The following is a 114,527-nucleotide window of genomic DNA, read 5'->3' on the forward strand; positions in this document are numbered from 1 at the left end:
GTGCGCCCCCCGCCCCGGCGCCCGCGCCGCCCCCCCCCCCGCCGCCCGCCCGCCCCGGCGCCCGCCCCGGCGCGGCCGCCGCCGCCGCCCCCCCCCCCCCCCCCGCCCCCCCCCCCCCCCCCCCCCCCCCCCCCCGGGGGGGCGCGCCCCCCCCCCCCCCCCCCCCCCCCCCCCCCGCCGCGCCATCTGATATTGATGCTGGGGACGCACATCGACCGAGGAGTCCCCACGAGCACGCATCACTTCATCCGAGCACGGCTGCCGTGGGTGGTGGCCGGGATCATCCTCGTGGCGCTGAGCTTGCGCGGGCCCATCATCGCGCCCACGCCCGTGATCACGAACATCCAGGCGGACATCGGCCTGTCTTCGGTCGCGGCGGGGCTGCTCACGGGACTCCCGGTGTTCCTCTTCGCCGTGGTCACCCCGGCGGCCTCCGCGGTCATCCGACGCGCGGGCCCCGAGGCCGCCGTCCTGCTCTGCCTCATCGGTGTCCTAGTGGGCACCATCATCCGTTCCCTCGGCTCCACGCCCCTGCTGTTGGTGGGCACCGTGGTCATCGGGGCGTCGATCACGATCGGCAACATCGTGATCCCGGTCATCATCCGCCGCGACGTCCCCTGGCGCCAGGTCTCCGTGGTCACCGCCGCCTACTCCGCGGCCCTCAACGTGGGGTCCATGATCACCGCGCTCGGCACCGCGCCGCTCGCCGCCGCCCTGGGGTGGCGCTGGGCCCTCACGGCCTGGGGCGTCCTGGCGCTCGCCGGCATCGGCTACTGGCTCCTGCTTTCACGACGCCGCTCCGGCAGCCCCGGCGACGACGCCGCCTCAGCCGCCCACACGCCGTCGTCCCCCGACGCCCCCGGCTGCGGCGCGGCCCCCAACCCCCACGCGCCGTCGGCCCCCGAAACTTCAGAGGCCCCCGCGGAGATGCTGCCGCCAGCGGAACCCGACACCGCTCACGCGACGGGGCGTGTGCGGCGCATCGGCTGGTTGCTCGCGCTGGCGTTCTGCGGGCAGGCCATGGCCTACTACTCGGTGACGGCGTGGCTACCCGCGTTGCTCGCGGACACGCGGGGGTTGAGCTTGGCGAGTTCCGGGGCCTCGGCGTCGCTGTTCCAAGTGGCCGCCGTCATCGGGGCGTTCGGCGTGCCCCTCCTGGCCGCACGGGCGCCCGCGTGGGTTCCGGTGGCACTGATCGGAGCGCTGTGGATCACCCTACCCATCGGCCTGATGCTCGCGCCGGGGTGGTTCATCGCGTGGTCGCTCATCGGCGGGGCGGCCCAGGGCGGCGGTTTCACGGCGATCTTCTCGATCGTCGCCCGCGTGGCCCGCTCCTCCGCCGAGGCGGCGCGGATGTCCGCGCGGGTGCAGGGTATCGGCTACCTCGCGGCCACGATCGGGCCACCCCTGGCCGGAGGTTTGAACACCGCGACCGGGGCGTGGACGGCGCCCCTGCTGTTGGTGCTCGCCGCGACCGTGGTGTTCACGGTGGGCGGGGTGTTGGCGGCGTTCAGGGCGCGGTCGTGAACACCACGACATGACAGCGCGCGTTCCACTGCAGTTGATGTTACGGATACAGGACTGGGGCCCACTCACGAATGAGTGGGCCCCAGCCATCAGGTTCTGGATCTAGAACCTACGGAACGAGGTCTCAGCGACCCGGGTGGGTGGTGCCGTCCACGTTGGTGGTCCCGGTGTCGCGCACGGTGCTGGTCCCGGTGTCGCGGCGACGATCCGTGGTGTGGTCGACGTGGCGATCGTTGTGGACGGTCTTGTTCTTCTTCAGCAAACCAGCCAGACCCAAGAGACCGACCAGACCCCACAGGCCGGCGTTGCCGTTGTCGTCGTTGGTCTGCTGGCTCGTGGCGGGAGCCGGGCTCTCCTCGGCGGCGATGGCGGGGGCCGACACACCGGTGAGGATTGCGAGGGACAGGGCAGCGGTAGCAGCGGTCTTACGCATCATTTTGCACTCCTGGCTGGGAAAGGAAGCACCATCATTTGACGGCTTAATAAGCACCCTACCTTAATTGTGTGTCTCCGACGACCGGCCGGTGAGGAATATATGCCGTGGCGGTCCGGGAATAACAGCATGGATATTCGATAAGGTGGCGCATTGATTTCGCACCCTTGGAAATACGCTCTTAACTGGCCTAACGAGCCCCCCATTATGACTTCGCCACCTCTCGCGGGCAACAGTGTGCTCTATTTATATTCGGGAATAATCGGAGGCGAGTCCGAGAGCTTGATTCTCCTGGCCGGGCCCGCCGGAACACCGGCGCGTACTGTATCACCCAGGTGAAGCGGCGATTTCCTTAAATTTTCCCGGATACACGCGGGCGAAGAGGATGAATCGGGAATACATATACGATTTCGTCCTCGCGCCCCCAGCACCGATGATCGAGGAACGCAGAGGGCATTCCCCTACCCCCCCTCCGTAACCTCACCCGTCCCGGACCAGCGCACCCCCTTCCCCGGGTAGTTTCAAGATCAGTTACCCCGGGAGGAGCTCACATGTCCCAGCGCATCGCCATCATCGGCGCGGGAATCGGCGGTCTGACCCTTGCCATCGATCTGCAGCGCAAGGGGTTGGACGTGCGGATCTACGAACAGACCGCTGTCCTGCGGGAGGTCGGCGCCGCCGTCCCCCCACCACGGCCAGGGTGCGAACCAGTCCATCGAGGACGCGATCGTCCTATCCGACCTACTCTCCAGCACGACCGACTGGGACCATGCGCGTGCCGAGCACGAGCGGCGTCGTCGTTTCCGTACCCGCAAGATCGTGGACGCGTCCGTCACCGTGGGTGAAATGCTCCACCTGCCCGACGGCGCTCGCGCCCGGGAACGCAACACTCGCCTGGCCTCGCCGGACGCCTTAGACCGGGACCTGGACTGGATCCATTCGTTCCGTGCCGATGAGCAGGTCCCGGAAGCCCCGGCCGTGGGCGGGTGATCAGGAAGGGCGTCGCGCCCAGCGCGGCGCCCGCTCCGGCCGCGGTCCTACGCCCACCGCCAACGCCGGGAGCGCGCTGAGCCACGGGACCCGCCGCACGACCTTCACGACCCACGACGGCAGCCGCAGGTCCCTGCCCCGGATCGCCGGCATGATCAGTGCCGCGTGCAGGATTCGCTGCATGCCCTGGATGACCACCGTGGGCACCATGCGGCGTCGCTGGATCCGCGCCAACCCACGCGCCTCCGCCCGCCCGGATGCACCGCCAGAACGCAGCAGCGGAGCCAGAATGCGGGCCGCAGCCACCGCGTCCTGCACCGCCAGATTGATCCCGACGCCGCCCACCGGCGACATCGCGTGTGCAGCGTCCCCGATGCACAGGACCCCCGGGGCGTGCCAGCGGCGCAGCCGGTCCAGGCGCACGTCGAGGTGCTTCACGTCCGCCGTGGACCCGATCCCGGTCACCCCGGCGGCCGCCTCCGGGAAGAGCTGCGCGGCGTCGGCCCGGAAGGCGTCGAGACCGCGGGCGCGCACGGCGTCGTCGGCACCCTTGGGGCCCAGCTGCGCGACCTGGATGTAGCCGTCGCGCGGGATGCCGATGGCCACTCGCCCCTTCTCCCACGTCACCCCGGTGACCTCGGGGTCCGGGAGGTCCACGTGGGTGACCCTGGAATGCGGAATGGCCTCGAAACGATCGACGAGACCGAGATCGTCGAGCAGGGCCAGAGTGGTGGGATGCACGGTGTCCCCGCGGAAGTCGCGGAGGAAGTCCGCGTGCTTCTCCAACACCGTGACCGCCACACCCGCACGCGCCAGTAGGAGACCCAGCACCAGGCCGGCCGGACCGCCGCCGACGATGGCGCACGTGGTGCGAACGGTGGGCGGCTCCGCGGGCGTCGTCACCCCGCCAGCCCCTTCACGAATCCCCAGAACGTTTCCGCGCTCACTGTCAGATTGTGCGCGAAGGCCTCCAGGTCCTCACTCGAGTCCCGGCGGTAGTTCAGGCAGAACTCGTAGCCGTCCGTATGGGTCGTGTACGTGACACCGAAGCCCTCGGGTGTGGTGGGCGCGAACGCGTAGCGCACGATCGGGTCCGGACCGCCGATGGACGTGGTGGACAGGAAGTCGTGGCGCATGGCCGCGATCCCCGGGGAGTCGAAGAACTCGGACAGCTCCCCCGTCTTCCGGGCCATCATGGCGAGTCCCAACAGGTGGCGATCCACACCGCGGGCGTTCTTGCAGGCCTTGACCCAGCCACGATGTGCGTCCAGGGCCTCCGTGAACAGCTCCTCGGTCGCCTCACCGGTGAGCAGGGCGCGGGCGAACTCGGTGGCCTGCGGGGTCACGGGGCGGAGGCACTCGGTGCGCCCCGCCTGGAACTCACGCATGTCCACCGCTTCATATACACCGCGCGCCGTCCCGTACGTCGCGAGCTGGGCGAGCAACATGATGAATTGCTGAGCGGCGTCGTCGCTGATCCTGAACGGGAGTTCGGCGCGGTGCAGCCGCGGCACGAACACCCGGTGCACGCCCAGCAGCGCGGCCTCCGTGCGGTATTGGGCGACCCGCGCCACGAGTTCGTCACGCAACTGCGGCTCGAGCTCCCACGTAATCGCGGCGGGTTGCGGGGCGTCCGGCAGCGCGGCCTCGTCCGGGATCGTCACGTCCTGCATGGCTCCCGCGACGGCCAGGATCGTAGCCCCGTCCACGGTGCTGTGTTCCACGTGCATGGCCAGCCACGGATCCTCGAGGCACACCTCGTACGTGATCGGTTTGTAGGCCCACGCTTGTCCCACCTCGAACGCGCAGCGCTCCAGGTGCTCCACGACCTCGGCCCGTGCCCCCACGACATTGACCAGGAACACCATGCGGCTGATCCGGTCGTAGATCTCCGCGTTGTCCTCGTTCGAAGTCAACTTCTCCAACAGGGGCGCGGCCGTCTCACTGCCCAGGTAGGACAGCGCCCCGAACGGCAGCTCGGTCTCCCGCGGTTCGTCCCGCTCCACGACCGCGCGCAGCCCCGCGGCCACCGTGCGCAGCGGCAGCGGTTGCCGGTCCTGGGTGCTGATCGTCAGCGCGTACAGCCGGCCGCGGTGGATCACGCCGATCTCCTCCGCTGCCTCGGCCGACCCCGACGACGCCGCTCGCTCCGGTCTGCGGATCTCATCCCGTTCCGCGCGAGGATGCCGCACTCCGCCCGTGAGACATTCCCACTGGGACATACTCACGTCGTTACCGCGGGGGTCCACCTCCTGCGGGGTCTCCCCGCGCACCTGCCGTAGATGCACCCACGCCGCCCGGTAGACGAGTTCGGCCGCCCGGCCCAGCCCCGGGGCGCCAAAGTCCCCCGTGATCTGGAATCCCACGTTGGTGGTCAGCGGCAGGGGTGTGCGCACGGTCAGATATCCGTCCAGCCACTCCCGGGACAACCAACTGCGCCCCTCGGCGTCCTCCGCACGGGCGAACTCCTCGAGTGCCGCTTGTAACCGCGGGCCCTCCCCGGTCCGGAACGCTTCCGCATCACGCCGGGTCCGCTCGAGCGCCGCGCCGTCCACGAGGGGGTCGACGGCGCTCAGCATCCGCTGCAGCGTCTCCTCCAGCGGGGGCACGGGAAGGGGTTTGACACCCATGAGGCATCCTTTCGGTCGCGGGAACAGGAGGGTCGGGTCAATGGGAGGGTCGGCGCGACGGCGCCCGTGCGGATCCGCCGCGGTGTTCCATGGGGTCGAGGTCTACAGCTCCCCGTAGCGGGCCAGCGCGCGGGCCAGCCGCTGCACGCCCTCGTGGATTACGTCCGGGGCATGGGTCACGAAGGACAACCGCATGGTGGACTCGTCCGGGTCGTGCGCATAGAAGGAGGCACCCGGGACGAAGGCCACGCCTTCCTCCACCGCGAACGGTAGCAATCGGGTGGTGTCGATCCCGTGCCCCAGTCGAACCCACAGAAACATGCCTCCGTCCGGGCGGGTGATGTGAGCGTCCCGCGGGAGGACGGCCTCGAGTTCCGCGTACATGGCCCGCGCCCGCTCGGCGTAGACGGGACGTACGCGCTCGAGGTGCGCCTCGACGTCGGCGGTTGCAAGGTACCGCGCCACGGCCAACTGGTCCGGCACGGGCGACTGCAGCCCGATCGCCTGCTTGGCCACAGTGAGCGTGAACTGGATGGGCCCCTCGGAGCGCATCCACCCGATCCGCACCCCCGGGGCGATGATCTTGGACACCGAGTTCAGCAGGATCGTCTGCGCGGACATCCCCGGAAGGGATGCGATGGGGGCCATGGGTTCGCCCGTGTAACACAGCTCGCCGTACGGGTCGTCCTCCACGAGCGCGGTGCCGGTGCGCAGTAGGACGTCCGCGACGGCGCGGCGTCGTTCCACGGGCATGCAGATCCCGGACGGGTTCTGGAAGGACGGGATCAGGTAGACGAAGGTGGGGTTGTGCTCGGCGATGAGCCGCTCGAGCTCCTCCGGCACCACGCCGTGCTCGTCCGTGGGGACGCCCACCATGTGCGCACCGTTGAGATCGAAGGCCTGCACAGCCGCCAGGTAGGTGGGCCGTTCCACGAGGATCACGTCCCCCGGGTTGACGAGCGCCTGGGCCACCACGAACAACCCCTCCTGGGAGCCCGTGGTCACCTGGACCTGGTCCGCAGTGGTGGGCAGGTGCCTGCTGACCCGACGCGCCGCTTGCTCGCGAAGTTCCAGCTCACCCTCGCTCGAGGCGTACTGCAGCGCGCGTGCGGGGTGGTTCGCGAATACCCACTCGTAGGCGGCCTTGATGTCATCGACCTCGAAGTACGCGGGATCCGGGACACCACCGGCGAACGAGATCACACCCTCCTTGGACACCACCTCCAACAGGTCGCGCACGGGGGAGGAATCCACCCCGCGCAGACGGTCGGCGATACGGAACGAGAAGGGTTCGAGGGTGCTCATGCGGCCAGTATCCCACCGGCCCCGGAACGGTGAGGGTCCGGGATCACTCACCCAGGGGCGTGCGCGCGCACCAGGCTCTCAGGAGGGCGAGCACGTGACGGTCGAACGCGGCGTCGGCGTCCGTGTCGGGGAGGACCGGACAGCTCATCTCGATGGCGATCCATCCATGGACGCCCACCCAGAGTGTGGCACCGATGACCTCCACGGGGAGGTCATGGAAGATCCCCTTGTCGATGGCCCCGCGGACCAGTCGGTACATGGGTTGCATGGCCGTGTTCGCGAATTCCGCGCAGCTGGATCCCCCGGTGGAACCGTCCCTGCGGGCGCCGATGCAGTCCCCCGCCTTGCCCAGGATCACGTTGTACAGCGCCGGGAACTCCAGGGCCCAGCGTCTGCAGGAGCGGGCGAGTGCGCGCATGTCCGCCACGGGTTCGCCGGTGCGCACGGCCATCTCGTGCGCGCTGAGGTAGCTCACGATCGCTTCCTCCCGCACGGCATCGATCAGGGCGTCCCTGCTGCCGAACATGGTGTAGATCGCGGTGGTGGAGCAGCCGTGCTTGGCGGCCAGTGGCCGGAGCGAAACGGACTCGACACCGCCGGCCAGGATCTGTTCGGCGGTGTTCTTAATCAGTGCTTTGCGAGTGATCTCGTCAAATTTTCGGGGTCGGGCCACACGTGCGATCGTACTGGTCAGAGCCTTGTTAGCGCATTAATTATCGAGAATTGCGGGCACTTAGGGGACAACTGTATACCAGTTCGCGACCCCTCGAGGTGCCCCGTGATTCATCCCTCGTGAGCCGAACGACGATTGCGCCGGATCCGCTTGACGACCCACCACACCAGGAACAGCAGGACCGCGATCACCACGATGCGTGAGAACACCCCGGCGTACTGTTCCGCGATGTGCCAGTTCTCCCCCAGGAAGTACCCGGCGAGCACGAAAATGGTGTTCCAGATCAGGGACCCGGCCGCGCTAAGCACCACGAACAGCCCGAACGACATCCGCTCGATCCCCGCGGGAACGGAGATCAGGGATCTGAAGATGGGGATCATCCTCCCGAAGAACACGGCGGCCTTGCCGTGGCGGTCGAACCACTCCTCGGTGCGATCCAGGTCATGCAGATCCACGAGTGGCATCTTGTCCACGATCACGCGCAGGCGGCGTCGTCCCAGTGCGGCGCCGATCCAGTACAGCGCGATCGCGCCCACGACCGACCCCAGCGTGGTCCAGAAGATGGCCCCGCCCAGGCTGAAATTGCCCTGGCTGGCCGTGAAACCGGCGAGCGGGAGGATCACCTCGGACGGCAGCGGCGGGAACAGGTTCTCCAGGGCCACGAGCAGTCCGGCGCCGGGAGCGCCGATGGCTTCCATGACGTCCACCACCCACCCCGCGATACCGGAGAGCTGAGCACTCTCGTCGGCTGATGTGGCGGCCAGGATGGCAGGCAGGGACATGAAGGTGTTCTCCGCACGTGGTCGTCAGGGGTGTGTCCGCCATGCTACGGGAGGAATCTTGGGGTCCGCTTGGAGCTATCGGGGCGGTGCGCGATTGAATGGGGCCATGCGTCTGTGGTCAGTTCACCCGTCCCTGCTGGACCGTCGTGCTCTGGTGGCGTGCTGGCGGGAGGGTCTGCTCGCCCAGAAGGTCCTGCTCGGTCAGACCAAGGGCTACACGCGCCACCCCCAGCTACAGCGCTTCCGCGCCACGAGCGATCCGGTCCTGTCCGTGGCCACGTACCTGCACGGCGTCGCCGACGAGGCCGACCGCCGCGGCTACAACTTCGACCGCACCCGCCTGGCCCGGGAGGCGAGCACACAGCCCATCACGCTCACCGTGACCACCGGTCAGCTGCGCTACGAGTTCGAGTTCCTGCTGCGCAAGGTCCTCGACCGCGACCCCGAGTGGGCGCGATCCGCACTGGACGGCATCGATCCCCATGCCGCTCCCCACCACCCGTTGTTCGTCCCGGTTCCCGGGCCGGTCGCCGAGTGGGAGCGCGTGAAGTAACCGGTTCGGGCCACCGCCGTGTCCGAAATCCGCTAGCGCCCGGCGCCCGGGCGTGGGACCGTGGGACGCATGCCCCCTCAAGACTCCTCGTTCGACGAGCGCTACCGGGCTGTCGAGTCCCGGGACGGGCGCTTCGACGGGCAGTTCGTGACCGCGGTGCGCACCACCGGGATCTACTGCCGCCCGAGCTGCCCCGCGCGCACGCCCCACCGCGAGAACGTGCGCTTCTACCGCACGAGCGCGGCCGCCCACGCCGCCGGGTACCGCGCCTGCAAACGCTGTGTCCCGGAAGCCGTGCCGGGGTCCCCGGAGTGGGATCTGCGCGGGGACGTGGTGGGGCGCGCCATGCGGCTCATCACCGAGGGGGTCGTGGACCGCGAGGGCGTGCTGGGACTCGCGCGGCGCGTGGGATATTCCACGCGCCACCTCACCCGCGTGCTGACGGAGGAACTCGGCGCCGGACCGCTCGCGCTCGCCCGCGCCCACCGGGCCCAGACGGCGCGCGCCCTACTGACGCAGACGGACCTGCCGGTCGCGGAGACCGCGTTCGCGGCGGGATTCTCGAGCATCCGACAGTGCAACGAGGTGATCCGCGAGGTGTACGACATGACCCCGCAGCAATTGCGGGCGCGCAGCATGAGCACCGGACCCTCGGGACACGGCGCGGCGAGTGAGCCGGGCGAGGTGGACCTCGCGTTGAGCTATCGCGAGCCCCTGGACGTGCGCGGGCTGTTCGTGTGGTTCGCGGTCCATGCGGTGGACGGCGTGGAGGTCGGGACCCCCACCTCCTACACCCGCGCGCTGAGCCTGCCCGGCGGCCCGGCCTGGCTGCGCGTGTACGAGCGCGCGGGGCGGTTGCGGTTGCGCACGCGGGTCACGGATCTCGCGGACCTGCCCGTGCTGATCGCCCGGGTGCGTCGGCTCTTCGACCTGGACGCCGATCCGGAGGCAGTGGCCGCCGCGCTGTCCCGCGTCCCGGTGTTGCGCCCGCTGGTCGAGGCCGCCCCGGGGCTGCGGGTCGCCGGTTCCGCGGACCCGCACGAGACGTTGATCCGCACGCTCATCGGTCAGCAGATCTCCCTGGCCGCGGCCCGCACCGTGTTGGGTGCCCGCGCGCGGGACATGGGAGAACCCGCGCCCTCCTTCGCCACCGGCATCCGGTACATGTTCCCGACCGCAGCGGCCATCGCCGAGCACGGCGTCCAGTTCCTGGGCGGGCCGGCCGCGCGGGTCCAGGCGGTCCTGGGTGCTGCCCGCGCGCTCGCCTCGGGTGATTTGCAGTTGTCCCCCGGCGACGACGCCACTCAGCAACGCGCCGCGCTCCTCACCCTCCCCGGGGTGGGGCCATGGACCGCGGACCACGTGCGCATGCGGGTCACCGGGGACCCGGACGTGTTCCTGATCGACGACGGGGCCATGCGCGCCGGTGCCCGACGGCTCGGGCTCCCGGACACCAAACCCGCACTCGTGGACTGGGCAGGGGCCGCTGCCCCATGGCGCAGTTACGCCACCACCCATCTGTGGGGCCCGCTGACCCCTCCCGCTTCCTTCTCGGAAAGTGTGCAGTCATGACATATGTCGTTGAGAGCATTGACACCCCTGATGGTTCCTTCACGGCAGTGGCCCGGGAGGACGGAACCGTCGTGGCCTCCGGATGGACACGCTCGACCGAGCAGCTACTCGCGCGGATCCGCCCGGCCTTCCGTCCGGAGGAAGCGCAATCCGGCGACGTGCCCGCACTGGAGGCGGTCCGCGCGTTCTACGACGGCAACCTCGACTCCGTCATGACCGTGCCCGTGGACCTGCACGGCACCGAGGGCCAGCAGGCCGGGTGGGCCGCGCTGCGCCGCATCCGCCCCGGGTCCCCCCTGACCTACACCGAGTTCGCGCGGGAGCTCGGCAATCCCCGGGCCGTTCGGGCGGCGGCGTCGGTGTGCGCCCGCAATCCCGTGGCGCTGTTCGTCCCGTGCCACCGGGTGCTGCGTTCGGACGGTTCCATGGGTGGGTTCGCGTGGGGCGAGGCGATCAAGCGTGATCTGCTGCGGCGGGAGGCACGCTCCGCGGCATGACAGACTGGACGGGTGGAACGGGAGAACACCGAGCAACGCATGACTTGCAGCGTGGTCATCCCCGTTCGTAACGACTCTTCCTACCTGGAGCGCTGCCTCCGGGACCTGCGTGAGCAGACCCGCACCCCGGACGAGATCGTCGTGGTGGACAACGGTTCCACCGATGATCTTTCGACAGTCCTGGACCGCCACCCCGAAGTACACCGGGTGTGGGAACCCGTCCCCGGAGTGGCCGTCTCCGCGGCCGCGGGCTACGACGCCGCCCGCGGGGACCTCATCCTGCGCTGTGACGCGGACAGCCTCCCCTCCCCCGGCTGGGTCGAGCGACACACCGCGGTGCTGTCACGGGCCCTGCGGGATCCGCAGGGGAAGGCCACCGTGGCGGTGTCCGGGATCGCGCGGTTCGGGCCGCGGTACGAGTTGGCCGGACGCATCCTGGGTGCGGCATACATCACGGCCTACCGCCTGGGGGCCGGCACGGCGCTGGGCCACTGGGCCTTATGGGGGTCCAACATGGCCTTCACCCGGGCGTGGTGGCAGCATGTCCGGGAAGAGGTGCACCGGGATCCACGGGTGCACGACGATTTCGACCTCAGCTTCCGCGTCCGTCGCGATCAGCGCGTGATCATGGACCCGGGCAATGTCGCGATCGTGTCCTGGCGGGCCTTGGTCTCCCCCGCTCGGATCCGCCGGCAGCTGCGCATGGCCATGGCCACCGTGTTCCTCAACTGGCGCAGTGAACGACCGTGGGTGCGTATCCGGCGACGCGTTCTCTCCGGCCCCCTGGGGCGTGGGGGCAGCCGATGACGTCCGAGCAGACGCACAGCGTGGGCGGCGTGGTCGCATCGGCCATGTGCTTCACGGCGATCATCGGGGCGGGTTACTACGCATTGGACGGGCGCCGGGTGGACATGGCCGTCCTACTGCTCGCGGGACTCGGACAGGTGATCGCGTTTCTGTGGTTCCGCACCCAGTACGCGCGGGCCGTGTGCTCGCTCATCATGCTCACCGCCGCCATGAGCGCGGCCGAACAGCTCTACAGCAGGATCTGGTGGTGGGACATCCTCATCCACTTCGTGACGCTGTACGCCCTGGTGTGGATGGCATGGAATCGCGTTCTGACCCACCACCCCCGGGTGCGGGGCCGGGTGCGCGATCGTCCCGCGATGCGGTTCACGTGGTGCGCGGTGGCCGGCTTCGTGATCGCCGTGGTGTGGGAGGTCATGGAACTGTTGGGGTTCCTGTTCGCGACACCGGACATCCACATCCCACCCCTGGACACGCTGGGGGACATCGTCATGGGGGTGCTGGGGGCTGCCTGCGTGGGCTTCCACAGGGAACCGCACTGAGCGTCGTCGTCCCCGGCGGGCCGCGAACGGTCGCGTGCGGTGAGTCCCGACCCCCCAAGTGCCGGGACTCATCGCACGCTTGCGGCGTCGGCGAACAGTATGGAGCCCCGCTGGGGAGCGGGACGTTCGATCCGGACGCGCGGTCACCGGCCGTGTGCTGGACCAAGGCGGGGGCCGGGGTGCAGTGCTCGGGCGACCGGTCTCAATCATAGTTGTTCACATTTTAGTTGTCCACAATTAGATGGAGACACCAGTTGCCCTTCGCGGTCGCGGCGCGGTACCGGGCCGGTCACGCCCAGCGCGGACGACGTGGCGCGGTACCGGGCCGCGGTGGAATTCTGGGACGCATGACCCACGAACACGCTCCCCACCGCACGCCCGAGACCGCTGCCGGCTGGGACGAGCGCTACGGCGCTACGCGCATCTGGAGCGGGGAGCCCAACGGCGCCCTGATGGCGCTCACGTCGGACCTCGCTCCCGGCACGGCGCTGGACGTGGGTTGTGGTGAGGGCGCCGACGCCGTGTGGCTGGCCCGACGTGGCTGGACGGTGACGGGGCTGGACGTCTCACGCGTCGCCGTCGACCGCGCTCGGGCCGCGGCAGAAGCCGCGGGGGTCGAGATCACGTGGCTCGTTGAAGGGTTCGGCGAGCGCCCCCTCGGCCCGTTCGACCTGGTGTCCGCCCAATACCCCGCGGTGCCTAAGCGGGGCGACGACGCAGCGGTGCGCGCGTTCGCGGACGCCGTGACACCGGGCGGGCGGCTGGTGTTCGTGCATCACGAGCTGGATGAGACACCTCACGGTTTCGACCCCGCCGACTACGTGATGCCCGAGGACGTGGTGACGTATCTGACCGGGCAGGGATGGCAGATCGAGACGAACGAGATCCGCGAGCGACACCTGGAACGCGGTGCCGGGTCCGGCCACTCGTGGGACCGGATGGTCGTGGCGCGGCGGGGCGCGTGAATACCTCCGGCGTGAATCGCGCCTCGGTGGGGCTGCGCTCGCAGCGTGGTCCCGTCCTGCTGGCCGTAATGCTCTCCACGGCTCTGGTGGCCCTGGACGCCACGATCCTGGCGACCGCGGTGCCGAGCATCGTGGGTTCCCTGGGTAACTTCGCCCAGTTCCCGTGGCTGTTCTCGAGCGACATGTTGGCGCAGGCGGTGAGTGTGCCGATCTTCTCCAAGCTCTCGGACATGTACGGGCGCAAACCCGTGATCCTCACCGGCGTGGGGTTGTTCCTGGTCTCCTCCGTGCTCGCGGGATGCGCGTGGAGCATGCCGTCGCTCATCGTCTTCCGGGTGATCCAGGGATTGGGTGCGGGAGCCGTGGCGCCCATGGGCATGACGATCGTGGGGGACATCTACACCGTGGCCGAGCGCGCCGCCGTGCAGGGGTACGTGGCCGGGGTGTGGGCGGTCTCTTCGGTCGTGGGGCCCACATTGGGTGGGCTGCTGTCCCAGTTCTTGAGTTGGCGGTGGGTCTTCTTCGTCAACATCCCGGTGGCCCTCGTGGCGGGGTGGCTGTTGCTGCGCAGCTATCACGAGAAGATCGAGCGCGAGGAGCACCGGGTGGACTTCACCGGTGCCGCGGTGCTCGCGATCGCCCTGTCCGCCCTCATCCTCGGCGCGCTGGAGAGCGGCAACGCGTGGGAGTGGCTTTCGGTGCCCACCCTGGTGTGCGGCGTCGTCGGCGTCATGGGGCTGGCGATCTTCGTGGCCGTCGAGCGTCGCGCGAGCGAACCGATCATCGACCTCGCGCTGGTACGACGCCGCGTGGTCGCAAGCACCACCCTGGTCTCCCTGGGGATCGGCGCGCTGCTGGTGGGGATGACGAGCTACGTTCCCACCTATTTGGAGCGCACGGCCGGGGCCACACCGATCGCGGCGGGAGCGGCCGTGGCCGCCGTGAGCATCGGCTGGCCCGTGGCTGCATCCACGGCGGGGCGGATCTACATGCGGTGGGGCTTCCGGCGCACCATGTTTCTGGGCGGTGCGATCGCGACCGTGGGAGCGGCCCTGACCGCCGCGCTGTCGCCGTGGCCGAGCGTGATCGGTATGGCTGTGTGCGCGTTTATCATCGGGCTGGGGCTCGGTTACACCGCGGCTCCGTCGCTGATCATGGCCCAGTCCTCGGTGGAGTGGAACCAGCGCGGGTCGGTGACGGGTCTCAACATGTTTGCTCGCTCCGCCGGCTCAGCCGTGGGGGTGGCGATCTACGGCGCCATCGCCACCAACCTCATCCGTGCCGGTGGCGGTGAGGGCGATCCCGCCACCGTGATCCGCGCCTCCGGATGGGTCTTCGTGGCGGCGGCGGGTACCGCCGTACTCATGGCCGCCGCGACACTCGCCGTCCCGCGGGACGAGCCGGGGTCGGTGGGGCGGTAGTTGTGTCTGGCGAGATGGTGCGATGATTAGCGCCGGGGTCTCCGGGATAGTTTGTGTGCCCGGGGTGGGTACGACGTCGCCGCTGGGGTTCGTGCGGTGTCGGCGCCTCGAGGTCCGGGGGCGCTTCGGCGCCCGGGGTGGGTCCCAGGTCGGACGTGGCGGCCCACGCCGAGATCGAGGTGCTGTGAGAGCCCGCCCAACAGGGTTGGGAGAAGCGCCGCGACTGCGCGGGCTACGTAACGGCCCGCCCCTGTGCCTGGGTACTCGCTACTACGAGGACGGAGAGCGGTACATGACGCAGGCGTTCCTCTACGACGAGTTCGCGAAGGAGCCCACTGCGCCCACACTCCTTATGACCCAGGGTCTGGCTGTCCCCTTCCGGGTGCGGGCCGGAAGTAGTTAGGGGATTTGCATATCCCCCCGCATGCGCGGGGAGCACTGGCGATCGCCTCCGGCGTGTACGTCACCCCGGGGCTCATCCCCGCATGCGCGGGGAGCACATGAAGGGGGTTGCGTTTAATCCCCGGGAACCGGGCTCATCCCCGCATGCGCGGGGAGCACACCATCTGGTTCTCGATCGCTTGGTGAATCGCGGGCTCATCCCCGCATGCGCGGGGAGCACTTCGTCCGGACCGTGGTGGACCCCTGGTGGGCCGACTCATCCCCGCATGCGCGGGGAGCACATCAGGACGGCGGCCACGGCCACCACCAAAATCGGCTCATCCCCGCATGCGCGGGGAGCACCAGGGTACCGTGTCGGGCGCCGGCCTTCGCTACGGCTCATCCCCGCATGCGCGGGGAGCACACGGACATTGTCCAGGACTTCGACCACGCACCGGGCTCATCCCCGCATGCGCGGGGAGCACACCTACATGGCCGTCGCGGTGTCCCTCATCTACGGCTCATCCCCGCATGCGCGGGGAGCACCAGGGTACCGTGTCGGGCGCCGGCCTTCGCTACGGCTCATCCCCGCATGCGCGGGGAGCACACGGACATTGTCCAGGACTTCGACCACGCACCGGGCTCATCCCCGCATGCGCGGGGAGCACGACCAGGACACGGAGGACAGGTTCTCCACGTGGGGCTCATCCCCGCATGCGCGGGGAGCACCAGTCCCCCGATGGGACGCAGTGGTTCGGGGCGGGCTCATCCCCGCATGCGCGGGGAGCACCATCCGCCGTGAGCTGGTGGAGTCCGCGGACTACGGCTCATCCCCGCATGCGCGGGGAGCACGCGGTCCAGGCGTTGCACCTCTCGCTCGGACACGGCTCATCCCCGCATGCGCGGGGAGCACGGGGCAGAGCATGAGCACCCCGAACGCGGGGGGGCTCATCCCCGCATGCGCGGGGAGCACCCACCACGTCATCCCCACGGTCCATACGACCTGGGCTCATCCCCGCATGCGCGGGGAGCACGCCGCCTGATAAGCCCACGCCGCCTCAATCGGGGGCTCATCCCCGCATGCGCGGGGAGCACTGAGCGTCTTGGTATTTGGTCTGAGCTTGGTGGGGCTCATCCCCGCATGCGCGGGGAGCACGGCGCAGGTCGCGGCGGGGAACTTCCAGCCGGGGGCTCATCCCCGCATGCGCGGGGAGCACATAAGGTCACCCTGCTGCACCCAGTCCCCAGCGGGCTCATCCCCGCATGCGCGGGGAGCACTCAGTCATTGGTGGTTCCTTCCAGTTCGTCCTTGGCTCATCCCCGCATGCGCGGGGAGCACTTAGATCAGTCCTCGGCGTCACCCTTCGACCGCGGCTCATCCCCGCATGCGCGGGGAGCACTCCCCACCTGGAATGGTGGTGAGGACAAGGCCCGGCTCATCCCCGCATGCGCGGGGAGCACTGCAGGGGTAGTGCTTTGGGGTTACGCCGCGAGGGCTCATCCCCGCATGCGCGGGGAGCACAGCACGGTAACCCTGTCCCTGGGTGGGAGATGCGGCTCATCCCCGCATGCGCGGGGAGCACTTCTGTGACCCGCGGTCCACCAACCAGGCCGGCGGCTCATCCCCGCATGCGCGGGGAGCACGGAGGATCCATGGGCACCGGCGGCAAGGCCGCGGGCTCATCCCCGCATGCGCGGGGAGCACACTGAGTTCTACTCGTCGCCGGGGGAGTACCTGGGCTCATCCCCGCATGCGCGGGGAGCACTGTTGCTTCGGAGTTTTTCGAGGCGGCCACGGGGGGCTCATCCCCGCATGCGCGGGGAGCACACGCTCACGTTCCGTCTCGGACTTCTGAGCCTCGGCTCATCCCCGCATGCGCGGGGAGCACGGACCCCACACGGTCGCACCAGCCGAGTCACGGGGCTCATCCCCGCATGCGCGGGGAGCACGAGCTCGTGGACACTGCGAAGGGGTCTATCGAGGGCTCATCCCCGCATGCGCGGGGAGCACGCCGGCATGTCACAGGACGACCTGCAGGGGGCGGGCTCATCCCCGCATGCGCGGGGAGCACGAGCACGGGGATGAACGCCCTGTCACGGATACGGGCTCATCCCCGCATGCGCGGGGAGCACCCGACGAACCCCGCACCCTGAACCCTGTTCCGCGGCTCATCCCCGCATGCGCGGGGAGCACCCAGCCTGGGACGGGCTCAACAGGGACCCCCGCGGCTCATCCCCGCATGCGCGGGGAGCACTCGGGGGTGAGGTTCACGTGTTCGGTGTACTCGGGCTCATCCCCGCATGCGCGGGGAGCACCATTTCCCCTACCTACACTGCGTATGCGTGAACGGCTCATCCCCGCATGCGCGGGGAGCACCCTTGCGGGGTCCTCATCTTGTACCGGTGCGACGGCTCATCCCCGCATGCGCGGGGAGCACCATTCAGGACGCGATCACCCGGGCGATCACCGAGGCTCATCCCCGCATGCGCGGGGAGCACGCTGCGCCAGGTAGCCCAGGCACGCGTCCAGGGTGGCTCATCCCCGCATGCGCGGGGAGCACGGTAACCCCGGCCTTCACCGTGAGGGTCTGCGCGGCTCATCCCCGCATGCGCGGGGAGCACCGCCAGGCCGGAGACCACGAGCAGGTCCCCGGCGTGGCTCATCCCCGCATGCGCGGGGAGCACTCACCCTTGGGTCCGCGGGGCAGGGGTACAGGGGGCTCATCCCCGCATGCGCGGGGAGCACTCGGAGCAGCTGACCGCTAAACCGAAGTACACGGGCTCATCCCCGCATGCGCGGGGAGCACATGTTGGTTTTTAGGACCGGGGGGATTTCCCAGGGCTCATCCCCGCATGCGCGGGGAGCACGGTTGCGGAAGATCGCGGAGGCCGGCAAGAAGGGGCTCATCCCCGCATGCGCGGGGAGCACGTGACCCCAGCCTTGACAGTCAGCGTCTGCGCCGGCTCATCCCCGCATGCGCGGGGAGCACGATAGTCCAGAACGGGTCCACACTGTTGAGCCGGGCTCATCCCCGCATGCGCGGGGAGCACGACCCGGCATCCCACCCGGTCACCCTCCCGGTCGGCTCATCCCCGCATGCGCGGGGAGCACACTTCCTCACCTGGGTTTATATCGACACTCTACGATCATTTGCATCGATTTCGGCGCTTTCACCGCCGACGTCCCAGATGCCGTTGCGCACCGGCCTTACTCCACCCTCGTTTCAGCTCCGGAGACTGGGTTTTCTGTGCACGGGAACGCCGCTTCATCAGGGTCAGGCCGTCGAGGTCCACGGGGTCCCAGTGGTGGTCCTTGACCTCGAACTTCAAGCCCTGTTCTCCCTTGGAGCTCCAGATGAGGATCGCCCGCCCTGAGCCCGAGGTCTCGAGCACCCTGTCCCACAGGTGTTTACGTATTCGGGAACTGACTTTTCCCACGAACACGCCTGCCGAAACCTCGTACAACCACTTGGTCAGATCGCCTCGGAGCCCCACGGGACAGGCAGAGAGCGCCAGAACCATCATGTTTGGCCCCTGTCATGGTTCTGTCCCGAGGCGAGCGTCGAATCCGATCGTCCCGACCAGATGGACATGGCGTCCTCGTAGAGAATGGGGGTCACGGATTGCAGTTCCTGAGGTGTGAGGAAGAGTTCACGCAATACGTCCACACACCGGTCCATCACGCCTCCGCTCATCAATCTGTCGCGGAGGATGCGACGGACATCGTTGACGGGGTCCGTGGATCCCGAGGCCACGACCTCGAAGGCAGCGGGAATGCTTGTCGAAGCCTTGAAAAGATCTGCGACGTCGTAGACGAAACTTTGATCGTGACCCACGTGTACGAAACCCGAGACCCGGGCTCATCCCGAGAGCGTGGATCACTGCGGTGACCACCCCATACAGGCATGTGTTGGCACTGGACAGCGACTGATTGACCGGATCCGAGTCCGTCAGATCTCCCGGCTTGTAGTCCCTCTTCACCCAGTCGACCCCGGTCCTGCGCGACTCATCACGGTAGATCTGACGGACCCGAGCCCCCTCCCGCCCTCGTAATTGCTGCATGGTCAGGTTCGAGACGTCCTCGTCCGGGAACCGCAACTCGTACATCCGACGGGCTACGGATAGCCGGTCCCGCTGGTTGGCGAAAGCCCTGGCCTGCGCCTCCAGCAGCCGGCTCGATCTGGCCAGGGGACGCCCTGCGGCATAGCACCGGACGCCGCCTTCCCCGACCCACACGACCGTTGCCGCACATGCACCCACAAGAGTCATCGCCGCGTGGGTGATTCGCGTACCGGGCCCCAGCAGGAGGGCACCGATCATGGCCGCGGGGATGTGGAGGGTCCCACTGTCGTCAGTGGCGGTGATGGCATTGCTGTCCCGGTGGACCACACACCGCTCCAGATAGACGAAGGACAAACGGTCCTCGGCGCGCACGAGTTCGGCGGACTCCGGGGGAGCTGAACCCACCATGGGTCACCTGCCCCTCGCGAGCGTCATCAGACCACACCCGTAGGCCTTTCCCCGTCCCATGCCCGCCGTCAGCGAGGCCCGCAGTAGTGCCGTATCGGTCACCTCCAGCCGCCCCACGACGGTCACTTGACGCTGTGTCACGGTGTGATACTGCGAGTCGCCGTGTTTGCCGAACTGCCGGTCTCCTCGACCGATCACCCGCAGTGCCGGGAGCGATTTCTCGGTATTCCCGTCCGGGGAGGCAACAGCGTGATCACGGGGCTTGAAGCCCCACTGCTCCGACCGCTGGGTGAACCACGCCAGCTGCTGTTCTTCGGTCACGTGAGGCAGGATCCTTCCCCTACCGCCGTGGACGAACTGCCTCTTGACGGGGTTAACCGTGACGCGGAAGTCGAATTGCTGGCCCTTGGTGATGGCCGTCAGGAACCTGTCGTACTCCGCGGTCTCAGCGGGAGCCGACCGCCACCCCGCGTTCTCCGTCAGATGTTCCGTTTCCGGAACGGACGGTGAGACGATGTACAGCCTGACCTCGTGCCGGTCTGCATCCACCCGCCACAGATTCCTGCCGGTCGTCTGCGAACGCGCACTCGGGGGAAAGCACGCTTCGACGGCTCCATGCATGGCCCGCGGGTTGGCGAGGAGCTTCTTGGTTTCACGCCGCTGCGGATTGAGCTCGATCCTGGTGAAGAACATCAGCCCTCCTTGACCGTGTGAAAGAAGAGGTCTTCCGCCTCCGACCCGAGCGGGTTCTCGACGACGACGGGTTCCGGACGAACGACCGACCGGGCGTCGTAGAGACGATGTCGGGGGTCGAAACTCAACGGAACGTCCTGGGTCGTCTCTCCCACCTCCCCCGGCCTCGCGTCCCGAGCGAGGGGTAGGTGCACCGTCTTCGTGGCCTTCTCGCGGTACCAGTCCGACGCCAGCCACGGGGCGACGACGACGTCGCGCAGGAGGGCCTCGACGTCGTCGCCCGCTTCGACGCCTCCCAGAAGGTCCACCGGGGCGGGGCAGGCGCGGCGACCGAGGTAGAGCGGAAATCGCGGTGAGTCGATGGCCTCGGCCAGTCCCTCGATAAGTGCATCGGGTCCGGAGATCGCCGCGGTGTAGGCCGCGTCCACCAGGTAATGACGGGAGGACAATGCCGAGTTCTTGGAACCGGGGCGCCGGGCTGTGTGATAGTCCACGAGCAACCTGCCCGGCTGGTCCGTGCGGACTCCGAACTCGAGATCCACAAGATCCGTCAGTTCGGCGTCTCGCCCGCGTCCCTGCGCCGCGGCCAGGAGACCGAGGACACCGGACTTGCTGGGTTCGGTGCCCGCCTCGCGGGTCCTGTACCGCGATGAGGTCCCCCAGGACTGCTGTGCCCCCTTCAACCGCAGGATCAGCACGCTCATCGACGGTCCTCCGGGGTACCCGCCGCGGATGCCGTCACCACGTCACGGACGGCCGCCAGGAGTTCGGGCTGGCTCCTGACCTCACCCAGTCCCTCGACCTGTGCCCTGAGCGCGGGAACGGCCATGACCCATTCCTCCCGAGGGACCATTCCGTAGGTCTCCTGGACTCCACTGGCCTCCCGGGCGAGGGCGGCAGCCGCTTCCGCCCTCCGGTCGTGGCCCTCATCCACCTCCACGGGCTTCTCGAAGGCGGTCACGTAACTCACGGGGCGCCGATCACGGACGGCCACCGCCACGAGCTCGGGCAGGGAGTGCGCGGCGAACGTGTTCTGTTTTCCGGAGGGCAGGGACTCGATGAACGTGGCGGCGAACGCCTCGGCCGCCTGGGCCGCGGCCTCCACGCTCCCCAGATTCATCACAAGTTGGTCCACGTTCAACGTGGCGTACCTGTACACGGTGGAGGACATCATCTCCACCGTCCCGATCATGCCGGCCCCGGTCTGCTCGTCCTGACGGTTGAGGTCGTCGATCGCGGTGTAGTAATCGAAATCCGGGACGGCGGCGTGCACACCCAGTGCGTGGGCAACCTGCACGGCCGCGTCCACGTTCAACGCGGCGTCGTCAGCCACCATGCGTCCGAACAGCGCGACGTCCACGGCGTGCTCAGTGTCGAGCAGCTCTTGGGCCTCTTTCTTGGTGCCGAGCCCCGCCTCGCCCTTCTCCACGAGCACCTCGGCCAGGCGATCGACCTGGTGGTGTCCCAGGAAGATCAGGTACCCCGCCATGGGGGCCTTGGGGTCTTCGTCCTTCTTGACCTTCGGTGTCGAGATCTTGAGCCCGGCCTTCGTGAACGCTTTCTCCGCGCGGTTCAGGGCAGTGGCCTCGTCCAGGGACTCGTCCAGCTCGCACATGCGCCGGGCGACCAGTTCGACGACGCGCTTGGTGCGCACGCCCAGCCGGGACCGGTCCAAGTAGTTCACGAATCCTTTGCGCTGCGCGGCCTTCAACGCCTGGGACGAGATCCGCTGACGCTGGACCCCGCCGAAGAAGGCCGTCTTGGGGGCCCCGTCCTCGCCACGGTTGATGTTGTTGGGCGCCAGGGTGTGAAGGGCGTGGAAGTCGATGAAGGTGGTCATGGGTTTTCCTTTCCTGAAGATCACGCTGAGGTGTGGTCGGCGGTGCGGGTGGTGAAGGCGCGGTAGAAGTCCCTGCCCCAGACACGTATCACCCTGTCCTTGTGAGCAGCACTCTGGAGCCGGAAGAGATCGAGGGCGAGCCGCCCGTGGTCCGTGGGGATGCCGTCCGTGGACAGCAGGCCGACCAGTGTGCGGAGGTAGTTCCTGCGCCCGGTGAAATGACTCGCCGTCAAGAGGGCGTCATAGCGTGACTTCGCGGACGGGCGCTCCCTCATCAGCCGGCCCATCGACGTCCCGAAACTCGTCCCGGGGGCGTGCATGGGCGACTGGTTCCCCTGTTGGTGGACCCCGTAAAGGGTGAGCGCCACGTGTGCGGCCCATTCACCCCGGGTGGGTTGGTCCCGGGTCCCGAGGAACTGCTCGGGCAGGACGTCCAGGACGATCTGCCACACCTCGGGGGTGTCCCCGGGCTGTTCGTCGACGGCCTGGCGGAGCCTGGCGAGCGTGCCTCGCGCCGCGGGGTCGCTGCCCGAGAGGAAACGACGTTGCAACTGGGAGACGTAGGCCCCGACCGATGAGTCCAGGCCGATGGTCTCGGGGGGTGATGTGGGCATGTTCTCTCCTGTGCTGGGTGAGGGGCCGGTGATCGTCATGGGGTCAGTGCCGTGTCTGCCACGGTCTCCGCGAGCTTCTTGGTAATCCACAGCTCGTACCGGGCCGACGAATGGATGATGAGTTTCCCCGCCTCCGATTCCTCGGTGCGTCCGATCGCGGCGCGGGGGCCCGCGGCTGCAACGGCCTCCGCGATGAAGTACAGGGTGGTGGTGCGCATCCGCCGACCCCACTCCCGTTCGGCGTCCTCCGGAACGGGAATCCCGCCCAGGTAGTCCAACCACGCCACGAACTGCGCCTCCAGCGCCGCGAGCCACGCCTGCACCGGTGCCTGCGGCGCCTCTTCGGGGGATGCCCCGGCGCACACCAGGAGCTGTTTGTGGAACCACGCCATGCTGCCCCGGAAGGACATCACCCGTCCCACGACGCCCGCGACCACTGGCCACAGCTGTTGTGCGCGGTCCGTCAGCAACTGGACCCTGACGGGATACGTCTCGGACACCTCACCGTCGACGACGGCGTCCTGGGTCCCGTAGCTCATCCCCGTCAGACGCAGCGTGGTGCCGCTCTGTTCATAGGCGGCGTTCACCACGTCCGCGAGGTCGCCGTGGAGCTGGGAGACGATGGCGGGCTTGCGGTCCTTGGGCTCGTCGGGGCGGCTCTGCTCGAAGAGACTCTGCATACCCCGCCACACCGTGAGCGCGGGATCGTGCGTCTTGGGGAAGAAGACGTCGACGCCGTTCTTGGACTGCGCCCTGGAATAGCGGTACCCCGTGGTCGGATCCGTGAAGTTGTTGGCGCGCCGGATCTTGTCCCCGTTGCAGATCAGGGCCCCGACCACGGTGTTCCCCTCCTGATTCGGGAACAGCCGGACGCGTCGCTGCTGCCAGGTCAGGACGTCGACCACACCCGTGGGCGTAACCTCGTCGACCGAACGCGGCGAGGCATCGGCCGACGCGCGCTCCCAGGGCGGCAGATCGGCGTCGACCTCTTCCCGCGGAGCCAGCAGCGCGCGCACCGGAAGATTGAGCACGAGGGTGTCCCGCAGCGTGGGACCCATGACCTGCACCGCCCCGATGGCCCCGGCCCAGCCCGTACCGATGGGGTAGCCCTTGCCCCCCTTGACGCGGGGGTCCCCCACCGCTCCGGATTTGATCCCGGACACGTCATACGCCTGGGTGTACACCAACCATCGCGCGGCCGCTGCTGCGGGGAGTGTCTTGGTGGCCGCAGACGTGGACGTGGAGAACAGTCCTGGCCCTGTGTCTGGGACCAGCACGGACGCGTCGGAATACTCCTCTTTCTTGGTGTGCAGTCCCGCCGCTTGGAAGAACGGGGCTGTTGCGTCGAAGAGGTTGAAGCGGCCCTCCCAGGCTTCCAGGTATTCCCCCACGAGCGCGCCCAGATCATCCGCCGCCTGGACCTTCTGCCAGGTCTCGGCCAGGCGATCCTCCGGGCCGAACAGTTCATGGTGACGCAGCGCGCGGATGAAAACGCCCAGCAGGAGCCGGAACACCGCCTGGTTCTGGGTGTCGGATTCCCCGGCGAGATCCGTGAACTGCTCGGCCCTGTCGTAGAACTCGAGCAACCCCACCTCCTCGACGTGCCCCTCGGCATGGCGCATGCGCAACCATGGTTCTCGTAGAAGATCGAAGTTGTGACTGCTCACTGCAGGTCCTTCCCGTAGTCCAGCTGGTCATCCATGACGTCGTATTCCTCCGTGTCGTCGCACCACGGGTCCGAGGCGTCGGGGGCGGCGAGCTCCACGGGGTGGATCCCGAGCCGGGGGTCGTACAGGAAGGATTTCCCCAGTAGCTCCCCGCGCAGTTCCCCATCCAGGCGCAGAACCAGTTGGCCCCGCAGCCGGAAGTCCGCTTGCCAGGCACGCATGCCCTGGTCCTCGAGTTCGGCGATGGCCGCGTCCAGCTCCCAAGGGGCGACGAGCCACCGCGGCAAACGCACCGAACTCATGGCCACGGCCCGCGCGAATCGTGGTGGCGGGACGGCAGTCTCCGTCACGGACCATTCCGTGCGGTCGCCGCGCTGTGGGAGGGCCCCCGGCAGGGGCGAGAGGAGCCCACCCTTCTCCTGCACCAGCAGCACCTCCACGCTGGGTTCGATGTCCCTCACGTGAGCCAGGGCCACGGATTCCGAGCGTTCGGCGTCCTGCGCGATCATGGGTTTGAAGACTTCCGTCAGGTATCCCTGACTCTGCGCCAGGGCGGTGAGCTGGAACGTCGCGGAACGTTGTCGGGATTCAGCTGCGCAGGTTTGTTCCTTGCGCGCGGTGCGGTCGTAAACTTCCCGCCACGTGTTGGGGACGTCCTGAGTCGGGCCGTAGATGTTTTCGACGACGCTCTCCAGCTCATGCGTCAGGCACCAGGGCCCACCGTCGAGGAACGGCCGCAGGGCCGCCAGAGTGGCCAGAAGGACACGATCCCCGTACACGGCCGTGGCCCCGGCATCGGGAACCGGCACCGGGCCGGCCATGTCCACCCCACGAATGTGAAGCACCGGGGAGCTCAACCCCGCCGGGCGGTCATCCGTGGGCCGTGCGTGACGATGCAAGCGTCCCGCGCGTTGCGCCAGGCTGTCGCCGGGAGCGAGATCCGTGATCAACAGGTCGAAGTCGATGTCCAGGGACTGCTCCAGGACTTGGGTTCCCACCACGATGAAGCGCTCCGGGCGCCCTGTTCCCCGATGCGCGCTCGGTCCCAGAGCGGACACGAGTCGTTTCTCCCTGTCGGACCTGTCCCACGCCGTGAACTGCGAGTGGTGCAGTTCGACGGTCCCCTCGCCAAAATCATCCTGGAGCTGTTCGTACACCTCCTGCGCGCGGCGCACCGTGTTGCAGACCACGCCCGCCACACCGCCGTCCTGCAGGTCCGACAGGAGAAGGTCACCGAGTGACTCGAGATCGTCATCCAGCAGATGCACGTCGACCAGCCGATGCGTGGCGCGCTGTTCGATGGGCGTGAATCGCACCCCGTGCTGCCCTGTGAGCGAGATGCGCGGGTACTGCGGAACCTCGTCCGGCCGCCGTACCTGCGTCTGACGACGTCGCCCCCGGCCTTTCAGCGCGGCCAAACTCGTATTGGCTGACGGAGCGGGAGTAGCGCTCTCCGGAACCGGATTCACGCCGAGACCCTCCGCGTAGGCATCTTCCAGCTGTTGTCGCAGACCCGAGGCCAGGGTGGCGGACAGCAGGATCACGCTCACACCGTGAGCGGCCAGCCAGGTCAGTGTCCGCACCAGGTAGCCCGAGGTGAACACGTCGTAGGAGTGCACCTCATCCAGGATCACCACTTTGCCCGCCACACCCAGGTGCCGCATGGTGACGTAGCGGGTGGCCAGCGCGGTCATCAGCACCTGATCGATCGTGCTCACCGTGAACTCAGCGAGCATGCCTCGCTTGCCCGTGAACCACTCGTGAGCCACGACCGCTTGGGTGCCGCGGCCGTTCACCGAACGGGTCTGTCGGATCAGCCGTTCGTTCTCGGGTTCCAGCCAGGCCCGCGAATGGCCCAGGAAGAGCGAGTGTGACACCGACCCGTCGTCCTCGAGCGTCTCGACCCATGATCTGACACGGGAGAACATGGAATCGGCCGTGGCCATGGTTGGGAGGGCGAAGGCCACACCCCCGCTGCCCAGGTTCCCCGCTAGGATCTCCGCCGCCAGGAGCGCTGCCTCGGTCTTCCCCTGGCCCATCTCCTCCTCGATGATGAGCAGGCACGGGCCGTCAGTCGACGCGGCCGCTTTCACGGCGGCGCATTGGCAGGGCCGAAGCTCAGCGGATCCGGGCCAGGAGAAACGTCTACGGAACGGCGGGCACGTCGTCGGCTCGGGCTGCCAGGCGCGGGTCAACCGAAGTCGTTGCAGCGCGTCGTCCGCGCGGCTGTCGTCACTCGGATGGCGCCCGCTCTCCGTCAGCGGGAACAGCTCTTGGTTCGAGGCGATCCAGTCCGCCGCGGTGATCAGCCCGCATAGCAATAGCTGGTCTGCGATCCCGAGCCCGCCCGCGGCCAGGACCTGCTCCAACACGGGGGTGGCACCCGTCCGTTCGAGGATGTCGTCCAGCATGCTCGTCCACAGGCACGCCCACTGCGACCCGTGGCGATCCAGCCACGCGGACAACTCGCGGGCCCTCCCCGCTCGCGGATTGTCGGTCCGACCCAGATCGCTCAGCCGCCCGTGGTGGCAACCCGCCGTGGAACTGCAGGAAATGATGCCCGCGAGATCCACTTCGGGGAAACGGCGGTGAAGTTCACGCCGCAGGATCAGATCGGAAACCTCGGCGTGCCGGGGGCGTGGCTCTGGGACCCACCCCATGTTCGGGGGACAGCTGGGTAGAGCTCGGACCTGCTCCCAGAGCCAGCCGTGTTCAGGGGACCCCTCGATCTGCGATGCGAAGGCGACGTCTGCTTTGCCCAGGTCATGCACACCGGCGAGGAACCCGACCAAGCGGGCGGCGTCGTCGACTGATCCATGACATGCCGCGGCGAGGCGCTGCTGGACAGCCCGCGGCACCCACTCGAGCACGAGGCGCTCGCCCACGTCCGCCGCGTCCCTCAGATGCTGCGGCAACGCCAGCCATAGGCGTGCGCCCTGGTTCTTTCCACCGGCTCCGCGGCCGAAATCGGAGTACGTCTTGGCCCACAACCGCCATGCCTCGCTGGTGAGCACCATGGCGCCTCCCTACTTTTGAATGTGACCCGCCTCATACGCATTGGATGCAAACACATATTTGCACATGTAATGGTCTGACCTCGTATTGACCCGATGCGATTCTTGCGAGTCGACGATCGTCAGACGGTAGGGCTCCCTCCCCTACCCTGGCCCCATGACCTCCTCCATCCGTCACCGCTTCACCGGCCACATCGCCGGGGTCGGCACGTCCTCCGGCACGCGGCTCGTGCTGGGGTGCTGGTCCCACACGCCGCAGGGCCCGTTCGCGGACGTCATGGTCGCCCACCCGGACGGACGCCGCGAACTGCTGGCACCCAACGACTGGGTCGCGCATTTCGTGTCCGACACCTACACCTTCGACACCGTCACCCGCGTCCCCGTGAACGTGCAGCGCACGGGCTTCTCCCGCGCCTCCCGGTGGACGGTCACCGCGGGGCCGCTTACATGGCACTTCAGCGTGGGGCCGCGAGCGCCCCTGGGGTACCTGCTGCAGACGGTCCCCCGACCGATCAGCACCTCGCTGACCTTCGCCCGGCTCACCGATCAGGTGGCCCACCGCGTGATGCCCGGCGTGCGCACCCTGGGTACGGCCGGCAACGACCGCACCGAGTGGTACGCCGCCTACGACCTCCACACCATCACCCACTCCCGCGCCACCTGGGACGACCAGGGCCTGGGCCGCCTCACGGACATGACCCCGGCCCCGGACTTCGGTTTCAGCTCCACCCCGCGCCGGCCCAGCCTCACCGCCCTGACCAGCACCGTCCGGGTGCCCGACGCCGCTGCGGTCACCTCCCCTGCGCGGACCCCGGAACTCGGGTGAGCGCCGTCGCCGAACCGGCAGAACTGCGTGGACTGAGACCGGAGGACGCGCCGGCGCTACAAGCGCTGCTCGAGGCGACCCCCGATTACACCCGCCGGATCAGTGGACACGCGCCCCTCCCCGGCGACGCCGCCGAGATCCTTTCCGCGCTCCCGCCCGGCCTCGCACGCGAACAGAAGTACGACGTCGGGCTGTTCCGCGGGCCTGCTCTGGCAGCCATGGCCGACGTCATCCGCAATTTCCCCGAGGAGCATCACGCTCACATCGGTCTGCTTCTCGTGCGGCAGGACCACCAGGGAGAGGGCCTGGGGCGGGCGATACATGATGCCGTCACGAACCTCGTGAGCGGCTGGCCCGAGGTGACCACCCTGCGCCTGGGGATCGTGGAGACCAACGCGGCGAGCGCCGTCGGCTTCTGGAAGGCTCTGGGGTACGAGCCCACGGGCGAGACCGCGCCGTACGAGAACGACGAGGTGCGCAGCCGTGTGACCTTGTGGGAACGACCGGTACACCCGACCCCGCCATCCCATGAGAGGGCCGCCACATGACCCGGAACTGGTTCGAGCAGGGCGGAGGGAACTACGCCGCGCACCGCCCCGATTACCCCGCGGAGCTGGGCGCGGAACTGGCACGGATCGCCCCGCGGCGGGGCACCGCGGTGGACGTGGGCTGTGGGACAGGCCAGCTCACGGGCTTGCTGGCCGAACACTTCACGCATGTGATCGGCGTGGACCCCGGTGAGGATCAGCTCGCTCATGCCGCCCCCGTACGCGGCGTCGACTACGCGCGCGGGACGGCGGAGGACCTGCCCGTGGCCGACGGCCGCGCCGATCTCGTGACCGCGGCCCAGGCCGCACACTGGTTCGACCTGCCGGCTTTCTACACGCAGGCACGCCGCATCGCGGCCCCCGGCGCCGTCCTCGCACTCATCAGCTACGGCGTGGTGGAGGTGGAGCCGGGCCTGCGGGAACGTTTCGAGCGGTTCTACTGGCGCGAGATCGGCCCGTTCTGGCCGCCCGAGCGCCGCCTCGTGGAGACCGGGTACCGGGACATCGACTTCCCCTTCCCGCAGGTCCCGGTGGCCGCGCTGTCCATCCGGCGATCTTGGCCGCTCGATGCCTTCCTGGGCTACCTGGGCACGTGGTCCGCGGTGCGCAACGCCGCGGAGTCCGGACACGACGACGTTCTGCGCCATTACGCCGCCGACCTCACCGAGGCGTGGGGCGAACCGTCCCGGTCGCGCGACGTCGTCTGGCCCATCACTGTGCGGGCGGGCAGGCTGGACGGGGAGTCCCGATAGGTGCCGCCCGTGCGCTTGGACCGGGTCTCCCGCAGCACCACGTTGTGCCGGCGCACCTGCTCCTCACCCGTCGCGCGACCCGCGCCTCGAGTCCCGCCTTCACCGAGGGCCACTCGTGCTCGAGCACCGAGTACACCACGGTGTCCCGCAGCGCGCCGTTGCGCTCCAACCGGTCCGCGCGCAGCACACCGTCCAGCCGAGCACCGAGGCGCTCGATCGCTGCCCGGGACTGCTGATTGGCCCAGCTCGTCTCATAACGCACGCACCGGCACCCGAGCTCCTCGAACGCGTGGGTCATGAGCAGCAGCTTGGACTCCGCATTCGTCCCCGTCCGGTGGGTGGACGCCCGGTTCCACGTGTGGCCCACGCTCACGCGCGGCACACCCCACTGCGGGTCGTAGAACGTGGTCATCCCGAGCACGACGTCGTCAGCCTGCCGCACGGTCACGAAGGGCAGCATGAATCCCTCGTCCTGCCACGTGAGCCACTTTTCCACGGCCGCGGCCATGCCGTCCGGGTCCGCCACGCTCGTGTACCAGCGCTCCCACATGCGCCCGTCCTCGGTGGCCTCGATCAGCCCGTCCAGGTGCTCGCGGCTGAGGGGTTCCAGGCGGACCAGCTGCCCGCGCAATGTCACCGGTGTCCACGTCATGGGATCACTGTCTCACGACGACGCCGCGCGGCCCGCGCGCGCAGCCCCTGACGGGTTCACAAACCCGCAGGACGGCGACTGCCTCCCTACAGGTGTATGCCCACCCCCAAGGGTGCTGACAGTATGGGAGAACCACGTCGCACTCCATGACCGCGGCGTGCGTCAGCTTCGTAGGAGGATCGTCATGTCCGCACGCGATAACAACGCCCCCCAGGTCCCGGGAGTTCCCGGGACCGGTGAGCCGACCATCGAGGAGCCCACCGCTCCCCGTCAGCCGCTTCCGCCCAAGCCCGATCAGGGTGCCCCCGAGCGGGTCACGCCCACGGGTGCGCCCACCGATGCCCCGATGTCCGCGATGGCCCAGCAGGGTGAGTACCTCACCACCGCGCACGGCGCGCGCCTAACGAACTCCGACCAGTCCCTCAAGGCCGGGGCCCGCGGTCCCGTGCTGCTGCAGGACCACCACTTCCGGGAGAAGATCTCCCATTTCGACCACGAGCGCATCCCGGAGCGCGTGGTGCACGCCCGCGGCGCGGGTGCCCACGGCACGTTCCGCGGCTACGGCTCGGCCACCAAGCTCAGCCGTGCGGGCCTATTTGCCAAGGACAAGGAAACCTCGGTGTTCGTGCGGTTCTCCACCGTGCTGGGCTCCCGCGGTTCGGGCGATCTGGCCCGTGACACCCGCGGTTTCGCCGTCAAGTTCTACACGGACGAGGGCACCTGGGACCTCGTGGGCAACAACATGCCGGTGTTCTTCATCCAGGACGCCATCAAGTTCCCGGACGTCATCCACGCCGGTAAGCCCCACCCGGATCGTGAGATCCCCCAGGCCCAGTCCGCCCACGACACGTTCTGGGACTTCGTGTCCCTGCACACCGAGGCCCAGCACCACACCATCTGGAACATGTCCGACCGCGGCATCCCGCGCTCGTTCCGCATGATGGAGGGCTTCGGCGTCCACACGTTCCGTCTGGTGGCCGAGGACGGCTCCACCGTGCTGGTCAAGTTCCACTGGAAGCCGCGCCTGGGCGTGCACTCCGTGGCGTGGGAAGAGGCCCAGCTGATCAACGGTGCGGACCCGGACTTCCACCGCCGGGACCTCGCGGACGCCATCGAGGCCGGCGCGTACCCGCAATGGGAACTGGGCGTCCAGGTGTTCGAGGACACCGAGGACCAAATGTTCCAGGGCATCGACTTGCTGGACCCCACCAAGATCGTCCCGGAGGAACTCGTCCCCGTGGAGCCCGTGGGTCTGATGACCCTGGACCGCAACCCCTCCAACTACTTCGCGGAGACGGAGCAGGTGGCGTTCAACCCCAACAACCTGGTCCCGGGCATCGACGTGACCAACGACCCCTTGCTGCAGGGGCGTCTGTTCTCCTACCTGGACACCCAGATCACCCGCCTGGGCGGGCCCAACTGGAACCAGCTGCCCATCAACCGCCCGCACGCGGCGGTCAACGACATGCTGCGTGACGGTTTCCACCAGAGTGCGGTGCACTCGGGTGTGGCCCCCTACCGGCCCAACTCGCTGGACGGCGGCAACCCGGCGGAGACTCCCGAGGACGAGCACGCGTTCATCGACTACCCGGCCCCGGTCCCCGCGTCCGTCAAGGAGCGCGTGCGGCCCCAGTCCTTTGAGGACCACTTCAGCCAGCCACGCCTGTTCTGGCTCTCGCTGAGCGAGGTGGAGCGCGAGCACACCGCGCAGGCCTACGCGTTCGAGCTCGGCAAGTGCTGGGACGAGAACATCCGCACCCGTCAGCTGCGCCACCTGTTCGCGATCGACCCCGCGCTGGGCAAGACCGTGGCCCAGGCGCTGGGGCTGCCCGAGCAGGAGCCCACCGAGGCTCCCGCCCAGGATGTCCAGGCCTCCCCGGCCCTCACCCAGGTGGGCGAGACGTGGCCCGTCGAAGGCCGCCAGGTGGGCATTCTCGTGGGTCCGGACACGGACGCCGACCAGCTCGCCACGCTCGTCTCCGAGATCGACGGCGCGGACATGGTCCCCCTCGTCATCGCACCCCAGGGCGGTGAGGTGGCCCCGGGCATCGTGGCGCACCGCACCCTGCTCACGGCACGGTCCATCGAGTTCGACGCCGTGGTGGTCGCCACCGCCGGCGCTCCTGTGAACCCCGTGGCCGGCGGCCTGGACGCGAAGGCCGGTGCACCCAGCCCGGGTGACATCGACCCCCGCGTGAGCCTGCTGCTCAACGAGATGTGGCGCCACGCCAAGGCGATCGCCGCGTTCGGCCCCGGCACGGACGTGCTGGACGCCCTGCAGATCGCCCAGACGCCCGGCGTCGTGAGCGCGGACTCCGCCAAGGACGTGCTGAGCACCGTGGTGGAACTGCTCGGCAGCCACCGGGTCTGGGAACGTTTCCCGACCACGGGTATGTTGGCCTAATGAATAGGAAGTAGTCGTACTATTTCCGCCGATTGCCCGCGGACCGCTTCACCGCGGTCCGCGGGCAATCCCCGTCTTCAGAGACACCCCACCCGCGCCGAGCACCCACCTTTCCGAGCGGAGAACACCATCATGACGACCGTCCCTACCCGAACCGTGGCCCCGACCGCTCGCGGACCCGTGAGCACGGCCCTCCTGGAGATCCTGACCGGCCCGGAGGAGACCCCGGCGAGCGGGTACGCGGCGCTGTCCGAAGCGACGGCCACCGCGGTTAACGCGTCGCAGGACGTCCTCGCGGACGAGGACCTGCAGCTGTCCCTGTTCCTGCTCTACCTGTTGCACTACGGGCCCGCGGAATTCGTGACCGCGGACCGCGAGTGGGATCCCGAGCTGCTGCGCGTGCGCACAGTGCTCGAGGCCGGTTTCGAGGCCGAGCTGCGCCGTCGCGTGCCCCTCCCCGATCCCCTGCCCGGCGACTCCGCGCAACTCGTGGACACGATGTTCGCGATGACCGGCGGGGACGCCAAGCCCACCCTGGCCACGTGGCTCGCCCGGCACCCGAGCGAGGAGATCCTGAGCGAGTTCCTGGTCCACCGCTCCATCTACACGCTGCGCGAGGCGGACCCCCACTCGTGGGGCATCGCCCGGTTGCGGGGCCGCGCGAAGGCGGCGCTCGTGGAGATCCAGTCGGACGAGTACGGCGGGGGCCGTCCCGAGCGCGTGCACGCCACGATCTTCGCGCAGACCATGCGAGGTTTCGGCCTGGACGACACCCTGGACCACTACCTGGACCTCGTGCCCGCCCCCACGCTCGCGTCCATGAACCTCATGAGCCTGTTCGGACTGCACCGCCGGTTGCGCGGGGCCATCGCGGGTCACCTCGCGGCGTTCGAGATGACGTCCTCGATCCCCAACAAGTACTACGGCCGAGCGTTCCGCAAGCTCGGTTACGACGCGGACGTCACCTGGTACTACGACGAGCACGTGGAGGCCGACGCCGTTCACGAACAGATCGCCGCGCGTGACCTCGCCGGGGCGCTCGCCCAGGACGAGCCCGAGCTGCTCGAGGACGTCCTGTTCGGCGCGGCCGCGTGCCTGTACGTGGACGGGCTCATGGGTGATCACATGCTCGAGTGCTGGTCGGACGGGCGGACCTCCCTGCGCGGGAGCATGCCGGGACTGCAGACCGTGGGTTCCGAGGCCCCGGTCGCCGAGCGGGTGGCCCTGTGAGCGAGCAGGATCCACGCACCACGGACGACGGGAGCCCCGTCCTCTCGGTGGCGCACGACGCCGAGGATCCCGTGGTGATCACCCCGTGCCCGGACGGGCCGCTCTTGGTGCGCGGTGACGTGCTGATCGCCCCGGAACCGGGGGCCGAGCCGCAGAAGCCGCCGCGGCGCGTCGTCGCCCTGTGCCGGTGCAACATGTCGTCGATCGCGTAGTGGTTCAGGTCAGTTCTCGGTGGCGGGCTCGTCGCCCTTGTTGTCCGTCATGGCGCCCACGCCCTCGTCGGCGGGTTCGGCGTCCGTCTGGGTCTCCTGACCTAGGGCCGCACTCTCTTCCTGGGGGCTCATCTTGATGGATTCCTCGCCCGCGTTGGCGGGATTTTTCTCTGCCACGTGCTGTCCTTTCGTTGGACGTCTCGGTCGGCGGAATCGCTGACCCTCCCATCCTCGTCAGCGTACTGACGATTGACAAGGGAAGACGTCCCCCGGCCGATGTCAAGCGGATGTCATCGCACTACACGTTGTGACGCACGGCGCAACATTCCTTGGGTGAGCGCCCGCCCGGTTCCTAGGCTGAGTGACCTCACCCCTTCCACTGCACAGGAGTCGCACCGTGCGTACATTGATCTTGCTCGCCCTGGTGGGTTTCGGGGCGCAACTCGTGGACGGTTCGCTCGGTATGGCCTACGGCGTGACCTCATCCACCCTGCTGTTGGCCGTGGGCCTGACCCCCGCCTCGGTGTCCGCGACAGTGCACCTCGCGGAGGTGGGCACCACCCTGGCCTCCGGGCTCTCGCACTGGCGCTTCGGCAACATCGATTGGCGCGTCGTAGGCTTCATGGCGGTTCCCGGCGGGATCGCCGCGTTCGCGGGCGCCCATCTGCTGACCCTCTCCGGGGAGGCCGCCGCACCGGTGATGTCCGTGATCCTGTTGCTGCTGGGCTGCTACGTGGTGTGGCGGTTCTTGCGGCTCGGCGGGCGGCGCCCGAACTTCACGGGCAAGGTGCGCGGATTCTTCCTGATCCCCCTGGCCACGGTCGCGGGCTTCATGGACGCGATCGGCGGCGGTGGGTGGGGCCCCGTGGGCACCCCCACCCTGCTGGCCTCCGGCAAGATCGCCCCGCGCAAGGTCATCGGATCCATCGACACGTCCGAGTTCGTGGTCAGTCTGGGTGCCTCCATCGGGTTCCTGATGGCACTCGGCAGCCAGGGCATCGACTTCGGCATGGTCCTGGCTCTACTGATCGGCGGTGTGGTGGCCGCGCCGATCGCCGCGTGGCTCGTGCGTTGGCTCGCCCCGCGCATCCTCGCCGTCGGCGCCGGCGGACTCATCATCTTCACGAACACGCGTACCCTGTTGCGCCTGGACGCCGTGCAGGCGCGCCTCCCCGGCGACGCCGCGTACTACGCGATCCTCGGCGCGCTCGCCCTGCTGTGGATCGTCGCGGTCGTCTGGGTCGTGCGCCGCGAACTCGCCGACCGCCGCTCCGCGACCCTGCGCACCGAGGTGCGCGTCCCCGAGAGCGTCTGAGGGCGACGTCGCGCCGAGGGGACGTGACATCCCCCTCGGCGCCGTGGGGCTCGTGGCCCCCGCCCGTGCGTCACGGCACGGCCCCGTCAGGGCCTCAGTGGGCCGCAGAATGCCGGGGACGTGCGGTGCGCTCTCATCGGGCGCGGTGCGACGCGCTCGTCAATCCTCCACGACGGTCACGGTGACCTCGATGTTGCCGCGCGTGGCGTTGGAATAGGGGCAGACCTGGTGCGCGGCGTCCGCGAGTTCCTGGGCCGCGTCGTGCTCGAGTTCGGGGATGATCACTTCCAACTGCACGGCCAGGGTGAACCCGCCTGCGCCGTTGTCGCCGATCTGCACGCGGGCACCCACGGCAGAATCCCCGAGCGAGACCTTCTGCTGGCGGGCGACCATCTGCAGGGCGGAGTGGAAGCAGGCCGCGTACCCGGCGGCGAAAAGCTGCTCGGGATTGGCACCGTTCCCGGATCCCCCCATCTCCTTCGGCACGGCCAGGTCGAACTGCAGCGACCCGTCCTTGGTGGCGACGCTGCCGTTGCGGCCCGCGCCCTGGGCAAGCGCTTCCGCGGTGTACATAGCCTTCATGATGATTCCTCGTCCTTTCCGTGGCCGGTGAGCCCCGGCCCTGAACGCCGGGTGGTACGACCGCAATCGATGGTAGGTCGCGGTATTTAGATTGTCCACAATCTAGACGTTCACTTTTCATGCGGGACGGGCCGGTGAGGGCCACCCGGAATCCCCCGTTACCTTTTTCGTGGCGCCTGAGTTCGGGAGGATGAGGGCGTAGGTAGCCAGCCGGTCCCGGCATGATTGTTGCCCCCCCAGTCGACCATGATCCGGGGGGTGTAGTCACCGGGACCGGTCCTGGTTCACACGGACCGCTGAAGCGCCCTGGGTTTGGTTCCGAGATTCCTGAAGAAGGCCTCGGCTTTTTTCGCAGCGGAGCTCGACCGCCCCACGACGAGATGATCCGATTCATGGACATGAACACTCCGCCAAGGGTGAGGATCACCGCCCGGACCTGGTGAAACGTGACTTCACTGCCGCCCCGCACCAGCTGTGGGTCTCAGACATCACCTACGTGCGCCTCATGTCGGGATTCTGCTACGTCGCATTCATTACTGATGTCTGTACCCGTAAGATCATCGGCTGGGCCGTGGCTTCAACACTGCACACTGACCGGCTGCCACTGCTGGCTCTAGAACACGCGCTCTTGACGAGCGGAGCCCGTCGGACGTCTTCTGGGCTGACGCATCATTCGGACCGAGGGGTTCAATACGTATCTTTGGCCTACACGGATGCCTTGGTCGCCGCGGGTGTGACCGCTTCGGTCGGCACAGTCGGGGATTCCTATGACAATGCTCTGGCGGAGTCAATCAATAGTCTGTACAAGACGGAGATCATCTAATCCAGGGGCGTGTGGGACTCGGCAACGGCGGTGGAGATCACAATACTGGAGTGGGTCCACTGGTGGAACACCGCTCGACTTCACGAGTCCCTGGCCTACCGGACCCCGGCCCAGGTCGAAGCTGCTTGCACCGAGATCGAGGCGACCGCACCCGTGGTGCCCTAACCTCGGAACGTAACCCAAGGCGCTTCAGTTCTCGCAGGGGAAGATCTCCCACCACAAGATCCCGCGCCATGTGCACGTGGTGGAGGAGTTGCCCATGACCGTCACGGGCAAGGTCCGCAAGGTGGAGATGCGTGAGGAGGCGCTCAAGCTGCTGGATCTGGAGCGCAGAACCCACAGGCCATGCCACGTATATGTGAATGAGTGTCACGGTATAACTAAATACTTACGAACACGGCGCGAAGGGAGACGCCAATGACCACCATGACTGAGCGGATCACGATCTCGGCCCAGACCGTGCGCGCGGCGCAGGCCCCCGCGCGTCAGGGTTCAACCTTGGTTCTGCGCGATGCAAACGGCGGGGAGGTGGAACTCCCGGACGAGGTCCAGAGGACACTCCTCCATGCACTCACGGCCATTGCCGAGCACGGTTCGGTCAGCATTGCTCAAATGACCGACGAGCTGACAAGTACGGTGGCCGCGGACATCCTGGGGGTCTCACGCCCCACCCTTCTCCGTTGGACCCGCGAGGAGCTGATTGAATCCTTCAAGGTCGGATCACATACGCGGTTCCGTCGTTCCGATGTCCTCCGATTGCGGGAACAGCGGGAAACGGAACGTCGCGAAGCCTTCGAGAAACTGCGGGCACTCGACGCGGAAGACGATGTCGAGCTTTTCGAGGACTGAGATCATGCGTTCGTGAGCGACACGTGGGGCACCCCTGTTTTCAACCGGGGTGCCCCACGTGATGTCACGAGATTTGGACCATGACGCAAAGAGTTTTCGTCGATGCCAACGTCCTCTTCAGCTAGACCCTGATGGATTGGCTCTTCTTGTTGCGCCTTAAAACCCCGCAATGTTCCAGGTCCACAGCACGGAGGACGTCTTCGCGGAGGTCATCGCGAACACGCGCAAGAAATGCCCTACAGCTCCGGGACATAGAACCGCCCAGCGGGCGCAGCTGATACGCAAGAACATGGATGAGGTCCTGTAGGGCTTCCCGTCTGATCTCGACTTCACCAGTACGGATGGCCACGATTACCACGTCTCCGCAGGGGCCGTTTTCGGAGGCGCAGACATCATCCTCACGCCCGACACCTACATGCGGCCCGGGGAGCCGGTGACCTACGAGGGCACGCAGGCGCTGCGCCGCTTCTTCGGGATCGAACGCGACTGACCTCCAGCACACTAGAGGCCCACGCACCATGCGCTGACGACGGCGAGGTAGCAGTCCTCGCGACATCGATCCGTCACACGACGGGCCGCTGCGGTGCCGCCTCTCAGTACTCCGTCTGCAACCACTCGTCGAAGCGCTGCGAGGTGACGAACGCGTCCTGTGGGATCAGGCCACCGTGGGCGATCGCCCGGCCGAGCAGCGGCGCTTCCTCCAGCACACTGGGCGTGCGGCCCGCGAGGTCACCGCCGGCCGCGAGGATGCGGCGCGCGAAGTTCGCCATGGTGTCCACCTCCGGGCCGCGCACCGCGAGGATCTCGTGACGTGCCTCGCGATGGGCGGTGGCGACCTCGGCGACGAACCGTGCGACCTCCTCGCGCCGCGCGGGCGCCATGAGAAGGGTGGGCACCAGGGCCACCGGGCCGCGGGCGACCAGGCCGGTGGTTGCGGGAATGAAATCGAACCACTGGGTCGAGCGCACCGTGGTGGAGGGGATCCCCGCCTGCTGGTACACGCTTTCCTGCGCGGCCTTGCCCTTGTAGTAGCCGAAACCGCCGTTGACCCGCGGATCCACGGCACCCGCGATGGACAGGCACACGACTCGGCCCACGCCCTGCTCGCGCGCCGCCTTAACGGTCTGGGACGCGGCCCGCGTGAAGAACGGGACGGACTTGCGGGCACCGAACGTATTGATGTGCAAAGCGTCCACGACCACGTCCACACTCGCCAAGGCTTGCAACAACCCCCGACCGGCCACGACGTCCACCCCCGTGCGGCGGCTCGCCCGCACCACGATGTGGCCGTCGGCCTCGAGGAGGTCGGCGACGTCGGACCCAAAACTCCCGCTGGCACCCAGCACGGCGATCTTCATGGGGCCAGCGTAGGCGTAGAGCGTGCGAGGTTCACAGGGTCTTGAACAGCTCCAGGGCGTGGGCGCGGGAAGCCTTGAGGTCCACGATGGATTCCACGCCCTCCTGCCGCCCGTTCCAGCGGTCCACGTACACGAAGTCCGGGTCGAACTTCTTCTGCTGGGTCTCGGGGTTGAAGATCCGGAAGTAGGGCGCGGCGTCGGTCCCGGAACCGGCCACCCACTGCCAGTTGTGAGGGTTCGAGGCGGGGTCCGCATCCACGAGGGTGTCCCAGAACCACTGCTCCCCCAGCCGCCAGTCGATCAGCAGGTTCTTGGCCAATAGAGACGCGGTCACCATGCGCACCCGGTTCTGCATGGTCCCGGTCTCCCATAGTTCGTGCATGCCCGCGTCCACCAGGGGGATCCCCGTGCGCCCACGCTGCCACGCGGCGAGCGCGTCGTCGTCCAGCGGAGGCCATGGGAAGCGCTCGAATTTGGGGTTGATGGGGCGGGTGGCCATGTCCGGGTGGATGTAGAGGTTGTACCAGGCGTACTCCCGCCATCCCAGTTCGGTGAGGAACTTCCACGGGTTCTCCGCGCCGGACAGCGCCCTGTACCACACGGTGTGCGGGCTGATCTCCCCCCAGCGCAGGTGCGGAGACAGGCCCGACGTCGCCGGTTTCGCCGGGACGTCCCGGTCCTGCGTATAGGTGGGCAGGCGCTCGTCGAGGAAGTCGTCGAGGCGATCGTGGGCCGCGCGCTCGCCCACGGTCCACGTGCGGGCCAGCCCTGCCGACCAGTCCGGCGCGGTAGGTAGGAGCCCCCAGTCCTCGAGGGCGTCGGAGGCAGGGGTGAGCTCGGCGGGCACCACGGACGACGGCGCCGGATACGGTTCACGCGGCGGCGGCCCGCTCGTGCACGCGCGCCAGAACGGGGTGAACACCCGGTAGGGGTCACCGGCCTGCGTGGTGATGGCCCACGGTTCGAACATCAGGTTCCCGGCGTAGGAGTGCGCCTCCACCCCGTTCTCCCCGGCCCAGTCCTTGAGCCCGGCGTCCACCGCGCGCTCGGGCCCGCCGTAGCGCCGGTTCCACAGCACACGGTCCGCACCGGTTTCGCGGACGACGTCGCGCACGACCTCCCCCGCCGCCCCTCGCCGCAGTGTCAGGGGCGTCCCCAGGGCGGCGAGATCCGCCGCCAGCGACGTGAGGGAGTGATGCAGCCACCACTTCGCTGCACCCCCGAGGGGCCGGATGCCCGGGGATTCCTCGTCCAGCACGTAGAGGCACACCACAGGCTCACCGTGGGACACCGCCTCGTGCAGGGCGGGGTGGTCGGTGACCCGCAGGTCGTCGCGGAACAGCACCACGGTGGTCATGCGAACTCCTCGATGGGACGTGCGTGGGACGTGCCGGATTCCAGGCCGGTCAAGGGACACCTGTCAGCCTGGCACACCCACCGGTGAGAAGGGACCGGGCACCGGCCTGTGTGGCATCGGCGCCGTGCGCAACACGTCCGACTCCCTCCCACCCCGCGGCGCCGTGTGGCTGGTCGTGGCACTGGCCGCGCCGGCCCTGGGGCTGCTGCGCACCACGATCGCCCTGAGCGTCGGGCCTACGGCAACAGCCCGCCGTAGCGCCGGTCCCACGGCACGCGGTCCGCACCGGTTTTGCGGACGACGTCACGCACGGCCTCCCCGGCCGTCCGGCACTGCGCGGGGCCCGGAGCCTGCTCCCCGTCAATCCACAGCCCCGGCACAAGCACACCCCACGCGCAGCACAGGCCGGTCGGACCGTGGATCCAGCCCGGCTCCGTAGCGTCGGGGTTTCGACGCGCCACTGAGCGCCTTCCGAAGGAAGCATGTAATGAACCCGATCCGTCGACGCCGCGGCATCCGCACCTACCCGGCCACCTCCGAGACCTGCGCCATGCAGTCGCAGAGCACCGACCGCGACCACGCGGGCCGCCACCACCCCGGGCACCGCGACACCGGCGGCCCTGACACCGGCCACCCCCGCGATGAGGGTCACGACGCCTCCGGTGCCCTCTCCGCACCCGCAGCCGGCACGTTCGAGGGACGGGTCCTGGACCGTCCCCACGAGGACGTGGAGGACCAGGGCCTCGCTTTCGACCTCGGAACGCTGATCGACCGCCGCCGCGCGCTCGGCATCTTCGGGGCTGGCGCGAGCGTCTTCGCACTGGCGGCGTGCACGGGCACCACGACGTCGAGCTCGTCCAGTTCCGCCTCCGCCACGGCATCGGCGTCCGAGACCGCGAGCGCCACGCCATCGCCCTCCAAGACCTACGACGAGGAGATGCCGCAGGAGACCGCTGGGCCCTACCCCGGTGACGGCTCCAACGGTGCGGACGCGCTGGACGTCTCCGGGGTGGAGCGCAGCAACATCACCGCGAGCATCGACGGCGGCGCCGCGGTGGACGGCGTAGCCATGACCCTGACGATGAACATCGTGGACATGGTCAAGGACAACGGTCCCATGACGGGCGCGGCCGTGTACGTGTGGCACTGCGACCCGGACGGCAACTACTCCATGTACTCGGAGGGCGTGGAGGACGAGACGTACCTGCGCGGCGTCCAGGTGGTGGGCGACGACGGCAAGGTCACCTTCACGTCGATCGTCCCAGGCTGCTACGCGGGCCGCTGGCCGCACATCCACTTCGAGGTCTTCCCGGACATCGGCTCGATCACGGACGCCACCAACGCGGTGCTGACCTCGCAGATCGCGCTGTCGGAGGAGATGGCCAACACGGTCTACAAGGACTCCCGCTACCCGGACTCCGCCACGAACATGTCCCAGGTCACCCTGGAGACGGACAACGTCTTCTCGGACGGGGTGGACATGCAGATGCCGAAGGTCTCGGGCAGCGTGGCCAAGGGGTACACGGTGACGATCGACGTCCCCATCGACACGAGCACCGCGCCGCAGAACGCCGCGGCTCCCGGTGGCGGAGCCGGTCCGGGGGCCGCGGGCGGGGGTGGAGCTCCGGGTCAGTGAGACCGCGGACCGCACTCCGTGGCGGGACGGGTCAGGGGACCAGGCCGTAGACGATCCCGCTGACCGCGACCAGCCCGGCCACCGTGACGAACACGTTGGAGGCCTTACCACGGTACGGCGCGAAAGCGGGGATCCGATGGATGGCGTGCATCGGCATGAGGTACAGGATCACGGCGATCACGGGCCCGGCCAGGGACTCGATCAGCGACAGGATGCTCGGGGTGGCCACGGCCGCGATCCAACCCGTGAGGAAGATGAACGCCGCCGCGGAGGCCCGCTCGCACGGGAGCCGTACTCGTGCTTCATGGCCACGGAGAACTGGGAGATGGCCGGCGAGTGGTTGAACGCGAAGACGAGCACCGGGATGACCAGCCACACGGACATCAGGAACTCCCCGGGCGTGGGCACACCCCGGAACGCACTGAAGTTCCACGCGGGAATCAGGTACAGGGTCACGCCCAGCAAGATCAGGATCAGCGGGTACACCAGCCACTGGGTGATGATCAGCATGATCCGCTGACCGGTGAGCATGACCGCCATCATCGGTACCACCAGCAGACCGGAGCAGCCAGCGCGGCGGTGGCTGTGGTCACCGAGGATCCTCCGGCCGGTGTGGACGTACGGTCGTGGTCATGCTCCGGCACCGGGGTCTCCGTGCTGTTGGGGGAAGGGCAGAGCGGAAGGATGCGGACACCCTGTGAGCCGGGCCATAGCTATACGCGACGTGCCCTCGTTGTTCCACAACCCCGCCGTGGTGGGCGCCTCCCGTACCATGGTGGGCATGGATCCCGAGTTCCGCCTGGACACGCAGCTGTGCTTCGCGCTGTACGCTGCCTCGCGCAAGGTGACCAGCACGTACCGTGAACCTCTCAAGGCCATCGGGCTGACCTACCCGCAGTACCTGGTGATGCTTGTGCTATGGGAGCAGGACCACCGCTCGGTCCGCCAGCTGGGCGAGACCCTCGCCCTGGACAGCGGCACCCTCTCCCCGCTGCTGCGCCGCATGGAGGCGGCGGACTTCGTGACCCGCCGCCGCAGCGAGCAGGACGAACGCTCGGTGGTCATCTCTCTCACGGACGCCGGGCGTGCTCTGCAGGAACCGGCCGCGGGGATGCAGCGCGAGCTGCTGGACGAGCTGGACATGTCCCCCAGGGACAGGAAGACCCTGCACATGCTGGCCCAGAAGCTGTGCCACGTACTGTGACGGCTTCCGGGCGCACCCGTGCAGGGTCGCTCAGCCCGCGCTGAGGATCACAGCACGCCGTACTCCTCGAGAAGCTCTCCCACCTCGCCGTTCTCCAGACGACGACGCAGTCGCTTGCGCAGCGGTTCCGGCCCGAGGACCCGGACCTTCTCGCCGTCCCGCAGCCGGGTGAGGCCCTCGAGCAGCACCCGCACGTCGTAGGTGCTGCCCCACGTCTCGGGAACTCCGCGCTCCACACCCATGAGCTGGTACACGGCCTCCATGCCGGTGCGCACCGAGTACTCGGTGGTGAAGATGCAGTCGCGGCCGGTCTCGGCGAACTGGCCGATGAACGCGAAGTTGCGGGCGCCCTCGGGCACCACCCGGGGGCGGTCCCCCGCGTGGCGGGGCATGAAGAAGCTGGTCACGTACGGCATCATCACGGGAACCGTCTTGGCGCCCGTGGCCGCGAGCTCCGGGATCTCCTCCACGGGAACCCCCATGTGGTAGAGCCACTCCTGGGTGATCTCCTCGCCCGTGCACTCGGCCATGGTCTTCTTCACGAAGTCACCGGGAGTGTCCACGAACAGCGAGTAGACCCACACCACGACCTGGCCCTTCGGCTGCTTCTTGAAGTGCGGCTGGCGGTTCACGGTCCAGCTGAGCAGCCATGAGGAGTCCTCCGCCGTGACGATCCCGCCCGTGACCACCCGGCCGCTGAACGGGTCCCGCTGCGCGATCTTGCGGATGTACTCGGGGATCCGCTCGTCCAAGGTGGTGACGGTGGCGGACTCCCACTTGGTCTCGTCGATCGATGAGCAGAACACCTCGGGGCGCCCGAACGACGGGTCCTTGGCGGCGATCCGCTTCCACAGGTCCCAGGCCGAGGCGGGGCCGCGGTCTAGCGTGGCGGCCGTGGCATGGTCGCCGTCGTTCGAGTTGTCCACGAGGGATCCGATGGTGGTGAACACGAGGTCGTGCTCACCCAGTTCCTGGGTCTCGGTGGAGCCCTCGCGCACCCAGTGGATCGCGGTGGCACGGATCTCGCCGTTGCGGTGGGCGAAGTCGATGTCGCGGACATCGGTGTCGTACTGGAAGGTGACACCGCGCTCGGTGAGGTAGGAGATCAGGGGCAACACGAAGGACTCGTACTGGTTGTACTTGGTGAACTTCAGCGCAGAGAAGTCCGGCAGCCCGCCGATGTGGTGCACGAAGCGGTGAAGGTAGAGCTTGAACTCCAGCGCGGAGTGCCACTCCTCGAACGCGAACATGGTGCGCCAGTACATCCAGAACGGGGAAGCCAAAAACTCCTTGCTCATGACTTCCTGGATCTGCTTGCCCTCCATCTCCTCACGCGTGGCCAGGAAGATGTGCAGGAGGTCCTTCTGGGCGCGCTGCGGGAGGTCGAACTTGCCCTCGTGGCCCGCGTCCTGGCCCTGCTTCACGGTGGCGCGGCGCAGGGAGTAGTTGGGGTCGTCCCGGTTGAGCCACGCGAACTCGTCCAGCACGGACGCGCCCTCGATCTCCAGGGACGGCACGGAGCGCATCATGTCCCACAGGCACTCCATGTGGTTCTCGAGCTCGCGGCCGCCGCGGATGACGAAGCCCTTCTCGGGGACGTCCAGCCCATCCAGGGCACCGCCGGGCAGCCGGCCCTTCTCCACCACAGTCACGTTCTCGCCGGGCACGCCGGCGTCCCGGACCAAGAACACTGCCGCCGCGAGTCCGGCGAGACCGGATCCCACGATCCACGCGCGGGTGTCCTGTGCGTGCTCCGCCGGGCGGGGCCGCATGAAGGCCTCGTAGTTGCCTGCTGTGAACTGCATGTCGTTCCTCCCTCCGCGGGGGCGTCACCTTGGCGCTCCCTGCGTTCATAATTGAGCATACTCAATTTTGAGTGCAATACAATTATTTGGTGGAGAAAATTCAGAACCCGACGCCCCGCCGCAGAGCACGCCCCCTGGAACACGTGGCCGCCCGCGTGAGCCCGCGCGGCCCCGGGCGCCGGGAGATCGCCAAGGCGCAGAAACGCGCCCGCATCCTGGCCGCCGCCCGCTCGCTCATGAGCGAGAAGGGCTACGCGCAGATGTCCATGAGCGAGGTCGCCTCCCGCGCGGACGTGGCCGCGGGCACCGTGTTCCAGTACGCCGCCACCAAGGCGGAGCTGCTGATGATGGTCACCGAGAACATCTGGGCGGCCCACATCAACGACACCCTGGACGCCACCCCCGACCCCGGCCACCGCTCCCCCGCTGCGGTGGTGGACGCCATCATGGACTCACTCGCCCCGGTCTTCGACATGGCCGTGCACTGGCCGGAGACCACCGTGTGGATCGCGCGGGAGATTCTCTTCGGCGAGGACCTCCCCCACCGCCGCGAGGTGCTGGTGCTGGTGGAGAAGCTCGAGATCCACATCGCGCGGATGCTCGCGGGCTGCCGCTCCGCCGCGCACGCCGGCACTACGCCTCTGGACGTGGGCGCACGGATGATCGTGACCAGCGGGCTCGCGGAGCTCAACCGCGCCCGCCAGGGCCGCGCCGAGCTGCGCCTGGTGCTCGAGCGAATGCGGGAGATCATCGCCCTCGTGGCCGCGGGCGTGGACAGTGCACTTCCTCCCGCGCACGATGCCGCTGCCCCCGCCTTCCCGGCGACCGCCCGGTAGTCCGTACCCGGGAAGGCGAGGTTGCGCGCGGACCCGGCGGTGCGGCGTCGCCGTACGGGCGTGGAAGGACCCCGGCTCGCAGATGGGCCGGGGCTCTGGGAGCGCAGGGATCAGCTGCGGGGCAGGGTGATCAGCGCGGTGTGGTCGTCCAGCGGCGGGCGGTGGCGGCCGCTGCCCCTGACGAACAGCGCGTAGCCCACGCCCAGGAGCACGAGCCACACGACGCCCACGATCAGCGCCACGCGGGTGTCCGGGAACCAGCCGAGCAGCACGATCATGAGCCACACCCACACGGTGGCGAAGGTAGCGATCGAGGCGCTGATGAGGAACACGTCCTCGGGGATCACAGCGTTGAGCACCGCGCCGATGCCCAGGGCGATGCTCATGACCACCACGGTGAGCCACGGGACGCCGTTGCGGGAGACCCTGGTGAAGGCCCAGGGCGCCTGGCCGTGCTCCGCGAGGCCGAAGAGCATGCGGCCCGCACCGGAGGAGTCGGCGTTGATGGCGGAGATGGCCACCACGATCATCTCGAAGACGAACGTCCACCCCGTCACGAATCCGGCGAAGGGCCCCAGGTAACGAACGGCGTACTGCCCGAAGGAACCCGGCACGGGGTGACGGACCGCCATCTCACCGAGTGCTCGCATGACCATGTACACGGCCGCGCCCGCCAGGAGGTAGGCGAGGATCACCGCGGGTCCGGCCTTCTGGATGGCCGTCGCGAAACCATAGAACAGCCCCGTGCCGATCGCCGATCCCAGGGCGATGAACTGGATGTGGCGCATGGTCAGCCCACGGGACAGGGCCGGGCCTCGCTCGCCCGCACCATCGGAACGCCCGACGGGTGGAACGGTGGTGGTCCTACGCATGATCTTCTCTCGAGTTCTCATCGTTGAGTGCGCCCCACCGTGCCGTCATGGCGTCGTGGACGAGTGTGGTGATCAGTCGAGCGGCGGTGCGCGCGGCGCGCCCGTCCGCATCGAGTGTCGGTAGCAGTTCGACCATGTCCATCAGCGCAAGTTTCTCGCTGCGGGCCACGCGCCGACAGATCTCCCGGATGACCTCGCGCCCCTCGCCCACTGCGCGCTCGTGCTCATGGGCGAAGGGCGCGCCACCGGGCCCGACGGCGTGTTCGTCCCCGAGCTGCACGAGACGTTGCGCCCCCCACCCGGGCCAGAAGTATGCCGCTGCGAACATGCTCACGGTGCTGGAAGGCTCCGGCATCGTGGCGTACGCCCTGAACGTCGCGCAGCAGGAGCTCGCCGCGGCCGTGGACATCCCCGTGGTGCTGGACAACGACACCGTGGGCTCCAACGGCAACTTCCACGGCGCCCCCGTGGCCTACGTGCTGGACTTCATGGCCATCCCCATCGCGGACCTGGCGTCCATGTCCGGGCGCCACACGGACCGCATACTGGACCCGGCCCGCTCCCACGGCCTGCCCCCGTTCCTCGCGGAGGACCCGGGCACGGACTCCGGGATGATGATCGCCCAGTACACCCAGGCCGGGCTTGTCTCGGACATGAAGCGCCTCGCGGTGCCGGCCTCGGTGGACTCGATCCCCAGTTCGGCCATGCAGGAGGACCACGTGTCCATGGGCTGGCACGCCGCCCGCAAGCTACGTCAGGCCGTGTTGAACCTGCGCCGCGTGCTCGCCATCGAGCTGCTCTCCTCCGCCCGCGCGATCGCTCTGCGCGCGCCCCTGGAACCGGGCGCGGCGGCGTCGGCGGTCATTGCGGACCTGGACGGCCGCGTGGACGCACCCGGTGAGGACCGTTTCATGGCGCCGGAGATCGAGGCCGCCGAGGAGTACGTGGCTTCGGGGCGCCTGGTGCGCACGGTCGAGTCCGCGGTGGGCCCGCTGAACTGACCGGAGCGCGCGGGGGCGGGGCACGACGTCGCCCGCGTGCCTCCCCGCGCACAGCCAGTACGTAGGGTGAGGGACGCCGCGTTTGCGGGGAGGTTCTGCCCCTGAATATCGCGTTGTCGGGGGCAGAACCTCTCCCTGTGCGTCGGGCCGCCCGCAGGGCAGCGCCCGGGCCTGTCCCCTCCTCAGACCAGGTTGTATTGTGGTTCACACGCGTGAAGGGAGCGTCCATGCCCGTCTACGAGTTCCGGTGCGAGGCCTGCGGGCCGTTCGACGCCCACCACGCCATGGCCCAAGTGCCGCGCTCCCAGGACTGTCCCGCGTGCGGCGCGGACGCACGGCGCGTATTCTCCGCCGTGGGCCTGTCCCGCGCGAACTCTGCCCGGGCACGCGTGATTGACGACGCTGCCCGCACGGCTGACGCGCCAGACGTCGTCCGATCCCTGCCCCGCCAGCCCGGCGCCCCCGGCGCGGCCCCGGCCGTGACCCGGGACCCCCGGCACGCGAAGCTGCCGCGGCCGTAGCTTCCCCACACTGCCGCGCGGGAACCGCCCGCGGGGCTCTCCAGAAAGGTCACGGACCATGCCAGAAGTGATTTTCCCGCTGGACTCGACCAAGCCCTTCACCGAGCAGAAGCTGACCGGCCACAACCGCTGGCACCCGGACATCCCGCCCGTGGCCACGCTCAAGCGCGGGGAGAGCTACCGCATTGACTGCCGCGAGTGGTTCGACGGCGCCATCAAGAACGACGACTCCGCGGACGACATCCGGGACGCACCCCTGAACCGGGTGCATGCACTGTCCGGGCCGTTCCGGATCGAGGGTGCGGAGCCCGGTGACCTGCTGATCGTGGACATCCTGGACGTGGGGCCCATTCCGCAGGAGGAGGGGCCGCTGACCGGGCAGGGCTGGGGCTACACCGGGATCTTCGCGCAGAAGAACGGTGGCAGCTTCCTGGTGGACCAGTTCCCGGACGCCTACAAGGCCGTGTGGGACTTCCGCGGCGGCGAGTGCACGTCCCGGCACATCCCCGGCGTGAAGTTCACGGGCATGGTCCACCCCGGTCTCATGGGCACCGCGCCGTCCTCCGAGCTGCTGAAAACGTGGAACAAGCGCGAGGGCGATCTGATCGCCACCGATCCGCAGCGCGTTCCCCCTCTCGCCCTGCCGCCGGAACCAGACTCGGCGATCCTCGGCTCGCTGAGCGGCGCGGACTACGACCGCGTGGCCGGCGAGGCCGCCCGCACCGCTCCCCCGCGCGAGAACGGCGGCAACCAGGACATCAAGAACTTCACCAAGGGCTCGCGCGTGTTCTACCCGGTGTACGTGTCCGGGGCGAACCTCTCCATGGGGGACCTGCACTTCTCCCAGGGGGACGGTGAGATCACGTTCTGCGGCGGCATCGAGATGGGCGGGTTCATCGACATCCACGTGGACGTGATCAAGGGCGGCATGGACACCTACGGCGTGAGCGAGAACGCCATCTTCATGCCCGGGCGCAACGGTCCGGTGTACTCGGAGTGGCTCGCGTTCTCCGGCACGTCCGTGACGCTCGATGGCGAGCAGCGCTACCTGGACTCCCACCTGTCCTACCAGCGCGCGGTCCTGCACGCGATCGACTACCTCGCCAAGTTCGGCTGGTCCAAGGAGCAGGCGTACCTGCTGCTGGGCGCCGCACCCATCGAAGGCCGCTTCTCCGGGGTGGTGGACATCCCCAACTCGTGCGCCACGGTGTATCTGCCCACGGAGATCTTCGACGTGGACATCCGCCCCTCTGCCAGCGGCCCCACGCAGGTGGATCCGGGCATGGGCGCGCCGCGGGCGATGAACCCGGGCTGATCCCCACACGGGCCCTCGCGGACGACGCCGCTGGGACGACTCTCACAGGTGAGTGCGCTTCCGCCACGGAACCGCGGTTTCCCGCCGGTGGAGGTGCACTCGCATGTTTCATGGGTGGTCCCCTCAATCCCGTGCGGCGGCCACCAGGTGCTCCTGGATCTCCGCCAGCACCTCGTCCGGGCGCTCTTCCACCATGAAGTGCCCGGTGGGAACCGCCCGACCGGTGATCCGCGGCAGCCACGGCCGCCACGCCTCCAGCGGATCCGTCTGGGCACCCACCACGCCGTCGCCGCCCCAGAGCAGCAGGGCGGGGAGGTTGCGGGAGGTGCCGCGGTCGGCGTCATCGTGCTCCCGGTCCACCCCGGCGGCCGCGGCGTAGTCCGCGCACCACGCGGCCACCACCGACGGGTTCTGGGCGGCGGCCTCGTAGGCGGCGAGCGCCTCGGGGTGGAACGTGTCCAGGGAACCGGGAGTGCCACCCAGTCCTTCCAGAGCCGCGTAGAGAAAGGTGAGGGGCTCGGCGCTGATGAGCCGCTGCGGCATGGGGGCCGGCTGGGCCAGGAACAGCCAGTGGTAGTACCGAGTGGCCAGCCAGTCGTCCATGAGCTCCCACACGGTGGGGGTGGGGAGGATGTCCAGCAGCGCCACGGAGCGCACGGCGTCCGGGAAGTCCAAGGTCATGCGGTGGGCGGTGCGGGCGCCGCGGTCGTGGGCTACCACGTGGAAGGACTCGTGGCCCAGGTGACGCATCACGGCCACCATGTCCGCAGCCATGGCCCGGAAGCTGAAGTCCTCACTGCACGCCGTGGAGTCACCGTAGCCGCGCAGGTCCGCAACGACCACGCGATGGCCCCGCGCGAGGGCCGGACCCAGGCGGTGCCACATGGCGTGGGTCTGCGGGAAGCCGTGCAGCAGCAGGAGCGGCTCGCCCCGCCCGCCGGTCCTCACGTGGATGGTGGCCCCGGGGACCGGGATGCGGTGGGTCTCGAAGTTCTCAAACATGGGGCCATTGTGCGCGCCCCGGGGACCGCCGGGCGCTTCAGGCCCCTGGGAGGCGCCCCCCAGCGTCTGCTCCCGCGACTCGTAAACTTGCCCCATGCGCGGACAGGTGACTGAAGTTCTCAAGGTGTACGGGATGCAGGAGCGGCAGCTGGTGATCCCCGTGTACCAGCGCAACTACGACTGGGGGCTGAAACAGTGCCAACAGCTGCTGGAAGACCTCGTCAACGTCATCCAGCAAGGCCGGCCCAAGCATTTCTTCGGGGCCGTGGTGGGCCAGCCGGAGGGTTCATGGCGGTGGGTGGTGATCGACGGTCAGCAACGACTCACCACGGTCAGTCTGCTCATGCTGGCCCTTGCGGACCTCCTGGACGAGGGCACCCTCGAGTCGCGCAATCCAGGACTCGCCCACAGGATTCGCACCAGCTTCCTGCTGCTCAACGAGCAGCAGGACACACCCCGGTTCAAGCTCAAGCCCGTCAAGCATGATGCGGACGCCTACGCCTTGCTGTTCAGGTCTGACTCGGATCACATCGACACGTCCTCGGTGACCGCCAACTACCGTTTCTTCAAGGATCAGATCCCCCGACTGCCCATCGATGGGGACGACCTGTGGGCCGCGGTAGAGCGCCTCGAGGTCATGCATCTGGACCTGGAGCAGCACGACGATGCACAGCGCATCTTCGAATCGCTCAACTCCACGGGGCTGGCTCTGAGCGAAGCGGGCAAGGTGCGGAACCTGGTTCTGATGGGCCTGGACGTCCACGAGCAGGAACGCGTCTACACCGACTACTGGAACCGTATTGAGGTCAACGTCGGCTATGACACCGGGGCATTCCTGCGCTGGTACCTGGTGACTCGCACCTCGCGCATCCCCCGCCAGGACCAGGTTTACGAGTCCTTCAAGAAGTACATCACCGAGACGGGGCTTCGAGGCGCTGAGCTGCTGGACGGGGTCCGGAAGTACTCCACCTACTACCGCCAGATCCGCACCGCCACCACCGGAAGCTCAAAGATCGACCTGCGTCTTCGCCGGCTCAACCTCTTGAAGACCGATGTCGTGCTCCCCCTGCTCATGCCCCTCTTCGAGTCGCGGGAGACCGGCGAGATCACGGACCTCGATCTTGCCGAGTGCATCCGCACCGTGGAGTCGTATATTTTCCGTCGCTACATTGCAGAAGTTCCGACGAATGCGCTGAACAAGGTGTTTGCCACGGTCTACAGGGACGTGAAGCGCATCCGCCCCGAAAACCGTTCCTTCGCCGAAGTCCTGGGGTACTCGCTGCGGAAGCGCTCCGGCTCCGGAGCCTTCCCCGATGACGCTGAGTTCATCAGCAGTCTTGAGGTGAAGAACCTGTACAACTTCAAGGGCGAGCGTCGGAAGTACCTGTTCGAGTGCTTGGAGAACCTGGATTCCAACGACACCAGAGACATCGCCAACGGCATTGAGGACGGGTCTCTCACCATTGAGCACGTCATGCCGCAGACGCTCACGCAGGCATGGCACGACGAACTGGGTGATGAGGCCCAGCGCATCCACGAGCAGTGGTTGAACCGGCTCGGCAACCTGACCGTGACCGGGTACAACTCCTCCTACTCGAACTCTTCGTACTCCACGAAACGCACCATGAAGCACGGATTCATGGAGTCCCCGTTCCGGTTGAACCTGGAGATGCGCAGCGCCGAACACTGGGGCGAGGACCAGCTGGCGGCACGGACCCGCCGTCTCTGCGCAGATGCGCTCACCTACTGGATCTATCCCGAGAGCGACTTCGAACCGGCCCGACCGCAGCTGCCCACGGAAGCACTGGGAACGGACACCAACTTCACGGGCAGGGCTGCTGTGTCCTTCACGTGGAACGAGCACCACGCCACGGTGGCCAACTGGCGGGACCTGACGGCCCGGGTATTCACGATCCTTCTGGTTGAGCACCGGGACGAGTTCCTCCAGTGGGCCCGGACCTCCGACTGGTTCCGCGTGGGCGCGGCCTACGACCCGGACGAGAACGGCGTGTACCGCCTGGACGACAGCATCGGCTGGAACGCATCGTCGAGCACCTGGACAAAGGTCTCCCTGATGCGCAGGGTTTTTTCCCACCTGGAGCTGGACCCCGAAGAGCTGATCATCACCCTGCGTTCGGACGAGACCGCGGAGCGGGGACAGGAAACCGCAGAAACTGCCGAGGGCGAGAACTTCCCCTACCTGGAAATCGTGAAGTTCCTGCCCCGCCTCGTTGAGCTCGAGGGCATGGCCACGGACGACCCCCTGGTGCAGGAAACGGCGGAGGAGTTCATGCAGTCCTTCCACCCGTTTCGGGACGAGCAGCCACTCAAGACCCTGGGGACCAGCGTGCGGAAGTTCTGCGCCGATCCGGAACGACGCGCCGCCGCGACTGCGGAGGAAACCATTGCCCTCATCTCCTCCAAGGTGGACGAGACGGAGCACGTGGATCCGGATGCCCTGGCCGAGGCAGCCGTGGAGGGCACCCTGTCCCTGTGGGTGGGGCGCCTGCGGGAAACGAGTCCCGCACCTGAGATCTCGGACCGTCTCCTTCCGAGGCGCACCCCAGAAGTGGCCACCGGCTGAGGCAGGATGGGGAAATGGCGATGTCTCAGATGAGTCCCGCGCAGCAGCGCATTCTGGACTACTGGTGGATGCTGGAGCTGTTCAGTCCGCAGCCGCTCCCCAAACTGACGCCCCGGTCAACACGGCCCGAGGACCGGCAGGTCGTGGCCTGGACATCCGATGCGCCCCTCCCTGGGATTCACTGCCCGAGCCTCGACCCATGGGAAATACCCCGCGGGAGTGGCGGCATACGGTCTATCTCGGTGTTTACAAGGTGGAGGACACCTACGAGGTCATGCACTGGGTGTTCGCGGACGAACCGGATGCCTACGACGAGCGCCCCGGCGGTCGGAGCGCCTGCGCGGGGGTTCTGGTGGGCCACGACGGAAAGCTGATCGGGGACACCGCCACGCTCTCGTCCTGTCTCTGGGCGGTGGGCCGCCTCCTCCACCCGGGCCCGCGGGATCCGTCGTGGATGTCCGGTTTTGAGGCGGCGCAGGAATCCTTCGTGGAAGCCCTCGACGAGCTGGGGGGCCGTCGTCTGGAGCAGGAGAGCTCGCACGAGGTTCCCCGGCTGGGCGAGGCGTATCTGAACGACATTCTGCGGGCCGCACACGCCGGCGCCGGCGTCCAGGGCCGCGAGGATCTCGCCACCCACCAGATCGTCATCGAAAGTCGAGTGGTCGCCGTACGCCCGCACGACAGCGTCAGCGACATGGACTTCCTCAACAGCTTCTACCTGCAGGATCTGGGCACCGTACGGCAGGCAGCGGCAGCGGGACGCAGCGGAACCGCCCTACTGGAGTACCTGACCGAGGACGGGAAGGAGACGTCCGCCGGACGAGTGGACGTCATCCAGCACCCCGAGGCAGTCGATGCCCGGACCCGTGTGGACCAGCTGCCCTTGGGCCGCTGGCCTTCGAACCCCGAGCACCCGCTTGCCCTGAGCCAGCAGTTCGCGGTGAACCGCGCCCTCAACGACCTGCGCCAGAACCTCGGCGTCATGGGCGTCAACGGCCCGCCGGGCACCGGCAAGACCACGATGCTGCGGGATGTGCTGGCGGGCAACGTGGTGGAACGAGCCCGCCGACTCGCAGCTCTCGACGATCCGTCCCGTGCCTTCACCGGATCAATGCACCGCTGGACGTCGGCGTCCGGGTACAGCAGATCGGTGCCGCAGCTCATTCCCGAGCTCACGGGGTTCGAGATGGTCGTGGCATCGGCGAACAACGCCGCTGTGGAGAACGTGGCGGTCGAAATCCCTTCTGCGGATGCGATTTCTTCGCCGTGGGAGAAGTCTGCCGACTACTTCAAGGACATTGCGACGGCGACTCTGCGGGCGGCCGCCGGAAAATCAGCAGCCGACGAGGCGGACACTCCAGGCTGGGGACTGGTGGCAGCCAGACTGGGCAAGAAGTCCAACCGCATGGCTTTCCAGAGCGCTCTCTGGTTCGACGAAAAAGCGTCGCGGGACCGATCCACCGGGTCCGACGGCGCTCCGTCCCACAGCGGCGGGAGGACCTCGCCCCGGGTGGAGAGGGAGGGTCTCGACACCATTCTCAAGCACTGGGCCGAGGGCACCCGGCCGAAGCGCACCTGGGGAGAAGCCCAAGCAGTGTTCCAGCGTGCGCTGGAGCGCGTGGAGAACCTGATGGGGCAACGCCAGGCCGCTGAAGGACGACGGGAAGAAGTCCAGTTACTGGTGCGTAAGATCGCCCGCCGGGAAGAACACCTGCGCACTCTCCGGGCGGAAGAAGGCCGGGCGCGCGAGATCCATCGCGCGCAGGTCCTGAGAGCCGGTGACCTGCAGAACGAGCTGGACACCGCGGCCGCCGCCTACCAGCAGCACATGGGCGAGAAGCCAGGCATCCTGGAAACCATCTTCACCCTGGGCGCCGCGCCACGTGAGTGGCGAACGCACCTGAGCCCGCTGAGCATGGCACTGGAGACCGCCCGGCAACGGTCCGCGTCCCACGCGGCCGAAATCGACCGCGTCCAGCGCCATCTGGCCAGTGTCCGGCAGGAGGCGGAGACAGCTGAACGGGATCTGGCAATGAAGACGTCGCGCAGGCGTTCCCTCGAGGCCCAGTGCGCCCAGGACCGCACGAGATACGGCAAGCACCACCCGGATGCCCACGCGTCCGTCGAGGACCGGGAGTTGCACGCCCCGTGGCTCGACCACGATCTCAGCAAGGCGCGTTCCGATCTCTTCCTCGCTGCCCTGGAGCTGCACCAGGACTTCATGGCCGCCACTTCCACCACCATGAGACAGGGACTGAGAGCAGCTTGCGAAGTGGTGGCGGGAGACCACCCGCGGAAACTGGAGCGGGAGAAACTGCGCGCCGCATGGCAGCTGTTCTTCCTGGTGGTGCCGCTGGTGTCATCAACCTTTGCGTCGCTGGGACGAATGTTCGGTGACGTAGGCCCCGAAGCATTCGGGTGGCTCCTCATCGACGAGGCAGGACAGGCATGTCCCCAGTTCGCGGTGGGAGCCATCTGGCGCGCACAGCGCGTTCTCGCGGTCGGCGATCCCCTGCAGCTGCAGCCGGTGGTCACGATTCCCCCGAAATCGCGGCGAGACATCGCTGCAGCGTACGGCGTCTCTGCGACGTGGATACCGCCCCGCGCCTCCGTTCAGACCCTTGCCGACCGAATCTCTCCCTACGGCACCGTTCTTCCGCAGGGCGAGCAGGACGTGTGGGTCAGTGCGCCGCTGAAGGTGCACCGGCGCTGCGACGACCCCATGTTCTCCCTGTGCAACCGCATTGCCTACAACGGGATCATGGTGAACGGGGTTCCAAAGCCCCGCGTCAAGGACGCAGCCGTCGACCCCTTCGAGGACACGGGGACGGGGCCGGCAGTCGCGTGGAGCTACTGGGCGGATGAGCCCGCGACCACCCCCGGAACACACCTGCAGATGGGGCAGGTCAAGCGGCTGGAGAAGGCGCTTGAGTATCTGGACGAGAAGGGCGTGGACCCGTCACGAGTGATTGCCATATCCCCGTTCCGTGATGTATCGAACCATCTGCGGCAGCTCGTGGACCGCAAGAAGTATCCCGGTCTGCAGGCGGGCACGATCCACACGGCTCAGGGCCGAGAGGCGGATGTCGTCATCCTGGTTCTGGGAGGAGATCCCGCAAGCCCGGGGGCCAAGGCCTGGGCGGCGTCAACCGTGAATCTGGTGAACGTCGCGGCCAGTCGCGCCAGGCGCCGGCTGTACGTCATTGGTGACCGTTCGGAGTGGTCCGGTCACCGATACTTCTCGGACCTGCCCGATGCCCTGAAGTGATCATCTGAACGGTCCCGGAGGAGGGCCAAGGCCACCGCGTCCGAGGAGAGCTTCTGCCACCGAAAGGCGCGCTGTCGGTGGCAGAACTTCCCCTGCCGCGTCGGGCCCCCGTTGCGGGGCACCGCCGCAGGGTAGAACCCGCCCTCCGCAGTCCGGCTCGGCCCCCACCCGCGGAGCCGCCCCTACTCCCCCTCGAACGGCCACCCGTGGGCCGCGAGCATCGCGCGGATGCGCTCCATCTCCTCCGGCTTGGGCTCGTCCTCCGTGGCCCGGTGGATCGCAGCGCGGGCGTCCGCCTCGGAGAGGGAGGTGCCCTCAGTGCGGGCGTCCGTTGCGAGCTGCTCGGCAATTGCGGCCATGTCCTCGTCGTTGAGCTGCGGGCGCAGCACCGCCAGGACCGGGAGGTAGTCCTGCGCGGGCACGCCGTGGGGGTAGTCCGCGCGCAGCCAGTTCATGGCGCGGGCCACGTAGCCCGGCTGCCGGACGGGGGCATCCGGCCCCGGCCCGGCGAGGGGCCAGCCGGCGCGCGCGAGGGTGGCGGCGACGTCGGCGAGCTGCTCCGCGGACGCGGAGGCGGCCACGAGCGTGTCATGGCTGGGGAGCTCGAGGGCCTCCAGGAGGCGCTCCGCGCGGCGGGAGCCCACCGTGCGCACGAGCAGCTCCGCCAGAACGGGGCGCGCGTCCTCGGGGACACCCTGGGGATAGGCGGCTCGGAGGTGCTCCAGCGCCGCATCGAAGGTCATCATCCGAACACCGAGATCCCTAGGTAGTGGTCCAAGCTCTTCCGGGTGATCCACAGGACCCCGATCACCACGGCGGCGAGCACGATGGCAAAGCACAGCACGGCGCCCGCGAGCGCCACGGCGTTCCTGCGCGCCGTGCCGTCCGGGCCCGGCGGCAGGGTGGCGCGGCTCCACAGGGCGATGCCCACCGTGAACAGCGCGGGCAGTCCGGCGCCGAAGCAGAGCCCGGCCAGCAGCACGGCGAGGGCAGATTTCGCCATCTGGGCGATCATGAGCGAGCCACCTCCTGGGTGTCGGCCCGGTCCGGGTCACCGGGGGCCACGGAGTGGGTGTTCTCGTCCCACTCGGCATTGACGTTGTGCCGGTTCACCTTCTGGTGCCGGGAGCGCAGGAAGATCACCGCGGACGCCGCCGCCAAGAGCAGGAAGATCACCACGGCTCCCGGCAACCCGCCCACGGCCCGGGCGATGATGAAGCACACCGCACCCACCACGGCCGCGGCGGGGAGGGTGAGCAGCCAGCCCACCACCATGCGCCCGGCCACGCCCCAGCGCACCCGTGCCCCGGGCTTGCCGACGCCCGAACCGAGGATGGATCCGGTGGCCACGTGCGTCGTCGACAGCGCCATGCCGAAGTGGCTGGAGGTGAGGATGATCGCGGCCGAGGAAGCCTCCGCGGCCATGCCCTGCGGCGGTTCGATCTCCACGAGTCCCTTGCCCAGGGTGCGGATCACGCGCCAGCCGCCCAGGTAGGTGCCGAGCGCGATGGCCACGGCGCACGTGACGATGATCCACGGCGGCAGCCCGTTGTCCTCGATTCCCTGGACGCTCAGGTTCCCGTGGGCGATCAGCGCGAGGGCAATCACGCCCATGGTCTTCTGCGCGTCACCCGTGCCGTGCGCGAGAGACACCATCGACGCTGTTCCCACCTGCCCCCAACGGAAGCCGCGGTCCTTGTGGCGGTTCGAGGCGGCGCGGCTGATGAGGTAGACGAGCGCCGTTCCCACCGCGGCCACGCACCCAGCGATGAACGGGGCGAGGGCGGCGGGGACGAGGATTTTCTGGACCACACCGGACCAGTTGACCCCGGCGACGCCGAGCGAGGCCAGGCCGGCGCCGATCAGCCCGCCGAACAGCGCGTGCGACGAGCTGGAGGGCAGACCGAACAGCCAGGTGGCCAGGTTCCAGAGGATGCCGCCGATGAGTCCGGAGAAGATCAGCACCAGCGCGAGAGTGGGGTCCAGGCCGTGAACCAGTCCGCCGTCCGAGGTCTGGATGAGCAGGACGTCCTTGGTCACCGTGGTGGCCACCTCCACGGAGAGGAACGCCCCCACCAGGTTCAACACCGCGGACAGTGCAACCGCCGTCCTGGGTGAGAGCGCACCGGTGGCGATGGATGTTGCCATGGCGTTGCCGGTGTCGTGGAATCCGTTGGTGAAGTCGAAAGCCAGTGCGGTCACGACCACCAGGCCCAGGATCACCAGTTCAACTGTCATGCCTCCAGGATGACGCCCCCCTGTCCCGCGCACCAAAACCGCCCCCGGGACGGCACTGGGACAGCACCGGGGTGCATGCGTCCGGCACGATCCGCCGCAGGGAAACATCGCCCAGCGCGTCTGAGACCGGGCCCATAATGCGTTCATGACCTCTGACCCCCACCGTGATCCGGACCCCGGCGAGACCTGGCACGAACGCTCCCCGGCCACGGGAACCGGCGAGCTGCCCATCCTCAGCCCGCGCCCGGATCCGCAGACCCACCGGGGCTACGCCCACGGCACGGATCCGCGGCGGTGGCGGATCCTGGCCGTGCTGCTCGTGGCCATCTTCATGTCCCTGGTGGCCGTGAGCATCATCAACGTGGGGCTGCCCTCCATCCAGGAGGGACTGGGCGCCTCCGAGTCCCAGCTGCAGTGGATCCTCTCCGGCTACGCGCTGACCTTCGGTGTGGTCCTGGTGGCGGGCGGCCGCGCCGGGGACGTGTTCGGGCGTGGGTTCCTGTGGATGCTCGGGGTGGCCATCTTCACGCTGTCCTCGATCGCCGCGGGCCTGGCACCGGATCCCACCATGCTGATCGTGGCCCGCTTCGTGCAGGGTGTGGGCTCTGGGCTGCTCAACCCGCAGGGCGTGGCCATGATCCAGCAGTACTTCAAGGGCGCAGAGCGCGGGAAGGCGTTCGGAATGCTGGGCAGCGCAGTGGGTGTCTCCGTGGCCATCGGCCCGGTCCTGGGAGGTCTGCTGATCCAGACGGGCGGCGCGGCCGAGGGCTGGCGGTGGCTGTTCATGGTGAACGTCCCCGTGGGCGTCGTCGCGCTCGTGCTCGCGTTCCTCTGGTTCCCCCGCCCGCTGCTGCGCAGGCCCGAGGGCACCACCATCCGCCACGCCCTGCGGGAGATGGACCCCACGGGTGCGGTGCTCCTGGGCATCGCGCTGCTCGCCACCCTGCTCCCGTTCATCGAGGCCGGCTCCCCCGGCACGAGCCCGTGGGTGTGGGCCCTGCTCGCGGTCGCCGCCATGTTCCTGGCCCTGTGGATCGCGTGGGAGAAGCACTTCAAGGCCTCTGGGCACCAGCCCATGGTGGACCTGGACATCTTCAGGGTCAGCAGTTTCCTCAACGGCACCCTGCTGATCTCGCTGTATTTCCTGGGCATCACGAGCGTGTGGGTGCTTGTCACCCTCTACATGCAGAAGGGGCTCGGCCACACCGCGCTGGCCGCCGGTTGCGTGGGCCTGCTCAATGCCTTGGCGAGCGCGGTGGCCTCCAACCTGGCCGGCAGCCGCGTGAACCGGATGGGCCGCAAGATCGTGGTGCTCGGCATGCTCAGCGTGGTCGTGGGCCTGCTGCTGAGCATGGCGGTGATCCTGCTGCACGACTCTTGGCACATCAGCGAGTGGTGGCTCGTGCTCACCCTGGGCTTCGTGGGTTTCGGCCAGGGCGCCGTGGTGAGCCCCAACCAGACACTCACGCTCGCGGAGGTGCCACTCGAGTACGCGGGCAGCGCCGGTGGCGTGATGCAGACCGGCCAGCGCGTGGGCACCGCCGTGGGCATCGCCATGATCACCGCGGTGGCGTACGGAGTGATCGCCGGCCAGGGCTGGCCCGTGGGCATCGCGGCGGGACTGGGCGTTGTGGTGCTCGTGGTGCTCCTCGCCCTGGCCGTGGCCCTGCGGGACATGCGCCACCGCGCCCGACAGGACTCTCGCGCCTGAGTCACGGCGCACACACCACGACACCTCCGGAGCGCTCGCCCCCCCCGGTGGGCCCACGCTCCGCACTGTTCCGGTGGTACGACGACGCCGCCGCGCCCTCCCTGCCTCGGCCCCCGGCGGGCGGGGTCCATGGAACGCAGAGGTGGCGCGGCGGTGTCGTGAGCGGGGGCTCTGAGTGGGTTAGCCCTTCTTGAGGGTGATCTGCCAGCTGGCGTCGCCCTTCTCCACGAAGTCGGTGACCTCGTGGCCGTCCGTGGCCGCCCACTGCGGAATGGCCTCGGTGGCCTGGGTGCAGTCGAAGTCGATCACCAGGTGCTCACCGGTCTGAAGGGTCTGCATGACATCCTTGGCCTCGATCAACGGGAACGGGCACACGGCACCGAGCGAGTCCAGGGCATAGTAGCCGTCCCCCAGGCCTGTGAGCTTCTTCGACGGTGCACCTGCCGGGTCCTTGACCATGAGCGCGGCGGGTGCCGCAGCGAAGCCCGAGAACACGTTCGCACCCGAGGTGCGGGGAGCCCCCGCGGTGGGAGCGGCGTCGATCGAGTTGTCGTCCGGTGCGGTGACGCCCACCGTGTGGTCCAGGCTCTGAGCAGTGGAGTAGGTGCCGTCTTCGCCGGTGGCGGGCTGCGTAACGGTGGGCTTGAGCCAGATCCTGGTGGCCGCGGCCACGCCCAGGGCGATGAACAGCAGCGCGATCCAACCCTGGAACGTGAACAGGCTGGTCTGGACCATACCGTTGCCCACTGTGCAGCCACCGGCCAGGGCCGCGCCCACACCCATGAGCAGGCCGCCCGCGATGGAGCGCACCGTGGTGGTGGCGTCCGGCACGCGCACGCGGAATTCACCCGTGGACTTGGCGGCGATGAACGAGCCCACCAGGATGCCGAGCACGAGCATCACGCCCCAGTCCAGCTTCCCGTCCGCTCCGGTGACCAGGAAGTTCAGTAGGTTGGCGGTGGGGGTGGTGATGCCCAGACCGTCGTTGCGGCCGGTCGCGGCGGACAGCGGCCACGCGATGACGCCGAGCAGACCCACGAGCGCGCCGGCAGTGTAGACGTGCAGGGGCTTCTTCCATGCGGGACGGCCGTTCAGCCGTGCGGGCTTCACGGTGTTCTTCTCGCGGTTGAGGAAGTGGCGCACCATCACACCGGTGACCGCTGCCAGGACGATCACGAACAGCCACGGGGAGACGCCCAGGGCACTGGGGATGGTGGTGAGCCCGGTGTCCCACTGCTTCATGCCGGAGTTGAAGCCCTTGAGCACACCGGTCTTCATGGCGGACGCGGACAGTGCGTACATGGCCAGCGCGATCCACGAGCCCACGAGGCCCTCGCCGGAGCGGTACCACGTGCCGGAGGCGCACCCGCCGGCCAGGATGATGCCGATGCCGAACATGAATCCGCCCACGATCACCGCGAGGGGCGCGAAGGAGGGGTAGTCGGGGGAGATGACGCCGGCGGAGGTCAGGGCGGTGAGACTAATAGCGTGCACGGAGATCACCACGAGCAGCGCGGCGAAGGTCCGCCACGACTTCTGCAGGAAGATGTCCCGCAGCATGCCGGTGACGCAGAAGCGGCCGCGCTGCATGACGATGCCCAGCAGCGCGCCGATGACAAGTCCGGTAAGGATCATAGGTGAGTACCAGTTTCCCGCGCACCGGAAAGAGGGCGCGTTCGGAGGAAGGGACGATGAGATGAGGGATCGAAAAAGACTCCGTATACTCAACTCCTCACCGGGGGCAACGTCCAGGTTGTCGTCACAAAGTGTCACACTTCCCGGAAACGACCCGAAGTACCTACTCGTGAGGTATTAGCGACATTGCGTCACGTTGTCCGGCGCGATACCGCCCGCAGCGCCCCGACGGCACCCTCCCCCGCCCGACTCACGGACATGGGCACCTGCTTGAAAACCTCCCGCGGGATCGGGGTCCGGCACAGCTGCGCGGTCCGCTCCACGTCCCAGTCCACGAGCACGAACCACTCATCGCCCTCCCGCACGACTTCCCGCACGGCGCCCGTGGCGCACAGCTCCTGCCGCTGGGACAGGTAGGCCCAGATGGTGTCCCCCGCCGTCATGGTTCGGTAGCCCGTGCGCAGGCACCACCGATCCGCGGGCTGCGAGCGCCCGATCGCCTCCCACACCGCCGTGGCGTCCTGGCGGGTGCGCCAGTCGGCGGGCATGTGCTGCCCGTGAGCGGCCGGGTTGATGGGAAGCAACCAGTGGGTCTCCGCGGCCATTCACGCGCCTCGCGATTCGGTCGTGGCGTTCGACGCCGCGCCCCGCCCGGTCCCGGCGTCACACTCGGCGGCATCGCCGGAGGCTCGCCCGGCGTCGGCGTCGCGCTCCTCCGGCGACGACGCTCCCAGCAGCGCGTCGTACCCCTCCCGGAACGTGGGGTAGCGCCACCGGGATCGAGGAACCAGGGAGTGCACGAGCACCCCGTCGATGATCTTGCCGAGCGGCCCCTCCCCCGCGGGCGAGTTGTCCGGGGGCACCGCGACACCCAGCCGCGCCGCGAGGTGCGTGACGACGTCACCCAGCTGAGCGGCGTCATGATCCACGGCGTGCAGCAACCGCAGCGGCTCGGGAGCGTCGAGCACGGTGGAGAGGACCGTGACGAGATCGTCCCGGTGGATCCTGTTGGTCACGCGCCGGTGGGTGACAGGCGTGGCCGTGCGGACCCGCTCGATCAGGGACGTGCGGCCGGGCCCGTAGATCCCCGCGGGGCGCACGATGACCAGGTCCGGGAAGAGATCGGCGGCGAGCTCCTCCGCGGCGAGCAACACGTGGGCGGTGGCGCGCTGAGGGTCGGGCGGGGTGGCCTCGGTGACGACCTCACCGTCGGTGCCGCCCAGGACGCCCGTGGAGGACACGAGCACCACGCGCGGCGCGGCGTCGGACGGCAGGGCCAGGTGCAACCCGCGCAGCGCACCCAGGTAGGTGCGTTCGTAGGCGGTCGCGTCGCGGCCGTCGGCGGTGAGGGTGACCACCACGGCGTCGGCCGCGGGAAGGACGGCCTCCCCCGGGTCGGTGAGGTCCAGAGAGACCGGCTCGATGGGCTCGGGCAGCGCGTCCGCGCGGCGCCGCACGCCCACCGCGCGCACTCCGCGTTCGGCGAGGCGCAATCCCAGGGCGGTCCCCACGTCCCCGCAGCCGGCCAGGAGCACTGTTGCAGCGGAATCATTCATGGCACCAGCCTGTCATGTCCGCGCGACGGCGCGTGGTCCGGCTCGGTAAGGGAAAGGAACGGTGACATGACCGGGCAGAACCCGATCCATCACCCCCCTTATTATTTGGCCCCCCGGCATCTACGGTGGAGGTACCCAGCCCTGCTTCACCACCACTTGCTCAGCAGAGCAGAACGGAGATCACACCATGATCATGAAGACCCTGCACGACGCCGGTATCCGCTCCGAGTACGCCTACACCGCAGGCATGGGCTCGATCGCCCTGTCCTTCGTGTCGTGGGGAATCTCGCGTCTCAAGAGCGACGACTCCAAGGCCCAGTCGGACCGCTGGGGCATCTTCGTGGGCCACTGGGCGCCCACCTTCATGAGCGTGGGCCTGGCTCTCGCCCAGTACGAGCAGACCCTCGAGAACAAGAAGAAGTAGCCACCGACCCCGCAGCCACTCGGCGCAGAAGAACCGCCCCGCACCTTCGTGGTGCGGGGCGGTTCGCCTGTCAGCGGCTGCCCGGTGCGGTGCTCAGTGCCCGTAGCCCTGGGACTGCTCCTCCGTGCCGGCCTGCTCCTCGAAGAACTCCTGCTGCTCCTGGGTGTTCGCCTGCTCGGCGGCCTTCTGTCGCTGCTCGTCGGTGTCCACCTGGCTGACCGACTCGGTGTTCTCGTCCTGCGGGTTCTTGCCCATGGCTGCGCTCCTTCGCGGTTGCGTGGTGCGCCGCCCCGAGCTCCGCGGCCCGGACGACGGCGCCGTGCCCCGAGCATCCTCACCTCACCGGGTCGTGTCAATGGGGGCGATGCCGCCCGTTCGTCACGGGGCGTCCGCGAGCGCGCGCTGCACCCACGCCGTCACAGGCCCAGGGGCCCACGCACCCACACCGTGGATCTCCCCCACGGGTCGGGCACCCCGCAGGGCGTTGGTCACGAACACCTCCGACGCCTCAGCGATGTCCGTGAGAGTGATGTCCTGTTCACGGACCTCGTACCCGGCGGCCCGCAGGGTCGGGAGCACCCGGGCGCGCATCACCCCGGGCAGGATCCGGCCGTCAACGGGCGGGGTGGTGACCACACCACCGCGCACCACGAACACATTTGCACGCCCGGTCTCCAGCACCGTGCCACCCTGGTCCACCAGCAGCGGGTCACACACCGGTGACCACGGACCGGGTGTCGTGTTCAGGGCGCGGCGGTCCGCCCACTTGTGGCGGCCCCACCCGCCGGGCACCACCACCGGGTACAGCACCCACGGATCCACGGGAGGGGCCGCGCCGGGAGGGTTCAGCGGGGCGTGGGTCATCTCGAGACACAGACTCCCATCGTCCGGAATTGCCGTGACCCGCAGCCGGTGCGGGCCATCCAATCCGGCAGCACGCTGGAGGACCTGCTCTGCGAGCGCGCCCGGCAGCTCATGGGAGAAGCACGCCCGCACGCTGCTCCCGAGCCTTGCCAGGTGCTCCACCAGCTGCTCGGGACGCCCCTCGCGGACGAGCATCGTGGTGAAGACCCCCAGGGAGGGGTCGGGGGTCGAGCGGATCACGGGCGCGTCCCGCAGCGAGGCTGCCGCGCGCGACGGTGCCCCACCGCCTCCCACGCACGCCGGGGTCGCCACCTCCGAGGACTCCGCGTGCTCACGCCACTCCCGGGACAGCTCGGGCCCGAAGCGGGCGCCGACCGCATCCAGCAGCGGGGCGGCCTTCACGAGGGTCTCGAACGCCTCCCCGTCCGGGTCCGAGTCAGCGACGATCCCGCCGCCCACACCCAGGCGCACCGTGGCGCCCGAGAACTCGAACGTACGGATGGCCACGTTCATGGCCAGCCCCGCCACGGGACTCGCGTACCCGATCCCACCGGTGTAGACGCCCCGCGCGGTGGTCTCCAGGGCGTTGATGATCTCGGTGGCCCTGACCTTCGGCGCCCCCGTGCACGAACCGGGCGGGAACGTGGAACGCAGGAGGGCGGCGTCGTCGAGCCCGGGGCGCAGCGTGCCGTGGACATCCGCGACCAGGTGGTGGACGCCCGTGTGCGGCTCCACACGCGGCACGGCGGGGCTCAGGACGGAGCCGGGGACGCACACGCGGGAGAGGTCGTTGCGCATGAGGTCCACGATCATCACGTTCTCGGCGCGGTTCTTGGCGGAGGCGTGCAGCTCGCAGGGGTCCGAGTCCGCGGGCGCGGTGCCCTTGATCGGGGACGTGAGCACGGCGGTGCCCGTCCGACGCAGGTAGAGCTCGGGCGAGAAGCTGGCCACCGCGCCGCCCGGCACGCGCAAGAACCCGGCGAAACGCGGCCGCAGCCGCTCGTACCCGGCGCAGAACAGGTCCAGTGGGTCACCGTCGAATGCCGCTGTGAGCTCTCGGCAGATGTTCGCCTGGAAGATGTCCCCGTCCCGGATGTGCGCCAGCGCGCGCCGCACCGCCTTGGCGTGGGCCGCGCCGGTCACGGCGGCTTCGAACGGCCCGCACCGGTACGAGCGCGGCGCGGACGCCCCGGACGATGACGCTGGGCCGGCCCCGAGCGCCCGCTCCACCGCCGCGATCGTCTCAGCCACCCGGGCAGGGTCCGCACCGGGCAGGGACTCACAGAACCAGCGGTCCGCCGCGCTGTCGTGCACCAGGACGTGGTCGTAGCGCGCCAGGTGGTGCTCCGGCAGACCGCCCGAGTGCGGAGGCGCGGGCGGGAGCGACTCCAGGCGACGCGAGAGCTGGTACCCCAGATAGCCGAGCCACCCGCCGCCGAAGCGGGCGGGATCGGCGGCGGGTGGCTCGGCGCAGGGGCGAGCCAGAGCGCAAAGATCGTGCCGGTTCCCGCCCGTGCTGGGCGGGGCGGCGCGCGCCACGGCGGGAGGATCGTCGTCGTCCGCGGAGCCCAGAGCGGCGAACGGGTCCTCGTCCGCACCGAGCACGCGCGCGGGCCGGATGCCGATCACCGCGTCCCCGTGCATCCAGTCCCCGAGCAGCGCCGCGAGACCGGGTTCAGCATGCAGCGCGCGCAGCATCTGCACGGGTCTCACGCGATGCGGCAGAGGGTGTCGGGGCACGGTTTCCTCTCGTGGGGGCGCCGGGCGAGCAGCTCGGACGCCGCCATGATATGGAGAGGAACCGCCACGCAGAGCAGCGGAGCGGTTCCTCGACGACGGTCACAGTGCCGCGCAGCCACGCGGCGAGGACGTCACTCAGATCTTGACGACCATCTTGCCCTTGTTCGCGCCCTTCATCATGTCCAGGAACGCGTCCACGGCGTGGTCGATGCCCTCCACCACGGTCTCATCGTGGGTGACCTTGCCGGAGGTGAACCACTCACCCATCCGCTGGCGGTACTCCTGGGCGACGTCAGTGTGGTCACCCATGGTGAAGCCCTCCAGCATGAGGGAGTTCTTGATGATGTTGCCCATGTTGTCCGGGCCGCAGGGGCGCTCGGTGGAGTTGTACTGGCTGATCGCGCCGCACACGGCCACACGGCCGTGACGGTTGAGCACGTCCAGAGCCGCCTCCAGGTGGTCGCCGCCCACGTTGTCGTAGTACACGTCCACGCCATCCTCACCCACAGCATCGGCCAGCTGCTCACGGATGGGGGCATCCTTGTAGTTGAGCACCTTGTCGAAGCCGTACTTCTCGGTGAGCATCCGGGCCTTCTCGTCCGAGCCGGCGGAACCGATCACGTAGGAGGCGCCCAGCAGCTTGGCGATCTGACCCGCGATGGAGCCCACGGCGCCGGCGGCACCGGAGACGAACACGCGGTCCCCCTCCTTCAGCCCGGCGATGCGGGTGAGCCCGGTGTACGCAGTCATCCCTGTCATGCCCAGCACGCCCAGGTACACGGACAGCTCGGCGTTGGGCAGCTCCTCGACCTTGGTGAACTCCTTGGCAGATCCCTGGGCGAGGTCGCGCCAGCCGTACTGGTGCAGCACGGGGGTGCCCTCGGGCAGGTCCTCGGAGCGGGACTCGACCACGCGGCCGATGGCGCCGCCGGTCATGGTCTCGTTCAGGGCGAACGGCGGGACGTAGCTCTTCTCGTCCCGCATGCGCCCGCGCATGTACGGGTCCACGGACATGAACTCGTTGCGCACGCGCACCTCTCCGTCCTGCAGCTCCGGCAGGTCCACGGTGACGGTGCGGAAGTTCTCGTGCTCGGGCCACCCCTCGGGGCGGGAGACGAGCTGAATTTGGGTGCTGGTGGAATCGGTAGTAGCCATGTCGCCATGGTGGCATGCACAAACGTTTGCCACAGCAAGGATTCGCCCCCAGCGGACGCTACCCCCGGTTGCTCGTCACATGGGGCAGCCCAGGAGTAATTTACGCACCCCACGGTGATCGCCGACGCCGCACGAACCGGCTCCTGGGGGCGCCCCGCGCGCGGCTCAGCCCTAACGAGCCTTCATGCGCCGATTCTTCCTGTTGATCACGTCGGTCTTGCCCCGGCGGCGGACCACCTGCGAGCCGGGGATCTGCTTGAGGGAGCGGAGCGAGGTGCGAGCCTTCACGGAACCTCATGGTTGCGAACAATTCTCATTCAGGAGAGCATCACGGAGCATCGGTAGCCACAACCCGCTGCACCGGTTCGCTCCGCTGGGTCGCCAGGGGGAGATTCAGCGTGACGGTGGTGCCTTCCCCCTCCACCGACTCCAGGGCCACGGACCCCCCGTGCTGCTCCACGATGGTGCGCATGATCACGAGCCCCAGTCCCGTTCCGGGCACCTGCTGGGCCGTGGCGTTGGAGGCCCGGGTGAAGCTCGTGAAGAGGGACCCCACCTCTTTCTCGGGAATGCCCATCCCGGTGTCCGTGCACGTCAGGCGGACTCCCGTGCCATCGGGCGTGCCTTCCAGCGTCAGCGAGACGGCACCGTGGGGCGGGGTGAACTTGATGGCGTTACCCACCACGTTGGTGACGGCCCGCTCCAGACGGTCCCGGTCCCCGAACACGGGCCACGAACCGTCCGTGTCCACGTGGACGGTCACCTCGCCCGCCGCGGCCTGGGGAACGAGATTGGTGACCACCCCGGACACGCACTCCGCGAGGTCCAGCACACGGTGGCGCGCCGAGCGGTTCTCCTGGTCCTGGTCCAGCTTGTTGATCAGCAGCAGGTCCTCGATCAGCAGCCGCAGCCGTTCCGTGTTGCGCCGCACCACTTCCAGCACGCGGGCCTGTTCCGGGCCGACACTGCCGAAGTCCCCGTCCTGGAGCATCTCCACATAGCCGCTGATGGACGTGAGCGGGGTTCGCAGCTCGTGGTTGGTGGTGGAGACGAACACGGATTTCTGGCGGTTGAGCTCCGTGAGCTGCTCCAGGGTGCGCTCCCGCTGCTCCACCACGTCCCGGGCCTCGCGGGTGAAGGCGTTGAAGGACGCGGCGAGATCCACCACCTCCGCAGCGCCGTGGGAGGTGTCCGCGACGGCGTCGTGGTCGCCCGCGCGCTGCCTCGCCACCGTGCACTGCAGCGCGAGTAGCGGCGCCCCGAGGGCGCGGTCCGCGCGGCCCAGGGCGAGGAACGCCACCGCGATCGACAGCATCGCGGCAGTTACCACGGCGGCCGCGGCCAGGGTCATGGACCGGTTCAGATCCGCTCTGCGCTGCTCCCGCAGGCGGGAGGCGTCCGCCCGGACGTCCTCCAGTGTGCCGAGGGCCCGGTCCATGGCGGATGTCGTAGTGGGCAGGTCCAGAGATCTCCGCGGGGTGTCCCTCCCTGGTTCCCGGGTGAGACCGAGCCACGTGTCCACGGACTCGTTCAAGGACCGCAGCTGCGGCAGCCGCCCGGCCGCCACCTCACCCAGGACGTCCTGGGCTGCAGTGAGGTCCGCAGTGGCCTTAGCGTACTCCCGCGCGAAAGCCTGGTCTCCGCTGACCGAGTAGCCCCGCGCGGCCGTCTGGGCGCGCAGCAGCGTGGCCTCCACCTGGTGCGTGGCATCCATCAGGGGTGTGATGGTGGTGCGCGTGGCGGCCACGTTCAGCTGCACCGTGTGCAGTCCCCACAGTGCGGTGGCGCCGGTGAAGAGCAGTGCGAGGCACAACAGGGCGAGCACCTGCATGAGGATGGCGCGCACCCCGCGGTGGCGGACACCGTCCCGCACGCGGGTCACTGCCGGGAAGCGGGCGCTCATCCGTCCACCTCCGTGAAACCCGAACGGGTCATGGTGCCCCACTGCTGGCGGCGCCCCAGCAGGGAAGCCACCCAGCCCTCCATGCGCCACCACGCCGTGAGCTGGCGGTAGCCCAGGTTCTCCAGGACCACCGCGCCCAGCGTGATGCCCAGGTCCCGCCAGCGGGGGTACTTGTGGTAGCTCAGCTCCTCGATCGTCACGGCCGCGAGGGTCACGATGATCGCGTACGCGTAGGCCACGAGCATGAACAACAGGAAGTACTGCCAGGACACGAGTCCCAGCGCGAAGCCCAGCGCGATCAGTACCAGCCCGGCGAGTTCCAGCAGCGGGGCGATCAGCTCGAAGAGCCAGTAGTACGGAACCGCCACGAGACCCAGCCGACCGTAGCGGGGGTTGAACAGCATGTCCCGGTAGGCCCACAGGGTCTCCCACAGACCCCGGTGCCAGCGCGCCCGCTGCCGCCGCAGCACGGGCAGGGTGCTGGGGACCTCCGTCCAGCAGATGGGCTCCGTGAGAAAGGTGACGCGGTAGGGCCGGCGCTGCCTGCGGAAGGTCCGGTGCAGACGCATCACCAGTTCGAAGTCCTCACCGATGCTCGAGGCGTCCAGGCCTCCCACCGCCACGAGGGCATCCCGGCGGAAGACACCGAACGCGCCGCTGATCAGCAGCAACGCGTTGATCCGGGACCAGCCTGCGCGTCCCAGGTGGAAGGCTCGCAGGTACTCCATCACCTGGATGTCCGCGAGCGGCGTGCCCGGCATGCGCACCTCCAGGACACGGCCGCCCTTCACGCGGCACCCGTTGACGGCGCGGATCACTCCCCCGGCGGCGACCGTGGAGATCGGGTCCTCGATGAAGGGCCGGGACACCGTCAGCAGCGCCCCGGGGTCCAGGATGGAGTCCGAGTCCACGAACAGCACCAGGTCCTCGCGGGCCAGGTTGACGCCCACGTTGGTGGAGTCGGAGCGGCCCGAGTTGCGCTTGTGCACCACGGTCAGCCGGGTCCGCCCGTCCCGTGGGACGTGAATGCTGGTCGGTGCCTCCCGCACCGGAACGTCCTCGGGCATCTGCCGGGACACCGGCACCAGGTCGAAGGCCCGGCGCAGCACCTCGAAACCGTTGTCGGTGCTGCCGTCGTCCACCACGATCACCTCGTGGCGCGGGTGCTGCAGCGACAGAAAGGACTCCACGGCCACGCGGATGCCGACCTCCTCGTTGTGCATGGGTGCCACCACGCTGATGCCGGGCATGGTGCGGGAGCGCATCAGTTCCTCCCGCCCCGCAAACGGGATCCGGCGGCGGTAGGCCACGAAGTCCACCGCCGCCAGGACGATCATCACCAGGTAGGACGTGTTGATCAGCAGGAAGTAGATCAGCACCGGCACCGCAATGAACGCCAGGATCCCGGCCACAGCGCCGCGCAGCAGCTCAAGCCACTCCACGGCCGGCTCCTCTCATGGCGCTCAGCTGCAGCGCGTAGTGGGCGGGGTGCACGGCAGGGGTGTCACCGTCCAGGGCGCCCAGCAGCCGCTCCCGCCCGGCAGGGCCCAGTCCGGTGAGAGCCACCGCGGCCCGCTCCGCCAACCGGGGCCGAGTGTCCTCGACCAGGGGGCCCAGGGCCGCCACGGAGGCGGGCAGACCCAGCCGTTCGAGGGACTCCACGGCGGCGAGCGCCACGTTCTCGTCCCGGTGGCGGGCGAGCTCGGACAGGACGGCGAGGTCCTGCGCTCCCCCCACCCATCCCAAGGCGCCGACGAAGGCGGTGAGGGCCCGGGGGTCGGTCTCCTGTGCCAGGCGCTCACGCACGACGGGAGCGGCACCTGGCACGGGGCGCACTCCGATCACAGTTGCCGCCACATGGCGCACCGCCGGGTCCGGGTGCAGGGTGGCCTCCTCGATCACGGGTGCCGCTGCGTCGTCGAAGGCGCACAGGGACTCCACGGCCACCCAGCTGGGCAGTCCGCGGGGACGACGCCGCGGCGCCACCGCGCGCAGCACGGCGCGGGCCGCGGAGCCGTCGCCGAGCAGCGCCAGGGCACGGGCGGCGGCAACCACCACGTCCGCGGAACGGTCCTGGAGCAGGGGCAGGATCCGGGGCGCGGACTCGCGAGCGCGCATCAGCCCGAGGGTCCAGGCAGCGTGGGCACGGCGCACCGCGCTGTGGGAGGAGAGCCCCGTGATGGCCCACTCGGCGCGTCCGTGGGCGTCGAGCACCCTGGCCAGAGCACGGGCGGGCTCCCCCCTGACCTTGGAGAGCATCGCGGAGACGGCGCGGTCCACCACCGGTACGCGGCGCCGGGGCACCGCGGTCAGGCGGCGCAGGGCGGAGGCGTCGTCGTCCTCACCGGACGCGACCTCGAGCATTGCGGGGCGCAACTCACCGAGCAGCTTCGCGTCCCGGCGTTCACGCCACTGCCGGCCTGCACGCGTTCCCAGGACGGTCGCGAGGAGCAGGGCCGCGGCCCATACCAGAACCCACAGCACCCAGGACAGCAGCTGCGCGGAGACCACCGTGGGGGTCGCCACTGCGGGTCACCGCCCCCGGCCGAGGAGGCTGTTCACACGGTGCAGCAGCTCACGGGGGCTGAAGGGCTTGGTGACGTACTCGTCCGCACCGGTGTTGTACCCGTCGTCCACGTCCGCGTCCCTGGCTCGGGCGGTCAGCAGGACCACTTTGAGGTGTTTCAGAGCCTCGGTGGCACGGATCTGGCGCAGCACGTCCAGTCCGCTGAGACCGGGCATCATGACGTCCAGCACCACGATGTCTGGGATGCCTTCCTCCAGCGCGCTCAGCGCAGCGGTGCCATCCTCCACCGCCCGGACCTCGTATCCCGCCTGCTGCAGTTTGAAGACCACGAGGTCGCGAATGTCGGGGTCGTCGTCCGCAACGAGGACGGACGGGTGTTCAGGGCTCACGAGGGCGCTCCGTGTGTCTGGGGGGATGGACACGCTCCGAATCCGCGGCAGCGGAGGAGATGAAGCCAAGAGTATTCGAAAACATGCAGGTTGGCGGGAGATGACGCTTGGTGCGGTGAAATCAGCCGCGGGGCTTCATCTCCTTCTCCACGACCCACTTGTGGTTGGTCATGGTCATGCCGTCCGCCTCGTAGTCCACCATGTAGACCGTCTGGGTGGTTGAGGAGGCAACGGTGCCCGTGGCGCCCTTCATGCCGGGCATGTGGTCCGCCTCGATGGTGACCTCGGTCCCGTCCGCGAGGCGCTCGGAACCGGCACCCTGGAGTTCCTCCTGGACGACCCACTTGTGGTTGGTGACCTCGGGTCCGCCGTCCGTGGGGGTGTAGTTCACGGCGTAGGCCACGGTCTTGTAAGCGCCCACCACAGTGGCCGGGGCGCCCTTCATGCCCTCCATGTGGTCGGCGGTCAGCGTGACCTGCGTGCCCACCGGGTAGGTGGGCTTCTCCGCGGCGGTGATGCCCTCCGGGGCGGGGCCACCGTCCATGGCGTGCATGTGCTCGTGCCCGCCCTGGCTCGCACTGGGCGTGCCACTCGCGGAGGACGACGTCGCCTGGCTCGTCGCGCTGGAGGTCGCGCTGGTCTCGTGGCCCTCGTGGGCGGAGTGGTCCGCGGAATCGGAACCGGCGGAACAGGCGGTGGCGGTCACCAGGATGGCGAGACCGGCGAGGGTGAGGGGAAGTCGACGCATGGGAAAGGATCCTTTCTGCGGGCCCGCCCGGGTTGCTGGACCCCGGTACGGGCGGGTTTCTGGTGGGAGTGCGCGGTGGCAGCGGAACCCTGCTTCACTGGTTCCCTACAGCAGGGTGCCCTACAGCAGGGTACCGAGGGAGGCGACGAAGCCGCCCAGCATGAACGCGCTGATGCCGTACGCCAGGGGGCGGTTGTCCATGGGGCCGCCGCCGGAGGCGTGGTGGGTAATGGCGTGGCCCTTGCCGCGGCGCAGCAGGGCCTTGTTCACCGGGTATGCCGCGAAGTACGCGATCACGAGGGACAGGGCCATGGAGCCCCAGAAGAGGGCGTCGAGCAGGCCGGCGTCCATGGCACCGGGGACCAGCCACATGACGAGGTTGTCCACGACCTCCATGGTGAGGATGGAGACGGTATCCGCGGCGAGCACGAGACGCAGGGCCCGACCCACGCTGATGCCGGCGCGCAGCAGGGGCAGGGAGGACAGGGCATAGCCGAACACGAAGGCCAGGGCGATGGCCACGGCGGTGCTGGTGACGTTGCCCCACCCGAACACGGTGGCCAGGATCAGGCCGAGGATCTCGCCGATGGAGCAGCCGGTGAGGCAGTGGAGGGTGGCGCTGGCGGCCATGTTGGACATGTCGTGACCTGCGGGGTTGGAGGGGGCGTGGTCGTGCATGTCGTGGCCCGAGAGGGAGTCCGAGTGATCGGTGGGGTGGGTGGTGGCGGGCGTGTTCATCTCTGTGACTATATACCCATAGGGGGTATATAGTCACAGGTAGGGACCCCCTTCCGGCCTGCGACCACCCCATATTCCCTCAGCTCCACGGCACCGAGCGTGGGGTGAGACGAGAGAGCTCTATCCCGCCGAAGGGAAGTCTCTCGACAGCCCATCCATGAAAAGTCAAAGGGCCCGCTCACGAAGCGCGCCTAAGCGCCCCTGTCTCTTCTCGCCGGGCACGCCCAGAGGAATCCAATTCAAGCCGAACACCCACCGGTATCATCGTGCGTGTTGGCCTGCTTGGGCCATGGAGCGAGGGATGACCAATGTGGCTGAGCCGTGGCCGCTCCCTCCGCGTGAACCCGGGTAGCTTCCTGTCAGGCACTGACAGGCACAGGCCAAGGTTCCAGCTCAGCTCGCTTCCGTACGACCGATGATTATTTACCCCACGTGGACGTTTCAGCGTCTGCAAGCACGTTGGTCCCCGACCGCACCAGATTTTGTGCTGCCCGCTCGGCCGGGCACAGCGCGCCAACTTTACGGGCTCTTCACAATTCGGGGTGTAGGTGTGGTCTGAATCCGCTGGCTTCGAGGAGTGCGCGGGCTATGTAGTTGGTGAGGTTGCGGAAGCCGAGGGCCAGGCCACGCAGGTGCTCGAGGCGACCGTTCACGGCTTCGGTAGGTCCGTTGCTCGTGCGCGGCCGGTCGAAGTAGGCCAGGACGTCGCAGGCGCGTCTGGTCAGGGTGCGGCCGAGCTTGCGCAGTTCTACCAACGCCTCAGGCACACTGTCGGCGAGGGCGTCGATCACGGAGCTCATCTCGACGCGGCCGGCTGCCCGGTCGGGGTGACGGTAGGCGGAGATCATCCTCTGGTAGATCCCCCAGGTGCACTCGACTTGCACGTGCCGGTCCCCAGCGAAGAGCTTGTCAAGGCGCTCGTGCTGGCGGTCGGTGAGCAGGTCAGCCCCGGTGTGCAGGGTCCGCCGCGCGGTGTAGAGCGGGTAGCCCTTGCGTCCGTGGTGTCCGTGCAGTTCCTGCTGGACTCGGCGGCGGCACTCATCGAGAGCGTCCCCGGCCAACCGGATGACGTGGAAGGGATCCATAACCGTGACGGCGTCCGGCAGCTCCTCGGTGGTGGCGGTCTTGAAGCCCGCGAACCCATCCATGGCCACGACCTCGATCCCATCGCGCCAAGCCTGGTCCCGCTCGGCCAGCCAGTCCTTGAACGCCTTCTTCGACCGACCTTCGACCACGTCCAGCAGGCGTGAGGGCCCGGTGCCGTCCCGGACCGGGGTGAGGTCGATGATCACGGTGACGTACTTGTCACCGCGCCGGGTGTGCCGCCACACGTGCTCATCGACCCCGACGACCTTGACACCGTCCAGGCGGGTCGGGTCCTCGATGAGCAGACGCCGGCCCTCAGCCAGGACCGCGTCGTTGGCGGTGTTCCACGCCACGCCCAGTCCTTCGGCAACTCGGGCCATCGACAGGTGGCCGACGACGATCCCGACCAGACCCCACCGCAGGCCGGCGCGGGAGATCTTGGCCCGCGGCGGCGCCGCAGCGGTGGTGTCCTGACGCCACACGTGCGAGCACTCCTTGCAGCGGTAGCGGCGCACGGTGAGCACCAGCGTGGTAGGGCGCCACCCGAACGGCTCGTGCGCCAACTCCCTGCTCACCGTGTCACGGGGCACGCCCTGGCAGCCGCACCGCCTGCACCAGTCGTCCGGCTCCACGACCCGGCACGCCAGCACGGACCGGTCAGGCTCGAGCAGCTGGCCGGTGACCTCCAGACCGAGGCCGTCGAGGCGGGTGAAGGTAGTCAGGTCAGGGCGCGTGAAGGTAGCGTCAGGCACGTCGAGGTCTTCCGGACGGGTTGTGTGAGAACTCCCATCATCGGAAGACCTCGACCCTCACCCCGACACCGACGCGCCGCCCCAGGTCGCACCACAGCTACACCCTCATCTGTGAAGAGCCTTCAAAGAGGTCTCCGTGAACGTGGGCGAGAACCGTGGCCCCCGCCCGCTCGTGCAGGTCGTCGACGTTCTGGGTAGAAATCCGCAGGTCCATGTCGGGGTAAGCCTGCCATTGGGCGATCGCCAAGTGCCCGGGGTGCGGCTGGGCGCCGCGCACCAGGGATGCACGCCAGGCGTACCACGCCCAGCACTGGGCGGGGTCGTCCTCCCAGGCCTCCGGTGTCGCCAGCTCCGTGGGATCGAAACGTTCCCACAACCCGGTCTGCGCATCGCGAAAGGTCGGAACACCGGATTCGGCAGACATCCCCGCGCCGGTCAGCACGGTCACCCGCCGTGCGTTACGGGCAAGCTCGAGGATCTCGGTGGGGATCTGCTCGGGGGAGGACATGCACCTCAGGCTAGCGCCCCACTGAGGGTTCCGGCAGGTGAGTCCGCCATGGGGATCTCGAGCGCGGACAAGCTCTCACAGGGTCGCTGGGGGCAGTGAATTATTTGTTACCCCTCTGTAACCGGCCTGGTCGGCTGGGTGAAACAGCCTGCCCGTAGGTTTCTTCGTAATGGTGACGACCGAAGGAGCCACGCATGTCACTGGATACGCGTCAACAAGGTCTGCTGGATGACCTTGACACACTCGCTGTCGATGAACCGTTACGGCACCGGCCCAACCGGTGGATCGACGGATACAACCCCGAGAACGAGACACAGTGGAATCGTGAGGGCCGGGGCATTGCCCGCCGGAACCTGAACTGGTCCATTTATGTCGAGTTCTTGGGTTTCGTGGTGTGGCAGCTTTGGTCCGTGGCCGTGGTGGCCATGCCCGCGGCCGGTTTCTCGCTGAGCACCTCGCAGCAGTTCTGGCTGATCTCGGTGCCCAGCCTCGTGGGCGCCACCATGCGTTTCCCGTACACGTTCATGGTTCCGATTTTCGGTGGCCGCATGTGGACGGTCATCTCCGCCCTGCTGCTCCTGCTGCCGGTCGTAGGCATGGGGATGTGCCTGGGCAACCCGGACACCCCGTTCGGTGTGCTGCTGGCGGTGGCCGCGCTCGCCGGTTTCGGTGGCGGCAACTTTGCCTCGTCGATGACCAACATCACCTACTACTTCCCGGCCAAGGAGAAGGGCTGGGCGCTGGGTCTGAACGCGGCCGGCGGAAACCTGGGCTCGGCCGTCGCGCAGTTCACCGTGCCGATTGTCATCACCGCCGGTGGTGTGCTGTTGACCGGTGGCCCTATGGTCAGCCTGGCCGGCTGGTTCTGGGTTCCGTTCATCCTGCTGGGTGCGGTTGGCGCGTACTACTGCATGAACAGTCTCTCCCACGCCACCGCGGACGTCAGCTCGTATCTGGCCGCCCTCAAACATGGGCAGTTGTGGGTCATCGCGGTGCTCTACATCGGTACTTTCGGGTCGTTCATGGGCTTCGCCAGTGTGTTCCCCAAGGTCATCGCGGACACGTTTCCGCAGTTCTCCGCCTTCACCATCGGCGCGGCCACACTGTCCCTGGCGTTCCTCGGCGCGCTGGTCGGTTCCCTGGCTCGTCCCTACGGTGGGAAGCTGGCCGACAAATTCGGCGGTGCCCGCCCGACGATCGCAGCGTTCGCTGTCATGGCCATCATGGCGCTGGCGATCATCGGGCTGCTGCGGCTGGGTAACTTCTGGCTGTTCCTGTTGGGCTTCCTGGTCCTCTTTATCGCCTCCGGCATGGGTAACGGTTCGACCTACCGGATGATCCCCACCGCGTTCTCGCTGGCCTACGGCGACGACCAGAAAGCCACGCGCGCCGCGGCGTCGTCGTTGGGCATCATTTCCGCGATCGGTGCCTACGGCGGGTTCCTGATCCCGCAGGTACTTCGCATCGTCCACGAGAACACGGGCGGGTACGACGGCGCATTTATCGGTTTTGCCGCCGGGTACCTGGTGCTGCTGGCCATCACGTGGGGCGTCTACGCCCGCAAGGGCACCACGTTCGGAGACGGTCGTGTCTGAATCCCTCATCACCCAAGAACCGCCCGCGAGCCACGGGGTGGCCAGCCATTGCCCGTACTGCGCCCTGCAGTGCGCCATGACACTGACCCCCAACTCGGACGCGAGCGAACCCGTGACGGTGACCGGGCGCGAGTTCCCGACCAACCGCGGCGGACTGTGCCGCAAGGGCAGCTCCGCGGCCAAGGTCCTGGGCCTGGGGGATCGGATCACCCAGCCGATGATCCGCACGGCCCACGGACTGGAACCCACCACGTGGGACCACGCGCTGACAGCGATCACCGAGGCGATCCGGGGCACCCAGCGTGAGCACGGCCGCGACGCGGTGGGGATCTTCGGAGCCGGTGGGCTCACCAACGAGAAGGCCTACGCACTGGGCAAGTTCGCCCGCGCGGTGCTGCGAACCAGTCGGATCGACTACAACGGCCGGTTCTGCATGTCTTCGGCGGCGGCCGCCGGTAACCGGGCCTTCGGTTTGGACCGCGGCCTACCGTTCCCACTAACCGATCTGGACCGCGCGCACGCCGTGCTACTGATCGGCTCCAATGTGGCGGACACCATGCCCCCGTTCGTCCAGCACCTGGCCTCCGCGCGGGAGCACGGCGGGCTGTTCGTGATCGACCTGCGCGAGTCCGCCACCGCGGACCTGACCCGCTCGGAGGAACGCGAGTGCGGGATCCACCTGGCACCGACCCCCGGAACCGACCAGGAACTACTGCTGGGCCTGATCCACGTGGTCATTGCCGAGGGCCTCTACGACGCCGCCTACGTGGCCTCCCGCACCAATGGTTTCGCCCGGCTCAAGCGCACCGCCCAGCGCTACTGGCCTGAACACGTCCAGAGCCTCACCGGTGTCCCCGCCGCCAAGATCCGGGCGGTCGCCCGCGGGCTGGCCACGGCCAAGGACAGGGGCGCGTTCGTCCTGACCGGGCGCGGCGTGGAACAGCACACCAATGGCTCGGACACCACCAGCCTCGCCATCAACCTGGCCTTGCTGCTGGGGCTGCCGGGCCGCGAACCCGGCGGGTACGGCACCGTGACCGGGCAGGGCAACGGCCAGGGCGGGCGCGAACACGGTCAGAAGTGCGATCAGCTGCCCGGCTACCGTTCCATCAACGACCCGCAGGCCCGAGCGCACGTGGCCTCGGTGTGGGGCATCGATGAGCAGGACATCCCCGGTCCGGGGATTGACGCCACCCAACTGTTGCTCTCGTGCGGCACCGACCACGGGGTGCGCACACTGATGATTCACGGCTCCAACCCCGTGGTCTCCGCCCCGAATGCCACACGGGTGACCCGTGCACTGGCCGACCTGGATTTCCTGGTGGTCAGTGACTTCGTGCTGTCGGAGACCGCTCAGCTGGCGCACGTGATCCTGCCGGTGGCGCAGTGGGCGGAGGAAGAAGGCACCATGACCAACCTGGAGGGCCGGGTCATCCGCCGTCGTAGGGCGCTGCCGTTGCCCGGCGCCGCGCGCGACGAGCTGGCCGTGCTGGCCGAGCTGAGCACCCGGTTGGGTTCCACCATGTTCTTCGGAACGGCGGAGCAGATGTTCGAGGAGCTCACCCGAGCCTCGGCCGGTGGCCGCGCGGACTACTCGGGTCTCAGCTACGACCTGCTCGACCAGGAGAGGGCGTGCTATTGGCCCTACCCGGCGGGCAGCGCGGGCACACCGCGCCTGTTCCGGGACTCGTTCCCCACCGCGGACGGCCGTGCCACCCTGGCGGACGTGTCCCCCCGGGCGATTGCCGAGCGGATCTTCGACGGGGCCGAGCTGACCCTGATCACAGGCCGCCTGCTGGGCCACTACCAGTCGGGTGCCCAAACTCGACGGGTCCCGGAACTGCTCGCCTCGGATCCTGACGGGCGAGTCGAGATCAACCCGGAGACCGCCCACCTCTACGGGGTGGTCGAGGGGCAGCTGCTCACTTTGCACAACGAGCGGGGAACCGTGCAGGCCCGGGCTCGGCTGTCCCGACAGATCCGCCGCGACACCCTGTTCATGCCCTTCCACTTCGCAGGGTCCAACAGTGTGAACCGTTTGGTCTCCTCGGCCACGGACCCGCTGTCCAAGATGCCGGAATTCAAAGCCACCCGCGTGTGGGTGTCCCAGGAGGAACAGTGCGTCGCATAGTCATCATCGGTTTCGGCCCGGTGGCCGCCCGCCTGATCGAAGAACTCGAGGAACCCCTTGCCCAGAGCCGGGTGCACGTGTGCGTGATCGGGAGCGAGCCGGAAGGTGCCTACAACCGCATCCTGCTGGCCAACCTGGTCACCGGGCATAGCACCCCGCAAGACCTGGACCTCGCGTGCGATGAGACCAACTTCCCGGAGGGGGTAACGTTCCTCACGGGTACCACGCTCAGCGACATTTCCTTGGACGGGCAGTACCTTCACACCACTGATGACCGGTTGATCTCCTTTGACGATCTGATCTTCGCCACCGGAGCGCGCGCCGTTCTGCCGCGGGTCCCCGGATTGGACGTTCTGGACACGGATCCGTGCCACCTGGATTCCATCCCCCTACCCGGAGTGCACCCCTTGCGGGACATGTCCGACGCTCGGCGGTTACGCGAGGTGGTCGAGACGGGCCAGGATGTCCTGGTCCTCGGCGGTGGGATTCTGGGGATCGAGCTTGCGCTCAACCTTGCCGAGCACGGAGTGCAGGTGAGCTTGATCCACCGTGGGCAGGACCTGATGCCGCGGCAGCTGGATCCTGACGCCAGCCGAATGCTGGCCCACGTGCTGAGGCAGGCCGGTATCCAGGTGATCCCCGGGGGCATCAACGGCGTGCGCAGTGAGGGTGGTCGCTTCACGGGGGTCGTCTTGGACGATGGAACCGTGCGAGAAGCCGGCGCGTTGATTCCGGCCATCGGAGCGCAGCCCCGTACCGAGTGGGCCAAGAAAGTGCGGCTACCGACCCATCGTGGGATTTTGGTCGATCATCAGTTGCGGGTCCACGGCACCTCGAACATCTACGCGATCGGTGACTGCGCGGAGGTGCTGTGCAGCAATCCCGTGTGCCCAGAATGTATGGCTATCGACTACCAGGATTCCGCCCCGAGCGGGCTGATCGGCCCGGGGTGGCAGCAGGCGCAAGCCCTGGCGGACATTCTGGACGGCACCCACAACCGCGTTCCTTCACAGGTGTCGCAACTGATCACCATGAAGTCGCAGGCCGTGAGCCTCACCGCTGCGGGCTCGGTGCACGCTCGAGCCTTCGAGCAGCCGAGAGTCGACGTGGCCACCTGGGAGGACCCACGCACCGGGCGTTACCTCAAGGTGGTCTCGCGCGATCGGAACATCCTCGGATTCGTGGCTCTGGGGGCGCCGGAGGCCGGTGCCGAACTGGCCATGCTGTTCGAACGATCCGGTGCCGCCCCGGGTGACCCTTCCGTGTTGCTTGCCGCGGACACCCCGAGCGGCGCGGATACCGCACCGGAACTGACCCCGGAGTCCATCATCTGCCGGTGTGCGGGGGTGGCCCTGGCACCCATTCAGCAGGCCGTGTCCGCCGGAGCCACCACCGTGGCCGAGGTCTCCAAATGTTCCCGCGCCGGCACCGGTTGCGGCGGGTGCAAGGACAAACTCGAATCCGTGGTCTCCCAAGCCATGGCAGCCTGAGCCGCCACACCGACCACTTGTATGCACCACAGTCGCCAAGGAGAACCGCCATGACCGTTCTGACTCGCGAGACCCACTCCACCGCCGTCGAAACCCTCACCTGGACCCCCGTGGTCGAAGAACACCGTCTGGAACGTGACGTCGGCGCGGCCGCCCTGCTCAAGGGCCGCCACATCGCCCTGTACCGGACCTGGAACGACCGGCTGTACGCGAGCTCCAACGTGGACCCGGACACCGGTGCCTCCGTGCTCTCCCGCGGGATTGTCGGCGAATCAGGTGGCGTCCCCACCATTGCCTCGCCCCTGCTCAAGGCGGTCTTCAACCTGGAAACCGGTGAGTGCCTGACCAATGACGAGCTGTCCGTGGAGACCTACCCCGTTCGAGTGGTCGACGGAATCATCCAGGTCGGCCTGGATTTCTAGGTCCGACGCAGGCGCAATTTACACGGCCGTAAGAAAGTGACAACGGCCGGGTGACATTCGATTTCTACCGTGGAGACACGTTCCAACTCCTAGGAGAACCCCATGCCCGAACTCATCAACATCCGCGACCTCCCGACCTCCGTGTCTGAACGCAGGGTCGTGGTGGTCGGCGCGGGGCCCGCAGCACACCGCTTCGTCACGGCCCTGCGCGGGCGCGGCGACCGCAGCGACGTCGTCGTCCTGGGAGAAGAAAGCGTGGCTCCCTACGACCGCGTCAACTTGGCCAAGCACTGGGACCCGGACCACGATCTGAGCCTCACCAACGTGGGTATGTGGAACGAACGGACCCACCTGGTCACCAATGCGTGGGTCAACAGCATCGACCCGGAGCGCAAGAGCGTGCACGTCAACGGTGAGACGGAACTAGCCTACGACGAATTAGTGCTCGCGACCGGTTCGGCCGCCACCATGCCTCCGTTGCCCGGCAATGACCTGGCCGGAGTCTACGTCTACCGCACCGTGAACGATGTCGATCGGATGCGGGCCAACGTTGAGGCCCTCAGTAGCGCCCGCGGCCCCGAGAAGCCGCCCCAGGCCGTGGTGATCGGCGGCGGACTGCTGGGTCTCGAGGCCGCCGGCGGGTTGGTCAAGTACGGGTTCGAAACCCATCTGGTGCATTCGCGGGACTGGCTGATGTCCTCGCAACTGGACGAGGGCGGCGGGCGGACCCTGAACCGGGCCATCGAGCAGCGCGGGATCGAATTACACCTGGGACAGCGCCCCAGCGCGGTGCTGCCCGCCGCCGCGGACCCGTCCACCGTGGGCGGGGTGGCGGTGGGCGAGGATCTGATCGAGGCGGACCTCGTGGTGTGGGCCATTGGCATCACGCCCCGTGACGAGCTGGCCCGCGACGCCGGTTTGGAGACCGCGCCCAACGGTGGCGTGCCCATCGACACCGCGTGCCGCACCGCGACCCCCGGGATCTGGGCGATCGGTGAGGTAGCCAGCTTCGACGGAACGTGCGTGGGCCTCGTGGCACCGGCCAACGCCATGGCCGAGGTGGTGGCCGCGCAGTTGACCGGCGGTGACGACGAATTCACCGAGATCGACGACGCCACCAAGCTCAAGCTCCACGGCCTGGACGTGGCCTCCTTCGGCGACTCGCTGTCCCGGAAGAGCGGGACCCTGGACGTGGTCATGTCCGACCCGGTCGAGGGCGTCTACCAGAAACTCGTCCTTTCCGACGACGCCAGGACCCTGCTGGGCGGGGTGTTCGTGGGGGACGCGGAACCGTACGCGAGCCTGCGCGCGCTGCTGGGCCGCCAACTGCCCGGAGCGCCCAGGGCCTATCTTTCCGGCGGTGGCGACGTTCCCGACGCGGAAATGCCCGACGATCTGGTGGCGTGTTCGTGCAACAACGTGACCGTGCACGAGATCAAGCAGGCCGTGGGTCAGGGCTGCCACGACCTGGCCTCGGTCAAGAAGTGTTCCAAGGCCGGGACGCAGTGCGGATCGTGTGTGGGACTGGTCGGCAAGATCATGACCAAGGAAATGGAAGGCGCCGGTCTCGAAATTTCCAAAAGACTGTGCGAGCACTTCGAACTGTCCCGTCCCGAGCTGTTCGAGGCCATCAGGTTGTCCCGCCTGACGAGCTTCACCCAAGTCATCGAGAAAATCGGGACAGGCCGCGGTTGCGACATCTGCAAGCCGGTTGTCGCCAACATTCTGGCCACCGCCTTCCACGAGCACGTGTTGGACGGCGGCCGCGACGGACTGCAGGACACCAACGACCGTGCTCTGGCCAACATGCAGAAAGACGGCACGTATTCAGTGGTCCCGCGCATCCCCGGGGGCGAAATCACCCCCGAGAAGCTCGCGGTGATCGCCCAGGTGGCCAAGGAGTTCAACCTCTACACCAAGATCACCGGTGCTCAGCGGATCGACCTGTTGGGCGCGCGCTTGGAGCAGTTACCGCAAATCTGGCAGCGGCTGATCGACGCGGGCATGGAATCCGGTCAGGCCTACGGAAAGTCGCTGCGCGCGGTCAAGTCCTGCGTGGGTTCGGCGTGGTGCCGCTACGGCGTGCAGGATTCCGTGGGCATGGCCGTGCATTTGGAGAACCGATACCGCGGACTGCGTAGCCCGCACAAGCTCAAGATCGGCGTCTCCGGGTGCGCCCGTGAGTGCGCCGAGGCGCGCGGCAAGGACGTGGGGGTGATCGCCACGGACAAGGGCTGGAACGTCTACGTGGGCGGTAACGGCGGGTTCACCCCCCGGCATGCGGAACTGCTCGTGAGCGACGTCGATGACAGGATGCTGGTCAAGGTCATCGACCGGTTCTTCATGTATTACATCCGCTCCGCCGAGCGGCTGCAGCGCACCGCACCGTGGGTCGAGTCCTTGGAGGGCGGCATGGACCATCTCCGCGAGGTAATCCTGGAGGACTCGCTGGGGATCTGCGACGAACTGGAATCGGCCATGGGCGATCTAGTGGCCGACTACCGCGATGAGTGGGCCGAAACCCTCAACGACCCGGTGAAGCTGGCGCGTTTCACGCCGTTCATCAATGACCCGCAGGCAACGGACGAGACCATCGTGCAGGTGCCCGAGCGCGGGCAGGTGCGTCCGGCGACCGCCGGTGAGCGCGTGATGATCTCCGGGCCGACCATCGGGATCGGTGCATGAGTGATTTCGACTGGAACGGTTGTCCGGTCCTGCTCGTGGGAACCGGCCCGGCCGCGCCGCTGGAGGTCGCCCGGCTGATCCGCGCCGGTGCCAGGGTGAGCGTTGCGGGCACCGCGGAGCAACTGTGTGCCCGCGGGGATGCGCTGGCTAGGGTGGCCCGGCGGCTGGGTGTGAAAGCGGACCCGGCCCGGGAATCGGTGCGCACCGCGTTGGAAGCCTGCACCTTCGTGGGCGCGGAGGCCGCGGACTTCGACGCCGACGCTGCAGCGTCCGGTGCCGCGGCCGTGGTGTGCGCCGCCGACGACGCCGCGGAGACCAAGCGGTGGCGTGCCTTGAGCAGGAGGCACGGCAAACCGTTCTCGACCCTGCGCTCGGGCAGGCCCGGTGTGGCCCTGGTGGGTGGTGGTCCCGGTGACCCGCAGTTGATGACGGAGGCGGCCCGGCAGCACCTGATGCGGGCGGACGTGGTGCTCTACGACAAACTGGCACCCACCGCGGTGCTCGAGCAACTGTGCCCGGGAGCCCTGCTGGTGAACGTGGGTAAGGACCCCGGCCATCACAAGATGCCCCAATACTTGATTGAACGGGCCCTGGTGGAGTTCGCCCGCGCCGGGGCGTGTGTGGTGCGTTTCAAGGGCGGGGACCCGTTCGTGTTCGGCCGCGGCGCCGAGGAACGGCGGACCCTGCAGGGGGAGGGCATCGAGGTCACTGTGGTCTCCGGGATCAGTTCGAGTATCGCGGTGCCCGCGGCTGCCGGTATCCCGGTCACGTGCCGCGGCATCAACCGCTCCTTCACCGTTATCTCCGGTCATGAGGTGCCCGCTCCCGACGAGCTGGAAGGCCTGGTCAAGGTGGGCGGCACCCTGGTGGTGCTCATGGGGTTGGCGCACCTGCCCGAGCTCATGGCCGGTCTGGTGAAGCACGGCCTGGATCCGGAATTGCCCGCCGCGGTGGTCGAAAAGGGTTCCACACAGCGGCAGCGGGTCTTTGCATCCGCAGCGCGCTCCATTGCGCGTGTGGTATCCGACGAGGGAGTGAGCTCCCCTGCGATCGTCGTGCTGGGGCACGTGGTCGAACTGGGCGATGACCTCGCGCGGTTGATCGAGAGAGTTTCAAACGAGCGCTCAGAAGAGTCTGAGCCACTGAAGTCTCCGCTCACACGCGGGCCCACCGCGGAACCCGCAGCCGAAATTCGGGACGGCGGGATCCCGGGCCGGGGGATTCGCGATGGTCGGATTCAGGAGGAACCTGGGACGGCGTCGTCGACGGTCAAGGCGAGCGAGAAGGTGCTCGTGGCTCCGTCGGATTCCCTGACCGGCTTCGTGATCGCTGTGACCGCCTCACGCCGGGCCGAGGACCAGGCGGAGGCTTTCGAACGGCGCGGCGCCACCGTGCTCAAGGCGCCTACCATGCGCATCGTGCCCACCGAGAACGACGAGACGCTGCACCGGGCCTCCGCCCAGGTGATCGAGGACAAACCGGGGGTGCTGCTGGTCACCACGGGGCACGGTGTGCGCGGATGGTTCGAGGCTGCGGAGGCCGGTGGAACACGATCCCAACTGTGTGCGGCGCTCGAGGGCGCTGACATCCTCGTGCGCGGAGCCAAGGCCCGTGGGGCCATCAAGAGCCTCGGGCTCGTGGAGCAGGGGGTTGCATCGCAGGATTCTACGAGCTCCCTGGTGGACCTGGCACTGAGCCGCGGCGTGGCCGACAAACACGTGGTGTTCCAACAACACGGGGCCGTGGACCACGCACACGTGGAACGCCTCGAACGCGCCGGCGCGCGCCTGACCGTAGTCCAGCCCTATCGATGGGAACAGCCCCGTGATGTGGCCGCAGTCTCCCAGCTGATGCTGGCAATCATCAAGGAACACGTCAACGCCGTGACCTTCACCTCCGCCCCCGCGGTGGAAGCGCTATTCGAACGCGCCCAGAAGGAAGGGACCATGGAGCCATTGCTCGAAGCACTGCGTCACCGTGTGCTCAGCGTGGCCGTGGGGCACGTAACCGCGGAGCCGTTGCAGCGGGCGGGAATCACACCGCTGATCCCGGACCGCCCCCGCATGGGGTCCCTGGTGCGGGCACTGACCACCCACCTGGAAAGACAGACCGTGGACCTGCCGCACACGCCGTTCGGACAGGTCACCCTGCGCGGCGCGCATCTGCTGTGCGGGGAACGCCGCGTGGAACTGCCCTCCCACCTGGCCAACATCACACGCGTGGTGATGCAGGCCGCAGGGGACTTGGTGACTCGCCAGTCCATCCGCCGTGAAGTGCCCGCGGCGCCCAGCGACCACGCCATCGACATGGCCATATCCCGGATCCGAAAACTCACCGGGGAACCCAAACTGATCCTTACGGTCTCCAAGATGGGATTCCGGGCCAACGTGAGCCTGTGACACAGCGGGGGCCGTGGCCGTGGTTGCGTCCTTGGCGCCCGCTTCCACGCTTGCGGTCCTTGCGTTGGGAGGTCCCGGTGTGAGGTCTGGGCGCTCACAAGGTGGCGGCGACGGCGGCGGCCAGCCGCGCATCAGAGGTGTACAACGCGGTCGTGTCGAAGGTCGAGGCGGTGCTCATGATCTCGTCCGCGCCGGTACGCACGAGCAATTCACTGATTGCGCTCAAAACCTGGTCCTCGGTCCCCGCGATCACGGGGGCCAATGCCTTGGCCACGTTGCGTTGCTGCCGTTGCGTCAGGGAATCCGGTAGCGACGTCGTCGGCTCGAGCGGCGGAAAAGCTCCCGTGAGGCGCGATTCGGACATGGCCCACGCTTCGGGCAGAGAGAGTTCGCGCGCCTCGGAGGGAGAATCCGCAACAAAGATCTCCGTGGAAGCGATCAGGTACGGCTCGTCCAGTTGCTCGCTGGGGCAAAAGGTGGAGCGGTACTCGTCGAAGGCCTCCGGCCCGGCGGTGAGCAACGGTCCACCGACCACCGCCGGCAGACCCAGGCGCGCCGCGATCTTCAAGCCACTTCCGGTCCCCAACACGAATAGCGGGATGTGGCCGTTGTGGGCCGGGCGCATCGTGATATCCGCCCTGCCGGTCAGGTATTCGCGTACGGCTTCAATGGCGGATGCGAAGTCTTTCGGTGGCGCGGACATGGTGCCCAGGGCCCTGCGCACGGGCTCAGTGAACCCCAGGGAACGCCCAAGTCCAAGGTCGAACCGTTGCCCGTGCAGGGCCTGACTCGTGCCACTTGAGAGCTCCTGGCTGACTTGGCCGGTGTTGTCGCTGGTCAGGGTCCTGTGGCGGGGGTCGGCGACACACTAATCGGGTGGGTAGGGTCGGACCGTGGTGTTCGTGCGTAAGGTCCGGACGGCGTCGGGGGCGACGGCGGTGCAGATCGCTGAGCGCCGGGGCGGGCGGGACAAAGTCCTCGAGCACCTGGGCTCAGCGCACACCGGTGACCTGGGTCGTGGGGTCATGTCGTCCTCCTGCTGAGCTGTGTAAAGCGTGCTTGACTATAGTCAAGCACGCTTTACACGCGTCGACAAGAGCCCCGCACCCAGCACCCAGGCGCCAGCACACGCCCACCCGGCCCCGCGGCGTCGTCGCCCCCGCCCAGCCGCACAACCAAAAGGGGCCCGCGGCACACGCCACGCGCCCCGAAAGAGCGAACCTCAGTCCACCACGAGCCGCCCCCGCTTGGCGTGCGGGTGCCGGCCGTGCACCGCGTGGTACAGCACAGCGGCAACGACTACCAGCACGGCGAGAACCGCGTACATGGCCCCGAAACCGGCGGCGGAGAGCAACAGACCCAGAATCACGGGACCCACGCCCACGCCCACGTCCATGAGCAACAGCAGCGTGGAGATGCCGGTGCCCAGCTTGTGGGCGGGCACCGCGCTCACGGCGATGGCCTGCGCGGCCGGCATGAGGGTGCCGTAGCCCAGACCGGTCATGGCGCCGGCCACGACCACCTGCCAGTCCTGGTTCGCCACCGCCAGGATGCCCAGGGCCACAGCGAAGCAGACGAGGCCCAGGTAGACCACCACGTTGTCGCCGCGCTGGTCCTGCACCTTGCCCAGCACCAGGCGCATGATCAGCATGGCCACGGCGTACGCCACGAAGAACAGAGCCGCGCCGGTGGTGACTCCGCGGACCTCGGCATAGGCGTTGAGGTAGGTGATGACGCCCGCGTAGCAGACGCCCACCACCAGCATGAAGGAGCCGATGGGCAGCACTGCCGGGTGGGCGATGTCGCTGAGCGAGAAGGCGGCGCGCTGCTTGTCCATCTCCTGGTTGGCCTGGGCCTCACGCTTGACCAGGGGCTCCCGCAGGAAGACACCCAGCACCAGGCCGAGCACGGCGGTGACGAGGGTCGTCCAGAACAGCCACGTGTAGTTCAGCGAACCCACCAGGAAGAGCCCCAGCGCGGGCCCCACCGCAGTGGCCAGCGTAGTGCCCAGCGCGAAGTACCCGGTGCCCTCGCCGCGGCGGGAGTCGGGGATCACGGACTGCGCGATCGTCATGACGGCGGTGCTCGCGAACGCGTACCCGAAGCCGTGCAGCAGACGCACCCCGATCAGCACGGGCAGAGACCCGGCAGGCAGGTACAGCGCGCACGCGACCACCACGACCACGAGCGCGATCAGCAGCATCTTCCGGCGGCCAAGGATGTCCACGAGGTATCCGGAGACCAGCCGCGCGACGGTCGCCCCCACCACGAACGCACTGGACGCGAAGCCGCCCACGGCGTCCGAGGCGGCAAAGCTCTTCACCGCGTACAGCGCCATGGTGGTGACCAGCATGTAGAAGGTCAGGTACTGCAGGAAGTTGACCACCCACGCCACCACGAACGTGGGCGTGACCAGCCGTGCCGGGCCCGCCGAGTGCGCGGGACCGGGCGTGGCCTGCTCCACCACAACCGGCAGTTGACCTGTGGGAACGTCGTCCTTCGCGTCGACCGACACGGGCACCTCCTGGAGTTTTTGGGTTTGTATAGTGCAAGATATTACCCCAGGATTTGTATTATGCAATTATTGCCGACGACCCCGCTCCCCTGCTTTTCCGTCCCGCCTACCGTTGAGAGCTGCCACGGCGGCAGCCCCTCGGAAGCCGTCCACCCGGGGATGAAAGGATGGAACCGTGCACAGCGATGACTCAGTGAGCGAACTCGTCTACGAGAACATGCTGCTCTCGAGATACGCCCTCCAGGGAGCACCACCCCAGTCCCGCCGGGAGGCGCTGGACCGCAGCTCCACCGTGCTCCTCGCCCGTCTGCAGGCCGGCGGCCCCATGAGCGTGGCCGAGCTGGCTCAGTCCTTCGGCCTGGACATCTCCACCGTCCACCGGCAGGTCGCAGCCGCCATGAAGAGCGGTCTGATCGAGCGCATCAAGGACCCTGAGGGCGGCGTCGCCAAGAAGCACCAGCCCACCGAGGAGGGCGTGCACCGTCTTGTGGAGGAACTGGAGGTCCGCCGCGAGTCCTACCAGCGTTTCATTGCGGACTGGCCGCAGGAGGACGTCACCGCGCTGGCCCGTCTCACCCGCCGCTTCAACGAGAGCGTGGAGGCCACCCTCGGCCACAGCTGGCCGCGCGACTACCCCACCGAGTCCTAGCGCACGACGCCGCCCGGGCCGTCCTCAGCACCCCTCCACCTCCGCGATCAGCAGCGCCACGTGCAGGGACGTCCGCGACTCCGGATCGTCCAGCGACACCCCCAGCCTGCGTTCCAGCCGGGCCAACCGCCCGTAGAGCGCCGGGCGGGAGAGGTGGATCCGCTGGGCCAGCAGGCTCTTGTTCCCGCCGCACGCCAGGAACTGTGTCAACAGCTCACGGTCCTCGTGGCGCTCCACGTCCAGGACGCTCCCGAGTTCCGCGCGCGCGAACATCTGCACGCGCTCGTCCCCGCGCAACATCGCGAGCAGCCCGCGCAGCCGCACGTCCTGTGCGCGGAAGCACCGCCGCCGCGCGGAACCGGAGCGCACAGAACCGGACCGGGCGGCGTCCTGCCGTGCCGCGCGGTCCGCCACGGTCCCGTCCTGCGAGGGGCCACCTTCCGCGCAACCGTCCCGCGCGAGCAGGGACACCGCGGCCTCCGCGATCATTCCGGCCTCGTCCAGGCGGGCGGCCGCGCCAATCATCCCCGACTCTGGATCGGAGACCCCCGCGAGCACCCGCCACGCTCCCTCCAGGCGCTGCTCCGCCGCCGTAAGCACCCGTTCCACCACGGCGTCCTGAGGGGTGCGCGCGGCCAGCGGCACCAGCACGGCCGCGGAGGCAGCGCCAAGACGGCCAGCAAGCGCCGTCGTGCGCTCCCGGCCCAGCGCCCACGCGAGCGCATCGGGCACGGCGCCGCCGCCCTGGTGCTCGCCCAGCGGACCCGCCCCCGGGCGCTCCCAGCGCACGACCACTGGCAGCCACGCGGCCGGGGCCGCCTCGCTCAGCACCCCGTGGCGCAGCACGCCGATCCCGAGTTCGTGCGCACGCCGCCGCGCGGAGTCCTCGTCCACGTTCCACGGGCGCCGAAGCTCGTGCAGCAGGGCGGTCTCCGCCTGGCGCTTCTCATTGCGGCGGCTGCGCTCGGACAGCAGCGTGAGCGCCACCGCCTGCCCCGCCCGCTCCAGCACGGTGGCGCGCAACGCGGGCCCGGCACCCCGCGGCTCGGCAGACAGCCACCCGACCGTCTCCCTCGCGACCACCACGGGAACGGTCCCCCCCTGTCCTCCGGTGACGACGACGCCGCACGCCGCCGCCACACGACCTCGGCACCCAGTAGCCGCCCGGCTTCCGCAACGATCCGCTGGACCGGGGCAGCCTCCAGGGTCAGCTGGGTGAAGACCTCGTGGATGCGGCGGTCCGTCTCCAGCTGCTCGAGCTGGCGCGCGGCGATCCGGCGGTGCACCTCCTGCGTGACGGCCACGAACCGCACTTGGCGGCTCAACAGGTACACGGGCAGCTCCCGGTGAGCGGCCGCCGCGCGCAGCACCCGCACCACGGGCTCCCGCCCGGAGAGCACCTCGACCGCGAGCGCTCCGGTGAGGGCGCCATGGACAAGGTCGTGCTGATCGGACTGGCCGTGGTCGTGGCACCGTTCACCGTCCTGGCCATCATTGGGCGCGTCATCGGGGGCTTCTAGACCCGCTCCGCCGCAGACCCACCCCAGGTCCGGGGCCACGGCTGACGAGCCCCTCCGTGCGTCATAGGGTGGAGGCATGACTCGGATCACCAGCTTCACGCGACAGGGACTCACATTCGACGTTCTCGACCAGGGCCCGGAGGACGGCCCCGTGGTCCTGTTGCTGCACGGTTTCCCGCAGGATGCCCGCGGCTGGGACGACGTCGCCGCACGGCTGAACGCGCAGGGGCTGCGCACTCTCGCCATGGACCAGCGTGGGTACTCCCCGGGCGCCCGACCCACCGAGCTGGCCGCGTACCGCCGCGAGGAGCTCTCCGGGGACGCGCTGGCCCTCGCGGACGAGGCCGGAGCGGAGCGGTTCCACCTGGTGGGCCACGACTGGGGTGGGGTGCTCGCCTGGGACATCGCCCAGCGCGCACCGGAGCGGGTGACCTCGCTGACCGTGCTGTCCACCCCGCACCCCACCGCGCTCGGGCACGCGCTCAAGACCCCGGACCAGGTCAAGAAATCCTGGTACATCGGCATGTTCCAGATCCCCGCCGCACCGGAGCGTCTGCTCGCCGGTCGCGTGGGAACCCTCACCCGCCGTGCGGGCATCCCCGAGGAGGCCGCGGAACGCTACGGGCGTCGCTTCGCCACCGCGGACGACCTGCGCGGGCCCATCAACTGGTACCGCGCTATGCTGCGCAAGGACGGCGTGACCGGTAAGAATGCCGGAAACGGCATCATCACCATGCCCACCACGTTTGTGTGGGGCAACCGGGATCCCGCCCTGGGCCGAACGGCCGCCGAGGAGACCGAGGTGTACGTGCACGCGCCGTACGAGTTCATCGAGCTCGATGCCGGGCACTGGCTGCCCGAGCGCGAGGCCCCCGCGGTGGCCGAGGCCATCGTGGACCGCATATCCTCCGTCACGTCCGACTGACGCCGAACGGCCGGGGCAGTTCTCACCGTCAGGACCCCGGGGAGCCCAGCACCTCCAACACGGCGTCCCCGTACTCGGCGAGCTTCTTGGCGCCCACTCCGCTGATGCCGCTGAGCTGCGCGGTCGAGGCGGGGGCGGCCTCCACGATGCCGACGAGCGTGGCGTCCGAGAACACCATGTAAGGCGGGATCTGCTTCTCCTTGGCCACCGATGTCCGCCACTCCCGCAGCGCCTCGAAGGTCTCCTTCGCGGCCTCGTCCAGGGTGTCTGCGGCCCGCGAGCGCCCGCTGCCCCCGCTGCTGCGGGCGCGTCCGTTCGCGCGCGCCGTCGGCGCCCTGTCCACCGCCAGCTCCAGGGCGCCCTCACCGCGCAGCACGGGTCCGGCCTCCGGGCCGGGAACGAGCACGCCGAAATCACCGACGGCCTCCACGACCCGGCGGGCAAGCAGCTGCCGCAGTACCGAGCGCCACTCCCGCTCGGAGAGGTCCTGCCCGATCCCCCACACGCTCAGCTCCTGGTGGCGCGACGCCTCCGTGCGCTCGTTGCTGCGGCCCAGCAGGATGTCGAAGACCTTGCCGGAACCGAACTGCTCACCGCGTTCGCGTTGCAGCCTGATGAGCGTGGACAGCAGCTTCTGGGCGGGCACGGTGGCGTCCCAGACCTTGGGCGGGTTCAGGCACGTGTCGCAGTTGCCGCACGGCTCGGAGTCCTGGCCGAAGTACCGCAGCAGCTGCACACGACGGCAGTCCGTGGTCTCGCACAGGGCGAGCATGGCGTCCAGGTGCGAGCGCGCATTGCGTTTGTGCAGGTCAGATCCGTCTCCCTGGTCGATCATGCGCCGCTGGTTGACCACGTCGCCCAGGCCGTACGCCATCCATGCCGTTGCGGGCATACCATCGCGGCCGGCGCGGCCTGTCTCCTGGTAGTACCCCTCGATGCTCTTGGGCAGGTCCAGGTGGGCGACGAAGCGGACGTCCGGCTTGTCGATGCCCATGCCGAACGCGATCGTGGCGACGACGACGATTCCCTCCTCCCGCAGGAACCGCATCTGCGTGTCCTGGCGCACTGCGGCGTCGAGACCCGCGTGGTAGGGCATGGCGTCGACCCCGCGGGCGCCGAGCCACGCGGCAGTGGACTCCACGCTCTTGCGGGACATGCAGTAGACGATGCCCGCCTCCCCCGGGTGCTCCGACTGGATGAGCCGCAGCAGCTGGTCCTTCGCGCGGTCCTTGGACTCGATCCGGTACTGGATGTTGGGGCGGTCGAAGTTGGAGACGAAGTGCCGCGCGTTCTCCATGCGCAGCCGCTCGGTGATCTCCTGGTGGGTGGCCCGGGTGGCGGTCGCGGTGAGTGCGATGCGGGGAACATCCGGGAAGGCGTCCGCAAGCACGGACAGCCCCATGTAATCGGGGCGGAAGTCATGCCCCCACTGGGAGACGCAGTGCGCCTCGTCGATCGCGAACAGGGCGATCGGTGCGCGCTTCAGCAGCTCAACGGTGCGCGGCAGGATGAGCCGTTCGGGGGCCATGTAGAGCAGGTCAATGTCCCCGGCGAGAAGCTGCCGCTCCACCTCCTGCGCCTCGTAGGGCTCCAGGGTGGAGTTGAGGTACGCGGCGCGGATGCCCACGGCCTCGAGCGCGGCCACCTGGTCCGCCATGAGCGCGATCAGCGGGGAGACCACCACGCCCGTGCCGTCCCGCAGCAGGGCGGGGATCTGGTAGCACAGGGACTTGCCGCCGCCGGTGGGCATGAGCACGACCGCGTCCCCGCCGGCCACCACCTGCTCGATGATCTCCGCCTGCTCCCCACGGAAGGCGTCGTACCCGAAAACCTCCTGTAGGACACCCAGGGATGTGGTGGCTGTGGCGGAGGAAGTCATGCCTCCAGGGTAGGTGCTGAGTACTGGAGCTCAGGGCGCGGGGAGTCCAGGTGTGCAGGACGTCTCAGCGGTGAATGATCGTCGGGGGCAGGCCCGGCCCATGGAACCGCAATGGGTGATGGTGGCTCGCGGGATGTCGGCCAGCGGTGGTGGGGAACCCGTCGGTGGATCTAAACTGCCCCCGTACGTTTTCGAGATCCACAGCCGTGGAGGGACGAGGCTTTCGTGCGTCAGGGGGTTGCCGGCTTCTTCAACGCCGGCACTAGACAGCGCTGACCGGACGCGGCGGGTGAAGACCACCCCGTCGTGCGCTTTCACCCGCCCCTTTCCACCTCCCCGCGGCGACCGCGCTCCACGAGCGCGCCGAACGCCGTCGCCCTCCCGCAGCACGCGGCACGACGACGCCGCCCGCACCCACCGCACTCCTTGGCACCCGGGTGCCCGCGCGCCGTCCTGACCCGCACGTGGCAGGCAGGGGGAGACCATCCTCGAAGGACCAAAGAACATGAATACGCATACAGAAACCGAGATCCGCAAGAGCTTCGTCAACTGCTCCAAGGGCGCTGCACAGCGCATCAACATCCCGCAGGACGTGCTCCACGGGGACTGGGAGTCCCAGATCTTCCTGGGCTGGTACGACCCGAAGTCACCGCGGGCGGGCTACGTCGTCGTCGAGACCGAGCACGGGCTGCGCGGGTTGGTGCTTGAGAAGAGCGCGCAGAAGGCGAGCGGTGGCGCACGTATGTGCCAGATCTGCCTGACGTTGCACCCGGCCAGCGGCGTCTCACTGGTGTCGATCCAGCGTTCCAAGACCGCGAAGGACCGCTACAACTCCGTGGGCACCTACGTGTGCTCGAACCTGGCGTGCAGCGACTACACGCTGGGGCGCCGCAAGCCCGAGGGCATCCGGCAGATGGAGGAGACCATGAGCCCGGAGGAGCGCGCCGATCGCGCGCTCGCCAACATGCGCGGGCTCGTGGAGCGCGTGGCCGAGGCCATGGGGAAGTAGCGGCCTCCGCGGCGGGGCGGACGCGGGCAGGACCCACCCCGCCGCCAGGCGCGCAGCGCGGACCGCCCCGCGTCAGCTGGTGAAGGGCTTGGAGAAGATCGGAACCATGATGTCGCTGAAGTTCTCCTCGTTCGCCATCTCGCGGCGGAACTTCTGGCCCGGGTGGTGACGCACGAACTGGCGACGCCGCCCGGCCCAGAGGATCTCGGACGCCACGTACTGCCCGAGCATGCCGCCCATGCACAGGCAGAACGCGGTGATGGCAGCCTCGAGGACGTTCTCCCCGGCGTCTTCGAGGCCGAAGATCACGCCCAGGACACCCTGGTAGACGAGCATTCCCGGGAACAGCGGGAGCAGGACGACCATGAGCGTGGCGTTCGAGGCCAGGTTCAGGGCGCGGGTGAGGGTGACGCTCAGGATGCCCGCGACGATCGAGGCGATCAGAATGGCACCGAAGGAGCTGATGCCCACGGCTGTGATGGCCAGGACACCCAGCTGCACCAGACCACCGAAGAGTCCGAGGGACACGAGCTTCCAGCCGCGGCCGCCGGAAGCAAGGGCGAAGCCGGCGGAGACCACGGCCGCACCCAGGATGGAGAGCGCCCAGCGCGAGTCGTCCATCTTGAGGGTCTCGATGTAGTCCACGGAGTCCCCCACAAGCGACTGCATCGCGTGGATCCCGATGGTCACACCGGCCACCAGACCGGCAGTGCTCGTGATGGCCTCGAAGATGCGCCCGGAGGCGGAGACGTACCACCCGGTGATGACGTCGTGCACCGCACCGTACGCGGCGATCCCGGCGAGCCACGCGGCCAGCGCGGCCACGATGCAGACGGCCGTCTGAGTGATGTCGAAGAGCACCCCCGCCACGGTCGCCCCCAGCACCGCGGTCAGCCCCCCGGCCGCCAGGCTGAAGACCTCGGGGGCCTTGACGCGCTGGACGAGGGCGTAGACCCCGTAGACGGCCGCGGAGACGATCCGGGCCGTGATGGCGGTGGGCCAGCTTCCGCCCAGGATGAGAGCGAACCCGACACCGAACATCCCGAAACCGGTCACCGTCAGACGGTGGCCGATGTGCCGGGACTCCGCGAGGATCTCGTCCATGCGCTGGATCCCCTCCTCTGCAGAAATCCGGCCGAGCACGAAGTCCTCCAGCACCTCGCCCGTGTCCGTGCGCAGCTGGATGTCCAGAGTTCCGGGCTGGGACTCGAACACGCGAGTGCTCGGCGCCTTGTCCGGCGCATCCTGGTGGCTGATGGTCACCTGCCCCAGGCCCACGCTCACCGTGACGTCCCGCAGGTCCGTCTTGCGAAAAATCGACAGCACGGACTTGGTGGTGTTGGCGGACCCGGCCCCGCTGCGGATCAGGGCGTCCGCAATCTGGAAGGCGAGTTTGTAAGCAGCCTGTTCAGTGGTAAGCACCGACAAAGCGTAGTGGGACGGGCCGGTTACGGGCGAGGTGGGTGCGATCCCAGGGGGTGGGAGGTTGGACGCAAGGCGCAGCTCGGCTTGCCCGGAACGCAGCACAAGACGGGGAGCTGAAGACTTTAGAACCCCTCCAGCGCCATGTTCGCAAACCGTGAGTAGTGACCCTGGAACGCCACCACGATCGTCTTGGTGGGGCCGTTTCGGTGCTTGGCCACGATCACGTCCGCCTCACCGGCGCGCGGTGACTCCTTGTCGTAGACGTCCTCGCGGTGCAGCAGGATGACCATGTCCGCATCCTGCTCAATTGACCCCGATTCACGCAGGTCACTCACCTGCGGCTTCTTGTCCTGGCGCTGCTCGGAACCACGGTTCAGCTGGGACAGCGCCACCACGGGCACGTCCAGCTCCTTTGCCAGGAGCTTGAGCGCACGCGAGAACTCGGAGACCTCCTGCTGGCGGGACTCCACCTTCTTGCCAGAGCTCATGAGCTGCAGGTAGTCCAGCACCACGAGCTTGAGGTCGTGCTTCTGCTTGAGCCGGCGGCACTTGGCGCGGATCTCCATCAGGGACATGTTGGGAGAGTCGTCGATGAACAGGGGCGCCTCGTTCATCTTGCCCATGATCTGCGCGATCTTGGCCCACTGCTCGTCCTGCAGGGTGCCCGCACGCAGGTCCTGCATGTTCAGGGTGCCCTCCGCGGAGAGCAAGCGCATGGCGATCTCGTTGCGGCTCATCTCCAGGGAGAAGATCACGGACGTCATGTTGTGCTTGATGGACGCGGAGCGTGCCACGTCCAGGGCGAGCGTGGACTTACCCATGGCCGGACGCGCCGCGATCACGATCATCTGTCCGCCCTGGAACCCGTGGGTGAGCTCGTCCAGTTCGATGAACCCCGTGGGCACACCCTGCATCCCGGAGCGGTTGCCTGCGGCCTCGATCTCGTCCACGGTGGCTTCCATGACGTCCTTGAGCGGGACGTAGTCCTCCGCCGTGCGCCGCTCGGCCACCTGGTAGATCTCGCCCTGGGCCTCGTTGACGATGTCGTCCACTTCACCGTCGTGCGCGTAGCCCAGCTGCACGATCTTGGTCCCGGCCTCCACGAGCCGCCGCAGCACCGCGCGTTCCCGCACGATCTCCGCGTAGAACCCCGCATTGGCGGCCGTGGGCACGGATGCGATCAGCGAGTGCAGGTACGCGATCCCCCCGATCCGTTCGATCTCACCGTTCTTGGTGAGCTCGTCCCCCACGGTGATCGCGTCCGCCGGTTCGCCGCGCCCGTACAGGGAGACGATGGCGTCGTAGATGTTCTCGTGCGCCGGCTTGTAGAAGTCCACGCCCCGCAACACTTCCACCACGTCCGCGATGGCGTCCTTGGAGAGCATCATCCCGCCCAGCACCGACTGCTCGGCCTGGTTGTCGTGCGGCATGGTACGGCCGTAGTCCTCGCGCGGCCCGGACGAATATTCCGACACCCTCACTCACTTTCCTTGCAGACGAATGCGCTCACCTCGAGCGGCGCACCCGTTCATTCTCCCACCGCTCTCCGACCCCCATAGTCGCCCGTGCTCGTTGCAGATCCGGGCGCTGAGTAGACGACGACGAGCGGCCCGGTGGCGCGCCGTCGTCGTCCACGGCCTGTGGAAAAGTACGTGGAAAACATGTGGAACACGCCGTGCAGTGCTGTGCACAGGCTGTGGAGAGATCTGTGGAAAACCCGTCGCAGCTGTGGGTAACTCACCCGAGCAGCGCGAAGAAGAGCAGCCAGAGCAGGGGCGATGTCACGATGGCCAGGAGCAACACCAGAACGTAACGGCCCCGCAGGGCCGGGAAGGCCACGGTGCCCGCAATGCCTAGGATCAATGCCACAAGGGACGCGACCACGCTCAGGATGAGGCCAGCCACCAGGACGACCACCGCACCGCGCGGCGCCAAGGAATTGCCGGCGAGGAACGCCCCCAGGAAGAACACCAGGGTCAATGCCACGCACCCCAATGCCACCCAGAACAGCGTACGGCCCGTGCTCAACCTGCGTGCGCTCATGATCATGACCGGCATCCTCCCACGGTGCTCTGCGCGATCTCTGGAAGCCCGAGGACGGCAAGAACCCCGTGGAACGAGCGTTCCACGGGGTTCTCATACATCACCCGCGAGCCCCGCGAACCACGTGAACAGTTCAGGGGCCCGGATGCACTCGAGGTGCGATCAGGCGGGGACGACCTCGAACTCCACGTTCGCGTTGACGTCCTCGTGCAGGTGGATCACGGCCTGGTACACGCCGGTGGTCTTGATGCGCTGGGTCAGGTCCACGCGACGCTTGTCGATGGAACCCAGACCGGCGGTCTCGACCGCGGAGGCGATGTCCCCGGCGCGGACCGTACCGAACAAGCGACCCTCGGCACCGGACTTGACCGGGACGGTCAGGGTGGTGGAGGTCAGCTTGGCGGCGAGAGCCTGGGCGTCCTCGAGGGAGGACAGCTCACGGGCCGCACGAGCCTGCTTGATGGAGTCGATCTGCTTCTCGGCGCCGCGGGTCCACGGAGTCGCGAAGCCGCGGGGGAACAGGAAGTTACGGGCGTAGCCGTTCTTCACGTCCACCACGTCGCCCGCGGAACCGAGCCCGGAGACTTCCTGGGTCAAAATGATCTTTGCCATGAATTCTCAGTCCTCTCTGATCAGCGGCCGGCGCCGGAGTAGGGCAGCAGTGCCACTTCACGAGCGTTCTTGATCGCCTGGGCGATCTTGCGCTGCTCCTGAACGGACACGCCGGTCACGCGGCGAGCGCGGATCTTGCCGCGATCGGAGATGAACTTACGCAGCAAGGCGACGTCCTTGTAGTCGATCTCGGTGACGTCGGCCGCCTTGAGCGGGTTCTGCTTCGGTTTCGGCTTGCGAATTTCAGCCTTGGCCATCGTGGTGCTCCTTTTCTGGTGCGGAGCCCGCAGGCGTACCTGCGGGATGGGTTGGAATGGTTGTGTTTAGAAGGGGGGCTCGTCCTCGGCGCCGGTTCCCCAGTCGTAGTTCCCACCGGAGGACTGACCCCAGGGATCGTTGCCCTGCTGACGCGGTTGCTGGCCCCCGCGGCCGCCCTGGTTCCCGTTGAACCCGCCGCCCTGGTTGCCTCCGCCGGGGTTGCCACCACCCTGGTTGCCGCCGAAGCCGCCACCCTGGTTGTCGTTGAAACCGCCCTGGCCTCCACCGATGCCGCCCTGACCGCCGCCGAAGCCTTGGTTCCCGCCGTAGGAGTTGCCTCCGCCGCGCGAGTTCCGGTTGATCTTGGCGGTCGCGTACCTCATGGAGGGGCCGATCTCGTCCACTTCCAGCTCGGTGCTGGTGCGGCGCTCCCCTTCCTTGGTCTCGTACGAGCGTGCCTTGAGCCGACCCTGGACGATCACGCGGGTTCCCTTGGTCAGGGACTCCGCCACGTTCTCGGCAGCCTCACGCCACACCGAGCAACGCATGAAAAGGGTCTCCTGATCCTTCCATTCGTTGCTCTGCCGGTCGAAGGCGCGCGGGGTGGACGCAACGGTGAAGTTGGCCACGGCGGCTCCGGACGGCGTGAAGCGCAATTCGGGGTCTGCAGTCAGATTTCCGATCACTGTAATGACGGTGTCGCCAGCCATGTGAACCTCCGGATTCTGTGGACGCTGGATGCGAGACTCAGTGGGGTGAAAAGCATCTCACGGGGACTCTCAGAGCCCGCGGTGAGTGCGTGCTGTGCAGCCCGGGTGGGCCGCACGCTCACCTCACTTGCCGTGGATCTTCTGCTCTTCCGGACGGATGATCTTGGTGCGCATCACGGCCTCGTTGAGGCTCAGCACGCGGTCCAGTTCCTTGGCGGTCTGCGGCTCGGCGGTGAAGTTCACCACGGCGTAGATCCCCTCGGACTTCTTCTGGATCTCGTAGGCCAGACGACGACGGCCCCAGATGTCGAGCTTGTCGACGGTGCCGTTCTCCTTGGTGACGACCTCGAGGAACTTCTTGAGGGTCGGCTCGACGGCGCGCTCCTCCACCTCGGGGTTGAGGATGACCATCAGTTCGTATTCACGCATGTAAAGAACCCACCTCCTTCGGGCTAAGCGGCTGCGGTCCTTCCGCAGCAGGAGGTTCTGTGCGTATGTCGGTGCCGGCAGCGATCGGCGCACGGCACACAGACTTCCCCACTTTACTACAACGGGGGCTCAGTAGCCACCGACGCGTCGGGCCAATCGAGCGTTGAGCGCGCCCACGCGCAGAGGGATCACGAACAGGTCGATCAGCATGAGCAACCACAACAGACCCAGGAAGAACCAGCCGATCAGGATCCCCACGGTGAGCCACCCGATCGCGGAGAGCACCAGGTAGAAGATCCCTTGGAAAGGCTGGGCCAGGTAGAACTTGTGGACGCCGAAGTTGCCCAGGAAGAACCACAGGACATAGGCCAGCACGATGGACCTGCCGCCCACCACGTTGACGTTGACCGGCTGACCAACGGGGCGCTGGTGACCCCACCCGGGCACGGTGCCTGCGGGGCCGAAGCCGGCGCCCTGGCCGTAGCCGCGGGACGGCTCGTCGCGGCGCGGTAGCGGTTGTGCCGTGTAGTACTCCGGTTCGTCGGCCATGATGAACCCCTGTTCCACTCCCCGGTTGCCTTGATGCAACCGCTCCCATCCTAGGCGCGCTGGCTGGCCCTCTCCCGCTCGGTCAGCGTCGAGCGCAACTGCACGTCCGTGTCCAGGTCCTCACCGTTGGTCCGGACCGTCACGTCGATCCCGAAGCCCACGGTCCCCGAGTGCTGCCGCCCGTTCTGCAGCCAGGTCACGGTGGCCACCGCGGGGCGGAACCGCACGGCGTGGAAGGCCAGGGGATCGTCGTCATCCTGTGCCAGGAGCAGTGACGGGCGGGACTGCAGTTCCCACCGAATGTTGGACACGCCCGGCGGGACCTCCGTGGGAGCCCCGGTGGGTGAAGCACTGGGCGAGGCGGAGGGTGACGCCGCGGGCCCGCCTCCCAACTGCGCGGGCAGCGGGCACTGCGCAGCGTCGAAGCGCAGCACGCGTTCGCATTGGCCCACGGCGTCCTGAACGGCCCGCTCCGCGCCCTCCCACATGTGCGGCGACGCTGTGAAGTCCAGTTCGACCGCGGCGGACCGGGGATCGCTCATGGATATTTCCGCGGAGGCATGTTCGCTAGCCAGGAGATACGAGTCCTCGGGCATCGCGATGTCGTAGACCCCGGGCAGGCCCTCGAACTGCCACGTGCGCGCGGGTGACCCGGGATCGGAAGGGTCCGTGGGGAAGAGCTCGGAACCGTTCGGACGCACCTTGTTGCCGTTGACGGACGCCGCGTCCACCGCCGCGGGCAGTCGGACGTCCACAATGGCGTTGTCGCGTTCCACCAATCGCCACGAGTCGTTGAAGGGGCCCCAGGACGCCACCTTCTCGACCGTGTACTCACGGTGCACGGTGGAACCGTCCCCCAGGTGGATGTCCACCCCCACCGCGGCGTGTTCCCCGTGCTTCTGGACCCCCACGAAGTCGTGGCCCTGCGGGCGGTTTGCGGCATCCCGGTACACCCCGTTGGACAGCAGCTGCGCCAGGGGGCGGTCCCCGCCGATCAACAACGGTGCGAGGACCTGACGGGAACTGCCGCCCTCGAGGTACCCCAGGTACCTGCCCACGGGAGCCTCGGGATCCCGCGAGACCAGGAAGTAGTTGGCGAGCGCGGCCCACACGGTGGACGCGACCGCGACGAACACCAGCACGAGCAACAGGGGTAGGCGGAGGGAACGCCAGGACGGCAGCCTCAGACGAGCGAGGGTCTCGGAATCGCGCGGTGCCATGCCGGGTTCTTACTGGACCGCGGACGCGCCGAGCGCCGCAGCCTTGCGTCCCCGGAACATGTCCACCACAACCGCCGCCACCAGATAGATGAGAAAGACATAACGTACTACGGCCAATATATCTTGGGCACTCCAGCCGAATTCCTCGACCCACGGCAGGGTAGGCCATGCCGAGGCCGGCAGCACCACGGTGGCCCAGTAGAGCACTTCCACCACCTGCCACAGCCCGAACTCGATCCAGTTGCGACGGCACAGGATGACGAGGGGCACGAGCCACACCACGTAGGTCAGGGAGTACTCCTTGGCCAACAGGATGTAGAGCGCGAGCAACAGGAACGTGATCTGCACGGCCGAGGGCTCCCGCTTGCTGAGCAGCGCGATCAGGAGCACGAACACGAGCGCCAGGATCATGCTCAGCAGGACGTACTGACCGTCCGCGCCGGTTCCCAGGGACACCCCGGTGCGCGGTTCAACGGTGGAGCTCCACACGTTCCACAGCGAGGGTTGTTCGGTGTCGGAGCGCACCATGTCCCCGAACTGGGCCCGCCAGCGGTCCCACGCCGTGATCATGTACGTCCCGTTGATCAGGGCCCACGCGACCACGGCCCAGATGAACGCGGAGAGGATGTCCTTGAGGAACCGGTGACGCGCGGCCATGATCAGGATCGCGAGCAGCACCACCACGGGGAAGAACGCCACGGAGGCACCGAAGCCCACCATGATCCCCGCGAGCGCCGGGTTCCCGCGTACGTAGCCCAGCAGGGCGAGCATCATGAACAGCACGGCCCACAGGTCCCAGGACTGGAATCCCACGAGCACGATCACGGGGGCCAACGCCATGACCAGGGCGTCGGAGCGCCGGTTGCCGCTCAGCGAGGAGACCACGCCCACGATGGCCAACCACACGAGGGCCAGAAGGATCAGGGAGAGGTCCAGGTAGAAGCCCTGCCCCACGTCCAGACCTAGCAGGGAGGTCAGGTTGGAGGCGAACCACCCGATGATCGTGGTGATCATCCCCACGAGCACCGGCTGATCCCCCGTGGGACCCCCGGTGAAGAACCCCCCGGCCACGTCCGACGAGCGCACACTGAGATCCCCGGTGCCGATCACCGTGGCACACAGCTCGGGAACCTGCTGGGCCATGTTCCAGTCCGGTACCCGGCACGGGATGCGCAACAGGTAGGCCATCATGACCGTGTACAGGCCGAGGCCCAGCAGCATCAGACCGGCATTGCCTCCCGATCTGTTGCGCGCACCTTCCAGGCTCATGCGGGATCTCCTCGGAACGCGGGTACGGATGCTGTCAGTGTTCCACGGGGGCGGGGAGTCCACGCATCATGGCGCGAGTGTTCCGCTGCGGTACCTCGGCGTGGCCCTCTCCGTCAGGAGTCGATGACGCCCTTCTCACGCGCCCAGGACACGAGGCGCTCGCGTGCCACGTCCTCCCCCAGGGCGCCCTCGTCCAGACGCATCTCCAAGAGGAATTTGTACGCGCGGCCCACCTGGGGCCCGGGCGGGATGCCCAGGATCGCCATGATCTGCTGGCCGTCCAGCTCGGGCCGGACGGCGTCCAGCTGTTCCTGCTCGGCGAGCTGGTCGATGCGGTGTTCGAGCTCGTCGTAGTGCCGGGCGAGCCGGGAGGCCTTGCGCTTGTTGCGGGTCGTGACGTCCGAGCGGGTGAGCCGGTGCAGCCGTTCGAGTTCGTCCCCCGCGTCCCGCACGTACCGGCGCACCGCGGAATCGGTCCAGTCGGCGTCACCATATCCGTAGAAACGCATATGCAGTTCCACAAGGCGGGTGACCCGCTTGATCGTGTCATTGTCGAAGCGCAGCGCCTTCATCCGCTTGCGCGTGAGCTTGGCCCCCACCACCTCGTGGTGTCGGAAGCTCACGGCCCCGGACGGTTCGAAGCGGCGCGTGGCGGGTTTTCCCACGTCATGCATGAGCGCCGCGAAGCGCAGCACGAAGTCCGGGGCGGGCACAGGGCCGTCCGGACCGGTCTCCTTCTCCGCGGCCTGTTCCATGACCGTGAGGGAATGTTGGTAGACGTCCTTGTGATGATGCGCCTCGTCGGTCTCCAGCTGCAGCGCGGGCACCTCCGGGAGCACGATCTGCGCGAGTCCCGTGTCCACCATGAGTTCGGTGCCCCGGCGGGGATGGGCGCCGCAGATCAGCTTGACCAGTTCCTCGCGCACCCGTTCGGCGGAGACGATCTCGATCCGCTCGGCCATCGCGGTCATGGCCTCCCGCACGGGCTCCGCCACGGTTAGACCCAACTGGGAGCTGAACCGCGCGGCACGCATCATGCGCAGGGGATCGTCCGTGAACGAGTCCTCCGGGGTCCCGGGGGTGCGCAGCACACCGGCGTGCAGGTCCTTGATCCCGCCGAACGGGTCCACGAGCTCCATGCCCGGCAACCGCAGGGCCATGGCGTTGACGGTGAAGTCGCGGCGTCGCAGGTCCTCGGTCAGATCGTCCCCGAAGGCCACGGTGGGCTTGCGGGAATCGGGGTCGTACGCCTCGGCGCGGTAGGTGGTGACCTCCAGCTGCATGCCGGACTTGCGCATCCCGATGGTCCCGAATTCCCGGCCGATCTCCCAGTGTGCATCCGCCCAGTCCCGGATCAGCTCGAGGGTCTGATCGGGGCTCGCGTTCGTGGTGAAGTCCAGGTCCAGCGCGTCCCGGCCCAGCAGGAGGTCGCGTACGGGCCCGCCCACCAGGGACAGCTCGTATCCGGCGCTGTCGAAGAGGCGCCCCAGCTCGTGGGAAACGGGGTGAAGTGAGGAGGTGTCCAGCAACTGCGTCATGATGAGCGTCATTATCGCATCACGGCGAGCGCCGTCGGCCGACTCGGGGCGGCGTCTGCGTCGGCGGGTGCGAGCGGAATGTGCCGTCGGCCGGCCCGGCCGGCCCGACCGGAGCGGGCGTCGTCGGGCCCGCGGCGGTACAACCGCTCTCGACCGCGGCGGACGGACCGCCGCCGGACCCATATCAGGGAGTGTCCCGGGAATGTCGCTAAGGTAGATGGCATGGCTTTCCCCGTACCCAGCGCGCCCAAGAGGCGACCGAACCAACCGGTCTCCGCGCTGCCCACGGTGGAAGAGGTGTCGGCCGGTGGGATCGTGGTGGACCTGTCCGATCCCACGCATCCGGTGGCCATCATTGCTCGGATCAACCGCGGTGGACGGCTCGAGTGGTGCCTTCCCAAGGGTCATCCCGAGGGCGAGGAGACCAACGAGGAAGCCGCCGTGCGGGAGATAGAGGAGGAAACCGGAATCATGGGCCGCGTGCTCTCCCCGCTGGGCAGCATCGACTACTGGTTCACGGTCTCCGGACACCGCGTGCACAAGACCGTCCACCATTTCCTGCTGGAGGCCATCGGCGGATTCCTGACCACGGAGAACGACCCCGACCACGAGGCCGTGGATGTAGCGTGGTCCGGGATCGACGCCCTCGGCCGGAAGTTGTCCTTCCCCAACGAACGGCGCATCGCGGACATCGCCCGGGAATACATCATTCACCAGTTGTAGGCTGTCCCGTCCGATCCGTCGTGCGCCGTACCCGGCCCGTCCCCCCGCGCAGGAGGCCTTGATCCATGCAGAAGTCCGGTGCGCGCTCCAGCGCGATCATGGCCTCCGGGACCCTGGTGTCCCGCATCCTGGGGTTCGTCAAGACGTTCCTGATCACGGTGGCCATCGGTTCCGCCGCGACCATGGCGGACGTGTTCCAGCTGGCCAACACACTGCCCAACCTGATCTACGTGCTGATCGCGGGTGGGGTGTTCAACGCGGTGCTGGTGCCGCAGATCATCAAGGCGTCCAAGGCGCAGGACGAGGGCGCCGATTACATCTCCCGGCTGATCACACTCGCCGTGATCGCGCTGTTAGTGATCACCGCGGCGGTCGTGCTGTTGGTGCGCCCCATCATGAATCTCATGGGCCCGGGGTGGTCGGACGCCCAGCTGGCCATGGGCACCACGTTCGCGCTGATCACGTTCCCCCAGATCTTCTTCTACGGCCTCTACACGGTCGTGGGTCAGGTGCTCAACGCCAAGGGTGCGTTCGGTGCGTACATGTGGGCCCCGGTGCTCAACAACGTCATCGCGATCGCCGCCCTGCTGGTCTTCATCCAGCAGTTCGGTCCGTTCCGCACCAACCCGCACACCCTCGAGAACTGGACCTCCGCCCAGACCTTCTGGCTCGTGGTCATGGCCACGGTGGGTGTCGCCGCGCAGGCCTTCATCCTGTTCTGGCCGCTCGCCCGGCTGGGACTGCGGATCCGCCCGCGCTTCGGGTGGCGCGGGATCGGGCTGTCCACCGCGGCGCGCCTGGGCGGCTGGACGCTCGCCACCGGCGTGATCGCCAACCTCGCGTTCATGGCCCTGTACCGCACCGCGGCGATCCCCACGGGTGCCCGGGCGGACATCGCGTCCGGCCCGGGTGGGGCGCCCCCCATCGCGGGTACGGCCGTCCTGGACCAGGCCACCATGCTCTACGCGTTGCCCCACGGGGTAATCGGGCTGTCCATCGCCACCGTGTTGTTCAACCGCATGGCGGCCGCGGCGTCCGAGAAGGACCGTGACTCCCTGGTCTCATCCCTGTCCTCGAGCCTGCGGGTCACCGGTGTGGCCACCGTGTTCTGCATGGTCGCCCTGATCATGTACGCGGGTCCGCTGGGCATGCTGTTCTCCGGTGGTGTTCCCGCCGCGGGCGCGGTGATCGGTCAGGTCATCACGGTGATCGCCATCGGCGCGCCGTTCATGTCCACCGCGTTCATGCTGGGCCGCGCGTTCTACGCCCAGGAGGACGCGCGCACCCCGTTCCTCGTGCAGCTGGGGGTGTCCGTCTTCACCGTGATCGCCGCCGTGCTGATCGCCCGGGTCTTTCCGCCCGAGCACATGGTGTTCGCCGTCGCGGCCTGTTACGCCATCCAGAACGTGCTGGCCACGGTGATCTACCACTACGCCCTCACGCGGCGGATCGGGGACTACGGCCTGTCCCGGATCGTGAGCAGTCACGTGCGCATCCTGGCCGCCTCGCTCGTCGCGGGCGTGGCGGGAGTCGTGACGCTGTGGTTGCTCGGCGGGTACCGCACCGACGGTTTCCCGTGGGGTAATCAGGCAGCAGCCCTGATCAGCCTGGCCGTGGGCGGGCTCGTGATGGCCGCCGTGTACGCCGTGGCCCTGAAGTTGTTCCGGGTCCAGGAGTTCACGGGTTTGCTGGCCCCGCTGCGCGCCAAACTCGGCCGGTAGACTGCCCGAAAGATCGTTCTCGCGCCCGTGCGACCCCCGTGGCGCCCGATTACCAGAGGGAGCCACCGTGTCCCAGCCCATTGCGCTTGGAGCCGTTCTGGGGGGCCGTTACAAGGTCACCGCGTCCCTGCTGAGCACCGCCGAAAACGATCACGTGCTCCAGGGCGAGGACCAGATCCTGCGCCGCCGGGTCTCAATCCTGGTGCCCTCCCCGGCTCACGAGTCACTGCTCGTGGACAACGCGCGTTCCCTGGCCGCCGGCGCCGGGCACAGCGGCTTCCAGGTCCTGGACATGGGTCAGACCGAGGACTCCACCTACCTGGTCACCTCCTATGCACCCACCACGGACCTGTTGGACGCGCTGCTGGCCCAGGACGACGACGCCGACGACTACTCCCTCTCCGACGACATCTTCGGGGACTCCCGCTCGGCCGCCTCCTCCGCCTACATCTACGAGGAGCCGGACCCCACACAGCCGCAGGAGACCGTCTCCCGGGATCCTGAACCCCCGGCGCGCCCCGCCGTCACGCGCTGGAACGCCTCCGACTACGACGATTACGACGACGCCCCCGCCGCCCCGTCCGTGCGCAACAAGCTCGGCTTCGCGCGCAAGGTCCGCCCCGACGCCGTGCGCTCCACGATGTTCGACCGCGCAGCCACCCGGGGCGCTGCCGCCGGGGCGACCGCAGCGACGTCGGCCGAGGCGATCGATCCCACCTACGACGGCGACAACCGCTACGAGAGCTACGAACGGACCGAGGGCAAGCCTGGGCGCCTGGATGAACAGCCCTCCGCGCCCCGCTCGGCCCGCGATGACGACGCCGCTCACGACGGCACCGCGGCCATCCGCACGGTCGCACCGGCCTCCGGTGCAGCGGCCGGGCATGCTTCGGCATCGGACGCCGACGCCGCGTCGCTCCCCGACACGGCCCCTGGTGACGACGCTGCTCCCCTGGACGATCCCGCCGCCCCGGCCAGGACGGCCGCCGGTGGTTCGGATGCCGCCGCGTCCGCCGAGAGCGTGGGTACGGCCCATGCCGCCGGGGGCGGGATGATGAACGCCGCGGCGACCACCGCGGCGGCGGGTGGGATCGCGGGTGCGGCAGCGGCGTCGTCGGCGAATGCATCCGCAGGGCACTCCCCCGCGGGGACGGACACCGCAGCGGCGCGCACCGCGGACGGGGCGAGGGAGCCCGCGGCCGGCGCACCCGCACGCACCGCCCACGCCGCCGAACGCGAGCATGCCGCTGATCCGGCGGGCGCGGGTGGCGCCCGGCCCGGCTCCACCGAACGATCCCGCAAGGGTCCGCTGCGGTGGCTGTTGCTGTTGTTACTGATCATCGCGCTGATCGCGGCGATCGTGCTGGGCTTCCGCGGGCTCGGTGCGCTCACCGGGCAGTTCGGACAGGGCGGGGCCCCGCAGGAGAACGCAGCGCCGAGCGGGCCTGCGGGCTCCCCCGCGGCGTCGAACACGCCGAGCCCGGCCGCCACACCGCAGATCGGGACGGTCACGCGGGTGACCCAGGACCCGAACTTCATGACCGACACGGACGCCACGCTGGGCCAGGCCACGGACGGCAACCCGGGGACCTCGTGGCTGAGCTACGGTTTCTCGAACCCCCAGTTCGGCAATTTGGTCCAGTACGTGGGACTCGCCGCGCAGCTGCAGGACCCCGCACCCGTCCGGGAACTCACGATCCAGCAGGACGGTGGCACCGGCGGACAGTTCACGGTGTACGTCTCGGACAGCCCGTCGCTCGACGGCGCGCAACAAGTGGGCACGGGCTCGTTCACCGGGCCGCAGGTCAGCGTCCCGCTCTCCGAGGCCGCGCAGAACGACCCGCACCGGTACGTCCTGGTGGTGTGGAACGAATTGCCGCGACTGAACAATCCCATCGGCGGCTACCCGTACGGCTTGCGGATCAGCGAACTGTCCGTGCGCTGAACCCGGTGACGCCGCCGAACGGAATATCTGGCGGTACTCCCCACGTTCTTGGGTGTAGTTGACATCCGCACACGCGGTGACTCGTGGAAAGGTTTCGTACCAGTGAGCAATCAGCCCGGCATTTTCGCGAATGCTGTGAACCTCAAGGTCGGCAGCGCGGCGGAGGCCTCCGCTGCGTCCGAGGACGCCCGCACCACCTCCGCGGACGACGCCGTTCACGACGTCGTCATCGTGGGTTCCGGTCCCGCGGGGTACACCGCCGCCATCTATACGGCGCGCGCAAACCTCAACCCCGTGGTGCTGGCCGGGTCCGTGACCGCCGGTGGTGAACTCATGAACACCACGGACGTGGAGAACTACCCGGGGTTCATCGACGGCATCATGGGCCCGGACCTGATGAACAACATGCAGCAGCAGGCCGAGCGCTTCGGGGCGGACATCCGCTACGAGGACGTCGTCTCCGCGGAACTCGACGGAGAGATCAAGACCGTGACCGTGGAGGACGGGACCGTGCTGCGCGCCCGCGCGGTCATCATCTCCACCGGTTCCGAGTACCGCAAGCTCGGTCTCGAGGACGAGGAACGGCTCTCCGGCCACGGTGTGTCGTGGTGTGCCACGTGCGACGGGTTCTTCTTCAAGAAGCAGAACATCGCGGTGGTGGGCGGCGGTGACTCCGCGATCGAGGAGGCCACGTTCCTGACCAAGTTCGCGGACAAGGTGACCCTGATCCACCGCCGGGACCGGTTCCGTGCGTCCGAGATCATGCAGCAGCGCGCGTTCGACGACCCCAAGATCGAGATCCTCTGGAACACCAAGGTCACGGGGATCCAGGGCGCGGACAAGGTGGAGTCCCTGGCCCTGGAGGACACCGTCACGGGTGAGACCTCTGAGCTGGCCGTGACCGGTCTGTTCGTGGCCATCGGCTCGGACCCCCGCGTGGGACTCGTGAAGGATCAGCTCGAGCTGACCGTGGACAACACGATCGCCGTGGACGGGCGCAGCTCCACGACCTCGCTGCCCGGTGTCTTCGCCGCCGGTGACGTGGTGGACGCGACCTACCGCCAGGCGATCACCGCCGCGGGCTCGGGCTGTGTTGCCGCGGTGGACGTGGAGCACTACCTCGCGGCCCTCGACAGCTGATCCGAACCCACCCGACAACCCACCCCGCCCGGAACCGCCGGCTCGGCGACCGACCGGGGAAACCCATCGAAAGGAAACGCACATGAGCTCTGCAAAGAACGTCACCGACGCCAACTTCAAGGCCGAGGTGCTCGAGAACTCCAAGCCCACCATCGTGGACTTCTGGGCCGAGTGGTGCGGTCCGTGCCGCCAGCTCGGACCCGTGCTGGACGCGATCGCCGCGGAACACGCGGATCACGTGGACGTGGTGAAGGTCAACGTGGACGACAACCCCGCGATCGCTTCCCAGTACGGCATCACGTCGATCCCCGCCGTGTACCTCTTCGCGAACGGTGAGGTCGCCAAGACCTCGATCGGCGCCAAGCCCAAGTCCGCGCTCGAGAAGGAGTTCGGGGAGTACCTCAACCCCTCCGCGTGAGACATCCGACCCGGGCCCGCATTCCGTATGTGCGCGGGCCCGGGTTTTCTCGAACTCGATTCCAGTGTGCGAACCACTCCGTGGGAGTGGCTCACCGACCCCAGGGAGACCACGTGCCGCCATCCACCCCCGGAGCCGCGCTCAGACACGGTATGACCGACCGCCGCATCACGGGTCTCAGGGAACGTCTCGTAAGGGCAGGGGGCGAGGACCTACCCGTGGCCGGCGACAGCGTGCCGGACCCCACGGTCTTCGACGACCGTGTGGACCACGCCGTGCGGGTGTTCCAGCAGCGCAAAGGGCTCATAGTGGACGGCGTGGTCGGTCCGGAGACTGAGTCAGCACTCAACGACGCCCAGTACCAGCTGGGTGACCGTCCACTGTTCTTCGACGAGGCGGCCCCGTTGCACGGCGACGACGTCGAGGAGCTCCAGGACAACCTCTCGATGTTGGGTTTCTACTACGGGCACCTGGATGCGGTGTTCAGCCGACAGACCGAGTACGCCGTGAAGGAACTGCAGCAGAGCCTGGGGGTGCCCACTGACGGCACGGTGGGGCTCGACACCCTCTCGGGACTCGCACGTGTACGCAAGCAGATCACCTCCGCCAAGGCATTCTCCCTGCGTGACTACCGCCGCCTGGAGAGCCTCCAGGAGGCCCTCCGTGATCGCCTGGTGCTCCTGGTGCCCTCCGGTGCCGGTCCTCAGGTGTCCCCAGCCGGAGCCCCGGATTCGTTCGCCGCGGATCAGGATGCCATCACCCTCGACGTCGCGCAACGCACCCGCGACCTGCTCCGCGCGGTGGGCGCCAAGCCCGTGATCGCAGCGGCCCGGGACACCGGCGCTTCGTCGTCAGGCGCTGGACCGGAGGACTCGGAGGGGAGCGTCCCTGAGGTCCCCGAGGTCCTCCCCGACGACGCCCTGATGCTCACCCTGCAGTGTGATTGGAACTCCTCACCCCTGGCCCAGGGTGTGGCCACCTTCTTCTGGGGTGCACCGGACACGCGGCAGGCGTACTCGCCCGTGGGTCAGCTCGCATCGGACATGATCCTGCGTGAGCTGGTGGCCCGCACGGGTGCCTTGGACCTGGGGAGCCATGCGCGGCAGTGGAGCGCGCTCCGTGAGGTCCGTACCGCGGCGGCATGGGTTGATCTGGGATACCTTTCGAACGAGGATGAGGCCTCCCGGCTGCGGAGCGGTGAGTACCGCGCCCGTTTGGCGGAGGCGCTTGTGTGTGGCCTCCAGCGCGTCCTGGCGCCCACTCCCGAACCCACCGCCACGGGAACTATGAGCCTGGCGGACATCCAGGACTATTACCGTAGGGACGCCTGAACGCACCTAGTCATTGGGCGATGGCGATTCGTTTGAGACAAGGCTGATCTACTTGCTGCTGACACTCGATCGTCCGGTTGATCTGTTTAGGTGATAGAAGTAGGGCCGCGATGTTTCACGTGAAACATCGCGGCCCTTATTCGTGGCTGCGGAAGCTCAGTTCGCGTCCAGCTTGGGGTCCAGCACGTCGATAATGCGGTTGAGGTCTTCGACCGATGCAAACTCGATCGTCATCTTGCCCTTGCGTGCACCGAGCTGGATCTTCACGCTCGTGTCCAACTTGTCGGAGAAGGCATCTGCGATGTAACCCAGTCGGTCATCGTGGCGGGTTACGGGGGTCTTCCGCTTGGTCGCGTGTCGCTTGAGACCGTCGGAGAGGGCGACGAGCTCCTCCGTGGCGCGCACCGACAGCCCCTCCGCCACGATCCGCTGGGCGACCCGCTCCATCTCGGCGGGATCCGTTAGCGCCAACAGGGCACGCGCATGTCCCGAGCTCAGTACCCCCGCGGCCACGCGACGCTGCACGAGCGCCGGGAGTCGGAGCAGGCGCAGAGTGTTGGAGATCTGCGGCCGGGAGCGTCCGATCCGTTCCGAGAGCTGCTCCTGAGTGGCCCCGAACTCCTCCATGAGCTGCTGGTACGCGGCGGCTTCTTCAAGGGGGTTGAGCTGAGCCCGGTGCAGGTTCTCCAGCAGGGCATCCCGCAGGAGATCATCGTCCGCCGTGTCCCGGATGATGGCAGGGATGACGGCCAGACCGGCCTCCTGGACGGCTCGCCAACGCCGTTCGCCCATGACGAGCTCGTACTTCTGCTCTCCCCCCTCATGACTGGGACGCACGACGATGGGCTGCAGGACACCGAGTTCTTTCACCGAGAAGGCGAGCTCGGCGAGCTCGTCCTCATCGAAGTCCTGGCGCGGCTGTTTGCGGTTGGGGTGGATGTCCGTGACCGAGATCTCCGCGAAGGTGGCTCCGGGGATGCTCTGCAGGTCTTCCTGGGCAGAGTGTTCGGTAGTCACGGCCTGTCGCTGTGACGCGATGACATCAGACGCGGGGATATTCTCTCCGACGGTGTCCGCAGCACCATCGGCGGAGGCGGAAGGAGGCGCTATGTTCTGCGTGGTAGAAGATTGGACCGATGTTTCACGTGAAACGTCGGCAGAGCCGGACTTTACCTGCTGGTTCTCCTGACCGGCATTCGTGGGTGTATTGCGCACGGTCTTCTGGTGGGACCCATCCGCTGCACTCGAGGGGGTCACCTCTCCGGCCTGCGAAGAGTCACGGACTTCGTCGGTACGCGAAAAGTCGTCAGAGTTTTCCGCATCAGTTTCTTCGTCACCACTCGATGGTAAGAAGAACATGTCCACCGGGCGGCGCACATTCGTTGTACTGCGTAGGGCCTGGCCCATGTCCCTCCGGGTCCGTGGCGACTTGCTTCCACGTGATGCCGGAGCCTTCGGGGAATCGGATGTTTCACGTGAAACATCGTCGGATCGTGACCCAGCGACGTCGGCACCGTCTTTGGTCGTACTCACCTGCGTCTTAAGCTTGGCCGCGTCTGGTTTAGTGCCCGCACCCTTTTCGCAGCCCGCTTCCCCCGTTTTAGTCGATCGCGACGACCGACGCACTGAGGTTCCACCTCTATTGCCGTCACCGGTCGGGCCGGCTTTCTTACCA

At 68.2% G+C, this 114,527-nt stretch carries 103 protein-coding genes, 4 pseudogenes and 1 CRISPR repeat array; of the genes and pseudogenes, 46 read left to right on the forward strand and 61 right to left on the reverse strand.

All coding sequences use genetic code 11. The features are described from left to right. The first annotated feature begins 195 nt into the window (after positions 1-195). Positions 196-1,527, forward strand: coding sequence for a CynX/NimT family MFS transporter (locus A5728_RS01710; protein WP_082943150.1), 1,332 nt, complete (start codon positions 196-198; stop codon positions 1,525-1,527). Positions 1,528-1,651: 124 nt separating this feature from the next. Here A5728_RS01710 and A5728_RS14375 read toward each other — a convergent pair whose 3' ends face one another. Continuing rightward, entirely contained in the window at positions 1,652-1,963 is a 312-nt protein-coding gene (locus tag A5728_RS14375; RefSeq protein WP_064845415.1) for a WGxxGxxG family protein, read from the reverse strand. A 548-nt stretch (positions 1,964-2,511) separates the two neighbouring features. On the opposite strand from A5728_RS14375, the gene A5728_RS15030 reads away from it, so the two are divergent. Continuing rightward, positions 2,512-2,805 carry an NAD(P)-binding protein gene (locus tag A5728_RS15030; RefSeq protein ID WP_082943151.1) on the forward strand — a complete coding sequence of 98 codons (294 nt, stop codon included), beginning with the start codon at positions 2,512-2,514 and terminating at the stop codon, positions 2,803-2,805. Then, positions 2,780-2,950: a hypothetical protein gene (locus A5728_RS13935; protein WP_197493061.1), complete on the forward strand. Its 171-nt coding sequence runs from the start codon at positions 2,780-2,782 to the stop codon at positions 2,948-2,950. Before A5728_RS15030 ends, A5728_RS13935 begins: the two co-directional genes overlap by 26 nt. On the opposite strand, the gene A5728_RS01725 is transcribed toward A5728_RS13935, so the two are convergent. The 5 genes from A5728_RS01725 to A5728_RS01745 form a co-directional block, all read right to left on the reverse strand. Next, positions 2,951-3,853 carry an FAD-dependent monooxygenase gene (locus A5728_RS01725; RefSeq protein WP_064845417.1) on the reverse strand — a complete coding sequence of 301 codons (903 nt, stop codon included), beginning with the start codon at positions 3,851-3,853 and terminating at the stop codon, positions 2,951-2,953. Next, complete coding sequence (locus A5728_RS01730) at positions 3,850-5,580, reverse strand: choline/carnitine O-acyltransferase (protein ID WP_064845418.1); 1,731 nt, start codon at positions 5,578-5,580, stop codon at positions 3,850-3,852. The genes A5728_RS01725 and A5728_RS01730 overlap by 4 nt, the downstream gene beginning before the upstream one ends. A gap of 102 nt (positions 5,581-5,682) precedes the next feature. After that, on the reverse strand, positions 5,683-6,885 hold the full coding sequence (locus tag A5728_RS01735; RefSeq protein WP_064845419.1) for a PLP-dependent aminotransferase family protein: 1,203 nt from the start codon (positions 6,883-6,885) through the stop codon (positions 5,683-5,685). A 43-nt stretch (positions 6,886-6,928) separates the two neighbouring features. Beyond that, positions 6,929-7,558 (reverse strand): TetR/AcrR family transcriptional regulator, encoded by a 630-nt coding sequence (locus tag A5728_RS01740; protein ID WP_064845420.1) that lies wholly within the window; start codon positions 7,556-7,558, stop codon positions 6,929-6,931. A 110-nt stretch (positions 7,559-7,668) separates the two neighbouring features. Further along, the gene (locus A5728_RS01745) at positions 7,669-8,340 is read right to left on the reverse strand and encodes a DedA family protein (RefSeq protein WP_035965656.1); all 672 of its coding nucleotides are present in this window, start codon (positions 8,338-8,340) and stop codon (positions 7,669-7,671) included. Between the two features lie 106 nt (positions 8,341-8,446). On the opposite strand from A5728_RS01745, the gene A5728_RS01750 reads away from it, so the two are divergent. From A5728_RS01750 to A5728_RS01780, 7 genes are all read left to right on the forward strand, one after another. Then, positions 8,447-8,893, forward strand: a complete 447-nt coding sequence (locus tag A5728_RS01750; RefSeq protein WP_035965658.1) for a pyrimidine dimer DNA glycosylase/endonuclease V — start codon at positions 8,447-8,449, stop codon at positions 8,891-8,893. A 69-nt stretch (positions 8,894-8,962) separates the two neighbouring features. Next, positions 8,963-10,465 carry a DNA-3-methyladenine glycosylase 2 family protein gene (locus tag A5728_RS01755; protein ID WP_064845421.1) on the forward strand — a complete coding sequence of 501 codons (1,503 nt, stop codon included), beginning with the start codon at positions 8,963-8,965 and terminating at the stop codon, positions 10,463-10,465. After that, complete coding sequence (locus A5728_RS01760) at positions 10,462-10,962, forward strand: methylated-DNA--[protein]-cysteine S-methyltransferase (RefSeq protein ID WP_064845422.1); 501 nt, start codon at positions 10,462-10,464, stop codon at positions 10,960-10,962. The genes A5728_RS01755 and A5728_RS01760 overlap by 4 nt, the downstream gene beginning before the upstream one ends. 12 nt (positions 10,963-10,974) lie before the next feature. Continuing rightward, complete coding sequence (locus A5728_RS01765) at positions 10,975-11,769, forward strand: glycosyltransferase family A protein (RefSeq protein WP_231885447.1); 795 nt, start codon at positions 10,975-10,977, stop codon at positions 11,767-11,769. After that, a complete protein-coding gene (locus tag A5728_RS01770) occupies positions 11,766-12,311 on the forward strand; it encodes a hypothetical protein (RefSeq protein ID WP_231885449.1) in 546 nt (181 codons plus the stop codon). The genes A5728_RS01765 and A5728_RS01770 overlap by 4 nt, the downstream gene beginning before the upstream one ends. Positions 12,312-12,658: 347 nt before the next feature. Continuing rightward, positions 12,659-13,276 carry a class I SAM-dependent methyltransferase gene (locus A5728_RS01775; protein ID WP_082943153.1) on the forward strand — a complete coding sequence of 206 codons (618 nt, stop codon included), beginning with the start codon at positions 12,659-12,661 and terminating at the stop codon, positions 13,274-13,276. 11 nt (positions 13,277-13,287) lie between these two features. Continuing rightward, the gene (locus tag A5728_RS01780; protein ID WP_064845507.1) at positions 13,288-14,697 is read left to right on the forward strand and encodes an MFS transporter; all 1,410 of its coding nucleotides are present in this window, start codon (positions 13,288-13,290) and stop codon (positions 14,695-14,697) included. A 411-nt stretch (positions 14,698-15,108) separates the two neighbouring features. Then, a CRISPR array of direct repeats spans positions 15,109-18,190; the repeat unit is 28 nt; unit sequence GGCTCATCCCCGCATGCGCGGGGAGCAC. A 59-nt stretch (positions 18,191-18,249) separates the two neighbouring features. Here the strand turns inward: A5728_RS01780 and cas2e are convergent. From cas2e to A5728_RS01820, 9 genes and pseudogenes are all read right to left on the reverse strand, one after another. Continuing rightward, positions 18,250-18,603 (reverse strand): type I-E CRISPR-associated endoribonuclease Cas2e, encoded by a 354-nt coding sequence (gene cas2e / locus A5728_RS01785; protein ID WP_064845423.1) that lies wholly within the window; start codon positions 18,601-18,603, stop codon positions 18,250-18,252. Then, complete coding sequence (locus A5728_RS14635; RefSeq protein WP_231885476.1) at positions 18,600-18,914, reverse strand: hypothetical protein; 315 nt, start codon at positions 18,912-18,914, stop codon at positions 18,600-18,602. Before A5728_RS14635 ends, cas2e begins: the two co-directional genes overlap by 4 nt. 40 nt (positions 18,915-18,954) lie before the next feature. Continuing rightward, a pseudogene (cas1e, locus tag A5728_RS14640) lies at positions 18,955-19,548 on the reverse strand (type I-E CRISPR-associated endonuclease Cas1e); the annotation flags it as partial. A gap of 3 nt (positions 19,549-19,551) precedes the next feature. Next, positions 19,552-20,241 carry a type I-E CRISPR-associated protein Cas6/Cse3/CasE gene (gene cas6e, locus A5728_RS13945; protein ID WP_064845424.1) on the reverse strand — a complete coding sequence of 230 codons (690 nt, stop codon included), beginning with the start codon at positions 20,239-20,241 and terminating at the stop codon, positions 19,552-19,554. Further along, on the reverse strand, positions 20,241-20,945 hold the full coding sequence (gene cas5e, locus A5728_RS01800; protein ID WP_064845425.1) for a type I-E CRISPR-associated protein Cas5/CasD: 705 nt from the start codon (positions 20,943-20,945) through the stop codon (positions 20,241-20,243). Before cas5e ends, cas6e begins: the two co-directional genes overlap by 1 nt. After that, a complete protein-coding gene (cas7e, locus tag A5728_RS01805) occupies positions 20,942-22,081 on the reverse strand; it encodes a type I-E CRISPR-associated protein Cas7/Cse4/CasC (RefSeq protein ID WP_064845426.1) in 1,140 nt (379 codons plus the stop codon). The genes cas5e and cas7e overlap by 4 nt, the downstream gene beginning before the upstream one ends. A 20-nt stretch (positions 22,082-22,101) precedes the next feature. After that, positions 22,102-22,695 (reverse strand): type I-E CRISPR-associated protein Cse2/CasB, encoded by a 594-nt coding sequence (casB, locus tag A5728_RS01810; RefSeq protein WP_064845427.1) that lies wholly within the window; start codon positions 22,693-22,695, stop codon positions 22,102-22,104. A 35-nt stretch (positions 22,696-22,730) separates the two neighbouring features. Next, on the reverse strand, positions 22,731-24,362 hold the full coding sequence (gene casA / locus A5728_RS01815; protein ID WP_156523342.1) for a type I-E CRISPR-associated protein Cse1/CasA: 1,632 nt from the start codon (positions 24,360-24,362) through the stop codon (positions 22,731-22,733). Then, positions 24,359-27,379, reverse strand: a complete 3,021-nt coding sequence (locus A5728_RS01820; protein WP_064845429.1) for a CRISPR-associated helicase/endonuclease Cas3 — start codon at positions 27,377-27,379, stop codon at positions 24,359-24,361. Before A5728_RS01820 ends, casA begins: the two co-directional genes overlap by 4 nt. Before the next feature lie 154 nt (positions 27,380-27,533). Between A5728_RS01820 and A5728_RS01825 the strand changes: the two genes are divergently transcribed. Genes A5728_RS01825 through A5728_RS01835 form a run of 3 tightly spaced genes read left to right on the forward strand, consistent with a single transcriptional unit; the run spans position 27,534 to position 29,502 of the window. After that, positions 27,534-28,202, forward strand: a complete 669-nt coding sequence (locus tag A5728_RS01825; protein ID WP_064845430.1) for a hypothetical protein — start codon at positions 27,534-27,536, stop codon at positions 28,200-28,202. Beyond that, complete coding sequence (locus A5728_RS01830) at positions 28,199-28,750, forward strand: GNAT family N-acetyltransferase (protein WP_082943156.1); 552 nt, start codon at positions 28,199-28,201, stop codon at positions 28,748-28,750. The genes A5728_RS01825 and A5728_RS01830 overlap by 4 nt, the downstream gene beginning before the upstream one ends. Further along, a complete protein-coding gene (locus A5728_RS01835; protein ID WP_064845431.1) occupies positions 28,747-29,502 on the forward strand; it encodes a class I SAM-dependent methyltransferase in 756 nt (251 codons plus the stop codon). Before A5728_RS01830 ends, A5728_RS01835 begins: the two co-directional genes overlap by 4 nt. Positions 29,503-29,569: 67 nt before the next feature. Here A5728_RS01835 and A5728_RS01840 read toward each other — a convergent pair. After that, positions 29,570-30,154, reverse strand: a pseudogene (locus tag A5728_RS01840) (GNAT family protein); the annotation flags it as partial. A 184-nt stretch (positions 30,155-30,338) separates the two neighbouring features. On the opposite strand from A5728_RS01840, the gene A5728_RS01845 reads away from it, so the two are divergent. The 3 genes from A5728_RS01845 to A5728_RS01855 all read left to right on the forward strand — a co-directional run bounded on the left by A5728_RS01845 (position 30,339) and on the right by A5728_RS01855 (position 34,000). Continuing rightward, positions 30,339-32,558, forward strand: coding sequence for a catalase (locus A5728_RS01845; RefSeq protein WP_064845432.1), 2,220 nt, complete (start codon positions 30,339-30,341; stop codon positions 32,556-32,558). Between the two features lie 132 nt (positions 32,559-32,690). Further along, complete coding sequence (locus tag A5728_RS01850; RefSeq protein WP_082943158.1) at positions 32,691-33,788, forward strand: iron-containing redox enzyme family protein; 1,098 nt, start codon at positions 32,691-32,693, stop codon at positions 33,786-33,788. Then, entirely contained in the window at positions 33,785-34,000 is a 216-nt protein-coding gene (locus A5728_RS01855) for a CDGSH iron-sulfur domain-containing protein (protein ID WP_064845433.1), read from the forward strand. The genes A5728_RS01850 and A5728_RS01855 overlap by 4 nt, the downstream gene beginning before the upstream one ends. 9 nt (positions 34,001-34,009) lie before the next feature. Here A5728_RS01855 and A5728_RS14380 read toward each other — a convergent pair whose 3' ends face one another. After that, positions 34,010-34,177, reverse strand: coding sequence for a hypothetical protein (locus A5728_RS14380; RefSeq protein WP_167319024.1), 168 nt, complete (start codon positions 34,175-34,177; stop codon positions 34,010-34,012). Between the two features lie 220 nt (positions 34,178-34,397). On the opposite strand from A5728_RS14380, the gene A5728_RS01860 reads away from it, so the two are divergent. Continuing rightward, positions 34,398-35,315, forward strand: a complete 918-nt coding sequence (locus A5728_RS01860) for a sulfite exporter TauE/SafE family protein (protein WP_064845434.1) — start codon at positions 34,398-34,400, stop codon at positions 35,313-35,315. A gap of 159 nt (positions 35,316-35,474) precedes the next feature. Here A5728_RS01860 and A5728_RS01865 read toward each other — a convergent pair whose 3' ends face one another. Then, positions 35,475-35,897 (reverse strand): organic hydroperoxide resistance protein, encoded by a 423-nt coding sequence (locus A5728_RS01865; protein ID WP_035965673.1) that lies wholly within the window; start codon positions 35,895-35,897, stop codon positions 35,475-35,477. A gap of 406 nt (positions 35,898-36,303) precedes the next feature. Between A5728_RS01865 and A5728_RS13315 the strand changes: the two are divergent. Next, positions 36,304-36,885: pseudogene (locus A5728_RS13315) on the forward strand (IS3 family transposase); the annotation flags it as partial. Between the two features lie 24 nt (positions 36,886-36,909). Here the strand turns inward: A5728_RS13315 and A5728_RS14955 are convergent. After that, positions 36,910-37,032 carry a hypothetical protein gene (locus A5728_RS14955; protein WP_255359862.1) on the reverse strand — a complete coding sequence of 41 codons (123 nt, stop codon included), beginning with the start codon at positions 37,030-37,032 and terminating at the stop codon, positions 36,910-36,912. A 114-nt stretch (positions 37,033-37,146) separates the two neighbouring features. On the opposite strand from A5728_RS14955, the gene A5728_RS01875 reads away from it, so the two are divergent. Further along, entirely contained in the window at positions 37,147-37,569 is a 423-nt protein-coding gene (locus tag A5728_RS01875) for a helix-turn-helix domain-containing protein (RefSeq protein ID WP_231885450.1), read from the forward strand. Positions 37,570-37,738: 169 nt separating this feature from the next. Then, complete coding sequence (locus tag A5728_RS13955) at positions 37,739-37,876, forward strand: hypothetical protein (RefSeq protein ID WP_156523344.1); 138 nt, start codon at positions 37,739-37,741, stop codon at positions 37,874-37,876. Positions 37,877-38,162: 286 nt separating this feature from the next. Here A5728_RS13955 and A5728_RS01880 read toward each other — a convergent pair whose 3' ends face one another. Both A5728_RS01880 and A5728_RS01885 read right to left on the reverse strand, forming a co-directional pair. Then, the gene (locus A5728_RS01880) at positions 38,163-38,927 is read right to left on the reverse strand and encodes an SDR family oxidoreductase (protein WP_064845436.1); all 765 of its coding nucleotides are present in this window, start codon (positions 38,925-38,927) and stop codon (positions 38,163-38,165) included. A 31-nt stretch (positions 38,928-38,958) separates the two neighbouring features. Continuing rightward, positions 38,959-40,284 carry a deoxyribodipyrimidine photo-lyase gene (locus tag A5728_RS01885; RefSeq protein ID WP_064845437.1) on the reverse strand — a complete coding sequence of 442 codons (1,326 nt, stop codon included), beginning with the start codon at positions 40,282-40,284 and terminating at the stop codon, positions 38,959-38,961. Positions 40,285-40,771: 487 nt separating this feature from the next. On the opposite strand from A5728_RS01885, the gene A5728_RS01890 reads away from it, so the two are divergent. Further along, positions 40,772-41,920 (forward strand): 3,4-dioxygenase subunit beta, encoded by a 1,149-nt coding sequence (locus A5728_RS01890; RefSeq protein ID WP_231885451.1) that lies wholly within the window; start codon positions 40,772-40,774, stop codon positions 41,918-41,920. 31 nt (positions 41,921-41,951) lie between these two features. Here A5728_RS01890 and A5728_RS14645 read toward each other — a convergent pair whose 3' ends face one another. Both A5728_RS14645 and A5728_RS14650 read right to left on the reverse strand, forming a co-directional pair. Further along, the gene (locus tag A5728_RS14645; protein WP_064845438.1) at positions 41,952-42,149 is read right to left on the reverse strand and encodes a hypothetical protein; all 198 of its coding nucleotides are present in this window, start codon (positions 42,147-42,149) and stop codon (positions 41,952-41,954) included. Continuing rightward, on the reverse strand, positions 42,122-42,451 hold the full coding sequence (locus tag A5728_RS14650; RefSeq protein WP_231885452.1) for a hypothetical protein: 330 nt from the start codon (positions 42,449-42,451) through the stop codon (positions 42,122-42,124). Before A5728_RS14650 ends, A5728_RS14645 begins: the two co-directional genes overlap by 28 nt. Before the next feature lie 241 nt (positions 42,452-42,692). On the opposite strand from A5728_RS14650, the gene A5728_RS01905 reads away from it, so the two are divergent. Next, positions 42,693-43,124 carry a MarR family winged helix-turn-helix transcriptional regulator gene (locus A5728_RS01905; RefSeq protein WP_064845510.1) on the forward strand — a complete coding sequence of 144 codons (432 nt, stop codon included), beginning with the start codon at positions 42,693-42,695 and terminating at the stop codon, positions 43,122-43,124. Positions 43,125-43,171: 47 nt separating this feature from the next. On the opposite strand, the gene A5728_RS01910 is transcribed toward A5728_RS01905, so the two are convergent. Then, complete coding sequence (locus A5728_RS01910; protein ID WP_064845440.1) at positions 43,172-44,929, reverse strand: oleate hydratase; 1,758 nt, start codon at positions 44,927-44,929, stop codon at positions 43,172-43,174. Between the two features lie 89 nt (positions 44,930-45,018). On the opposite strand from A5728_RS01910, the gene A5728_RS01915 reads away from it, so the two are divergent. Next, a complete protein-coding gene (locus A5728_RS01915; protein ID WP_231885454.1) occupies positions 45,019-45,765 on the forward strand; it encodes a TetR/AcrR family transcriptional regulator in 747 nt (248 codons plus the stop codon). Positions 45,766-45,875: 110 nt separating this feature from the next. On the opposite strand, the gene A5728_RS01920 is transcribed toward A5728_RS01915, so the two are convergent. After that, entirely contained in the window at positions 45,876-46,637 is a 762-nt protein-coding gene (locus A5728_RS01920) for an amino acid permease (RefSeq protein ID WP_064845442.1), read from the reverse strand. Continuing rightward, positions 46,630-46,917, reverse strand: coding sequence for an arginase family protein (locus A5728_RS14960; RefSeq protein WP_197493057.1), 288 nt, complete (start codon positions 46,915-46,917; stop codon positions 46,630-46,632). Before A5728_RS14960 ends, A5728_RS01920 begins: the two co-directional genes overlap by 8 nt. Between A5728_RS14960 and A5728_RS01930 the strand changes: the two are divergent. From A5728_RS01930 to fmdA, 3 genes and pseudogenes are all read left to right on the forward strand, one after another. Further along, positions 46,828-47,638 (forward strand): annotated as a pseudogene (locus A5728_RS01930) (aromatic amino acid lyase); the annotation flags it as partial. The gene A5728_RS14960 and the pseudogene A5728_RS01930 overlap by 90 nt on opposite strands. 227 nt (positions 47,639-47,865) lie before the next feature. Next, positions 47,866-48,159, forward strand: a complete 294-nt coding sequence (locus A5728_RS01935) for an FmdB family zinc ribbon protein (protein ID WP_064845445.1) — start codon at positions 47,866-47,868, stop codon at positions 48,157-48,159. Positions 48,160-48,217: 58 nt separating this feature from the next. Beyond that, a complete protein-coding gene (fmdA, locus tag A5728_RS01940; RefSeq protein WP_064845446.1) occupies positions 48,218-49,474 on the forward strand; it encodes a formamidase in 1,257 nt (418 codons plus the stop codon). 123 nt (positions 49,475-49,597) lie between these two features. Here the strand turns inward: fmdA and A5728_RS01945 are convergent, their stop codons facing one another. Further along, a complete protein-coding gene (locus A5728_RS01945; protein WP_064845447.1) occupies positions 49,598-50,476 on the reverse strand; it encodes an alpha/beta fold hydrolase in 879 nt (292 codons plus the stop codon). Positions 50,477-50,570: 94 nt separating this feature from the next. Here A5728_RS01945 and A5728_RS01950 point away from each other — a divergent pair, with 94 nt between their 5' ends. Further along, complete coding sequence (locus A5728_RS01950) at positions 50,571-53,060, forward strand: DUF262 domain-containing protein (protein ID WP_064845448.1); 2,490 nt, start codon at positions 50,571-50,573, stop codon at positions 53,058-53,060. 274 nt (positions 53,061-53,334) lie between these two features. Beyond that, positions 53,335-56,328: a DEAD/DEAH box helicase gene (locus A5728_RS01955; protein ID WP_231885456.1), complete on the forward strand. Its 2,994-nt coding sequence runs from the start codon at positions 53,335-53,337 to the stop codon at positions 56,326-56,328. A 182-nt stretch (positions 56,329-56,510) separates the two neighbouring features. Here A5728_RS01955 and A5728_RS01960 read toward each other — a convergent pair whose 3' ends face one another. From A5728_RS01960 to A5728_RS01970, 3 genes are read right to left on the reverse strand one after another with little or no spacing between them, the layout of a single operon-like run. Next, entirely contained in the window at positions 56,511-57,074 is a 564-nt protein-coding gene (locus A5728_RS01960) for a DUF3349 domain-containing protein (RefSeq protein ID WP_064845449.1), read from the reverse strand. Then, a complete protein-coding gene (locus A5728_RS01965) occupies positions 57,071-57,343 on the reverse strand; it encodes a hypothetical protein (RefSeq protein ID WP_064845450.1) in 273 nt (90 codons plus the stop codon). The genes A5728_RS01960 and A5728_RS01965 overlap by 4 nt, the downstream gene beginning before the upstream one ends. Continuing rightward, positions 57,340-58,566 (reverse strand): inorganic phosphate transporter, encoded by a 1,227-nt coding sequence (locus A5728_RS01970; protein WP_064845451.1) that lies wholly within the window; start codon positions 58,564-58,566, stop codon positions 57,340-57,342. Before A5728_RS01970 ends, A5728_RS01965 begins: the two co-directional genes overlap by 4 nt. A 145-nt stretch (positions 58,567-58,711) precedes the next feature. Here A5728_RS01970 and A5728_RS01975 point away from each other — a divergent pair, with 145 nt between their 5' ends. Beyond that, positions 58,712-60,277 (forward strand): MFS transporter, encoded by a 1,566-nt coding sequence (locus A5728_RS01975; RefSeq protein WP_064845452.1) that lies wholly within the window; start codon positions 58,712-58,714, stop codon positions 60,275-60,277. Positions 60,278-60,457: 180 nt separating this feature from the next. Here the strand turns inward: A5728_RS01975 and A5728_RS15035 are convergent, their stop codons facing one another. From A5728_RS15035 to A5728_RS01990, 3 genes are all read right to left on the reverse strand, one after another. Beyond that, positions 60,458-61,912, reverse strand: a complete 1,455-nt coding sequence (locus A5728_RS15035) for a YeeE/YedE thiosulfate transporter family protein (protein WP_064845453.1) — start codon at positions 61,910-61,912, stop codon at positions 60,458-60,460. A gap of 191 nt (positions 61,913-62,103) precedes the next feature. After that, positions 62,104-62,517, reverse strand: a complete 414-nt coding sequence (locus A5728_RS01985) for a hypothetical protein (protein ID WP_064845454.1) — start codon at positions 62,515-62,517, stop codon at positions 62,104-62,106. Continuing rightward, entirely contained in the window at positions 62,518-63,468 is a 951-nt protein-coding gene (locus tag A5728_RS01990) for an NAD(P)H-binding protein (RefSeq protein WP_082943162.1), read from the reverse strand. A 187-nt stretch (positions 63,469-63,655) separates the two neighbouring features. Here A5728_RS01990 and A5728_RS01995 point away from each other — a divergent pair, with 187 nt between their 5' ends. Then, positions 63,656-63,892 (forward strand): hypothetical protein, encoded by a 237-nt coding sequence (locus A5728_RS01995; RefSeq protein ID WP_055085169.1) that lies wholly within the window; start codon positions 63,656-63,658, stop codon positions 63,890-63,892. Between the two features lie 93 nt (positions 63,893-63,985). Here A5728_RS01995 and A5728_RS14385 read toward each other — a convergent pair whose 3' ends face one another. From A5728_RS14385 to A5728_RS02050, 12 genes are all read right to left on the reverse strand, one after another. After that, positions 63,986-64,147, reverse strand: a complete 162-nt coding sequence (locus tag A5728_RS14385; RefSeq protein ID WP_164497787.1) for a hypothetical protein — start codon at positions 64,145-64,147, stop codon at positions 63,986-63,988. A 123-nt stretch (positions 64,148-64,270) separates the two neighbouring features. Continuing rightward, a complete protein-coding gene (locus tag A5728_RS02000) occupies positions 64,271-66,469 on the reverse strand; it encodes a bifunctional anthranilate synthase component I family protein/class IV aminotransferase (RefSeq protein ID WP_231885458.1) in 2,199 nt (732 codons plus the stop codon). A 162-nt stretch (positions 66,470-66,631) separates the two neighbouring features. Next, the gene (locus A5728_RS02005; protein ID WP_064845456.1) at positions 66,632-67,651 is read right to left on the reverse strand and encodes an NADP-dependent oxidoreductase; all 1,020 of its coding nucleotides are present in this window, start codon (positions 67,649-67,651) and stop codon (positions 66,632-66,634) included. A gap of 171 nt (positions 67,652-67,822) precedes the next feature. Beyond that, a complete protein-coding gene (locus A5728_RS02010) occupies positions 67,823-67,939 on the reverse strand; it encodes a ribosomal protein bL36 (RefSeq protein ID WP_064845457.1) in 117 nt (38 codons plus the stop codon). 40 nt (positions 67,940-67,979) lie between these two features. Continuing rightward, positions 67,980-69,554 carry an ATP-binding protein gene (locus A5728_RS02015; protein WP_064845458.1) on the reverse strand — a complete coding sequence of 525 codons (1,575 nt, stop codon included), beginning with the start codon at positions 69,552-69,554 and terminating at the stop codon, positions 67,980-67,982. Then, a complete protein-coding gene (locus tag A5728_RS02020; RefSeq protein WP_064845459.1) occupies positions 69,551-70,996 on the reverse strand; it encodes a glycosyltransferase in 1,446 nt (481 codons plus the stop codon). Before A5728_RS02020 ends, A5728_RS02015 begins: the two co-directional genes overlap by 4 nt. Next, positions 70,983-72,080 (reverse strand): HEAT repeat domain-containing protein, encoded by a 1,098-nt coding sequence (locus tag A5728_RS02025; RefSeq protein ID WP_064845460.1) that lies wholly within the window; start codon positions 72,078-72,080, stop codon positions 70,983-70,985. The genes A5728_RS02020 and A5728_RS02025 overlap by 14 nt, the downstream gene beginning before the upstream one ends. 6 nt (positions 72,081-72,086) lie before the next feature. Beyond that, entirely contained in the window at positions 72,087-72,470 is a 384-nt protein-coding gene (locus A5728_RS02030; RefSeq protein ID WP_064845461.1) for a response regulator transcription factor, read from the reverse strand. A 121-nt stretch (positions 72,471-72,591) separates the two neighbouring features. Further along, positions 72,592-73,218 carry a YdhK family protein gene (locus A5728_RS02035; RefSeq protein ID WP_064845462.1) on the reverse strand — a complete coding sequence of 209 codons (627 nt, stop codon included), beginning with the start codon at positions 73,216-73,218 and terminating at the stop codon, positions 72,592-72,594. Positions 73,219-73,338: 120 nt separating this feature from the next. Then, positions 73,339-73,956, reverse strand: coding sequence for a DUF4396 domain-containing protein (locus A5728_RS02040; RefSeq protein WP_082943163.1), 618 nt, complete (start codon positions 73,954-73,956; stop codon positions 73,339-73,341). Between the two features lie 530 nt (positions 73,957-74,486). Beyond that, complete coding sequence (locus A5728_RS02045) at positions 74,487-75,794, reverse strand: ISL3 family transposase (protein ID WP_064845463.1); 1,308 nt, start codon at positions 75,792-75,794, stop codon at positions 74,487-74,489. A gap of 97 nt (positions 75,795-75,891) precedes the next feature. After that, positions 75,892-76,302, reverse strand: coding sequence for a Sir2 family NAD-dependent protein deacetylase (locus A5728_RS02050; protein WP_082943164.1), 411 nt, complete (start codon positions 76,300-76,302; stop codon positions 75,892-75,894). Between the two features lie 194 nt (positions 76,303-76,496). On the opposite strand from A5728_RS02050, the gene A5728_RS02055 reads away from it, so the two are divergent. The 6 genes from A5728_RS02055 to A5728_RS13330 all read left to right on the forward strand — a co-directional run bounded on the left by A5728_RS02055 (position 76,497) and on the right by A5728_RS13330 (position 87,024). Continuing rightward, on the forward strand, positions 76,497-77,897 hold the full coding sequence (locus tag A5728_RS02055; protein WP_064845464.1) for an MFS transporter: 1,401 nt from the start codon (positions 76,497-76,499) through the stop codon (positions 77,895-77,897). Continuing rightward, complete coding sequence (locus tag A5728_RS02060; protein ID WP_255359865.1) at positions 77,890-80,028, forward strand: molybdopterin oxidoreductase family protein; 2,139 nt, start codon at positions 77,890-77,892, stop codon at positions 80,026-80,028. Before A5728_RS02055 ends, A5728_RS02060 begins: the two co-directional genes overlap by 8 nt. Further along, positions 80,016-81,518, forward strand: a complete 1,503-nt coding sequence (locus tag A5728_RS02065; protein ID WP_064845465.1) for an FAD-dependent oxidoreductase — start codon at positions 80,016-80,018, stop codon at positions 81,516-81,518. Before A5728_RS02060 ends, A5728_RS02065 begins: the two co-directional genes overlap by 13 nt. Positions 81,519-81,568: 50 nt before the next feature. Further along, complete coding sequence (gene nirD, locus A5728_RS02070; RefSeq protein WP_064845466.1) at positions 81,569-81,940, forward strand: nitrite reductase small subunit NirD; 372 nt, start codon at positions 81,569-81,571, stop codon at positions 81,938-81,940. 102 nt (positions 81,941-82,042) lie between these two features. Then, complete coding sequence (nirB, locus tag A5728_RS02075) at positions 82,043-84,625, forward strand: nitrite reductase large subunit NirB (protein ID WP_064845467.1); 2,583 nt, start codon at positions 82,043-82,045, stop codon at positions 84,623-84,625. Further along, positions 84,622-87,024 (forward strand): uroporphyrinogen-III synthase, encoded by a 2,403-nt coding sequence (locus A5728_RS13330; RefSeq protein ID WP_082943166.1) that lies wholly within the window; start codon positions 84,622-84,624, stop codon positions 87,022-87,024. Before nirB ends, A5728_RS13330 begins: the two co-directional genes overlap by 4 nt. Positions 87,025-87,118: 94 nt before the next feature. Here A5728_RS13330 and A5728_RS02085 read toward each other — a convergent pair whose 3' ends face one another. Together A5728_RS02085 and A5728_RS02090 are read right to left on the reverse strand one after the other, a co-directional pair. After that, positions 87,119-87,748: an LLM class flavin-dependent oxidoreductase gene (locus A5728_RS02085; RefSeq protein WP_231885460.1), complete on the reverse strand. Its 630-nt coding sequence runs from the start codon at positions 87,746-87,748 to the stop codon at positions 87,119-87,121. Positions 87,749-88,246: 498 nt separating this feature from the next. Next, on the reverse strand, positions 88,247-89,539 hold the full coding sequence (locus A5728_RS02090) for an MFS transporter (protein WP_197493055.1): 1,293 nt from the start codon (positions 89,537-89,539) through the stop codon (positions 88,247-88,249). A gap of 175 nt (positions 89,540-89,714) precedes the next feature. On the opposite strand from A5728_RS02090, the gene A5728_RS02095 reads away from it, so the two are divergent. Next, on the forward strand, positions 89,715-90,188 hold the full coding sequence (locus A5728_RS02095) for a MarR family winged helix-turn-helix transcriptional regulator (protein ID WP_082943167.1): 474 nt from the start codon (positions 89,715-89,717) through the stop codon (positions 90,186-90,188). A 24-nt stretch (positions 90,189-90,212) separates the two neighbouring features. Here the strand turns inward: A5728_RS02095 and A5728_RS02100 are convergent, their stop codons facing one another. Next, positions 90,213-91,274 (reverse strand): helix-turn-helix domain-containing protein, encoded by a 1,062-nt coding sequence (locus A5728_RS02100; RefSeq protein ID WP_064845469.1) that lies wholly within the window; start codon positions 91,272-91,274, stop codon positions 90,213-90,215. A 140-nt stretch (positions 91,275-91,414) separates the two neighbouring features. On the opposite strand from A5728_RS02100, the gene A5728_RS14670 reads away from it, so the two are divergent. Continuing rightward, positions 91,415-91,708: a hypothetical protein gene (locus tag A5728_RS14670; protein ID WP_064845470.1), complete on the forward strand. Its 294-nt coding sequence runs from the start codon at positions 91,415-91,417 to the stop codon at positions 91,706-91,708. A 76-nt stretch (positions 91,709-91,784) separates the two neighbouring features. Continuing rightward, positions 91,785-92,633 (forward strand): alpha/beta fold hydrolase, encoded by an 849-nt coding sequence (locus A5728_RS02110; RefSeq protein ID WP_064845471.1) that lies wholly within the window; start codon positions 91,785-91,787, stop codon positions 92,631-92,633. Between the two features lie 28 nt (positions 92,634-92,661). On the opposite strand, the gene recQ is transcribed toward A5728_RS02110, so the two are convergent. Further along, positions 92,662-94,512, reverse strand: a complete 1,851-nt coding sequence (gene recQ / locus A5728_RS02115; protein WP_064845472.1) for a DNA helicase RecQ — start codon at positions 94,510-94,512, stop codon at positions 92,662-92,664. Positions 94,513-95,017: 505 nt separating this feature from the next. Between recQ and A5728_RS02120 the strand changes: the two genes are divergently transcribed. Next, entirely contained in the window at positions 95,018-95,521 is a 504-nt protein-coding gene (locus A5728_RS02120) for an FBP domain-containing protein (RefSeq protein ID WP_064845473.1), read from the forward strand. A 72-nt stretch (positions 95,522-95,593) separates the two neighbouring features. On the opposite strand, the gene A5728_RS02125 is transcribed toward A5728_RS02120, so the two are convergent. The 11 genes from A5728_RS02125 to A5728_RS02175 all read right to left on the reverse strand — a co-directional run bounded on the left by A5728_RS02125 (position 95,594) and on the right by A5728_RS02175 (position 105,574). Continuing rightward, complete coding sequence (locus A5728_RS02125) at positions 95,594-96,943, reverse strand: threonine/serine exporter ThrE family protein (RefSeq protein ID WP_064845517.1); 1,350 nt, start codon at positions 96,941-96,943, stop codon at positions 95,594-95,596. Positions 96,944-97,068: 125 nt separating this feature from the next. Beyond that, the gene (dnaB, locus tag A5728_RS02130) at positions 97,069-98,376 is read right to left on the reverse strand and encodes a replicative DNA helicase (RefSeq protein ID WP_231885474.1); all 1,308 of its coding nucleotides are present in this window, start codon (positions 98,374-98,376) and stop codon (positions 97,069-97,071) included. 307 nt (positions 98,377-98,683) lie between these two features. After that, on the reverse strand, positions 98,684-98,989 hold the full coding sequence (locus A5728_RS02135) for a hypothetical protein (protein WP_231885461.1): 306 nt from the start codon (positions 98,987-98,989) through the stop codon (positions 98,684-98,686). Between the two features lie 162 nt (positions 98,990-99,151). Further along, a complete protein-coding gene (gene rplI / locus A5728_RS02140) occupies positions 99,152-99,601 on the reverse strand; it encodes a 50S ribosomal protein L9 (protein WP_035962847.1) in 450 nt (149 codons plus the stop codon). A 20-nt stretch (positions 99,602-99,621) separates the two neighbouring features. After that, a complete protein-coding gene (rpsR, locus tag A5728_RS02145; protein ID WP_012399405.1) occupies positions 99,622-99,858 on the reverse strand; it encodes a 30S ribosomal protein S18 in 237 nt (78 codons plus the stop codon). Between the two features lie 66 nt (positions 99,859-99,924). Further along, on the reverse strand, positions 99,925-100,569 hold the full coding sequence (locus A5728_RS02150) for a single-stranded DNA-binding protein (protein WP_064845475.1): 645 nt from the start codon (positions 100,567-100,569) through the stop codon (positions 99,925-99,927). A gap of 123 nt (positions 100,570-100,692) precedes the next feature. Next, positions 100,693-100,998 (reverse strand): 30S ribosomal protein S6, encoded by a 306-nt coding sequence (gene rpsF, locus A5728_RS02155; protein WP_012399407.1) that lies wholly within the window; start codon positions 100,996-100,998, stop codon positions 100,693-100,695. Positions 100,999-101,127: 129 nt separating this feature from the next. Next, entirely contained in the window at positions 101,128-101,547 is a 420-nt protein-coding gene (locus A5728_RS13335) for a TM2 domain-containing protein (protein WP_082943174.1), read from the reverse strand. A 50-nt stretch (positions 101,548-101,597) separates the two neighbouring features. Next, entirely contained in the window at positions 101,598-102,767 is a 1,170-nt protein-coding gene (locus A5728_RS02165) for a hypothetical protein (RefSeq protein ID WP_064845476.1), read from the reverse strand. A 9-nt stretch (positions 102,768-102,776) separates the two neighbouring features. Beyond that, positions 102,777-104,036, reverse strand: a complete 1,260-nt coding sequence (locus A5728_RS02170) for a glycosyltransferase 87 family protein (protein WP_064845477.1) — start codon at positions 104,034-104,036, stop codon at positions 102,777-102,779. Between the two features lie 113 nt (positions 104,037-104,149). Further along, positions 104,150-105,574 (reverse strand): CCA tRNA nucleotidyltransferase, encoded by a 1,425-nt coding sequence (locus tag A5728_RS02175; protein WP_064845519.1) that lies wholly within the window; start codon positions 105,572-105,574, stop codon positions 104,150-104,152. 222 nt (positions 105,575-105,796) lie between these two features. Here A5728_RS02175 and A5728_RS02180 point away from each other — a divergent pair, with 222 nt between their 5' ends. From A5728_RS02180 to A5728_RS02205, 6 genes are all read left to right on the forward strand, one after another. Next, the gene (locus A5728_RS02180) at positions 105,797-106,297 is read left to right on the forward strand and encodes an NUDIX hydrolase (protein WP_064845478.1); all 501 of its coding nucleotides are present in this window, start codon (positions 105,797-105,799) and stop codon (positions 106,295-106,297) included. A gap of 65 nt (positions 106,298-106,362) precedes the next feature. Next, positions 106,363-108,018: a murein biosynthesis integral membrane protein MurJ gene (gene murJ, locus A5728_RS02185; protein ID WP_064845479.1), complete on the forward strand. Its 1,656-nt coding sequence runs from the start codon at positions 106,363-106,365 to the stop codon at positions 108,016-108,018. Positions 108,019-108,085: 67 nt separating this feature from the next. Beyond that, positions 108,086-109,963, forward strand: coding sequence for a hypothetical protein (locus A5728_RS02190; protein WP_064845480.1), 1,878 nt, complete (start codon positions 108,086-108,088; stop codon positions 109,961-109,963). A gap of 102 nt (positions 109,964-110,065) precedes the next feature. Then, positions 110,066-111,103, forward strand: a complete 1,038-nt coding sequence (gene trxB, locus A5728_RS02195) for a thioredoxin-disulfide reductase (protein WP_064845481.1) — start codon at positions 110,066-110,068, stop codon at positions 111,101-111,103. An 82-nt stretch (positions 111,104-111,185) separates the two neighbouring features. Beyond that, a complete protein-coding gene (gene trxA / locus A5728_RS02200; RefSeq protein WP_064845482.1) occupies positions 111,186-111,521 on the forward strand; it encodes a thioredoxin in 336 nt (111 codons plus the stop codon). Positions 111,522-111,739: 218 nt separating this feature from the next. Beyond that, positions 111,740-112,852, forward strand: a complete 1,113-nt coding sequence (locus A5728_RS02205; protein WP_231885463.1) for an N-acetylmuramoyl-L-alanine amidase — start codon at positions 111,740-111,742, stop codon at positions 112,850-112,852. Between the two features lie 156 nt (positions 112,853-113,008). On the opposite strand, the gene A5728_RS02210 is transcribed toward A5728_RS02205, so the two are convergent. Beyond that, positions 113,009-114,259: a ParB/RepB/Spo0J family partition protein gene (locus A5728_RS02210; RefSeq protein ID WP_231885470.1), complete on the reverse strand. Its 1,251-nt coding sequence runs from the start codon at positions 114,257-114,259 to the stop codon at positions 113,009-113,011. Positions 114,260-114,527: the final 268 nt, after the last annotated feature.

It is taken from the genome of Kocuria sp. ICS0012 (assembly GCF_001665945.1).
Lineage (GTDB): Bacteria > Actinomycetota > Actinomycetes > Actinomycetales > Micrococcaceae > Kocuria > Kocuria marina.

Excerpts from the sequence above, each read along its gene's own strand:
- A5728_RS01950 (WP_064845448.1), top strand. The coding sequence starts at position 50,571 with ATGCGCGGACAGGTGACTGAAGTTCTCAAGGTGTACGGGATGCAGGAG.
- A5728_RS02170 (WP_064845477.1), bottom strand. The coding sequence starts at position 104,036 with ATGAGCCTGGAAGGTGCGCGCAACAGATCGGGAGGCAATGCCGGTCTG.
- A5728_RS01910 (WP_064845440.1), bottom strand. The coding sequence starts at position 44,929 with ATGCAGTTCACAGCAGGCAACTACGAGGCCTTCATGCGGCCCCGCCCG.
- cas7e (WP_064845426.1), bottom strand. The coding sequence starts at position 22,081 with ATGACCACCTTCATCGACTTCCACGCCCTTCACACCCTGGCGCCCAAC.
- A5728_RS02165 (WP_064845476.1), bottom strand. The coding sequence starts at position 102,767 with ATGGCACCGCGCGATTCCGAGACCCTCGCTCGTCTGAGGCTGCCGTCC.
- A5728_RS14650 (WP_231885452.1), bottom strand. The coding sequence starts at position 42,451 with ATGCTCACCGGTCAGCGGATCATGCTGATCATCACCCAGTGGCTGGTG.
- A5728_RS01960 (WP_064845449.1), bottom strand. The coding sequence starts at position 57,074 with ATGATGACCTTCGATGCGGCGCTGGAGCACCTCCGAGCCGCCTATCCC.
- A5728_RS13335 (WP_082943174.1), bottom strand. The coding sequence starts at position 101,547 with ATGGCCGACGAACCGGAGTACTACACGGCACAACCGCTACCGCGCCGC.
- A5728_RS15030 (WP_082943151.1), top strand. The coding sequence starts at position 2,512 with ATGTCCCAGCGCATCGCCATCATCGGCGCGGGAATCGGCGGTCTGACC.
- A5728_RS01945 (WP_064845447.1), bottom strand. The coding sequence starts at position 50,476 with ATGTTTGAGAACTTCGAGACCCACCGCATCCCGGTCCCCGGGGCCACC.
- A5728_RS02040 (WP_082943163.1), bottom strand. The coding sequence starts at position 73,956 with ATGAACACGCCCGCCACCACCCACCCCACCGATCACTCGGACTCCCTC.
- cas2e (WP_064845423.1), bottom strand. The coding sequence starts at position 18,603 with ATGATGGTTCTGGCGCTCTCTGCCTGTCCCGTGGGGCTCCGAGGCGAT.
- A5728_RS01755 (WP_064845421.1), top strand. The coding sequence starts at position 8,963 with ATGCCCCCTCAAGACTCCTCGTTCGACGAGCGCTACCGGGCTGTCGAG.
- A5728_RS02175 (WP_064845519.1), bottom strand. The coding sequence starts at position 105,574 with ATGACGCAGTTGCTGGACACCTCCTCACTTCACCCCGTTTCCCACGAG.
- A5728_RS01745 (WP_035965656.1), bottom strand. The coding sequence starts at position 8,340 with ATGTCCCTGCCTGCCATCCTGGCCGCCACATCAGCCGACGAGAGTGCT.
- A5728_RS02055 (WP_064845464.1), top strand. The coding sequence starts at position 76,497 with ATGTCACTGGATACGCGTCAACAAGGTCTGCTGGATGACCTTGACACA.
- A5728_RS01985 (WP_064845454.1), bottom strand. The coding sequence starts at position 62,517 with ATGGCCGCGGAGACCCACTGGTTGCTTCCCATCAACCCGGCCGCTCAC.
- A5728_RS02050 (WP_082943164.1), bottom strand. The coding sequence starts at position 76,302 with ATGTCCTCCCCCGAGCAGATCCCCACCGAGATCCTCGAGCTTGCCCGT.
- A5728_RS01885 (WP_064845437.1), bottom strand. The coding sequence starts at position 40,284 with ATGACCACCGTGGTGCTGTTCCGCGACGACCTGCGGGTCACCGACCAC.
- A5728_RS01850 (WP_082943158.1), top strand. The coding sequence starts at position 32,691 with ATGACGACCGTCCCTACCCGAACCGTGGCCCCGACCGCTCGCGGACCC.
- A5728_RS01770 (WP_231885449.1), top strand. The coding sequence starts at position 11,766 with ATGACGTCCGAGCAGACGCACAGCGTGGGCGGCGTGGTCGCATCGGCC.
- A5728_RS01735 (WP_064845419.1), bottom strand. The coding sequence starts at position 6,885 with ATGAGCACCCTCGAACCCTTCTCGTTCCGTATCGCCGACCGTCTGCGC.
- A5728_RS01835 (WP_064845431.1), top strand. The coding sequence starts at position 28,747 with ATGACCCGGAACTGGTTCGAGCAGGGCGGAGGGAACTACGCCGCGCAC.
- A5728_RS01890 (WP_231885451.1), top strand. The coding sequence starts at position 40,772 with ATGAACCCGATCCGTCGACGCCGCGGCATCCGCACCTACCCGGCCACC.
- A5728_RS01775 (WP_082943153.1), top strand. The coding sequence starts at position 12,659 with ATGACCCACGAACACGCTCCCCACCGCACGCCCGAGACCGCTGCCGGC.
- A5728_RS01935 (WP_064845445.1), top strand. The coding sequence starts at position 47,866 with ATGCCCGTCTACGAGTTCCGGTGCGAGGCCTGCGGGCCGTTCGACGCC.
- rpsR (WP_012399405.1), bottom strand. The coding sequence starts at position 99,858 with ATGGCCAAGGCTGAAATTCGCAAGCCGAAACCGAAGCAGAACCCGCTC.
- A5728_RS01920 (WP_064845442.1), bottom strand. The coding sequence starts at position 46,637 with ATGCGTAGGACCACCACCGTTCCACCCGTCGGGCGTTCCGATGGTGCG.
- A5728_RS01990 (WP_082943162.1), bottom strand. The coding sequence starts at position 63,468 with ATGAATGATTCCGCTGCAACAGTGCTCCTGGCCGGCTGCGGGGACGTG.
- trxA (WP_064845482.1), top strand. The coding sequence starts at position 111,186 with ATGAGCTCTGCAAAGAACGTCACCGACGCCAACTTCAAGGCCGAGGTG.
- A5728_RS02110 (WP_064845471.1), top strand. The coding sequence starts at position 91,785 with ATGACTCGGATCACCAGCTTCACGCGACAGGGACTCACATTCGACGTT.
- A5728_RS02015 (WP_064845458.1), bottom strand. The coding sequence starts at position 69,554 with ATGAGCGCCCGCTTCCCGGCAGTGACCCGCGTGCGGGACGGTGTCCGC.
- cas6e (WP_064845424.1), bottom strand. The coding sequence starts at position 20,241 with ATGTTCTTCACCAGGATCGAGCTCAATCCGCAGCGGCGTGAAACCAAG.
- A5728_RS13330 (WP_082943166.1), top strand. The coding sequence starts at position 84,622 with ATGAGTGATTTCGACTGGAACGGTTGTCCGGTCCTGCTCGTGGGAACC.
- A5728_RS02210 (WP_231885470.1), bottom strand. The coding sequence starts at position 114,259 with ATGGGCCAGGCCCTACGCAGTACAACGAATGTGCGCCGCCCGGTGGAC.
- rplI (WP_035962847.1), bottom strand. The coding sequence starts at position 99,601 with ATGGCAAAGATCATTTTGACCCAGGAAGTCTCCGGGCTCGGTTCCGCG.
- A5728_RS01750 (WP_035965658.1), top strand. The coding sequence starts at position 8,447 with ATGCGTCTGTGGTCAGTTCACCCGTCCCTGCTGGACCGTCGTGCTCTG.
- A5728_RS02120 (WP_064845473.1), top strand. The coding sequence starts at position 95,018 with ATGAATACGCATACAGAAACCGAGATCCGCAAGAGCTTCGTCAACTGC.
- A5728_RS15035 (WP_064845453.1), bottom strand. The coding sequence starts at position 61,912 with ATGATCCTTACCGGACTTGTCATCGGCGCGCTGCTGGGCATCGTCATG.
- A5728_RS01825 (WP_064845430.1), top strand. The coding sequence starts at position 27,534 with ATGACCTCCTCCATCCGTCACCGCTTCACCGGCCACATCGCCGGGGTC.
- A5728_RS02035 (WP_064845462.1), bottom strand. The coding sequence starts at position 73,218 with ATGCGTCGACTTCCCCTCACCCTCGCCGGTCTCGCCATCCTGGTGACC.
- A5728_RS01730 (WP_064845418.1), bottom strand. The coding sequence starts at position 5,580 with ATGGGTGTCAAACCCCTTCCCGTGCCCCCGCTGGAGGAGACGCTGCAG.
- A5728_RS01880 (WP_064845436.1), bottom strand. The coding sequence starts at position 38,927 with ATGAAGATCGCCGTGCTGGGTGCCAGCGGGAGTTTTGGGTCCGACGTC.
- A5728_RS01760 (WP_064845422.1), top strand. The coding sequence starts at position 10,462 with ATGACATATGTCGTTGAGAGCATTGACACCCCTGATGGTTCCTTCACG.
- A5728_RS02180 (WP_064845478.1), top strand. The coding sequence starts at position 105,797 with ATGGCTTTCCCCGTACCCAGCGCGCCCAAGAGGCGACCGAACCAACCG.
- A5728_RS01995 (WP_055085169.1), top strand. The coding sequence starts at position 63,656 with ATGATCATGAAGACCCTGCACGACGCCGGTATCCGCTCCGAGTACGCC.
- A5728_RS01875 (WP_231885450.1), top strand. The coding sequence starts at position 37,147 with ATGACTGAGCGGATCACGATCTCGGCCCAGACCGTGCGCGCGGCGCAG.
- A5728_RS01820 (WP_064845429.1), bottom strand. The coding sequence starts at position 27,379 with ATGGTGCTCACCAGCGAGGCATGGCGGTTGTGGGCCAAGACGTACTCC.
- nirD (WP_064845466.1), top strand. The coding sequence starts at position 81,569 with ATGACCGTTCTGACTCGCGAGACCCACTCCACCGCCGTCGAAACCCTC.
- A5728_RS01845 (WP_064845432.1), top strand. The coding sequence starts at position 30,339 with ATGTCCGCACGCGATAACAACGCCCCCCAGGTCCCGGGAGTTCCCGGG.
- murJ (WP_064845479.1), top strand. The coding sequence starts at position 106,363 with ATGCAGAAGTCCGGTGCGCGCTCCAGCGCGATCATGGCCTCCGGGACC.
- A5728_RS02005 (WP_064845456.1), bottom strand. The coding sequence starts at position 67,651 with ATGGCTACTACCGATTCCACCAGCACCCAAATTCAGCTCGTCTCCCGC.
- recQ (WP_064845472.1), bottom strand. The coding sequence starts at position 94,512 with ATGACTTCCTCCGCCACAGCCACCACATCCCTGGGTGTCCTACAGGAG.
- A5728_RS01905 (WP_064845510.1), top strand. The coding sequence starts at position 42,693 with ATGGTGGGCATGGATCCCGAGTTCCGCCTGGACACGCAGCTGTGCTTC.
- A5728_RS01970 (WP_064845451.1), bottom strand. The coding sequence starts at position 58,566 with ATGACAGTTGAACTGGTGATCCTGGGCCTGGTGGTCGTGACCGCACTG.
- A5728_RS01965 (WP_064845450.1), bottom strand. The coding sequence starts at position 57,343 with ATGATCGCCCAGATGGCGAAATCTGCCCTCGCCGTGCTGCTGGCCGGG.
- A5728_RS14385 (WP_164497787.1), bottom strand. The coding sequence starts at position 64,147 with ATGGGCAAGAACCCGCAGGACGAGAACACCGAGTCGGTCAGCCAGGTG.
- A5728_RS01865 (WP_035965673.1), bottom strand. The coding sequence starts at position 35,897 with ATGAAGGCTATGTACACCGCGGAAGCGCTTGCCCAGGGCGCGGGCCGC.
- A5728_RS14375 (WP_064845415.1), bottom strand. The coding sequence starts at position 1,963 with ATGATGCGTAAGACCGCTGCTACCGCTGCCCTGTCCCTCGCAATCCTC.
- cas5e (WP_064845425.1), bottom strand. The coding sequence starts at position 20,945 with ATGAGCGTGCTGATCCTGCGGTTGAAGGGGGCACAGCAGTCCTGGGGG.
- A5728_RS01955 (WP_231885456.1), top strand. The coding sequence starts at position 53,335 with ATGCACTGGGTGTTCGCGGACGAACCGGATGCCTACGACGAGCGCCCC.
- dnaB (WP_231885474.1), bottom strand. The coding sequence starts at position 98,376 with ATGCCGCACGACAACCAGGCCGAGCAGTCGGTGCTGGGCGGGATGATG.
- A5728_RS02150 (WP_064845475.1), bottom strand. The coding sequence starts at position 100,569 with ATGGCTGGCGACACCGTCATTACAGTGATCGGAAATCTGACTGCAGAC.
- A5728_RS02135 (WP_231885461.1), bottom strand. The coding sequence starts at position 98,989 with ATGAGCGCACGCAGGTTGAGCACGGGCCGTACGCTGTTCTGGGTGGCA.
- casB (WP_064845427.1), bottom strand. The coding sequence starts at position 22,695 with ATGCCCACATCACCCCCCGAGACCATCGGCCTGGACTCATCGGTCGGG.
- rpsF (WP_012399407.1), bottom strand. The coding sequence starts at position 100,998 with ATGCGTGAATACGAACTGATGGTCATCCTCAACCCCGAGGTGGAGGAG.
- A5728_RS01975 (WP_064845452.1), top strand. The coding sequence starts at position 58,712 with ATGACCTCTGACCCCCACCGTGATCCGGACCCCGGCGAGACCTGGCAC.
- A5728_RS13955 (WP_156523344.1), top strand. The coding sequence starts at position 37,739 with ATGTTCCAGGTCCACAGCACGGAGGACGTCTTCGCGGAGGTCATCGCG.
- nirB (WP_064845467.1), top strand. The coding sequence starts at position 82,043 with ATGCCCGAACTCATCAACATCCGCGACCTCCCGACCTCCGTGTCTGAA.
- A5728_RS01710 (WP_082943150.1), top strand. The coding sequence starts at position 196 with ATGCTGGGGACGCACATCGACCGAGGAGTCCCCACGAGCACGCATCAC.
- fmdA (WP_064845446.1), top strand. The coding sequence starts at position 48,218 with ATGCCAGAAGTGATTTTCCCGCTGGACTCGACCAAGCCCTTCACCGAG.